Origin of the sequence: Phenylobacterium glaciei (assembly GCF_016772415.1) — a bacterium.
Taxonomy (GTDB): Bacteria; Pseudomonadota; Alphaproteobacteria; order Caulobacterales; family Caulobacteraceae; genus Phenylobacterium; species Phenylobacterium glaciei.
This window is the reverse complement of record NZ_JAGSGD010000001.1, coordinates 2,634,125-2,747,434: the sequence shown is the minus strand read 5'-3', so window position 1 is coordinate 2,747,434 and position 113,310 is coordinate 2,634,125. Positions and strand designations below refer to the sequence as shown.

Annotated in this window: 99 protein-coding genes and 4 pseudogenes (2 of these 103 only partly in view); 45 read left to right on the top strand and 58 right to left on the bottom strand. The window is 68.1% G+C overall.

The annotated features are described in order from the left end of the window. From JKL49_RS13460 to JKL49_RS13430, 7 genes are all read right to left on the bottom strand, one after another. A protein-coding gene (locus JKL49_RS13460) for a glycoside hydrolase family 31 protein (protein ID WP_215341135.1) crosses the window boundary here: on the bottom strand, positions 1–2,137 show its 5' portion. Its footprint begins 269 nt before the window's first position; 2,137 of the gene's 2,406 nt are visible here — the first part of the coding sequence; the start codon lies at positions 2,135–2,137; its stop codon lies off the left edge, out of view. 13 nt (positions 2,138–2,150) lie between these two features. Continuing rightward, the gene (gene manD / locus JKL49_RS13455) at positions 2,151–3,359 is read right to left on the bottom strand and encodes a D-mannonate dehydratase ManD (RefSeq protein ID WP_215341134.1); all 1,209 of its coding nucleotides are present in this window, start codon (positions 3,357–3,359) and stop codon (positions 2,151–2,153) included. 19 nt (positions 3,360–3,378) lie between these two features. Next, positions 3,379–4,128 (bottom strand): aminoacyl--tRNA ligase-related protein, encoded by a 750-nt coding sequence (locus JKL49_RS13450; RefSeq protein WP_215341133.1) that lies wholly within the window; start codon positions 4,126–4,128, stop codon positions 3,379–3,381. 237 nt (positions 4,129–4,365) lie between these two features. Further along, positions 4,366–5,577: an acyl-CoA dehydrogenase family protein gene (locus tag JKL49_RS13445; RefSeq protein ID WP_215341132.1), complete on the bottom strand. Its 1,212-nt coding sequence runs from the start codon at positions 5,575–5,577 to the stop codon at positions 4,366–4,368. Between the two features lie 95 nt (positions 5,578–5,672). Further along, on the bottom strand, positions 5,673–6,890 hold the full coding sequence (gene glcF / locus JKL49_RS13440; protein WP_215341131.1) for a glycolate oxidase subunit GlcF: 1,218 nt from the start codon (positions 6,888–6,890) through the stop codon (positions 5,673–5,675). Further along, a complete protein-coding gene (gene glcE / locus JKL49_RS13435) occupies positions 6,891–7,940 on the bottom strand; it encodes a glycolate oxidase subunit GlcE (RefSeq protein WP_215341130.1) in 1,050 nt (349 codons plus the stop codon). Further along, the gene (locus JKL49_RS13430; RefSeq protein WP_215341129.1) at positions 7,918–9,417 is read right to left on the bottom strand and encodes an FAD-linked oxidase C-terminal domain-containing protein; all 1,500 of its coding nucleotides are present in this window, start codon (positions 9,415–9,417) and stop codon (positions 7,918–7,920) included. The genes glcE and JKL49_RS13430 overlap by 23 nt, the downstream gene beginning before the upstream one ends. Positions 9,418–9,539: 122 nt before the next feature. Here JKL49_RS13430 and JKL49_RS13425 point away from each other — a divergent pair, with 122 nt between their 5' ends. After that, positions 9,540–10,310, top strand: coding sequence for an SDR family NAD(P)-dependent oxidoreductase (locus tag JKL49_RS13425; RefSeq protein ID WP_215341128.1), 771 nt, complete (start codon positions 9,540–9,542; stop codon positions 10,308–10,310). A 15-nt stretch (positions 10,311–10,325) separates the two neighbouring features. Then, positions 10,326–11,051: a dienelactone hydrolase family protein gene (locus JKL49_RS13420; protein ID WP_215341127.1), complete on the top strand. Its 726-nt coding sequence runs from the start codon at positions 10,326–10,328 to the stop codon at positions 11,049–11,051. A 67-nt stretch (positions 11,052–11,118) separates the two neighbouring features. Here JKL49_RS13420 and JKL49_RS13415 read toward each other — a convergent pair whose 3' ends face one another. The 4 genes from JKL49_RS13415 to JKL49_RS13400 all read right to left on the bottom strand — a co-directional run bounded on the left by JKL49_RS13415 (position 11,119) and on the right by JKL49_RS13400 (position 17,594). After that, positions 11,119–13,653 (bottom strand): TonB-dependent receptor, encoded by a 2,535-nt coding sequence (locus tag JKL49_RS13415; RefSeq protein ID WP_215341126.1) that lies wholly within the window; start codon positions 13,651–13,653, stop codon positions 11,119–11,121. 396 nt (positions 13,654–14,049) lie between these two features. After that, entirely contained in the window at positions 14,050–15,306 is a 1,257-nt protein-coding gene (locus JKL49_RS13410) for a cytochrome P450 (protein WP_215341125.1), read from the bottom strand. Positions 15,307–15,418: 112 nt separating this feature from the next. After that, positions 15,419–16,702: an MFS transporter gene (locus JKL49_RS13405; RefSeq protein ID WP_215341124.1), complete on the bottom strand. Its 1,284-nt coding sequence runs from the start codon at positions 16,700–16,702 to the stop codon at positions 15,419–15,421. Positions 16,703–16,784: 82 nt separating this feature from the next. Further along, positions 16,785–17,594 carry a 2-keto-4-pentenoate hydratase gene (locus JKL49_RS13400; protein WP_215341123.1) on the bottom strand — a complete coding sequence of 270 codons (810 nt, stop codon included), beginning with the start codon at positions 17,592–17,594 and terminating at the stop codon, positions 16,785–16,787. 141 nt (positions 17,595–17,735) lie between these two features. Between JKL49_RS13400 and JKL49_RS13395 the strand changes: the two genes are divergently transcribed. Beyond that, entirely contained in the window at positions 17,736–19,064 is a 1,329-nt protein-coding gene (locus tag JKL49_RS13395) for a pectate lyase family protein (RefSeq protein WP_215341122.1), read from the top strand. Positions 19,065–19,082: 18 nt separating this feature from the next. Here the strand turns inward: JKL49_RS13395 and JKL49_RS13390 are convergent, their stop codons facing one another. From JKL49_RS13390 to JKL49_RS21415, 3 genes and pseudogenes are all read right to left on the bottom strand, one after another. Then, the gene (locus JKL49_RS13390) at positions 19,083–20,378 is read right to left on the bottom strand and encodes a mannitol dehydrogenase family protein (RefSeq protein WP_347340384.1); all 1,296 of its coding nucleotides are present in this window, start codon (positions 20,376–20,378) and stop codon (positions 19,083–19,085) included. Positions 20,379–20,458: 80 nt separating this feature from the next. Then, positions 20,459–20,737 (bottom strand): annotated as a pseudogene (locus JKL49_RS21420) (altronate dehydratase); the annotation flags it as partial. Between the two features lie 99 nt (positions 20,738–20,836). After that, a pseudogene (locus JKL49_RS21415) lies at positions 20,837–21,064 on the bottom strand (UxaA family hydrolase); the annotation flags it as partial. A gap of 96 nt (positions 21,065–21,160) precedes the next feature. On the opposite strand from JKL49_RS21415, the gene JKL49_RS13380 reads away from it, so the two are divergent. Beyond that, positions 21,161–22,195, top strand: coding sequence for a LacI family DNA-binding transcriptional regulator (locus JKL49_RS13380; protein ID WP_347340383.1), 1,035 nt, complete (start codon positions 21,161–21,163; stop codon positions 22,193–22,195). A 378-nt stretch (positions 22,196–22,573) separates the two neighbouring features. Here the strand turns inward: JKL49_RS13380 and JKL49_RS13375 are convergent, their stop codons facing one another. The 5 genes from JKL49_RS13375 to JKL49_RS13355 form a co-directional block, all read right to left on the bottom strand. Continuing rightward, positions 22,574–22,951 carry a nucleotidyltransferase family protein gene (locus tag JKL49_RS13375; RefSeq protein WP_215341119.1) on the bottom strand — a complete coding sequence of 126 codons (378 nt, stop codon included), beginning with the start codon at positions 22,949–22,951 and terminating at the stop codon, positions 22,574–22,576. A gap of 513 nt (positions 22,952–23,464) precedes the next feature. Beyond that, a complete protein-coding gene (locus JKL49_RS13370; protein ID WP_215341118.1) occupies positions 23,465–24,208 on the bottom strand; it encodes a hypothetical protein in 744 nt (247 codons plus the stop codon). Then, positions 24,205–24,702: a hypothetical protein gene (locus JKL49_RS13365; RefSeq protein ID WP_215341117.1), complete on the bottom strand. Its 498-nt coding sequence runs from the start codon at positions 24,700–24,702 to the stop codon at positions 24,205–24,207. Before JKL49_RS13365 ends, JKL49_RS13370 begins: the two co-directional genes overlap by 4 nt. Then, positions 24,699–25,112, bottom strand: a complete 414-nt coding sequence (locus tag JKL49_RS13360) for a type IIL restriction-modification enzyme MmeI (protein WP_215341116.1) — start codon at positions 25,110–25,112, stop codon at positions 24,699–24,701. The genes JKL49_RS13365 and JKL49_RS13360 overlap by 4 nt, the downstream gene beginning before the upstream one ends. Positions 25,113–25,400: 288 nt before the next feature. Beyond that, positions 25,401–25,697, bottom strand: a complete 297-nt coding sequence (locus JKL49_RS13355; RefSeq protein ID WP_215341115.1) for a helix-turn-helix domain-containing protein — start codon at positions 25,695–25,697, stop codon at positions 25,401–25,403. Between JKL49_RS13355 and JKL49_RS13350 the strand changes: the two genes are divergently transcribed. After that, positions 25,696–27,297 carry a cytochrome P450 gene (locus JKL49_RS13350; RefSeq protein ID WP_215341114.1) on the top strand — a complete coding sequence of 534 codons (1,602 nt, stop codon included), beginning with the start codon at positions 25,696–25,698 and terminating at the stop codon, positions 27,295–27,297. The two genes, JKL49_RS13355 and JKL49_RS13350, sit on opposite strands and share 2 nt — an antisense overlap. Positions 27,298–27,369: 72 nt before the next feature. Here JKL49_RS13350 and JKL49_RS13345 read toward each other — a convergent pair whose 3' ends face one another. From JKL49_RS13345 to JKL49_RS13335, 3 genes are all read right to left on the bottom strand, one after another. Beyond that, positions 27,370–28,932: a long-chain-fatty-acid--CoA ligase gene (locus tag JKL49_RS13345; protein ID WP_215341113.1), complete on the bottom strand. Its 1,563-nt coding sequence runs from the start codon at positions 28,930–28,932 to the stop codon at positions 27,370–27,372. 197 nt (positions 28,933–29,129) lie between these two features. After that, positions 29,130–29,447 carry a helix-turn-helix domain-containing protein gene (locus tag JKL49_RS13340; protein ID WP_215341112.1) on the bottom strand — a complete coding sequence of 106 codons (318 nt, stop codon included), beginning with the start codon at positions 29,445–29,447 and terminating at the stop codon, positions 29,130–29,132. Beyond that, positions 29,444–29,773: a type II toxin-antitoxin system RelE/ParE family toxin gene (locus JKL49_RS13335; protein ID WP_215341111.1), complete on the bottom strand. Its 330-nt coding sequence runs from the start codon at positions 29,771–29,773 to the stop codon at positions 29,444–29,446. The genes JKL49_RS13340 and JKL49_RS13335 overlap by 4 nt, the downstream gene beginning before the upstream one ends. A 279-nt stretch (positions 29,774–30,052) precedes the next feature. Here JKL49_RS13335 and JKL49_RS13330 point away from each other — a divergent pair, with 279 nt between their 5' ends. The 4 genes from JKL49_RS13330 (at position 30,053) to JKL49_RS13315 (ending at position 34,821) form a co-directional block, all read left to right on the top strand. Further along, positions 30,053–31,153, top strand: coding sequence for a succinylglutamate desuccinylase/aspartoacylase family protein (locus tag JKL49_RS13330; protein ID WP_215341110.1), 1,101 nt, complete (start codon positions 30,053–30,055; stop codon positions 31,151–31,153). A 221-nt stretch (positions 31,154–31,374) separates the two neighbouring features. Continuing rightward, a complete protein-coding gene (locus tag JKL49_RS13325; RefSeq protein ID WP_215341109.1) occupies positions 31,375–32,913 on the top strand; it encodes a cryptochrome/photolyase family protein in 1,539 nt (512 codons plus the stop codon). After that, positions 32,910–33,053: a DUF2256 domain-containing protein gene (locus JKL49_RS13320; RefSeq protein WP_215341108.1), complete on the top strand. Its 144-nt coding sequence runs from the start codon at positions 32,910–32,912 to the stop codon at positions 33,051–33,053. Before JKL49_RS13325 ends, JKL49_RS13320 begins: the two co-directional genes overlap by 4 nt. A gap of 100 nt (positions 33,054–33,153) precedes the next feature. Next, positions 33,154–34,821, top strand: a complete 1,668-nt coding sequence (locus JKL49_RS13315) for a class I adenylate-forming enzyme family protein (RefSeq protein WP_215341107.1) — start codon at positions 33,154–33,156, stop codon at positions 34,819–34,821. Between the two features lie 69 nt (positions 34,822–34,890). Here JKL49_RS13315 and JKL49_RS13310 read toward each other — a convergent pair whose 3' ends face one another. Genes JKL49_RS13310 through JKL49_RS13300 form a run of 3 tightly spaced genes read right to left on the bottom strand, consistent with a single transcriptional unit; the run spans position 34,891 to position 37,550 of the window. Next, positions 34,891–36,141, bottom strand: coding sequence for an MFS transporter (locus tag JKL49_RS13310; RefSeq protein ID WP_215341106.1), 1,251 nt, complete (start codon positions 36,139–36,141; stop codon positions 34,891–34,893). Between the two features lie 33 nt (positions 36,142–36,174). Then, positions 36,175–36,717, bottom strand: a complete 543-nt coding sequence (locus tag JKL49_RS13305) for an arsenate reductase/protein-tyrosine-phosphatase family protein (protein WP_215341105.1) — start codon at positions 36,715–36,717, stop codon at positions 36,175–36,177. A gap of 32 nt (positions 36,718–36,749) precedes the next feature. Next, positions 36,750–37,550, bottom strand: a complete 801-nt coding sequence (locus tag JKL49_RS13300; protein ID WP_215341104.1) for a DUF2306 domain-containing protein — start codon at positions 37,548–37,550, stop codon at positions 36,750–36,752. Between the two features lie 85 nt (positions 37,551–37,635). Between JKL49_RS13300 and JKL49_RS13295 the strand changes: the two genes are divergently transcribed. Continuing rightward, complete coding sequence (locus JKL49_RS13295; RefSeq protein ID WP_347340382.1) at positions 37,636–38,661, top strand: AraC family transcriptional regulator; 1,026 nt, start codon at positions 37,636–37,638, stop codon at positions 38,659–38,661. 13 nt (positions 38,662–38,674) lie between these two features. Here the strand turns inward: JKL49_RS13295 and JKL49_RS13290 are convergent, their stop codons facing one another. Next, positions 38,675–39,097 (bottom strand): hypothetical protein, encoded by a 423-nt coding sequence (locus JKL49_RS13290; protein ID WP_215341102.1) that lies wholly within the window; start codon positions 39,095–39,097, stop codon positions 38,675–38,677. A 148-nt stretch (positions 39,098–39,245) separates the two neighbouring features. Between JKL49_RS13290 and JKL49_RS13285 the strand changes: the two genes are divergently transcribed. Continuing rightward, positions 39,246–40,190: a DUF808 domain-containing protein gene (locus tag JKL49_RS13285; protein WP_215341101.1), complete on the top strand. Its 945-nt coding sequence runs from the start codon at positions 39,246–39,248 to the stop codon at positions 40,188–40,190. A 2-nt stretch (positions 40,191–40,192) separates the two neighbouring features. Here JKL49_RS13285 and JKL49_RS13280 read toward each other — a convergent pair whose 3' ends face one another. From JKL49_RS13280 to JKL49_RS13260, 5 genes are all read right to left on the bottom strand, one after another. After that, entirely contained in the window at positions 40,193–41,596 is a 1,404-nt protein-coding gene (locus JKL49_RS13280; protein ID WP_249778083.1) for an NAD-dependent succinate-semialdehyde dehydrogenase, read from the bottom strand. A 216-nt stretch (positions 41,597–41,812) separates the two neighbouring features. Next, positions 41,813–44,332, bottom strand: a complete 2,520-nt coding sequence (locus JKL49_RS13275) for a TonB-dependent receptor (protein WP_215341099.1) — start codon at positions 44,330–44,332, stop codon at positions 41,813–41,815. A 311-nt stretch (positions 44,333–44,643) separates the two neighbouring features. Beyond that, on the bottom strand, positions 44,644–45,054 hold the full coding sequence (locus tag JKL49_RS13270; protein WP_215341098.1) for a VOC family protein: 411 nt from the start codon (positions 45,052–45,054) through the stop codon (positions 44,644–44,646). A 227-nt stretch (positions 45,055–45,281) separates the two neighbouring features. After that, the gene (locus tag JKL49_RS13265; RefSeq protein WP_215341097.1) at positions 45,282–46,538 is read right to left on the bottom strand and encodes an RNA polymerase sigma factor; all 1,257 of its coding nucleotides are present in this window, start codon (positions 46,536–46,538) and stop codon (positions 45,282–45,284) included. Beyond that, on the bottom strand, positions 46,535–46,906 hold the full coding sequence (locus JKL49_RS13260) for a YciI family protein (protein ID WP_215341096.1): 372 nt from the start codon (positions 46,904–46,906) through the stop codon (positions 46,535–46,537). The genes JKL49_RS13265 and JKL49_RS13260 overlap by 4 nt, the downstream gene beginning before the upstream one ends. Before the next feature lie 150 nt (positions 46,907–47,056). On the opposite strand from JKL49_RS13260, the gene JKL49_RS13255 reads away from it, so the two are divergent. Continuing rightward, a complete protein-coding gene (locus tag JKL49_RS13255) occupies positions 47,057–47,767 on the top strand; it encodes a DUF899 family protein (protein WP_215341095.1) in 711 nt (236 codons plus the stop codon). Here the strand turns inward: JKL49_RS13255 and JKL49_RS13250 are convergent. Next, complete coding sequence (locus JKL49_RS13250) at positions 47,761–48,345, bottom strand: TetR/AcrR family transcriptional regulator (RefSeq protein ID WP_215341094.1); 585 nt, start codon at positions 48,343–48,345, stop codon at positions 47,761–47,763. The two genes, JKL49_RS13255 and JKL49_RS13250, sit on opposite strands and share 7 nt — an antisense overlap. A 75-nt stretch (positions 48,346–48,420) precedes the next feature. Here JKL49_RS13250 and JKL49_RS13245 point away from each other — a divergent pair, with 75 nt between their 5' ends. Next, positions 48,421–49,614: a serine hydrolase domain-containing protein gene (locus JKL49_RS13245; RefSeq protein ID WP_215341093.1), complete on the top strand. Its 1,194-nt coding sequence runs from the start codon at positions 48,421–48,423 to the stop codon at positions 49,612–49,614. 21 nt (positions 49,615–49,635) lie between these two features. On the opposite strand, the gene JKL49_RS13240 is transcribed toward JKL49_RS13245, so the two are convergent. After that, positions 49,636–50,217 (bottom strand): hypothetical protein, encoded by a 582-nt coding sequence (locus JKL49_RS13240; RefSeq protein WP_215341092.1) that lies wholly within the window; start codon positions 50,215–50,217, stop codon positions 49,636–49,638. Between the two features lie 114 nt (positions 50,218–50,331). Beyond that, complete coding sequence (locus JKL49_RS13235; RefSeq protein WP_215341091.1) at positions 50,332–50,853, bottom strand: RDD family protein; 522 nt, start codon at positions 50,851–50,853, stop codon at positions 50,332–50,334. A 53-nt stretch (positions 50,854–50,906) separates the two neighbouring features. On the opposite strand from JKL49_RS13235, the gene JKL49_RS13230 reads away from it, so the two are divergent. Further along, positions 50,907–51,122: a hypothetical protein gene (locus JKL49_RS13230; protein ID WP_215341090.1), complete on the top strand. Its 216-nt coding sequence runs from the start codon at positions 50,907–50,909 to the stop codon at positions 51,120–51,122. A gap of 661 nt (positions 51,123–51,783) precedes the next feature. Here JKL49_RS13230 and JKL49_RS13225 read toward each other — a convergent pair. Next, a complete protein-coding gene (locus JKL49_RS13225) occupies positions 51,784–53,376 on the bottom strand; it encodes an isocitrate lyase (protein ID WP_215341089.1) in 1,593 nt (530 codons plus the stop codon). Positions 53,377–53,521: 145 nt separating this feature from the next. On the opposite strand from JKL49_RS13225, the gene JKL49_RS13220 reads away from it, so the two are divergent. Together JKL49_RS13220 and JKL49_RS13215 are read left to right on the top strand one after the other, a co-directional pair. Next, on the top strand, positions 53,522–54,931 hold the full coding sequence (locus tag JKL49_RS13220; RefSeq protein WP_215341088.1) for a helix-turn-helix domain-containing protein: 1,410 nt from the start codon (positions 53,522–53,524) through the stop codon (positions 54,929–54,931). 129 nt (positions 54,932–55,060) lie between these two features. Continuing rightward, the gene (locus tag JKL49_RS13215; protein ID WP_215341087.1) at positions 55,061–57,205 is read left to right on the top strand and encodes a malate synthase G; all 2,145 of its coding nucleotides are present in this window, start codon (positions 55,061–55,063) and stop codon (positions 57,203–57,205) included. Between the two features lie 157 nt (positions 57,206–57,362). Here the strand turns inward: JKL49_RS13215 and JKL49_RS13210 are convergent, their stop codons facing one another. Beyond that, complete coding sequence (locus tag JKL49_RS13210) at positions 57,363–58,253, bottom strand: aminoglycoside phosphotransferase family protein (RefSeq protein ID WP_215341086.1); 891 nt, start codon at positions 58,251–58,253, stop codon at positions 57,363–57,365. A gap of 110 nt (positions 58,254–58,363) precedes the next feature. Between JKL49_RS13210 and JKL49_RS13205 the strand changes: the two genes are divergently transcribed. The 3 genes from JKL49_RS13205 (at position 58,364) to JKL49_RS13195 (ending at position 61,839) form a co-directional block, all read left to right on the top strand. Then, positions 58,364–59,848 carry a flavin-containing monooxygenase gene (locus tag JKL49_RS13205; protein ID WP_215341085.1) on the top strand — a complete coding sequence of 495 codons (1,485 nt, stop codon included), beginning with the start codon at positions 58,364–58,366 and terminating at the stop codon, positions 59,846–59,848. Between the two features lie 87 nt (positions 59,849–59,935). Next, the gene (locus JKL49_RS13200) at positions 59,936–60,934 is read left to right on the top strand and encodes a hypothetical protein (protein ID WP_215341084.1); all 999 of its coding nucleotides are present in this window, start codon (positions 59,936–59,938) and stop codon (positions 60,932–60,934) included. A gap of 98 nt (positions 60,935–61,032) precedes the next feature. Continuing rightward, a complete protein-coding gene (locus tag JKL49_RS13195) occupies positions 61,033–61,839 on the top strand; it encodes an OmpA family protein (protein WP_215341083.1) in 807 nt (268 codons plus the stop codon). 24 nt (positions 61,840–61,863) lie between these two features. Here the strand turns inward: JKL49_RS13195 and JKL49_RS13190 are convergent, their stop codons facing one another. Next, complete coding sequence (locus JKL49_RS13190) at positions 61,864–62,181, bottom strand: MazG nucleotide pyrophosphohydrolase domain-containing protein (protein ID WP_215341082.1); 318 nt, start codon at positions 62,179–62,181, stop codon at positions 61,864–61,866. 133 nt (positions 62,182–62,314) lie between these two features. On the opposite strand from JKL49_RS13190, the gene uxaC reads away from it, so the two are divergent. From uxaC to JKL49_RS13170, 5 genes and pseudogenes are all read left to right on the top strand, one after another. Beyond that, on the top strand, positions 62,315–63,754 hold the full coding sequence (gene uxaC / locus JKL49_RS13185) for a glucuronate isomerase (protein WP_215341081.1): 1,440 nt from the start codon (positions 62,315–62,317) through the stop codon (positions 63,752–63,754). Positions 63,755–63,856: 102 nt separating this feature from the next. Continuing rightward, a pseudogene (locus JKL49_RS21030) lies at positions 63,857–63,957 on the top strand (hypothetical protein); the annotation flags it as partial. A 98-nt stretch (positions 63,958–64,055) separates the two neighbouring features. After that, entirely contained in the window at positions 64,056–64,901 is an 846-nt protein-coding gene (gene kduI / locus JKL49_RS13180) for a 5-dehydro-4-deoxy-D-glucuronate isomerase (RefSeq protein ID WP_215341078.1), read from the top strand. A 5-nt stretch (positions 64,902–64,906) separates the two neighbouring features. Continuing rightward, positions 64,907–65,665 carry a 2-dehydro-3-deoxy-D-gluconate 5-dehydrogenase KduD gene (gene kduD / locus JKL49_RS13175; RefSeq protein ID WP_215341076.1) on the top strand — a complete coding sequence of 253 codons (759 nt, stop codon included), beginning with the start codon at positions 64,907–64,909 and terminating at the stop codon, positions 65,663–65,665. A gap of 95 nt (positions 65,666–65,760) precedes the next feature. Next, positions 65,761–67,329: a L,D-transpeptidase family protein gene (locus JKL49_RS13170; protein WP_215341074.1), complete on the top strand. Its 1,569-nt coding sequence runs from the start codon at positions 65,761–65,763 to the stop codon at positions 67,327–67,329. Between the two features lie 18 nt (positions 67,330–67,347). On the opposite strand, the gene JKL49_RS13165 is transcribed toward JKL49_RS13170, so the two are convergent. Continuing rightward, complete coding sequence (locus tag JKL49_RS13165; protein ID WP_215341070.1) at positions 67,348–67,623, bottom strand: hypothetical protein; 276 nt, start codon at positions 67,621–67,623, stop codon at positions 67,348–67,350. Positions 67,624–67,814: 191 nt separating this feature from the next. Then, positions 67,815–69,662: a tetratricopeptide repeat protein gene (locus tag JKL49_RS13160; protein ID WP_215341068.1), complete on the bottom strand. Its 1,848-nt coding sequence runs from the start codon at positions 69,660–69,662 to the stop codon at positions 67,815–67,817. Between the two features lie 538 nt (positions 69,663–70,200). Between JKL49_RS13160 and JKL49_RS13155 the strand changes: the two genes are divergently transcribed. The 4 genes from JKL49_RS13155 (at position 70,201) to JKL49_RS13140 (ending at position 77,241) form a co-directional block, all read left to right on the top strand. After that, positions 70,201–73,020 (top strand): TonB-dependent receptor, encoded by a 2,820-nt coding sequence (locus JKL49_RS13155; protein ID WP_215341067.1) that lies wholly within the window; start codon positions 70,201–70,203, stop codon positions 73,018–73,020. Positions 73,021–73,123: 103 nt separating this feature from the next. After that, on the top strand, positions 73,124–74,146 hold the full coding sequence (locus JKL49_RS13150) for a sugar kinase (protein WP_215341065.1): 1,023 nt from the start codon (positions 73,124–73,126) through the stop codon (positions 74,144–74,146). Between the two features lie 164 nt (positions 74,147–74,310). Beyond that, positions 74,311–76,428 (top strand): M13 family metallopeptidase, encoded by a 2,118-nt coding sequence (locus JKL49_RS13145; protein WP_215341064.1) that lies wholly within the window; start codon positions 74,311–74,313, stop codon positions 76,426–76,428. A 6-nt stretch (positions 76,429–76,434) separates the two neighbouring features. Next, positions 76,435–77,241, top strand: a complete 807-nt coding sequence (locus JKL49_RS13140) for a TrmH family RNA methyltransferase (RefSeq protein WP_215341063.1) — start codon at positions 76,435–76,437, stop codon at positions 77,239–77,241. Here the strand turns inward: JKL49_RS13140 and JKL49_RS13135 are convergent. The 5 genes from JKL49_RS13135 to JKL49_RS13115 form a co-directional block, all read right to left on the bottom strand. Further along, complete coding sequence (locus tag JKL49_RS13135; protein WP_215341062.1) at positions 77,238–77,648, bottom strand: helix-turn-helix domain-containing protein; 411 nt, start codon at positions 77,646–77,648, stop codon at positions 77,238–77,240. The two genes, JKL49_RS13140 and JKL49_RS13135, sit on opposite strands and share 4 nt — an antisense overlap. A 242-nt stretch (positions 77,649–77,890) precedes the next feature. Further along, positions 77,891–78,142, bottom strand: coding sequence for a hypothetical protein (locus JKL49_RS13130; RefSeq protein ID WP_215341058.1), 252 nt, complete (start codon positions 78,140–78,142; stop codon positions 77,891–77,893). Next, a complete protein-coding gene (locus tag JKL49_RS13125) occupies positions 78,139–78,663 on the bottom strand; it encodes an isochorismatase family protein (RefSeq protein WP_215341057.1) in 525 nt (174 codons plus the stop codon). Before JKL49_RS13125 ends, JKL49_RS13130 begins: the two co-directional genes overlap by 4 nt. After that, a complete protein-coding gene (locus JKL49_RS13120; protein WP_215341056.1) occupies positions 78,660–79,292 on the bottom strand; it encodes a GNAT family N-acetyltransferase in 633 nt (210 codons plus the stop codon). The genes JKL49_RS13125 and JKL49_RS13120 overlap by 4 nt, the downstream gene beginning before the upstream one ends. Continuing rightward, positions 79,292–79,789 (bottom strand): hypothetical protein, encoded by a 498-nt coding sequence (locus JKL49_RS13115; RefSeq protein WP_215341050.1) that lies wholly within the window; start codon positions 79,787–79,789, stop codon positions 79,292–79,294. Before JKL49_RS13115 ends, JKL49_RS13120 begins: the two co-directional genes overlap by 1 nt. 167 nt (positions 79,790–79,956) lie before the next feature. Between JKL49_RS13115 and JKL49_RS13110 the strand changes: the two genes are divergently transcribed. Next, positions 79,957–80,934: a LysR family transcriptional regulator gene (locus tag JKL49_RS13110; protein WP_215341048.1), complete on the top strand. Its 978-nt coding sequence runs from the start codon at positions 79,957–79,959 to the stop codon at positions 80,932–80,934. Between the two features lie 124 nt (positions 80,935–81,058). Further along, a complete protein-coding gene (locus JKL49_RS13105) occupies positions 81,059–83,497 on the top strand; it encodes an ATP-binding protein (RefSeq protein ID WP_215341046.1) in 2,439 nt (812 codons plus the stop codon). Here the strand turns inward: JKL49_RS13105 and JKL49_RS13100 are convergent. Together JKL49_RS13100 and JKL49_RS13095 are read right to left on the bottom strand one after the other, a co-directional pair. Then, the gene (locus JKL49_RS13100; protein WP_215341043.1) at positions 83,494–84,957 is read right to left on the bottom strand and encodes a flavin-containing monooxygenase; all 1,464 of its coding nucleotides are present in this window, start codon (positions 84,955–84,957) and stop codon (positions 83,494–83,496) included. The genes JKL49_RS13105 and JKL49_RS13100 overlap by 4 nt on opposite strands. A 53-nt stretch (positions 84,958–85,010) precedes the next feature. Next, entirely contained in the window at positions 85,011–85,880 is an 870-nt protein-coding gene (locus JKL49_RS13095; RefSeq protein ID WP_215341042.1) for an enoyl-CoA hydratase, read from the bottom strand. A 69-nt stretch (positions 85,881–85,949) separates the two neighbouring features. On the opposite strand from JKL49_RS13095, the gene JKL49_RS13090 reads away from it, so the two are divergent. From JKL49_RS13090 to JKL49_RS21410, 7 genes and pseudogenes are all read left to right on the top strand, one after another. Beyond that, positions 85,950–86,546, top strand: a complete 597-nt coding sequence (locus JKL49_RS13090; RefSeq protein ID WP_215341040.1) for a TetR/AcrR family transcriptional regulator — start codon at positions 85,950–85,952, stop codon at positions 86,544–86,546. A 244-nt stretch (positions 86,547–86,790) separates the two neighbouring features. Continuing rightward, a complete protein-coding gene (locus JKL49_RS13085) occupies positions 86,791–87,768 on the top strand; it encodes an ABC transporter ATP-binding protein (protein WP_215341038.1) in 978 nt (325 codons plus the stop codon). Beyond that, the gene (locus JKL49_RS13080) at positions 87,758–88,555 is read left to right on the top strand and encodes an ABC-2 family transporter protein (protein WP_215341034.1); all 798 of its coding nucleotides are present in this window, start codon (positions 87,758–87,760) and stop codon (positions 88,553–88,555) included. Before JKL49_RS13085 ends, JKL49_RS13080 begins: the two co-directional genes overlap by 11 nt. Beyond that, entirely contained in the window at positions 88,552–89,331 is a 780-nt protein-coding gene (locus JKL49_RS13075) for an ABC-2 family transporter protein (RefSeq protein ID WP_215341033.1), read from the top strand. Before JKL49_RS13080 ends, JKL49_RS13075 begins: the two co-directional genes overlap by 4 nt. Positions 89,332–89,372: 41 nt before the next feature. Further along, on the top strand, positions 89,373–90,410 hold the full coding sequence (locus JKL49_RS13070; RefSeq protein ID WP_215341032.1) for an NAD(P)/FAD-dependent oxidoreductase: 1,038 nt from the start codon (positions 89,373–89,375) through the stop codon (positions 90,408–90,410). A gap of 65 nt (positions 90,411–90,475) precedes the next feature. Then, positions 90,476–91,645 (top strand): acyl-CoA dehydrogenase family protein, encoded by a 1,170-nt coding sequence (locus JKL49_RS13065; RefSeq protein ID WP_215341031.1) that lies wholly within the window; start codon positions 90,476–90,478, stop codon positions 91,643–91,645. Positions 91,646–91,653: 8 nt separating this feature from the next. Further along, positions 91,654–91,770 (top strand): annotated as a pseudogene (locus JKL49_RS21410) (hypothetical protein); the annotation flags it as partial. On the opposite strand, the gene JKL49_RS13060 reads toward JKL49_RS21410, so the two are convergent. Then, the gene (locus JKL49_RS13060) at positions 91,754–92,443 is read right to left on the bottom strand and encodes an energy transducer TonB (protein WP_215341030.1); all 690 of its coding nucleotides are present in this window, start codon (positions 92,441–92,443) and stop codon (positions 91,754–91,756) included. The pseudogene JKL49_RS21410 and the gene JKL49_RS13060 overlap by 17 nt on opposite strands. A 267-nt stretch (positions 92,444–92,710) precedes the next feature. On the opposite strand from JKL49_RS13060, the gene JKL49_RS13055 reads away from it, so the two are divergent. Together JKL49_RS13055 and JKL49_RS13050 are read left to right on the top strand one after the other, a co-directional pair. Next, entirely contained in the window at positions 92,711–94,477 is a 1,767-nt protein-coding gene (locus JKL49_RS13055) for an ATP-binding protein (protein ID WP_347340381.1), read from the top strand. Positions 94,478–94,540: 63 nt separating this feature from the next. Then, entirely contained in the window at positions 94,541–95,365 is an 825-nt protein-coding gene (locus tag JKL49_RS13050) for a transglycosylase SLT domain-containing protein (protein ID WP_215341028.1), read from the top strand. Between the two features lie 112 nt (positions 95,366–95,477). Here JKL49_RS13050 and JKL49_RS13045 read toward each other — a convergent pair whose 3' ends face one another. The 4 genes from JKL49_RS13045 to JKL49_RS13030 all read right to left on the bottom strand — a co-directional run bounded on the left by JKL49_RS13045 (position 95,478) and on the right by JKL49_RS13030 (position 100,459). Continuing rightward, positions 95,478–95,909: a hypothetical protein gene (locus JKL49_RS13045; protein ID WP_215341027.1), complete on the bottom strand. Its 432-nt coding sequence runs from the start codon at positions 95,907–95,909 to the stop codon at positions 95,478–95,480. A gap of 160 nt (positions 95,910–96,069) precedes the next feature. Continuing rightward, positions 96,070–97,026 (bottom strand): hypothetical protein, encoded by a 957-nt coding sequence (locus JKL49_RS13040; RefSeq protein ID WP_215341026.1) that lies wholly within the window; start codon positions 97,024–97,026, stop codon positions 96,070–96,072. 375 nt (positions 97,027–97,401) lie between these two features. Next, the gene (locus JKL49_RS13035; RefSeq protein ID WP_347340380.1) at positions 97,402–98,598 is read right to left on the bottom strand and encodes a CaiB/BaiF CoA transferase family protein; all 1,197 of its coding nucleotides are present in this window, start codon (positions 98,596–98,598) and stop codon (positions 97,402–97,404) included. A gap of 49 nt (positions 98,599–98,647) precedes the next feature. Next, a complete protein-coding gene (locus JKL49_RS13030; protein WP_215341025.1) occupies positions 98,648–100,459 on the bottom strand; it encodes a hybrid sensor histidine kinase/response regulator in 1,812 nt (603 codons plus the stop codon). 180 nt (positions 100,460–100,639) lie between these two features. Between JKL49_RS13030 and spbR the strand changes: the two genes are divergently transcribed. Next, entirely contained in the window at positions 100,640–101,788 is a 1,149-nt protein-coding gene (gene spbR / locus JKL49_RS13025; RefSeq protein WP_215341024.1) for a SpbR family protein, read from the top strand. Between the two features lie 43 nt (positions 101,789–101,831). After that, positions 101,832–102,617 (top strand): NUDIX hydrolase, encoded by a 786-nt coding sequence (locus JKL49_RS13020; RefSeq protein WP_215341023.1) that lies wholly within the window; start codon positions 101,832–101,834, stop codon positions 102,615–102,617. 128 nt (positions 102,618–102,745) lie between these two features. On the opposite strand, the gene JKL49_RS13015 is transcribed toward JKL49_RS13020, so the two are convergent. The 3 genes from JKL49_RS13015 to JKL49_RS13005 form a co-directional block, all read right to left on the bottom strand. After that, complete coding sequence (locus tag JKL49_RS13015; protein WP_215341022.1) at positions 102,746–103,228, bottom strand: Hpt domain-containing protein; 483 nt, start codon at positions 103,226–103,228, stop codon at positions 102,746–102,748. Positions 103,229–103,338: 110 nt separating this feature from the next. Then, the gene (locus JKL49_RS13010; RefSeq protein ID WP_215341021.1) at positions 103,339–104,124 is read right to left on the bottom strand and encodes an NAD kinase; all 786 of its coding nucleotides are present in this window, start codon (positions 104,122–104,124) and stop codon (positions 103,339–103,341) included. A gap of 31 nt (positions 104,125–104,155) precedes the next feature. Beyond that, complete coding sequence (locus tag JKL49_RS13005; RefSeq protein ID WP_249778082.1) at positions 104,156–105,283, bottom strand: DUF2336 domain-containing protein; 1,128 nt, start codon at positions 105,281–105,283, stop codon at positions 104,156–104,158. Between the two features lie 204 nt (positions 105,284–105,487). Between JKL49_RS13005 and glpK the strand changes: the two genes are divergently transcribed. Next, the gene (glpK, locus tag JKL49_RS13000; protein WP_215341020.1) at positions 105,488–106,987 is read left to right on the top strand and encodes a glycerol kinase GlpK; all 1,500 of its coding nucleotides are present in this window, start codon (positions 105,488–105,490) and stop codon (positions 106,985–106,987) included. 6 nt (positions 106,988–106,993) lie between these two features. Here the strand turns inward: glpK and JKL49_RS12995 are convergent, their stop codons facing one another. From JKL49_RS12995 to selD, 4 genes are all read right to left on the bottom strand, one after another. After that, positions 106,994–108,406, bottom strand: coding sequence for an alpha/beta hydrolase family protein (locus JKL49_RS12995; protein ID WP_215341019.1), 1,413 nt, complete (start codon positions 108,404–108,406; stop codon positions 106,994–106,996). A gap of 92 nt (positions 108,407–108,498) precedes the next feature. Then, entirely contained in the window at positions 108,499–108,624 is a 126-nt protein-coding gene (locus JKL49_RS21205; RefSeq protein ID WP_283816637.1) for a hypothetical protein, read from the bottom strand. Beyond that, positions 108,621–109,232, bottom strand: coding sequence for an HAD-IA family hydrolase (locus JKL49_RS21025; protein ID WP_215341018.1), 612 nt, complete (start codon positions 109,230–109,232; stop codon positions 108,621–108,623). Before JKL49_RS21025 ends, JKL49_RS21205 begins: the two co-directional genes overlap by 4 nt. Before the next feature lie 5 nt (positions 109,233–109,237). Then, complete coding sequence (gene selD / locus JKL49_RS12985; RefSeq protein WP_215341017.1) at positions 109,238–110,287, bottom strand: selenide, water dikinase SelD; 1,050 nt, start codon at positions 110,285–110,287, stop codon at positions 109,238–109,240. A 98-nt stretch (positions 110,288–110,385) separates the two neighbouring features. On the opposite strand from selD, the gene mnmH reads away from it, so the two are divergent. The 3 genes from mnmH to JKL49_RS12970 form a co-directional block, all read left to right on the top strand. Continuing rightward, complete coding sequence (gene mnmH / locus JKL49_RS12980) at positions 110,386–111,441, top strand: tRNA 2-selenouridine(34) synthase MnmH (protein WP_215341016.1); 1,056 nt, start codon at positions 110,386–110,388, stop codon at positions 111,439–111,441. A 78-nt stretch (positions 111,442–111,519) separates the two neighbouring features. After that, a complete protein-coding gene (locus JKL49_RS12975) occupies positions 111,520–112,290 on the top strand; it encodes a class II aldolase/adducin family protein (RefSeq protein WP_215341015.1) in 771 nt (256 codons plus the stop codon). 296 nt (positions 112,291–112,586) lie between these two features. After that, positions 112,587–113,310, top strand: partial view of an efflux RND transporter periplasmic adaptor subunit gene (locus JKL49_RS12970; protein WP_215341014.1) — the 5' portion only. 473 nt of this gene lie beyond the right edge of the window; 724 of the gene's 1,197 nt are visible here — the first part of the coding sequence; the start codon lies at positions 112,587–112,589; the stop codon falls past the right edge of the window.

Sequence of the window (113,310 nt, the reverse complement as noted above, 5' to 3'; positions counted from 1 at the left end):
CATAGGGAAAGACCCAGAAGGCGCGTTCGTCGGCGCGGTGGGCGAAGTGTTGCTGGGCGATGTTCAGCGGAATGGCGCTGCCTTCGCGCACCAGCAGGGGCGGGGTCTCCCAGGGGGCGGGGAGGGTGACGATGGTCCCACCCTCGAACCGGGTCCCGGTCCAGGCGTCGAACCAGTTGCAGCCGGCGGGCAGATAGACCGTTCGCTCGGTCTGGCCCGGCTCCACCACCAGGGGGACCAGCAGGGACGGCCCCAGCAGCATCTCGTCGTTTTCGGCCAGGCAGGCGGGATCGCTAGGGAAGTCGTGGAAGGTGGGCCGGGTGATGGGTGCGAAGTCGCGGTGGTGGCGCCAGACCAGGTCGTACAGGTAGGGCATCAGGCGATAGCGCAGGGCGATCAGGGCGCGGATCGCCGGGGTTGCTTCGGCATGCATCCAGGGCTCGTTGGCCGTGCCGTCGTCGTTCCACGAGTGGATGGAGAAGCGCGGCATGAAGACGCCCGCCGCCACCCAGCGCGCCAGCAGCTCGGCGTCCGGCGCGGGGCCTGCGAACCCACCGATGTCGTGGCCGGAATTGGAGACGCCCGACAGCGCCAGGCCCAGCCCCATCTTCAGATTGAACTTCAGCGTCTCAAAGCTGGTGGCGTTGTCCCCCGACCAGGTCTGGACGTAGCGCTGCATCCCCGCCGATCCGGCCCGCGAGACCAGGTAGGGCCGGGCCTCCGGCACATGGGCCCGCTGCGCCTCCGCCGAGGCCCGCATCATCATCAGGGTCTGTAGCGGCTTGGCCTCCTGGGCCGGGCGGGGATGACCGAACATCGCGGCCTGGGCGCGGGGCGAGGTGATCTCGAACTCGTTGTTGTCGTTCCAGGTGGCGGCCACGCCATAGTCCAGCAGGGCGGTGGTCACCTGGCCCTTCCACCAGTCGAGGGTTGCCGGATTGGTGAAGTCGAGATAGGCGCCGACCCCGTCCCAGAACTGCATCATGGCAGGGCGGCCAGAGGCGTCGCCGATCAACAGGCCGCGCGCCTGGGCCTCACCGAACAGCGGATGGTCGGCGAGCAGCACCGGCTTGATATTGGCCACCAGCCGCACGCCCGCCTCCCGGTAGCTGGCCACGAAGGCCGCGGGGTCGGGGAACTTCTCGCGGTTCCAGTGGAAGACGTAGCGGCGTGGCCCGATGGAGGTGTAGCCCGACGACAGGTGGAAGCTGTCGCAGAGGATGTCGTGGGCCTCGCAGGCCGCCAGGAACTCCGCCATCCGCGCCTGGGCGTCCGGGGCGTCGGTATAGCTCATGGTCGAGCCGGAATAGCCCAGGCCCCAGCGCGGCAGGAAGGCGGGCCGGCCGGTCAGCCAGGTGAAGCGCCGGGTCACCTCGGCCACGCTCGGCCCCGCGATCACGTAGTAGTCCAGGTCGCCGGCCTCGGCGACGAAGCTGCGGTAGCGGCCGTGATAGTTGCTGCGCTCCTGGCCGAAGTCGAAGCTGCAGTCGGCCAGCGTGTCGTAGAAGATCCCGAAGGCCGCCGCCGGCTGACCGGCCAGCGTGATGTAGAACGGGATGTGCTTGTACAGCGGGTCGCTGGTGGCGGCGCTATAGCCCATGGCGTCGACATTGGTCAGGCGGAAGCGGCGGCCCGCCCGGTCCATGGCGCCGGACCGTTCCCCCAGGCCATAGAACCGCTCGCTGGGCGCCAGGACCAGGTAGTGGTGGGTCTTCTCGTCCCACCAGCCGAGGTTATAGGCCTGGGTCGGCCGATCCTTGGCCACCTGCCGCCAGCTCCCGTCGGCCAGCTTCATGTCCCAGCGGCAGACGAAACCCGTCAGCCTGACGGTCAGGCGCAGGGCGGCGGTCTCGATCACCAGCCGGTCGTCGCTTTCCGTCAGCTCGAAGGCCGGCGCGGAGAAGCCCGCCATATCGAACCGGTCGCGGCCCTCCAGCGCGACGTCGGCCTGGCCCGGCGCGATGGCCCAGGTGCGCGACATGGTGAGCTCGCCGGTAGGCGCCAACAGCACCCGGATGATCTCCGGCTCCAGGACGAACAGGTGGACCGCCGCGCCATTCTCGGCGCGCAGCGTCAGGCGCGGACCTTCGCGCTCGGCGAGGTTGAAGCGGGGCGGGGCGTCGAGACTGACGGTCACCCCCTAGTCTCCTTCACCAGTTCCACATGGTTCCGTCTTCGAGACGGGCCACTGGCAGCTGCTTGGGGTCGTAGGGATATTTGGCGGCCAGGGCTTCATCGATATCCACCCCATGTCCGGGCGCCTCGCCGGGGAACAGCAGGCCCGCCTCGAAGCTGTAGGCGTGAGGGAACACCGCGTCGGTCTCAGGCGTGTGACGCATATATTCCTGGATGCCGAAATTGGGGACCCAGGTGTCGAAGTGCAGGGCCGCCCCCATGGTCACCGGCGACAGGTCGGTTGCCCCGTGGCAGCCGGTGCGCACCTGCCAGACTGCGGCGAAGTCGGCGATCCGCCGCAGATGGGTGACCCCACCCGCGCCGACGATGGTGGTGCGGATGTAGTCGATCAGCTGTTCCTGGATCAGGTCCTTGCAGTCCCAGAGGGTGTTGAAGATCTCCCCCACCGCCAGCGGTGTGGTGGTGTGCTGGCGGATCAGCCGGAAGCTCTCCTGGTTCTCGGCGGGGGTCAGGTCCTCCAGCCAGAACAGCCGGTAGGGCTCCAGCGACTTGCCCAGTTGCGCCGACTCCAGTGGCGTCAGCCGGTGGTGGGCGTCGTGCAACAGGTGGGGGTCGAAGCCGTGCTTGTCCCGCAGGGCCTCGAACAGCTTGGGGGTATGGGCGAGGTACTTCGACGTCGACCAGATGGTCTCGGTGGGCAGGGCGGCGTCGGCCGGCTCATAGAACATGTCGCCGCGTCCGACCCCGTAGGCCTTGTCGACGCCGGGAATGCCTGACTGGGCGCGGATGGCCTTGTAGCCCATCTCGATATAGCGCCCGACCTCGTCCACCGTATGGGCGATGTCGGTCCCGTTGGCGTGGCCATAGACCATCACTCCCTCGCGGCTCTTGCCCCCCAGCAGGTCGTAGAGCGGGCAGCCCAGGGCCTTGGCCTTGATGTCCCACAGGGCCACGTCCACGGCGGCGATGGCCCGCATGGTCACCGGCCCCCGCCGCCAGTAGGCGCCGCGATAGAGGTACTGCCAGATGTCCTCGATCCGCCGGGCGTCGCGGCCGATCAGGACGGGGATGACGTGCTCCTCCAGATAGGCGACCACCGCCTTCTCGCGCCCGTTCAGGGTGGCGTCGCCGATCCCATAGACGCCCTGGTCGGTCTCGATCTTCAGGGTGACGAAGTTGCGCCCCGGACAGGTGACGATCACGCGTGCGGAAGTGATGATCATGGCGGGGCGCTCCTTCAAGTCAGCGGGCGTCGGCAACACACCAGTTGTAGACGCATCGGTCGAGCCCGATGGCGATCTCCAGCACCAGGACCGCCACCTCGCGCACCTCGCCGCCCTTGGTGGGGAAGCGGGCGGCTTGCGGGAAATCGGTGCGCCGGGAGATGGAGCAGACCTCCATCCACTTGTCGCCGTTGTCGACCTCCACATCCATGGTCACCTGGGAATAGGCGGGCAGCCGGTCGGACGCCACGATGCGCGTGGGCAGGCGCACCATGGCCTCGATCATGCGGCGCACCGGCTCCAGGCTGGCGGCGTGGTAGTCGTTGGCGGTGTCGACCGTGTAGGCGCACTGGAATTCCATCTGCCAGAACTCCTTGAGCCGCATGTGCTTGCTGACCTGGTCCTGCTCGCGGCGGAACGACTTGCCGGACTGCCACACGCAGAGCGGCATGCGCACCTTGGCGTGGCTGTTCAGCAGGTGCTGCATATAGGCGTAGGTCGAGGGCGTGGTCTCCGGACGCAGGACCAGCTGGCCGTCGTGCTCGCCCAGCCGCTCGACGAAGAAGATGTCCTCGGGCCCATAGGCCGCCGACACCAGCTCGCGCGGCGTCAGCTGCGGCGCCTCCACCCGGCGGATGTCCCAGGCGGGGTTGGCTGTCGTCAGGAAGGCTGCGACCTCGGCGGCGAAGTGGGCCGCCATCATGTCGCGCAGACGGATCTCACGGTCGGTCCAGTGGACCAACCCATTGGATTGGTAGAGGGAAAGCACGGCGGCTCCTCCAGATAGATTTGGGAATGTCAGGCGGTTGTTTCACGTCCCCGGATCGCCCAGGAACGGCTGCGCCTGATCCCGCGGTCTATCCGAAGACGCGCAGACCTCGGCCGCCGCGGGCGTTCAGCACGCTCCGCAAGTCGGTCATTGCAACAGGGACGGTCGAGGTGGCCATGGCGGCGCTTTAGGCGTCGAGCGCGCGCGGGTCAACCGCACGCGCTCGCAGGCCGGGTCCTAGTAGGTGTGGATGTTGGTGTCGGGCAGACCCAGGATCCGCTTGGAGATGATGTTGTTCTGGATCTCGTAGGATCCGCCCGCGATGGTTCCTGACTTCACCCGCAGGAAGGCCCGTGCGGCCGCCAGCTCCTCGGCGCTGAACTCGTCGCCGGCCCAGGCCAGGCCGTTATAGCCCATGGCCTCCACCACCATCTCGGCGTGGTTCACATTGATGCTCGACGAGGCGTTCTTCATGATCGAGGTCGCTGCGGACGGCCCGTTCTGATTGCGCGCCTCCAAGGCGACCCGGGCATTGGTGAGCTGATAGGCCCGGGCGTTCATGTCCTGCTCGATCAGCCGGGTGCGGAAGTCGCGGTCGGCCAGCCGGCCGCTTTCGTCGACGCCGATGTACGTCTTGGCGATTTCCCGCAGCGCCGCCGGATTGCTTCGCGCCGGCGCGCCGCCGCCCCCCGACAGGCCGTTGCGCTCGTGCTGCAGCAGCCGTTTGCCCACCGTCCAGCCGCCGTTCAGTGGCCCCACCAGGTTCTCCTTGGGCACCTTCACATCGGTGAAGAAGGTCTCGCAGAACGGCGAGGACCCGGAGATCAGCAGGATCGGCCGCGGCTCGACTCCGGGCGTCTTCATGTCGATCAGCAGGAAGCTGATCCCCTCATGCTTCTTGCTGGGATCGGTCCGCGTCAGGCAAAAGCACCAGTCGGCGTACTGCGCGCCAGAAGTCCATATTTTTGAACCATTTACGAGGAAATGATCACCCTTATCGACAGCTTTCGTCTGCAGGCTCGCGAGGTCCGATCCAGAGCCCGGCTCGGAATAGCCCTGGCACCAGCGCAGCTCGCCGCGGACGATGGGCGGGATGTGACGCTGCTTCTGTTCCTCGGTGCCGTACTCCAGCAGGGTGGGGCCGAACATCATCACCCCCATGCCGCCGATGGGGTTCCAGGCGCCGACGGCGGCCATCTCCTCGCGCAGCACACGGGCCTCGGAACTGTTCAGGCCGCCGCCGCCGTATTCCGACGGCCAGGTGGGAACGCCCCAACCCTTGGCGCCCATGGCCTCCTTCCAGAGCTTATAGTCGCCCTCGACGGGGACCGGCGCCTCGGCGGCTGCGATGTCGCTGCGGTTCTTCAGGGACGGGGGGAAGTTCTCCGCCAGCCAGGTCTTGGCCTGGGCGCGGAAGGCGTCGAGATCGGCGCCGCCAAAATCAGCCATGGTCGTTTCCCTAAATGTCTTTGCGCCTGCGTGGTCGAGCCCGCCCGCTTATCGCGACATGAGACTGCCGTGGCGGCAGCCTGTCAACGGCGCGATCAGGGCCGCGTGACCTCGTCCACCGCCTCGATCCAGTGACGCACGGGGGCGGTGGAGTCCGGCGCCAGGTGCATCCAGCAGCCGATATTGGCGGTGTAAATGGCGGCCGGCTGACGGGCGTTGAGATTGGCCAGCTTGGCGGCCTTCAGCTTGCCCGACATCTCCGGCTGCAGCAGCGAATAGGCGCCGGCCGAGCCGCAGCAGATATGGCTGTCGGCCACCGGCTGGGGTTCGTAGCCGAGAGAGCGCAGCAGCGTCCCGATCCGCCCGGTCAGGCGCAGGCCGTGCTGCAGGGTGCAGGGCTCGTGGACGGCGATGCGGGGTTCGGTCGGCGCGCGGCGTGCCTCGAGGTCGGCTGTCGACAGCACCTGGATCGGATCGCGCACCAGGGACGCCACGACGCGGGCCTTCTCCGCATAGGCCGGGTCGTCGCGCAGGACGTCGGGATAGTCCCTGATGAAGGCCGCGCAGCCGCTGGAATTGACCACCAGGGCTTCCGCGCCCGCCTCGATGTCGGGCCACCAGGCGTCGATATTGGCCCGTGCGGCGTCGGCGCCCTCGTGCGGCGCGTCGAGGTGGAAGCTGACCGCGCCGCAGCAGCCGGCCTTCGGGGCTTCGATCAGGCTCACGCCAAGGCGGTCGAAGACACGGGCGGTGACGGCGTTGAAGTGCGGGGCCGCGGCGGCCTGGGCGCAACCGGTGAGCATCAGCATCCGGCGGACATGGCGCGGGCCCGGGCGGGGCCCGGCCTCGATGCGCGGCGTGACCTTGGCCTTCAGGGTCTTCGGCAATAGCGGGCGCACAAGGCGGCCCACGGTAAGCGCCGGGCCCAGCAGGGCGGCGGATCGGGTCACGCGGCGGATCACGGTCCGGACCAGCCGCTCGGTCCAGGGGCGGCCGACCTGCTCCACCACCGCCTCGCGGCCGATATCGTAGAGCCGGTGGTACTGGACGCCCGACGGGCAAGTGGTCTCGCAGGCCCGGCAGCTCAGGCAGCGGTCGAGGTGTTTGAGCGTCGTCTGGCTGACCGGCTGGCCTTCGAGCGCCTGCTTCAGCAGGTAGATGCGGCCGCGCGGCCCATCCAGCTCGTCGCCGGTGATCTGGTAGGTGGGGCAGGTGGCGTTGCACATGCCGCAATGGACGCAGGCGCGCAGGGCCTGGGCGGCGATGTCGCCGCCGCTGGTCCCGGCCAGAGGCCCCTGGATGACCGTCTTCATCTAGAGCCCCCCATACATGGCGCTGGGGTTGAATATCCCCGCCGGATCCAGCGCCGCCTTCACCCGCCGATGCAGGTTGAAGACACCGGGCGCAAGCGGCTGGAAAACCTCGCCGTTCGGCGCCTGGCCCCGGAACAGTGTGGCGTGGCCGCCGAGCTGCGCGGCCCGCTCCCAGACCCCCGGATCAACCGCGTCGGCGGTGAGCCAGCGCTGGCCGCCGGCCCAGTCCCAGGCAGTGGTCGCAAAGCCCTCCGCCGAGCCTGTCGGCGGCAGGGACACACGCCACAGCACCGGCGCCCCGAACACGGGATGGGTCATGTGCCGGATGGCGTCCCAGGTCTCCAGCGCTTCATCCTCGCCGCCGAGCTCGGCCTTGGTCGCCGCCACCCCGGCCTCGCCACCGGAGAGCCGCAGGTGTAGGCGGGCCCCGTCGTGGAAGGCGCCGGACAGGGGCAGGGGGCGGCCCATCAGGCCGGTGACCCAGGTCCGGGCCGCCTCGCCCACCATCTCGAAGACCAAGGCCCGTTCGACGCGTGGCCGGGGCGTCACGCGCAGGGACACTTCCAGGATCGGCCCGAAACAGCCCAGCGACCCGGCCATCAGCCGGAAGGCGTCGAAACCGGCGACGTTCTTGAACACCGTGCCGCCGAACCGCAGAACCTCGCCCTGCGGGTTCATCAGCCGGGCGCCCAGCACATAGTCCCGCAGAGGGCCAACGAAGGGCCTCCGGGGGCCGGACATGCCCGTGGCCACCGCGCCGCCCAAGGTGCCGGCTACCCCAAACACCGGGGGTTCGAAGGCCAGCATCTGGTTCTCGCCCGCCAGCAGGGCCTCGATCTCGGCGACCGGTGTCCCGCATCGCGCCGTGATCACCAGCTCGCTGGGGTCGTAGTCCACAACGCCCCGATGCCCGGCCAAGGAAAGCGCCTCGCCCTGGACCGGACGGCCATAGAAGGCCCGCGTCCCGCCGCCCTCCAGGCGAAGGGGGCCCCCGGCGCGCACGCGCTCGGCGATGGCTTCGGTAAGGTCAGAACCGGGGGAGGTGTGCAAACGGCAGTTCCCCATGGTGGATGTGCATGCCGCCGAACTCCGCGCAGCGGGCGAGCGTCGGGATCGCCTTGCCGGGATTGAGCAGGCCCTTGGGATCGAAGGCGGCCTTCAGGGCGTGGAAGGCGTCGATCTCGCTGCCGCTGAACTGCACGCACATCTGGTTGATCTTCTCGCGCCCCACCCCGTGCTCGCCGGTGATGGTGCCGCCCACCGAGACGCACAGCTCCAGGATCGCCCCGCCCAGGGCCTCGGCGGCGTCCTGGTCGCCCTCCTTGGCCGCGTCGTAGAGGATCAGCGGGTGCAGGTTGCCGTCCCCGGCGTGGAAGACATTGGCCACCGCCAGCCCATGGACCTCCGACAGCCGGGTGATCTCGGTGAGCACATTGGGCAGGGCACGCCTGGGGATCGTGCCGTCCATGCAGTAATAGTCCGGCGCGATCCGCCCCACGGCGGGAAAGGCGCCCTTGCGCCCGGCCCAGAACCGCTTGCGCTCGTCCTCGTCGCGGGCCAGCCGCACCTCGGTCGCGCCGCACGAAGACAGCAGGGCCGAAACCCGGGCGATCTCCTCGGCCACGTCGGGGGCGGCGCCGTCCAGTTCGCACAGCAGGATGGCCGCGGCGTTCTTGGGATAGCCTGCCAGGGCGAAGTCCTCGGCCGCGCGCAGGGCCGGGCCGTCCATCATCTCCAGTCCCGCAGGGATGACCCCCTCGGCGATGATCTCGGCCACCGCTTGCGCTGCGACCGCCACGTCGTCGAAGGCCGCCAGCAGCACCTGGGTGGTCTCGGGCAGGGGCGTCAGCTTGACGGTGATCTCGGTGACGATCCCCAGCAGGCCCTCGGACCCGGTCATCAGGGCCATGAGGTCGAAGCCCGGCGCGTCGTAGGCGTCCGAGCCCAGGTGCAGCACCTCACCCTCCAGGGTCACCATCTCCAGCTTCAGCAGGTTGTGCACCGTCAGGCCGTACTTCAGGCAGTGAACCCCTCCGGCGTTCTCCGCGACATTGCCGCCGATCGAGCAGGCGATCTGGGAAGAAGGGTCGGGGGCGTAGAAGAGGCCAAGGTGCGCCACGGCCTCGGAGATCGCCAGGTTACGCACGCCGGGCTGGACGCGCGCGGTCCGCGCCAGGGCGTCGATCTCCAGGATCGCGCTGAACTTGGCCAGGCTGAGCAGCACGCAGCCGGGATAGGGCAGGGCGCCGCCCGACAGTCCCGTGCCCGCGCCGCGCGCCACCACCGGCGCGCCCAATTCCCAACAGACCCGCAGGATCGCCTGCACCTGCTCCACCGTCTCGGGCAGGGCCACAACCGCGGGCAGGGAGCGGTAGGCGGCCAGGCCATCGGTCTCGTAGGGCCGCAGGGCCTCAGCTTGCGTCTTCAGGTTCTCGGGCGGCAACAGGGGCTTGAGCGCCGCGATCAGGCGCACGGGATCGACGGGCGGGAAATCGGCGTCGAGGCGGGCGTCGAACTGATCGAGCATCACCCTTCTTGGTCCGGGCGCCGCAGGGGCGTCAATCACTTGGAGCACCCGCGTCAGAAAGACCTCGCGGCTCGCGCCGCCCGCGCTAGAAAGGTCGCAACAAATCAAAACGGGAGACGGCGATGGATCTGCAACTCAAGGGCAAGACGGCGGTGGTCACCGGCGCGACGCGGGGCATCGGCCGGGCGATCGCCGACCTGTTCGCCGAGGAGGGCGCCAATGTCGCCATCTGCGCCCGCAACGCCGACCAGGTGGCCGAGACCGTCGCGGCCCTGAAGGCCAAGGGCGTCAACGCCTGGGGCGACGTGGTCGACATCGCCGACGGCCCGGCCCTGAAGGCCTTCGTCACCAAGGCTGGCGAGACCCTGGGTGGCATCGACATCCTGGTTTCCAACGCCAGCGCGCTGGTTCAGGGCGCCCGCGAGGCCGACTGGAAGGCGATGTTCGACATCGACCTGATGGGGGCGGTCAACGCCTTCGAGGCCGCCAAGCCGTTCCTGGAAATGGCCGCCGAGACCAGGGGCGACGCCTGCATGGTCATCACCTCGTCGGTGTCGGCCGCCGAGGCCACCAGCGCCTCGGCCTACGGCGCCATGAAGGCCGCCCAGATCCACTACGCCAAGGGCTTGGCCAAGGAAGGCGCCGCCAAGCACATCCGCTGCAACGTGGTCTCGCCGGGCACCGTGTTCTTCGAGGGCGGCGTCTGGGGCAACGTGAAGGCGGGCATGCCGGCCTTCTTCGACCAGATGATCAAGCGCAACCCGACCGGCCGCATGGCGACCCCGGAAGAAGTGGCCGCCGCCACCGTCTTCCTGGCCAGCCCGCGTTCGGCCTTCACCACCGGCATCAACATGCTCGTGGACGGCGCCATCAGCGCCCGCGTGAACTTCTAGGGAGCCCGGCGCGCCATGATCGAACAGACCCTCGAGATCGCCACCCCGGACGGGGCGACCACCACCTTCATCGTCCATCCCGAGCGGGACGGGCCGCACCCGGTGATCCTGTTCTACATGGACGCCCCGGCCATCCGCGAGGAGCTGCGCGACATGGCCCGGCGGCTGGCCAGCTCGGGCTACTATGTGGTGCTGCCCAATCTCTATTACCGGTCCGGTGTCCTGGAGCTGGCGGGCTTCGCCACCGAGGCGGAGCGCAAGCAGATGTTCGACCTGATGGCGTCCATCAACATCGCCCTGATCATGTCCGACACCGCCGCGCTTCTGGCCCACATCGACACCGATCCCGCCGCCAGCAAGGGGCCCATGGGCGCGGTGGGCTACTGCATGAGCGGCCAGTACGCCATCAACGCCGCGGCCTACCATCCGGATAAGGTGAAGGCGGCCGCCTCGATCTACGGCGTCTCCCTGGTCACCGACGCCCACGACAGCCCCCACCTGGCCGCCCAGAAGGTGCAGGGCGAGGTCTATTTCGCCTGCGCCGAGATCGACCCCTATGCGCCGCTGGAGATGGTCGAGGCGCTCAGCCAGTCGGTCACCGCCAACCAGGTCAAGGGCGAGGTGGAGATCTATCCCGGCGTCCACCACGGCTTCGCCTTCCCGCAGCGCGCCGCCTACGACAAGCCCGCCGCCGAACGCCACTGGGAACGTCTGCTGGCGCTCTTCAAGCGCAACCTCTAGCCACGAAAAAGGGCGGCGCCGAAATCGGCGCCGCCCCAGTCGTTTTCGCGGAAGGAGAAGCCGCGGTTTAGAAGCGGTATTGCAGCTCCACGCCGTAGGTGCGCGGGAAGTTCAGCTTCACCGTGCGGCGGTTGCCCACCTGCGGCGACGGGACCGTCGGGGTCGAGCTCTGATAGGCCACTTCGTCGGTCAGGTTCTTGACGTACCCGATGATGGTGAAGCGGTCTTGACCGTCCTTCCACAGCAGTCGCGCGTCGGCGATGTTGTTGGAGGGCGAGGTGTAGAGCGGCGAGGCGAAGATCGTCGTCTGCTGATCGTCGGTATAGGTGTAGCTGGCGCCGGCGGTGAGCGAGCCCGCGTCGAACTGCCAGGTGTAGTTGGCGTTCAGGTTGAACTTGTTCTCAGGCGCCAGGGGCATCTGATTGCCCACCAGGGTCTGGTTCTTCGTCGTCGAGCCGACCGCGACCGGAGCCACCGGGCGGGCGCCCGATTGCAGGGCCTTGGGGTCGGTGGTGTCGACGAAGCAGCAGCCCTTGGTGATCTCGGTGTGGAGATAGGCGTAGCTGGCCGACAGCACCAGGTTGTCGATCGGCGACCATTGGCCTTCGACTTCCAGACCATAGACCTCGGCGTCGAGGTTCAGGAACTGGGTGCCGGTGGAGCCCGTGGTCGGGTTCAGCACGACGCTGAGCGGGGTCTGGAAGCCCTGATAGTCGTTGTAGAACAGCGAGCTGTTCAGTTGCAGGCGGCCGCCCCAGGTCTTCTTGAGGCCGAGCTCGTAGCTATCGACATATTCCGGATCGGCATAGGGCTGCGGCGAGAGGCCGTTGGAGGCCACCCAACCACCCGACTTATAGCCGCGGCTGTAGCGCAGGTAGGCGTTGGTGTCGGAGTCAGGCTGCCACTGGATGCCCAGGGTGCCGCTGACCGCGTCCCATGACCCCGACAGATTGCGCTGCAGGCCGCCGGTGGGCAGCTGGGTCACGTTGGCGTAGAGCGGGTTGGACAGGCACGAGGCGATCGTGGCGCCGCCGCAGACCACGAAGGTGGTAAAGTCGACAGCCGCCTGACCGCCGATGGCGCCAGGAACGCCACCCAGAGCCAGCACGGTCGTGGTCGTGGGGGACCGCGAGACGTAGCGGGCGAAGTCGGTGCCGGTCTTTTCGTCCTTGGTGTAGCGGATGCCGCCGGTCAGCTTCCAGGTGTCGGCGAACTCCCAGTCGGCCTGGGCGAAGGCGGCGTAGGAGTCGACCTCCAGATGGCCGTCGACCTTCAGGTAGTTGCCCTCGGGGTTCGGCGCGGCCGGACCACCGGTGGCCAGGTTGATGGGGTTCTGCACCGACGGATCGCCGAGCACCCGCAGGCCCTGCGGCTGATCATAGGTCTGATGGTACTGATAGACGCCGCCGATCAATTGCAGCGGGCCGTCCCAGTTGGTGGAGACGTTGATCTCGTTGGAGAACCACTTCTGGCGCTCCTGATAGAAGAAGGCCTGGTCGGGGGAGACGTTGGCGGCGGTATAGGCGCCGAACGGGGTCGCGGCCGGAACGCTGAAGTTGCCGGTGCGCGCGGTGCCGTCCTGATCACCGCCCGTGTCGTAGGTGTAGGACTGGAACCCGCCCAGATACTTCACCGTCAGGTCGCCGAGATCCCAGGTCACATCGACTTGCAGGCGGTTATGGTCCGACAGCTTGCCGTAGTTCGTGCGGTTGGTGTTGATCGTGTAGGGGTCGGCGATCGCCGGGTTGGTCCCGGTGAAGCCCAGGGTGGCGTTGTAATACAGCGCCGGGTTGCCCAGACCCACCAGGGCGGTGGTGTCGTAGGGCGAGATGGTGCTCTCGAAGATGTTGCCGACGCCGTAGCTGTCGTCCCAGTCGAACTTCGTATAGCGGACGCGCGCCACGATGTTCTCGCCGAGATCGGCTTCGAGCTGGCCTTCCAGCATGTAGCGCTTGACCCCGCCGGTATCGCCGGCCGTGCCGTTGTTGTGGATGTAGCCTTCGTCACGGCGTTCCAGCGAACCGCCGAGCAGGAAGCGCAGGTGGTCGACGACGGAGCCGCGGACCAGGGCGTCGGTGCGCCAGGCGCCGTAGTTGCCCACGGTGGCGCGGACTTCGCCGTTGAAGTCCTCGGTCGGGCGCTTGCCGATGATGTTCAGCGCGCCGCCGATGGAGTTGCGGCCGTACAGCGTGCCCTGGGGCCCGCGCAGGATTTCCGTCCGCTCGATGAACAGCGACGGGGTCGAGGCGTCGGCCATGGAGTTGGAGAAGATGCCGTCCGAATACAGCGCCACCGACGGGTCGGTGCCGATGGAGTTGGTCAGACGACCAAAGCCGCGGATCGAGAGGCGGTCGTTGTTGGTGTAGCTGAGGCTGGGCGTCATCCGCGCCAGATCCTCGACGGTCGCGACGCCCAGCAGGTCGCGCTTTTCGCTCGTATAGGCCGTGATCGAAACCGGCACGTCCTGCAGGCTGGCTTCACGCTTTTCAGCGGTGACCACCAATTCCTCGATCTGGACCGGGGCGGCGCCGGCTTGCGCCATGGCCGAACTGGCGCAAGCCAGGGCGACGGCGGAGACGCCGGCGACCAGCGCGCTCCGCATAAGCAGAGAATTCCTCATCCTAGTACCTCCCAACGCACCCGGAGCTCTTGTACGGCTCTCGGCGGCAATAGTTCGAATTAGCAGACTCGAACGGTGTTCGGATAGAGGTCAGTTTGTGTTTAAAAACAACGATGCACTTGACCTTGGGTAATTGTCTTACCCGCTATGAGGTGAAAAACGCGCATATTATTGTGCATCTACGTCAATAAAACGACGTTACATCAAGTGCCACCTTGGTAAATCTTCAGGAGTGCGGAACGGTGTTATGTGAACAAGATTCCGAAAAGCACAGTCGGGGACGGGATTTGAACCGTTTAGAACATGACAGCGAAACGCCGCCCCCCATATCGGGGAGCGGCGCCTTTATTGTGCGATACTGTCAGAAGTTCGAGGTCTTCAGTAACGGGAAGGGATGACCACCTTCATGCTCTCGTAGCCCTTCACGAAGCTCGAATAGACCCGCTTCGGCTCGCCCACGACCTGGATGTCGGGGAAGCGCGCCAGGATCTCTTCCCAGATGATCTTGAGCTGGAGTTCGGCCAGGCGGTTGCCCACGCAGCGGTGGATGCCGAAGCCGAAGGAGATGTGCTGGCGGGGACGTTCGCGGTCGATGATGTAGGCGTTCGGGTTCTCGATCACCTCGTCGTCGCGGTTGCCCGAGACGTACCACATGACCACCTTTTCGCCGGCCTTGATGGTCTTGCCGCCGATCTCGAAGTCCCGCGTCGCGATGCGGCGCATGTGGGCCAGCGGGGTTTGCCAGCGGATGGTCTCCGACACCATCGACGGGATCAGGCCCGGGTTCTCGCGCAGCTTCTTGTACTGGTCGGGGTTCTGGTTCAGCGCCAGGACCGAGCCGGTGATGGTGTTGCGGGTGGTGTCGTTGCCGCCGACGGTCAGCAGCACGACATTGCCGAAGTACTCGCGCGGCTCCATGTGCCGGGTGGCCTCGCCGTGGGCCAGCATGGAGATCAGGTCGCCGGCCGGCGGGGCGTTGACCCGCTGGTTCCACAGGTTGGTGAAGTAGGCGTGGTATTCGACGAAGATTTGCATCTTCTGTTCGATGGTGTCGATCAGACCCTGGCCCGGCGCGGCGGTCACCACGTCTGACCAGTAGGTCAGCTTGCGGCGGTCTTCCTGCGGCATGTCGAACAGGGTCGCGAGCGTCATGGCGGTCAGTTCCATGGAGACCTTGTCGACCCAGTCGAACTCCTCGCCGATCGGCAGGTTGTCGAGGATCGCGGCGGCGCGTTCGCGGATCAGCGGCTCCAGGACCGCCAGGTTCATCGGCGACACCGCCGGGCTGACCGTCTTGCGCTGTACGTCGTGCTTGGGCGGGTCCATGGCGATGAACATCGGCAGGGGGCCTTCGCCGGCCGTCTGGTTGGCGATGGTGATGCCGCCTTCGGAGGAGAAGGCCTCGTGGTTGGTGTCCACGGTCATGATGTCGTTGTACTTGGTGATCGACCAGTACGGACCAAACTCGTGGTCGGCGGTGTAGTGGACGGGGTCTTCCTTGCGCAGGCGCTCAAACAGAGCCCAGTGCGCATCCTGGCGGAACAGTTCGGGCTGGGCCGGGTCCAGCAGCTCCAGGGGCGTCGCATAGACCTTGGCGCGCGCGTCGCTGTTCAGGTCGATCGATCCGTCGCTCATGTGCAGTCCTCCGGTTGCCTAGCCCATTGGCCGAAAATGACGCAGGCGTCAACTTGAGAAGACTCCGCGGCGTCACAAGATCTCGTGCGCGCTCGAACCGGGCCGCAATTACCTAGATCCTGGCCGGGGCGAGCCTTGGCGACAGTACGTGCACCGCCAGCAGGGCGGCGAAGTAGAGGCAACCGCAGACCGCGAAGATCGGGCCATAGCCGCCGGCGTGCTCCAGCACCTGGCCCACGGACTTGGCCATCACCATGCCGCCGATGCCGCCCAGCATCCCGCCGATGCCGATGACCGAGCCCACCGCACTGCGCGGGAAGACATCGCCCGGCAGGGTGTAGAGGTTGGCCGAGAAGGCCTGGTGCGCGGCGGCCACGAGCCCGACGACGGCGGTCGCGGTCCACAGGTCGTGAATCTGGTTGATGAAGAAGTAGGGCAGGGTGGCGAAGGCGCAGAGCAGCATGGTGATCTTGCGTGAGAAGTTCAGGCTGCGCCCGGCCTTCATCAACTGCGAGGACATCCAGCCGCCGCCGACGCTGCCGACATCGGAGATCAGGTAGACCGCCGCCAGCACCAGGCCGAAGGTGGTGACGTCCAGTTCGAAGGTCTTTTTGAAATAGTCCGGCAGCCAGAACAGCAGCATCCACCAGACCGGATCGATCAGGAACTTGCCCAGCGCGTAGGCCCAGGTCTCGCGCTTGCCCGCGACCTTCAGCCAGCTGACCTTCTGGTCGGAATCCTCGGGGTCCGAGCGGATGTGGGCGAGCTCGGCGGCGTTGACCTTCGCCTCCTTCTCCGGCGACCGGTACATGATCAGCCAGGCGATGATCCACAGCAGGCCGATGACCCCTGTGACGATGAAGGCCGCCCGCCAGCCGAAGGCCAGCATGATCATCGGCGCAAGCAAGGGGGTGATCACCGCTCCGATATTGGAGCCGGCGTTGAAGATTCCGGTGGCCAGGGCGCGCTCCTTCTTGGGGAACCACTCGGTGACCGCCTTCACCCCGCCCGGGAAGTTGCCGCCCTCGCCGACGCCCAGCGCCATGCGCACTAGGAAGAACTGGTTGAGGCTGGTGGCGCCGGCATGGGCGATGTGGGCCAGCTGCCAGATGATGAAGGCCGTGGCGTAGCCGATCTTGGCGCCCACCCGGTCCACGAAGGCCCCGAACAGCAGGTAGGAGGCCGCGTAGGCCGCCTGGAAATAGAAGACGATGTCGGCGTAGTCGGTCTCGCTCCAACCCATCTCCTTGGACATGAAGGGCTTGAGCACCCCCAGCATCTGCCGGTCGACATAGTTGATCACCACGGCGGTGAAGAGCAGGGCGCAGATCACCCAGCGGCGGCGCGTCATCTCGCCGCCCGCGACGGCGGGGCCGGTGTCGATGGAGGTGGTCATGGACAGAACGCCCTTTTGTTTCTTCGCCTTGGCGACATCTCTTGGACCCCCGTGCCGTCGCCAAGCGCGAGAGATTATCTCGTCAGGTGGCGGGCTTGGCCGGATAGGCCAGGCACGCGATCTCGCCATGGCCGTCAAAGCGCACGGCGCCGCTCTGCCCCGCCACGATGTCGTGGATGCCCGCCGCCGCGCCCGTGCAGATGTACATGCCGGCCTTCAGCGGACGGCCGCGCCGGGCGGTGTTCTCGGCCAGCAGACGAATGGATTCCACCGGGCCGCCCGGCAGGATGAAGGCGCCGCCCTGTCCCACCACCTGGCCCTCGATCACCGTCTCGCAGCGGAGGTCCTCGAGGCGCATGGCCTTCCAGCCGGCGATCTCCGCGCCCACCATCAGGCCGGCGTTGTTGCCGAAGTCGGAGACCACCACGGTGGGCCCCAGGATATTGATGCTGGCCAGGGGGCTGCCCGCCGGCTCCATGCCGATGTGCAGGGCGCCGATCAGCTCGGCGGCTTCCTTCGTCGTCCAGCTCAGCTTGTCGGCGGGCGCGTCGTGGGCGATGCGGGCCACATACTCGGCCTCCACCGCCGCGAACCCACCCACGAACACCGGGAACGGAGTCACGTCGCCGGGCTTCACATGCCACAGGGACTTGGCGAACACCGGGCCGAAGATGCGGTTGGCCTGCAGCCGTTCCTCATGCTCGAGGGGCACCCGTCCAACCTTCCAGCCAATGACCTCGTCAGGCCACAATTTCAGGGCCGCGTCCTGGATATGGTACCCGGTGGCAAGGTCGCTGGGCACGGGGCCGGGATAGTCGGGAAGGGCGGCGGCCGAACGCCGGGCGCGGACAAACCGCGCCGCCACGTCGTCCGTGGGAAAGCCATCGGCCATGCTTGCCGCCGGAACGCTCACGCGAAATCATCTCCCCACCCGCTCGCCCTCGAAAGGCGCTGTTGTCTCTAAAGGAAACCGGTGTCATTTTCAAATCAAGTCCCAAATGTGCAATTTTCGGGGACGTCAGGGAGAGCTTCCATGGGCATCCGCCTGGCCGCGGTCGCGGCGTTTTCGATCCTGTTGGCCGCCGGCTCTGCGCAGGCCGCCGAGCCGCTGGCCTTCCCCGGGGCGCAAGGGTGGGCGGCCGCGACCCCCGGCGGGCGCGGCGGGCGGATCATCAAGGTCACGACGCTGGCGTCCGAGGGCCCCGGCTCGTTCCGGGAGGCCCTGGAGGCCAAGGGGCCGCGCATCATCGTCTTCGAGGTGGGCGGGGTCATCGACCTGGACCGCAAGACCCTGAAGGTGGAGGAGCCCTTCGTCACCATCGCCGGACAGACCGCGCCGTCCCCGGGCATAACCCTGATCCGCGGCGGCATGGACGTCTCTGCCCATGACGTGGTGATGCAGCACATCCGCGTGCGCCCCGGCGAGGCCGGCCAGCCCAAGAAGAGCGGCTGGGAAGAGGACGCCTTCTCCACGGTCAGCGGGGCCTACAACGTCATCGTCGACCACTGCACCTTCACCTGGGCCACCGATGAGAACCTCTCGGTCTCGGGCCTCCGGTTCGTGGGCAAGACCCCCGACGACTGGCGGGCGGCCACCAGCCACCGCATCACCTATTCCAACAACATCATCGCCGAGAGCCTGGCCTATTCGACCCATGCCAAGATCGAGCATTCCAAGGGTAGCCTGATCCACGACAATGCGAGCGACCTGCTGATCGTCGGCAACCTCTACGCCCACAACTATGAGCGTAACGCCCTGTTCAAGGGCGGGGTGCGCGCGGTGATGGCCAACAACCTGATCTTCGATCCGGGCCAGCGGATCCTGCACTACAACCTGCAGGCCAATGAGTGGGGCGATCACCCCTACCAGACCGGCCAGATCGTGGCCGTCGGCAACGCCATGCGGGCCGGCATCTCCACCCCCGACCAGGTGGCGTTCTTCGAACTGGGCGGTGATGGGGACGTCGAGTACTTCGCCCGCGACAACATCGCCGTGGACCGCATCGGCCGGCCGTTGCCGATGCTGGGCCGCTACACCACCGGACCGGCCAGGATCATCGAGACCAAGACGCCGCCGACCTGGCCGCAAGGCTTCAAGCCGATCGCGGCGGTGGACGTGCAGAAGTCGGTCCTGATGAACGCCGGCGCGCGGCCCTGGGACCGGGACTATGACGATGTCCGGCTGCTGGCCGACGTGGCCGAAGGGCGTGGGACGATCATCGATTCCGAGCAGGCCCTGCACGGCTATCCGCATCCCAAGCCGACGGCTAAACCGTTCAACGAGGCCGACTGGAACCTCACCGACATGACCCCCAAGCGGTCCGATGTGCTGGACTCCAGCTCCAAGGCGAAAGGGACCTAGAGGCGTCCGGCGTCTCGGCTATAGGCTGGTGTAGGCAGCCTCGACGGCGTCGCGCCAGATTGCGTTTCGCACCAGCACTGGCGGGAAGATCGCCGGCAGGGCCAGGAAGGCCTCGACGCCCCTGCGGCCGGCGAACTGGGCGGCCAAAGGGTCAACGATCTCCTGGCCATCGCGGCTTTCGATGAACTTCATCCAGGCCGCCACCGGAACCGCCAGCCGCGCCACGGAGCGGCCTGCCGCCAGGGCGTCGGCGGTGGTTTCCAGGATGCGGACGGGCAGCTTCTGCGAGCCATCCCAAGCAATCTGCGACAGCTTGTGGACGATAGCCGGATTGCGGAAGCGCGCGAGGATGGCGTCGATATAGGCGGGCACGTCCAGGTCCGGCGTGGGCTTGAGGGTCGGGGCGATGTCCTCGACCATCATGGCCTCGACGAAGGCCGCCAGGTCCGGATCGGCCATGGCCTGGCTCACCGTCTCGTGACCCTTCAGCAGGCCCGCATAGGCCAGTGTCGAGTGGGCGCCATTCAGCAGCCGCAGCTTGGCGCGCTCGAAAGCCGCGACGTCGGCGGCAAGGGTCACCCCGGCGGCGGCGAAGGCGGGCGAGAGGTCGCCCAGCCGGTCCTCGACGACCCACTGGATGAAGCCCTCCCGCTGCACCGGCCAGGCGTCCGTCAGGCCCGTGGCGGCCTCGACCTCGGCGCGTAGCAGGTCGTCGGTGGCGGGCGTGATGGAGTCCACCATGCTGCTGGGGAACACCGCCTCCCCCTTGATCCAGTCGGCCAGGGCCTCGTCCCCCAGGGCCCGGGCGAAGGTCACCACAGCCCGCCCTAGCTTGCCGCCATTGTCCGAGAGGTTGTCGCAGGACAGGGTCACGAAGGGCGCGAGGCCAGCGACGCGGCGGCGCGACAGGCCCTCGGCCAGCCAGCCGATCAGGCTCACCGGGACCGCTGGCCGGGCCAGGTCGTGGATGATGTCGGGGTGGGCCAGGTCGAGGTCGCCGGAGGGCGCCAGGCAATAGCCCTTCTCGGTCACCGTCGCCGTCACCAGCCGGGCGGTCATCAGGTGGGCGAACACCGCTTCCGGCGTCTCCGAAGCAGTCAGTACGGCCTTAAGGGATCCGATCACCCGGTAGCTGGGCTGAGCCTCCCGGGTCGCCAGCACGTAGAGCCCGTCCTGAGGGGCGAGGGCTGCGCGCACCCCGCCGCTGCGTAGGGCGACCGGCGCCACGGCGAGGTCGTGGCCGGCGCCGAGCATCTCGTCGAAGTACCAGGCCTGGTGGGCGCGGTGGAAGGCCCCTGGGCCGAAATGGACCACGCAGATCTTAGCCTTGGCGCGGTCGTAACTCGGGACCGCAACGCCTTGCTTCACAAGGGAAAGTGTCGCGCCCGAGAGCCTCACAGCGTCACCCCGTGCTTCCACAGCGCGATCTCCCGCTCGCCGTTCTCCTCGGCCCGGGTCGCGCGGCCCGAGGCGGTGGCCAGGACCGTGGCCATCAGGGCGTCGGCGGCGGCAGCCATGTCCAGGCCGGTGGCGATCGGCCCGGCGTCGAAGTCGATCCAGCGCGGCTTGCGCTGGGCCAGGCTGGAATTGGTGGCGATCTTCAGGGTCGGCGCCGGTAAGCCCAGGGGCGTGCCGCGCCCGGTGGTGAACAGGATCCCCACCCGGCCGTCGGCCCGCCGGTAGCCGTCGAAGGTCAGGTCTTCGGCCAACATGTCGGCCGCCACGGAGGGAAGATAACGGTACTCCTCCAGCCCCGAGAGGTTCGTCGCCAGATTGTGGCTGTGCACGTGGTCGCCGGCCTCGATGTCCACCCGCGCATGGCCGATGGGCCAGCCGTACTTGCGCACCGGCGCCCCCGCCAACACCTTGCGCAGCGCGACTTTGTGGCCCGCGGGGATGTCGGCGTTCACCGGCCAACCGTCGACAACAAGTGGCCCTTGAAGTCCCACCAAGGCGGTGGCCACGTCGTCCCGCGGATCGATGCGCAACAGGCTGCTCATGGCCCCCATGATACCGGTGTCATCGCCGTCGCGATAGGTGGCGCGACCACGACGCGCAGGTTATGACATCGGGACAAGACAGAGGAAATCACCCCCGTGGCGACACGCGAGCCCGGCGCCGCCAAGCGCCACACCATCAACGACGTCGCCCGCCTGGCCGGGGTGTCGAAGAAGACCGTCAGCCGGGTCATCAACGAAAGCCCCTTCGTCAAGGAGGAGACCCGCAAGGCGGTCCTGGAGATCATGCGCGAGACGGGCTACGTCCCCGACCCGCAGGCCCGCGGCCTGGCCTTCCGCCGCTCCTTCCTGGTGGGGCTGATCTACGACAACCCCAACCCCCAGCACACCATCAGCCACCAGCAGGGCCTGCTGGACGCCATGGCCGGCTCCGGCTTCGAGCTGGTGGTCCGCCCGGTGGACCGCAATTCCCCGAAGCTGCTCGACGACATGCGCGACTTTGTGGAGCGCCAGAAACTGTTCGCCGTCGTCCTGCCCTCGCCGGTCTCCGAGGACGAGAAACTGGCCGCCCTGCTGCGCGAGCTGGACGTCCCCTATGTGCGCATCGGCTCCGTCGCCCTCGACGAGCCCGACCGCATGCTGGTCAGCCACGATGGCCGCGGCGCCGCCCAGGCCGCCCGCCACCTGGCCGACCTCGGCCACACCCGCATCGCCCTGATCTCCGGCCCCCCCACCTTCCGCAGCTCTATCGAGCGCCGGAAGGGCTTTGAGGAAGGCCTTGCCGAGGCCGGCCTGACGCTGGCCCCCGACCTCGCCAAGATCGGCGCCTATACCTATGAGAGCGGTGTGGCCGCCGCCCACGACCTCTTCGCCCTGGAGGCCCGCCCCACGGCGGTCTTCTGCCTCAACGACGAGATGGCCACCGGCGTCTACACCGCCGCCCGGGAAGCGGGCCTGCGCATCCCCGAGGACGTCTCCGTCGTCGGCTACGACGACGCCCCCATCGCCGTGCGCCTCTGGCCCCCCATGACCTCGGTGCGGCTGCCCCTGCGCGACATGGGCCGGATGGCCGGCGAAATGCTGGTGCCCAATGCCCTGCGCGAGAAGCGCGCCGACGCCCACGAGGTGCAGCCGCAGCTGGTGGTGCGGGGGTCGAGCGCCAAGGCGCCTTAGCATTTTGCAGTCAGGGGAGGTCCTAGTGGCGAGAGCCATGTTGATCGCGGGGGTTGTCGCCACGCTTCTCGTTCTCCTGGCCTTGCTCGCAGGCGCCGCCACCTTTGTTTACCTCGCGCCGAGGGATGACTTTCGCCGTCAGTTCCACGCCTGGAGAGCCAAGGACATTGTCACTAGCTGCCTGACCCGAACAGAGTGCGGGTTCCCTGAGGAGGGCGGCAACCTGGCGATGGGGCAGCCCCCTTTTCAGAGCTCCTCGCGCTGCGGTAGACACGAGAATGTCGAGATCTCGGACCTGTCCGTTAGCCAATCTGGGTTTGCGTCGGTGACCGCTGTGTGCCGGGGCGAGACGGGGGCGGCCGTGTTTATCTACCTAAGTCAGAGCGTGTGGGGCGGCGCCTCAGTCGTTTGGGCCAGGTGCAAGGACGCCTCCTGCCGGGAGGAATTGGACCGTTTGCCATAGACCGGCTGGGCCTCGGACAGGATGCGGCGGCGGCGGATAAAGTTGCGGCTGGCCTCCACGGCCTCGCGCTCCACCAGATCCACGGGCCGGCCGAGCAGGTCTTCCAGGTCGGCCTTCAGATCGCTGAACGCCGCCAGCTTGAAGCCGGGCGCGAAGGTCACCAGAAAATCGGCGTCGCTGCGGGCCGGATCGAAGTCGTCGCCCCGGGCCGCCGAGCCGAACACCTCCAGCCGCGCCACCCCGTGGCGTCGGCAGAGCGTCGCGAAATCCTGGCGGGCGATGTCGGCGTGCATGACGCGCCTCCGGGTGAGGTCGAGGCTGGAGTTTAGCACAGGTGGGCGGGTGCGTCTCAGAGGCCCGGGTGTTCGGGGAGCGGTTCGGTGTCCCGAGCTTCGACCGCTGCCGGGTGCGGGAGGGCCGCGAGACGCCGGACCAGCGCATCTATGGTCTCACGGACCTCCTTGGCGGAGCCGAGGTGTTTGGTCTCGGGAATGTCGTGCGGCGTCATGCCAGGTCCTCGTCGTCCTCAGCGCCGCTGATCCCCTAGCACGAATGCCGAACCCCGCCGAGAAGCAGAGCCCCGCCCCACGCCTCCCTCAAGGACGGCGCTGGCGCGCCGCCGCGGCGCGGCCGGCCGCAGGCCGGTCCTTGACCGAGCCGTGGGGCGGGGCTTTGGGCTTGGCATGGGATTTGGGAGGTGTGGAAGCGGCGACTGATTTCATACAATGTCACCGTAATTGCAACTATTCCCACGTCCGTCATCCTAGGCACAAGGCCTAGGATGACGGGGGCGGGAATATGAGGCGTCAGGCCGCGAGTTGGCGCAGATCGTTCCAGGGCGCTTTGAAGTCGCGCACGTGATCGGCGACCTGCTGCATGATGGCGAGGTCCTCGCTGGGCCATGCCGAGAGATCCTCAACGACCACCTCGCGGGGCCAGTCGGCGTGGGCTTGGCGCAGATCGTAGAGCTTGAGGTGCGCCGGGGCGATGGAGGCGGGTGACGGGGTCACCGTCTGGAAGACCGCGTAGCGGTCCCCCGGAAGGCTCATGACCAGGTCGAACCGGTGCGCCTTGGTGCTGGCGCCGAGAAGTTCGCGTTCGGCATCCACGGTCGCACTCGGAAGGAGTTCGTGTAGGCGGTCGATAGTCCGGCTGACGAGATCACGCTGGCTGCGCCGTGTTCGGGCTTCCAGGGCCTCGGCGACCAGGGTGCGCGTCGCATCGGCGACATAGGCGATCGCGGCGCCAATTTGATCGGGTCCGACACCCTGAAGCATGAACGTGTCCCGCTCGAACGACAGGCCGCGCGCCTGCGCTATCTCGCGCGCACGGCGAGCGTCGCCACGCGTGAAATCGGCCAACCCCAGGGACAGCATCGTCTCGCGCGCCGCGCCATCGTCGGACACCACGAAGCTGTCGCCAGCCGGGCGAACCGAGACGGTGGCGACCCCGCCGCCAGGCAGAAGCGTGGTGGTTTCCACGCGCGTGGAAACGTCAGGCTCGGCAGCCACGGCGTTCAGAACGTCTTTGAGATCGAAGATCAGGCTCACAGCAGTCTCGGCTCCCAGGGCGGAGGCGGGAGGACACACTCTATACCGCACAGGGCCAAAAAGATCGTTAGCCCCTCGGCGATTGATGCGACCTCGATCGACAAGGGTTCGGCGAAAGGAAGGTTGTCGCCGCCAACGCGCGGCCAAGCCCGGTTGTGCGTCCAGGCATGCAGCCGGCTCGCATCGGCGGGGAGGGTGAGACCACGAAGTTCCGCTGGGGCGGACGGCCTGAAGGGATTGTGATGCGCATGGTCGGGAAGGATGGAGAGCCGCTGGATGGGTTTGTCTTGGTAGATTAGCGCACAGCCGCCCCTCTGGGGCGTCGTCTGCAAGGTCGCGTGAGCGTGAAGGATCAGACCGCCCAAAACGCCAGCGGTCGACAAAGGCGCGACCAGTTTGACGACCGCCGATGTGTCGTCCCGCGCCCAGCGCGGCTCGCCGCCCAGGGTCTTTGGCGCGGCCAACAGCGCATCGATGTCGGCCGCAGTAGTCACGCCGCGCGCCGCGCCGCGTAGCCTTCGGCCTGCTTGCGCGCGTTCTGCATCATCACGTCCCAGCCCCGCACGGTGGTGCTGCGGGCGGGGGCCTCTTCGGCTTCCGCAAACAGGCTGGCCTGGCCGGCGATGGCGTTCTTCTTGCCGGGCAGGCGGGACTGCTTGGCCTCCAGGATGAAGGCGTTCTTCTTGTACAGGTCGATGCGCTTGGGGGCGGTGGAGGCCTCGCTGAGGCGCGGCTTCACAACGCGTTCGAAGACGTAGTCGTTGGCGGCTCGATCGCTGCCGGCCGGGTTGGGTTGGTCGACGCCCAGGACGGTGCACAGCTCGGTGAGGAACATGGCGTAGTTGGCGCGCTCCGCGCCGCCTTCGAGATTCGACCAGCGTCGAATGAACGCCTCGACTTCCAAGCTGATCTTCCCCCGCACGCTGAACTGGAGCGCGGTTCAACCTAGACGTTGTGGGCGGAGTGGCAAGCGGACGACCGTTTGGTCACCTTTCACCGCTGTTTGGGGCCTTCGGATCGGCGCCTTACTCTGGGTTACGGTGACACTGCATGAAATAGATTGATCCCATCGTGCGCGGAAATGCTCTCCGCTTCGGCCTCGTTGGGCCCGAAGGGCGTTGGGAACGATGCAATTCACACAGTGTCACCGTAACGCCACCGTAACGACCGGAGCGTGCGGGATCTGCTCAGTCTATGCGTCCGCCAGCGCCCGCATCACCGCGGCCGGCTCCCGCTCGATCACCCGCAGGAGCATCCGGGCGGCGGGGTCAGGCTTCCGACGCCTTTGCTCCCAGTCCTGCACGGCGCCCAGCGAAAATCCAAACATCATGGCGAACGCGCTCTGGGATAGACCCAGCGTCCCGCGGATGGCCTTCACGTCGACGTCCACCGGGACGAAGACCCGCGCCGGTGCGGTGCGACCGGCTTCGATGTCAGCCACTTCGGCCAGGCCGCTCAAGATGCGGTCGACGTTCTCGATGTCACTCATGTCCGTATCCGGCCGTGAAAGCGACGGTGTGGAGCGCCTTGTCCATATCTTCTATATACGGCAATGCCGCACTCAACGCAAGGGAATGGTGCGGCAATACCGTATCCTCATGAGGTCGCAGACGGCAGTTAAGGTGACGCTTCAGGAAATTCTCCTGAATTTCAGGGATCGCTTCGGCAACTCGCCTCAACCTTTCACGCCCGCCGGTATTCCGGTGACCGTGCATTTGCGCCAGCTCTCAGCTCCCGACGGCGTTAAGTGCGATGTCACCGTAATCCCTATTCGCGCGATCCCTGTCTCGGACGACACGCCGATGCGAGCCTTTCGTGTGGTACGGTTCGGCGAACATGTCAGACAATTGAGAGAGACGACCATGGCCGACACGCCGAGCCTGCTGCAGCTGACACCGCTTAACCCGGCCTTCCGTGACGATCCGCACGTGCTGCTGGACGCGCTGCGCACGCAGAGCCCTGTGCATCGCGACGACATGGCCGGCGCCTTCGTGGTCTCCCGCCACGCCGATGTCCGGGCGCTGGTGTCTGACCGCACGCTGTGGCGCGATCCGCTGCACGCCGAGGAAGCCTCCATGATGCAGAGGCGGTTGCTGGAGAATTACGATCCCGCCACGCCGCGCTCGCACTCCACCAGCATCCTGATGCTGGACGATCCCGACCACGCCCGCGTGCGCGGGCCGCTCACGCAGGCGCTCTACGCGCGCGTCGCCAAATTCCGGCCGGAGGTCGAGCGGATCGTGAAGGTCTCGCTCGACCGGCTGGAAGGCCGCGACAGCTTCGACCTGATGGACACGTTCTGCGTGCCGATCCCGATCGACGTGATCGCCGCCATCCTGGGTGTCGATCCTTCCCGCCTCGGTGAATTCCGCACCTGGTCCGAAGACGTGATCCAGTCGCTGAACCCGATGCGCACGCCGGAAGCCACGGTGCGGATGGAGAAGGCCAGCGCGGCGCTGAGCGACTATTTCACGGAGATGCTGGAGGCCCGCCGCAAGGCGCCGCAGGACGATCTGATCTCCGACATGGCGCGGCTGCAGGCGCAGGGCGCGAACCTTTCTGACGAGGAATTGCGCATCAACCTGACCGCGCTGCTGGTGGGCGGCAATCTCACCACCACCGATCTCATCGGCAACGGCGTGCGCCTGTTCCTGCTCAACCCCGGCGAGCTCGCCAAGCTGCGCGCCGATCCGAGCCTGATCAAAGCCGCCGTCGAGGAAGTTCTGCGCTACGAGCCACCGGTGGACATCACCGCCCGCATCGCGTCGCGCGACATGGCCGTGAGCGGGTGTCCCGTAAAGGCGCACCAATCGATGGTCGTGTCGCTGCGCGGCGCCAACCGCGATCCCGCCGCGTTCGACGATCCACACCGCTTCGATATCACCCGCAAGCACGTGCCGCATGTCGCGTTCGGCGGCGGTGCGCACATCTGCATCGGCGCGCCGCTGGCGCGGTTGGAGGCGCAGGTGGCGCTGCTGGCCCTGTTCGAACGCTTCCCGAACCTGCGTTTCGCCGAGCCGGACGCGAAGCCGGCATGGCGCTCGCTGCCCTTCTTCCGAGGCCTGGAAAAGCTTGAACTGCGCGGCTGACAACCCGGTCAATTTGGGGGCGTCAGGACCGGGTTGGCGGCCGCGCGCGCGATGTCTCGAGGGCGGCGCCGGTTAGTTCACGCCGCGTTCGCGCCCCGCCCAGAAGGGGGCGCGGAGGTCGCGCTTGAGCACCTTTCCGGCCCCGGAAAGCGGCAGGCTTTCGGCGCGGAAGGTGACGCTGCGGGGGCGCTTGTAGTTGGCCAGGAGGTCTTCGCAGTGGGCCAGGAGGGCGGGCTCGGCGACCTCCAGGCCTGGGCGCAGGACGACGATGGCGTGGACCTCCTCGCCCCATTGGTCGTTGGGGATGCCGATGACGGCGACCTCGGCGACGGCGGGGTGGGTGGAGAGCGCGCTCTCGACCTCGGCGGTGAAGACGTTCTCGCCGCCGGTGACGATCATGTCCTTCAGGCGGTCGACGATGAACAGGAAGCCGTCCGCGTCGAGATAGCCGCCGTCGCCGGTGTGGACCCAGCCGTGCTTGATGGTGGCGGCGGTCTGGTCGGGCTGGTTCCAGTAGCCGTGCATCATGCCGGGGCCCCGCGCGATGACCTCGCCCACCTGGCCGGTGGGGAGGTCGTGGCCCGCCTCGTCGACGATCCGCACCTCGCAGCCCGGCGCCACGCGGCCGGCGGCGGCGAGCTTGCCCGAGCGGGGGCCCTCCAGGGTGTGGTAGCTGGGATGGAGCGAGGTGAGCACCGGCGCCATCTCGGTCTGGCCATAGACCTGCACGAAGCGGACATGGGGCAGTTTGGTGAGCGCGTCGGCCAGGACGCCGCGGGCGATGGATGAGCCGCCGTAGCCGATCACCCGCAGGGAGGCGAGCCGCTCGGTGGCGAAGGCCGGGTGGTTCAGCAGCATGGCGATCATGGTGGGGACGATGACGGTGTGGGTGACCCCCTGCGCCTCGATGGCGGCCATCACCGCCTCCGGCTCGAACCGCGGCACATAGGTGTGGGCCGCGCCGACCAGGGAGGCCGCGCCGCCCAGGCAGCTGTCGGCCATGTGGAACATGGGCGCCGCATGCAGGACGACGTCGTCGGGCTCCATCTCCAGCACCTTGGCGCAGAGCATGTTGTTGTACCAGAGCGCCCGGTGGGGGATCACCACGCCCTTGGGGAAGCCCGTGGTGCCGCCGGTGTAGTAGAGGCCGGCCAGGTCCTCGCCGCCGGCCTGGGCGTCGGGGGACGGCGCGGCGGCGGCCAGCAGGTCCTCATAGGCCAGCATGTCGCCCGGCGCCGGGCCGTCCTCGCAGAGGACCAGGGTCGTAAGCTCAGGGCAGGCTTGCGTGAGGCCCGCCGCCATGCCGGCGAAGGTGGCGTCGACAAACAGCACGCGCGCCCCGCTGTCCTTGAGGGAATAGGCGTGCTCCGCGGCGGTCCAGCGGATGTTCATGGGCACCACGGCGGCGCCCAGCCACCAGACCGCCGACAGGAACTCGGTATAGCGGTCGCTGTTCAGCGCCAGGATCGCCACCCGGTCGCCGGGGGTGACGCCGAGAGACTTCAGCGCGCCGGCCAGGCGCGCCACGCGCTCTCGCGTCTCGCTCCAGGTGCGGGCGCGGCCGGAAAAGCGGGTGGAGGGTCCGCCCGGACGGCCGCGGGCGGCGCTGTTGAGCATTTCGGCCAGGCCGTACATGTCGTGGTCTCCCCCCAGGTTTGGCAGGACGGTAGGTGAGGGTGATCGGCAGTCAAGGTTGTCGTAAAATACGGGGACGGGAGCTTCATTTCCGCAATTGTGGCGGCGAGTTCGCCTTGCTCCGGGGCCCCGCCGGCTGCGCCCTCGAAACAGGGATTGCGGTGACGATTGCGGTGACAGTGCACGAAATTCTTGCGCTAAGCCCCAGCCGTCTCCCCCGCCAACGCCCGCTCCACCGCCTCCGGGTCGGCCGCGATCACCGTCAGCAGCACCCGGTCCGACGCCCCCAGCTTCCGCCCCTGTTCCCAGCCTTCGACGGTGCGGGCGGGGATGTGGAAGCGGCGTTCGAACTCCTTGGTGGTCTTGGCGACGGACTTGCGGATTTCCTTCACGCGGGCGGCGGGCATGACCTCGACGTGGCGGGACTCCAGGGCCAGGTCGCCGCGGCGGTGGGCGATGGCTTCGCGCAGGCCGGCCTCGATATCGAGGCCCAGTTCGGTGCGGTCCTTGGTCATCGGGTCAATTCCTCGATCAGGGTCTTGAACAGCTTGATCTCGTCTGGGGTGAGGTCGGACTTGTCTACCTTGGCGTAGGCGGTGATCAGGTAGACGACCTCGTCGTCGGTGATGGCGTAGTAGATCGTCCGGCCGCCGCCGCTCTTGCCCGATCCGCCGAAGCCGAACCGGATCTTGCGCATTCCGCCGGAGCCCCTGATGACCGCGCCCGCTTCAGGGCTGGCGGCGATCGCGTTCTCCATGGCGATGACGTCCGCCTCCGTGGCGCCGAGCTTGCCGAGGCGCTTGAGGTTGCGGGCATAGGTCGCCGTTCGGACGATCTCCATGGCGTGGAGACTACGCTATCTGCGTAGTTTGCGTCAAAGAAGAATACGCAGACCGCGTATCTCTGGCGACTCCGAATTGCGAATAGGGGGACAGGAGCTTCACTCCCTTGGCGAAACAGGGGACGCGCGCACGGTTCCCCGGTAGGTAGGTAAAATTACGGTGACGCGATATCCATTGCCTAAATGGGACTAGCATGGAGATGCTACCGAATTACCGGGGACCTTGCGTGAGTTTCCGGGGTCGGGGCAGATGGGGCTGGTGACCCATAGGAGAGTCTTATGATCTGTCGTGTGGCCCTTGTCCTGGCCCTGCTGCTGGCCGCGCCGGCACAGGCCGCGACGGTTCTGACCGGCGACCGGATCGATGGTGTGCCGGTGGTGGAGACCCTGGATGTGACCGACCTGCCGGCGGGGCAGGTGTCGCGGTTCTATTTCCGGGTGGTGGATCAGGCCGCGGGTCAGGGTTGGTATGTGCCGGTGCTGGTGGCCAAGGGGGCCCGGCCCGGCAAGCGGCTGTTGCTGACCGCCGCCATTCATGGGGATGAGCTGAACGGGGTGGGGATCATCCACCGGCTGTTTGCCGGCCTTGACGCCAAGACCATGGCAGGCGCGGTGGTGGCGATCCCGGGGGTGAACACGCCGGGCATTCTGGCCGGGACCCGGACCTACAATCCCAGCCTCAATGCCGGGGAGAGCAACCTCAACCGCCAGATGCCTGGGAAGCTTACGGGCGACGATGTCGGCGAGTATGTGGCCGCGCGGATCTGGAACCAGCTGATGATCGCCAATGCCGACCAGGCCATCGACCTGCACACCCAGTCCTGGGGCACGGTCTATCCGATGTTTGTCTTTGCCCAGACCGCCCAGGCCCGTCGCATGGCCGACCTGCTGGCCCCCGATGTGATCCGGATGGACGCCGGAGTCCGGGGCACGGTGGAGAACATGCTCAATGACGCCGGGATTCCGGCCGTGACCCTGGAACTTGGCGGACCCCAGCAGTTTGACCCGGTGATGATCGCAAGAGGTGTGGCCGGGGTGCGCAATGTGATGGCCGACATGGGCATCCTGTCCGGTCCGCCCACCCGCGCCGCCGCCGCACCGTTCGTGGGCAATCACAGCGTCGATGTGGCGGCGCCCCGGGGCGGCTATGCCCAGGTGCTGGTGAAGCTGGGGGACAAGGTGCTGGCCGGCCAGCCGGTGGCCCTGATCACCGACCCCTTCGGCGCCACGACCGCCACGGTCACCGCCCCCAATGCCGGCCAGGTGGTCTCGCTGGCTACGGCTCCGACGCGGGAGGTGGGGTCGCTGCTGGTGCGGATCCTGTCCTGGGACCCGGCGGAAGTCTGCAAGGCCGATGGGTGTGGGGTGGTGGTGCGGTAGCGGGCTATCCCTCGACCTTGGCGCCCGCGCTTCTGGCGCTGCTGCCGCCGCCGCGACCCTGGACCGCGAAAAGCGCTGTCGCGGCGCCCTCGAAACAGGGGACGGGCGCACGGTTCCCCGGTAGGCAGGGTTTCCCTTCCCCGCGAGGCGTGATGCACCCAGATTTCGCCCATCCGGCGCTGCCGCCGCGCGCCGCGACCAACCAGGCGAGGTAGCATCCCTTGACCACCCTGCGCGTCATCCTGGGCGACCAGCTCTCCACCCGCCTCGGCGTCGTCGCCGGCGCCGACAAGGCCCGCGACGTCTTCCTGATGGCCGAGGTCATGGCCGAGGCGAGCTACGTCAACCATCACGTCAAGAAGATCGCCTTCCTGTTTTCGGCCATGCGGCACTACGCGCAGGCGCTGCGGGCGGCGGGGTATCAGGTGCGCTATGTGGCGCTGGAGGATGAGGGCAACAGCCAGAGCCTGGACGGCGAGATCCTGCGGGCGGTGGAGGCGCTCGCGCCCGAGCGCGTGGTGATCACCGAGCCGGGCGAGTGGCGGCTGCGGGAGGGCTTCGAGGCGCTGCGGCTGGCGCTGCCGGTGGAGCTCGACATCCTGCCCGACACGCGGTTCCTGTGTTCGCATGCCGAGTTCAACGCCTGGGTCGGCGACCGGCGTGAGCTGCGGATGGAGCACTTCTATCGGGAGATGCGACGGCGGCACGACGTGCTGATGGAGGCCGACGGCAAGCCGGCCGGGGGGCGCTGGAACTTCGATGCCGACAACCGCAAGCCGCCCAAGGCGGGGCTGACCTCGCCGCCGCGCCTGAGCTTCAAGAAGGACGCCATCACCTTGGAGGTGCTGCACCTGGTGCGGCGGCGGTTCCCCGACGGCTATGGGCGGCTGGAGCCCTTCCATTTCGCGGTGACGCGGCGCCAGGCCTTGGCGGAGCTGGACCACTTCATCGCCCATATCCTGCCGGGGTTCGGCGACTATCAGGACGCCATGGTGGCAGGCGAGCCCTGGCTGCGCCACTCGCTGCTGGCGGCCTATATCAATGCGGGCCTGCTCTATCCGCTGGAGGTCTGCCGCAGGGCCGAGGCGGCCTGGCGCGACGGCGCCGCGCCGCTGAACGCCGCCGAGGGGTTCATCCGCCAGATCCTCGGCTGGCGGGAGTTCGTGCGCGGGGTCTACTGGCGCTTCATGCCGGGCTATCTGGAGCAGAACGCCCTGGAGGCCCACGAGCCTCTGCCCGGGTTCTACTGGAGCGGCGAGACGCAGATGGCCTGCGTGCGCGAAGCCCTGGCCCATACCTATGATCACGCCTATTCGCACCACATCCAGCGGCTGATGATCACCGGCAACTTCGCCCTGCTGGCGGGCCTTGCGCCCAAGGCGGTGCACGAGTGGTACCTGGCCGTCTATGCCGACGCCTATGAGTGGGTCGAGGCGCCCAATACCCTGGGTATGGCGCTGCACGCCGACGGCGGGGTGCTGGCCTCCAAGCCCTATGCGGCCAGCGGCGCCTATATCCGCAAGATGAGCAACTACTGCCAGGGCTGCGCCTATGATCCCACCGTGGCGGTGGGGGAGCGCGCGTGCCCGTTCAACGCGCTCTACTGGGACTTTATGGCCCGCCACCGCGACCGGTTCAGCCGCAACGCCCGCATGCCGTTTGTCTACGCGACGTGGGACCGGATGGGGGCAGAGCGGCAGGCGGGGTTGCGAGACCAGGCGCAGCAGCACCTGACCGCCATGCGCGAGGGACGGCTGTGAAGGGCGTGGCCAAGGCCGACCTGCCCACCAAGGTCTGCGCGGTCTGTGGGCGTCCGTTCGCCTGGCGCAAGAAGTGGGCGAAGGTCTGGGACGAGGTTCGGTACTGCTCGGAGGCGTGCCGCCGGCGGCGAGGTGACTGACAGCGGGCGGTCGCGCTGGACATCGCGGCCAAACTCTGGCGCCTAACGCACCGTCAGCCCGGCGCGAGTCCGGGCACGCAACCGTCGGGGATTGAGACACGTGAACAGGATTGAGGCGCTGGCGCAGTTGACCGGCGAGGGCTTGCCCTATGAGCTGACGGAGATCGAGGCCCTGGGGCGCCGCGTGCGGGCGTTCAAGAATGCGCCGGTCAACCTGCGGGCCCTGTTCGAGGCCGGGCGCAGCGAGCTGCCCTTCATCGTCTATGAGGATGAGCGGCTGACCTTTGAGGCGGCCTGGGTGGCGTCGCAGCGGTTGGCGGCGGCGATGGTGGCCGACTATGGGGTGGAGAAGGGCGACCGGGTCGCCATCTCCATGCGCAACTATCCGGAATGGATCCTGGGCTTCATGGCGGCGACCTCCATCGGGGCGATCGCGGTGGCGATGAATGCGCTCTGGCAGCCGCACGAGATGGAATACGGGCTGAAGGATTCGGGCGCCAAGCTGCTGCTGGCCGACCAGGAGCGGCTGGACCGCTTGGCCGCCTGCGAGGACGCGCCCGCCGGGCTGGCGGTGATCGCGGTGCGGGCCACCAAGGCGCTGGCGGCCGGCGTCCGCAGCTTCGACGAGGTGATGGCCGGCGCCGGCGACGCGCCGCCGCCGGAGCGCCAGGTCGGGCCCGACGACGACGCCATCATGCTCTATACCTCCGGCTCGACGGGGCATCCGAAGGGGGCGGTCTCGACGCACCGCAATATCCTCTCGGCCCTGCTGTCGTGGGAGCTGGACGCCCAGGCGGGCATGCTGGCGGGGTTCGCGCCCGTGGTGGGCGGACCGCAGCCAGCGGCGCTGCTGTCGATCCCGCTGTTCCACGTCTCGGGGCTGCACGTCAGCCTGCTGCAGAGCTTCCGGGCGCAACGGCGGCTGGTCTGCATGTACAAGTGGGACCCGGCCCAGGCCGTGGAGATCATCGAGCGCGAGAAGATCACCGGCTTCAACGGGCCGCCGGCGGTGACCGGCGACCTGGTTGAGATCGCCCGGCGTGAGGGCCGCGACCTGAGCTCGCTGATCGCCGTCGGCGGCGGCGGGGCGTCGCGCGCCCCGGAACAGGTGAGGGCCATCGACAAGGCCTTCCCCAATGCGGCGCCCAACACCGGCTGGGGCATGACCGAGACCAACGCCATCGGCACCTCCATCGCCGGCGCCGACTACCTGGCCCATCCGGCCAGCTCGGGGCGGGTGTCAGGCGTGCTGGACATCCGCATCGTTGATGAGGCCGGCGTGGCCCAGCCGGCGAATACGCGGGGCGAGCTGCAGATCCGCGGCGCCTCGATCATGCGCGGCTACTGGAACCGGCCCGACGCCAACGCCGACACCTTTGTGGACGGCTGGATGCGCACCGGGGACGTGGCCTATGTGGACGACGAGGGCTTTGTCTACATCGTCGACCGCATCAAGGACCTGGTGATCCGCGGCGGGGAGAACATCGGCTGCGGGTCGGTGGAGGCCGCGCTCCTGGAGCACCCGGAGGTGATCGAGGCGAGCGTCTACGGCGTGCCTGACGAGCGGCTGGGCGAGGAGGTGGGGGCGACGATCTATGCGCGGTCCGCCATCGACGAGGCCGAGCTGCGCGCCTTCCTGGCGCCGCGTTTGGCGAGGTTCGAAATCCCCCGCCATTTCCACTTCGCCAGCGAACCCTTGCCGCGCATCGCCTCGGGGAAGATTTTGAAGCGGCAACTCCGGGACGAGGCGGCCGTGCGCTGGGGATAGGTCTCGTCGCGGGAGGAGCCGCCGATGGACCCGCCCGGGCCGGACGACTGGCTCTAGGGCCGGCCGGGCCTAGGCCGTGTCCCCATGCCGCGCGTGGCGGAAGGGGCTGGCGGCGAGGAAGAGCATCACGGCCACAAAGCCCGCGATGGCGATCCAGAGGGTGGGGCGGTAGCCCAGGGTGTCGGCCAGCCAGCCCCCGGCCGGAGCGCCGACAACGATCATGCCGCGGTTGAGGGAGCGCATGGTGGTGTTCATCCGACCCTGCAAGGCATCGGGGGTGACGGCCTGGCGGTAGCCCATCTCGTTGGCGTTCGAGGCGCCCATGGCCAGGCCATAGAGGCCCTGACCGACGGCCAGCGCCACGAGAGTCCAGGGGCTGCCGGCGCCGGGGGCCAGGGCGATCACGGCCCAGGCCAGGGGCATCAGGGCGCGGCAGGCGATGACCGCGCCGCCGGCGCCCCAGGCCCGACCGATCCGGGCCGCGGCCAGGCTACCCAGCAGGCCGGCCCCACCGGCGGCGGCGAGCGCGATCCCGAGCTGGAAGGCGGTGAGCTCCAGCTCCAGCAGGACAAAGGGTGTGAAGACGGTCGTAAGCATGGAATTGAACAGGAACCAGCCGTGGGTGCCCCACGCGAAGGGCGCCAGCCTGGGGTGGCGATAGACGTAGGCCAAGCCCTCGCCGATCTCCCTGCGCAGGTTGAGGGGGACTGGGCTCTTGGCGCGGACCGGCTCCTCCACCGGAATGCGCCAAACCACCAGGGCCGAGATCAGGTAGGAGGCGGCGTCCACGAGGACGGCCAGCGGCGCGCCCAGTGCGGTGACCAGGGCGCCGGCCACCACCGGACCGGAGGTCTGGGCGGTCGCGGCCCCCTGATCCAGCCGCGCGTTGGCCGCCAGCAGGTCAGGGGCGGAGACCAGGCGCGGCACGAAGGACTGCGAGGCCGCGTCGTTCAGCAGGGTCAGCACTCCGAACAGGGCGACGAAGACCATCAGGATCGGAAGGCTGAGCCAGCCCAGCAGCCAGAGGCCGGGGATGACGCCCAGCAGCAGGGCGCGGCCGAGGTCGGTGGCCACCAGGATCGGCTTGCGCCGCCAGCGGTCCACGAGGGCGCCCAGGATCAGGCCAAGGACCAGATAGGGCAGCCATCTCGAGGCGTTCAGCAGGCCGACCTGTGTGGCGCTTCCGTGCAGGGTGAGCACCACCAGCACCTGGAGGGCCAGGGTGGTGACGTAGCTTCCGAATTCCGAGACGGTCTCGGCGGTCCAGAAGGCGAGGAAACCGGGGAGGCGGAAGACGTCGCGGGGCTTCGATCCGTTCATGTCGCCGCCGCTCCCCTAGACGCGCGGGTCAGCTTAGGGCGAGCGCGCGCGGCCCGCCACGGCCTTGGCGAGCGCGAGGGGCAGGTAGAGGTCGAGCTGCTCAAGCACGGCGCGGTAGGCGGCCATCGGCTTGCCCCAGGCGTCGGGGATCGGGGTGTCGGCGCCGGTGGCGTAGGCGGCCAGGGTGAAGGTCTTGGCCTTCGCGTCCGGGGCCAGGGCCACGACCTTTTCGGCGTGGGGGGCCGTCATGGTGAGGATCAGGTCGGCGTGGGCGATGTCGGCGGGCTGCAGGGCGCGGGCGCGGTGGGCTGAGACATCGAAGCCGCGGGCGGCCATCAGGGCCTGGGCGTTGGGCTCGGGCGTCTCGTCGAAGGGATCGACGTCGAGGCCTCGGGAGATCACGGCGATGGGCAGGACGCGGCGGGCCGCCAGCGCCCGGGCCAGGGTCTGCGCCATCAGGCTGCGGCCGGTGTTGCCGGTGTCGACAAAGGCGATCTTGACGGGCTCGGCGGCGTGGGCCCGACCCGCGAGCAGGCACAGCACCGGCAGGACGAAGAGGTGGCGGCGGTCTAGCATGTGGCGATCCCGGCGAAGGCGCCCAGCATGGACTAGAGACGCGGAAGCCACATCCCCATCACCACCAGAAGGACGCCTGCGGCGGTCGCAAGACTGAGAACGAGCAGAAGCGCGGCCATGGCGCCCTTGGCGCGCGCGCCGCCCTGCGCCCCGGCCGCCAGGTAGAGCTCCAGGATCGCCAGGGGCAGGAGCACGTGGGCGAAGGCCAGGAAGATGTCGAAGGGACCGTCGAAGGCGGCGGTGTGCCCCACCGGCCCCTGGTGGACCGCGAACCACAGCATCATGCCCAGGCGGTAGAACCAGACGGCGTTGATCACCACGAAGAGCCGCAGGGCCCAGCGGCGGTGACGGATGAAGGCGCGGGCCCGCGCCGTGCGCCAGGCCAGGGCGGCGAAGGTCAGGACCAGGGCGGCGTTCAGCGCATTTCCCAGGGTCATATAGATCCCCGCCACGGCGCCGCGGGTGAGGGCGATGAAGACGCCGCTCGCCGCCGCCACCACCGCGGCCACGACGAACAGGCGTCCATTCCACCGGTGCAGCCAAGGCGCGCGGGCGCGGATCTGGGGAACCAGTTGGAGCGCCCCGCCGAGGGTCACGATGAAGGCCAGGGTGAGGTGGGCGCCCAGCGCCAGGTTTCCCCGCAGGTCCCCGGCGACATAGCCGTGGCCCTCCGGCAGCACGCGGTTCCACCGGCTGAGGTCGCCCCCCAGCAGACCCACCCCATAGAGCGCGGCGATATAGAAGCCGAAGGCCCACAGACCGGCGACCGCGACCCCGTACCAGAGCACGGCCGAGGCCCGCAGCAGCCATTCGGGTTTCGGCGCGGTGGACATGGCTCTACTCTCCCGTTCGCGCCGAATTCCGTGGTGCAATTTAGGATGGCGCGCCGCAGCGTCGATGACCGCAGGATCCAGACTTGTGACCGCAGGGATCAACCGCTTCGACGGGCCGACTGTCTCGGCGGGCTACGCAAAGGCGCTGCTGGACTTCGCGGTGGCCCAGGGAGCCGGACGGTCGGTGCTGCTGGCGAGCTCAGGGATCGCGGCCGACGCGCTGAGCGACCGGGACAACCGCGTGCCATTCGCGAGTTACGTGGCGCTGATGCGGTCGGCCAAGGTGCTCTGTGACGCCCCCGACCTGGGCCTGCGGTTCGGCGCTGGCACGAACTTCGAGGAGGTGTCGCTGGTGGGGCTGATCTGCCGCGCCGCCGGCACCATGGGTGAGGCGCTGCAGCAGTTGAACCGCTACCGGGGGCTGATCGCCGAGGTGGACCTGGGGGGCGGGGAGAGGTTTGAACTGGTCTCGCGGGATGGAGGCCTGTGGCTGGAGGATCGGCGGCCCGACCCCAACGCCTTCCCCGAGCTCACCGAGGAGACCTTCGCCCGCTTCGTGTGCGAGGTGGCGCGCAGCTACGGCGATGTCCCCTTCGTGACCGCGGTGGAGGTCACCCACGCCAGGCCCGACCATGCCGCCGCCTACGAGGCGGTGCTCAAGGCGCCGGTGGTGTATGGCGCAGCGCGCAACGCCCTGCGGATCGAGCCCTCCTGGCTGTCGCTCCAGACCCGCGGCGCCAACAGCTATGTGTTTGGTATCTTCAACGACCGGGCCGACGCCCTGCTGGCGAGACTGGAGGCCGCGCGTACGGTGCGCGGCGAGGTGGAGCGCCTGCTGATGCCGCGCCTCCACCTGGGGGCCGCAGGCATGGCGGTCACGGCGGGGCTGATGAACCTCAGCCGTCCGACGCTTTATCGCCGGCTGAAAGCCGAGGGGGTGAGCTTTGACCAGGTGCTGGACGAACTGCGCCGGGAGCTGGCCAAGACCTACCTCGCGCGGTTGTCGGTGAACGAGACGGCCTACCTGCTGGGCTTCTCCGACCGCAGCGCCTTCTCACGGGCCTTCAAGCGGTGGACCGGCCAGGGGCCGCGCGGCTGGAAGGGCACCTAGAGCCGGTCACTGGCTAAGCCTTCCGAAGCACGCCGCTGGCCAGCAAGGGCAGCAGCAGGCCGGCCATCAGCAGGGTGTTGGAGACCGCGTTGAGGCCAAAGCCGGTGGCGATGGAGAGGCCTGAGTCGATCACGAACCAGGCCGCCATGCTGGCCAGCACGCCGCGCCAGGTCGGGCCGGCCTGCGCGCCCAGGCGGTGGGCGGCGTCGAAGGTCACCATCAGGGTGATCGCCCACCCCAGGGTGACCGCGCCCATCAGGGCCACGGCGAACCGCATCTGGGCGTTCAGGACCAGGTCTTCCGGACCGTTCACTAGGCCGAAGATCAGCCGCGTGGGGCCGTCGGTGGCCTCCAGGCCCGCGCCGGCCAGGACCAGGCCGAACACCGCCACCAGCCAGGCCCAGACCGTCAGCCAGTTGCGCCAAAACCTATTCATGGATCGTCCTCCCGTTTCCTCTGGGCAGACTAGGGGCGAGGCGGAAGCGGCGCCATGACCTGGCAGGTCATGGCGGCTCGCGCGTTTCCCCTTGGAGCGCCGCGCGTTTTCCCCGATGCAGGGCGATCAAACTTCGAGGGACTGACAGATGGCTTCCGGCCTGGCCGCACTGCTGGACGACGTGGCGGCGATCGCCAAGATCGCGGCGGCCTCGGTGGACGATGTGGCGGGCGCGGCGGGCAAGGCCGGGTCCAAGGCCGTGGGCGTGGTGGTGGACGACGCCGCGGTGACCCCGGGCTACGCCATGGGCTTCACCCCGGACCGGGAACTGCCCATCGTCTGGAAGATCGCGCTGGGCTCGCTGCGCAACAAGTTCGTCTTTCTGCTGCCCGGCGCCCTGGCGCTCAGCGCCTTCGCGCCCTGGCTGGTGACGCCGCTGCTGATGGTGGGGGGCTCCTACCTGACCTTCGAGGCCAGTGAGAAGATTCTGGAGGTCTTCCTGCCGCATGAGGCGGGGGACACCGACGACGCCCTGGCGCTGAGCTCCACGGAGCTAGAGGCGCAGAAGGTGGCCGGGGCGATCCGCACCGATCTGATCCTGTCGGCGGAGATCATGTTCATCGCCCTGGCCGACGTCGCCGCGCGTCCGCTGGCGATCCAGGCCGCCGCCCTGGCGGTGGTGGGGCTGGCGCTCACCATCGGGGTCTATGGGGTCGTGGGCCTGCTGGTGAAGATGGACGACATCGGCCTGCACATGGCGGGCGGGCGAACCCGCCTGGGCCGGCTGTTGGGGCGGGGGCTGGTGCGGGCCATGCCGGCGGCGCTGAGCGGGCTGGCCTCCATCGGCACGGCGGCCATGCTGTGGGTCGGGGGCGGCATCCTGGTCCACGGGCTGGAGCACTATGGACTGAGCCCGATCCCGTCCTGGGTCGACGGTCTGTCTCGCTGGGCGGGCCAGGTCCCCGGGGTCGGCGCCTTCACCGGCTGGCTAGCCTTCGCGGCTGGCTCAGCGGTGGTGGGCCTGGCGGTGGGCGCGGTGATCGTCGGCGGGCTGCACCTGGTCCAGAAGCTGCGGGGCGGCCAGGCCCACTGAGCCTATTGCGGTCCGCCCGCCGAAGTCGGGGCGGGGTGGACCAGCACGCTCTTGATATTGACGAACTCGCGGATGCCGAAGTCGGCGCATTCGCGGCCGAAGCCGGAGTGCTTGACGCCGCCGAACGGCAGGCGGCTGTCGGAGCGGACGTTCTGGTTCACGAAGCTCATGCCGGCCTCGAGCTCTTCGGTGGCGATCCGCTCGCCGCGCGCCAGGTCGCCGGTGAGGACGCCCGAGCCCAGGCCGAAGGGGGAGTCGTTGGCGATGCGGATGGCGTCGGCCTCGTCGCGGGCCTCGATCACCGCGGCGACCGGGCCGAACACCTCCTCGTCGTGGGCCGGCATGCCGGGGACGACCCCGGCAAGGACGGTGGCCGGATACCAGGCGCCCGGCCGGTCAGGGACCTGGCCGCCCAGCAGCAGGCGGGCGCCCCTGGCGATGCTTTCGGTGACCTGGCGGTGGATCTCGTCGCGGGCCTCGACGCTCTGCAACGGGCCGAGCTTGGTGTCCTGGTGGCGCGGGTCGCCCATCGCGAAGGCTGCCATGGCGTCCACCAGGGCCGCCTCGAAGGCCGCGCGGATCTCGGCGACCACGATGAACCGCTTGCCGGCGATGCAGCTCTGGCCGCCATTGACCATGCGGGCGGCCGCGGCGATCTGCGCCGCGCCGCGCACATCGACGTCCTCCAGCACCAGGTAGGCGTCGCTGCCCCCCAGTTCCAGGACGCTCTTCTTCAGGACCCCCGCGGCCTGGGAGGCCACCTGGCGGCCGGCCGGCACGCTGCCGGTGAGGCTGACGGCGGCGATGGCGGGGTCCTCGATGATCGCCTGCACGGACTTGCTGGGGATCAGCAGGGTGCGGAACGCGTCGGCGGGAAAGCCGGCCTCACGGAACACCGCCTCCAGCGCCAGGGCGCAGCCGGGCACGTTGCTGGCATGCTTGAGCACGGCGGTATTGCCCGCCATCAGGGTCGGGGCGGCGAAGCGGATCACCTGCCAGAACGGGAAGTTCCACGGCATGACCGCCAGGATGGTTCCCATGGGCCGGAAGGCGACCTTGGCCTTGGGGCCGCCCATGTCCACCGCCTGCTCGGCGAGGTAGGTCTCGGCATGTTCGGCGAAGTGGTCGCAGTGGGCGGCGCACTTCTCGATCTCGGCCAGGCCCTCAGTGAGGGTCTTGCCCATCTCGTCGGTCATCAGGGCGGCGAATTCCGAAGCGCGGCGGCGCAGGACCTGCGCGGCCCGGCGCATCGGCGCGGCGCGCTCGGGCAAGCTGGTGCGTTTCCAGGTTTCGAAACAGGTCCGCGCGGCCCGGGTGATGTCCAGGGCCTCCTGATCTGTGTGGCCGTCATAGACGGGGCCGGCCTGGCCGGTGGCGGGGTCGTGGGCCTGGAAGGTGGCGGCCATGGCTAGGCTCCTGCTGCGGTGGGTCCGGTGAGAACCAACGGCGCCGAGCAGGGTTGCCCGCCCGGCGCGATAAGGTCCCGACAAGTCCCCGCCCATGGCAAGCCCTAGGTGGCGGGAGCGTGGTCGGGCTGCAGGGCGCGGAGCTCGATGGGCAGGCCTTGGCGAAGCGCCTGGCCCAGGCCAGGGCGGCGACCTCGTCCGCCCTCGGTCCTCATCTTAGCGCCTCACGCGCAACGTCACGCCGACCAACCGAGGATCCCCTGTCTGACCCAGGATCAAACCGGAATTGCCCGTCTGGACCGTCAGCGCGGTCACGTAATTCTCGTCGAAAAGGTTGCGGACGAAGGCGTCAACTTCCCAGCTGGAATTGAAGCGGTAGCCCACGCTGGCGTTGACGACGCCATAGCCGCCGATCTGCGTGTACTGCGAATTGGTGGTGTCGGCGTTGTAACTTGACCGGTAGCTCCAATCGCCGTGCAGGAGGATGTCGCCCGTCCCCACTGGTGTGCTGACGTCGAAGCCAACGGTCGCCGCCCACTTGGACAGCCCCGCGAGCGGCAGCCCCGTGATCACATAGGCACCCGGGATCGTCGGATTGCCGCGGGGGTTGGACGTCTGATTGGCAAGACTGGCGGGCGGGTTCAGGGGCTGGCACCCTCCGGTGGCGTTGGGATTCTGCCACTCGAGCGGACAGGGTCCGGCGGGATAGTCCGTGTACGCCCCGTCGCTGTAGGCCGCCGACGCCCTGAGGGTGAAACCGGGGAACAGCCGGGCCGCGAGGTCGGCCTCCACGCCCTTGACCTGCACTTGGGGGATGTTGGCCGGAAAGGTCCGTAGGGGCGCGGAATTGTTGCCCGTGACGGGCGTGGCGATGTTCGCCTGGAAATCTTTGACGATGGTCTTGTAGGCGGCGAGGTTCAGCGTGGCGCGACCGCCGAACAGGGTGGACTTCAGGCCGACCTCGAACGTGCTGTTTTGCTCGTCTTCGATGACGGCGGTGTCGAGCGCCGGCTGGTTGGCTCCCGGTCCCGTGCCGCCGGTCAGCTGCAGGCCCGACATGTTGAGGCCGCCGCCCTTGTAGCCGCGGGCATACGAGACATAGGTCATCGCGTTGTCGGCGAACTGCCACGCCAGGTTACCGCGGCCCGACAGGCTGCCGCCGCTGTCCTGCACGGAATAGCATTGCGGTCGGAACAGGGAGAGCTTGGCGTTGTCCTTCCCGTTGAGCGTTGCGCCATTCAGTGCGGTGCAGGTCGCAGGGTCAGGCAGGGTTGAAAAGGGTACGCCGCCGCTGACGGTGGTCGCGTAGTCGCCCTTCTTGTCCTCATAGGTATAGCGCAGACCCAGCGTCGCGGTGAGCCGTGGTGCGATCTCGTCGTTGACCTCGCCGAACGCCGCGTAGCTGTCCATCTTGAAGTCGGAGTTTCCGTACTGACCGTAGCCATCGGTCAGGTTGTCCGGCCGGTCGGCGGCGGCGAAGATCGTGGTGCTGATGAGCCAGTAGGCTGACGCAGGCCCGTAGACGCTGGTGGGAGCCCCATTGATCGTCTGGCTGAAGACGTAGAGCCCGCCGACGTAGTTCAGCTTGCCGCCGCCGTTGGATGCGATGCGCAGCTCCTGGCTGAACTGATCCTGGCGCGACGGGATGCGCTGCACTAGCTGGATCGGCACGCCGATGTAGTCGCGGTCGTTGGCGACATCCCACTTCCAGTACCGCCACGCGCTGATCGAGGTCAGGGTCGCCGACCCAAGGTTCCAATCGGCGTTCAGGGAAATCCCACCGTCCTGCGTGTCGACGTGCAGCGGGGCGTCGATGTCGCTCAGGCGGTTGAAGACATTGGTGCTGGCCGGGACGTAGGCGGGGAGTCCGTGGGCCGGCAGGCCGGCAGACAGTCCCACGAATTGCCGGGCCGGGCTTCGCAGGCTGGTCCCGACGCGCAGATAGGTCTGGGTGCAGCAGTCCGCGTCGAAGTCGGAGACGTCGGCGATCAGACGGAACTGCAGGTCATCGTTGGGCTGGAACAGAAGCTGGGCGCGCAGCGCGATGTTGTTCTGGTCATTGAGCTTTTGTCCGGTGACCACATTGGTCACGAAGCCGTCGCGCTGCGTGATCTGGGCCGAGAGGCGACCCGCGACCTCATCCATGAGCGGGCCAGAGACGCTCGTCTTGGCCTGGATGAAATTGTCGTCGCCGTAGGAGACCTCGGCGCTGGCCTCTGGCTCGAACGTTGGCGCGCGGCTGATGATGTTGATGGCGCCGCCCGTCGTGTTCTTGCCGAACAGCGTCCCCTGCGGGCCACGCAGGACCTCGATGCGCGCGATGTCGGTGAAGTCGAAAGCGGCCGTGGCCGGGCGGCCGTGGTAGACGCCGTCAACGTAGAACCCCACACCGGCTTCGATGCCGTCGTTGGCGGCGCTGACGGAAAGCGTGTTCGAGCCCAGGCCTCGGATCGTGTAGGCGGTGTTTCGAGGGTTCGCAGAGTTATAGTAGAGGCTTGGCGCCAGCTGCGCGAGCGCCTGAGTGTTGACCGTGCCGGCGCGATCGAGCTCCACACCGGTGACCACTGAGACGGCGGCCGGGACCTTCTGCAACGGCTCAGCCCGCTGGCGGGCGGTGACGACCACCTCGCCTAGGGAAAGCGAGTCCGCCGGAGCCCCGGGCGCGACGGTCTGGGCGGAGGCGGCGCCGGCAATCAGCGCCAAGGCGGCCACTCCGGCCAACAAGTCGTATCGCATGAGACCCCCCCTTCAGACGCCGTCGTGACCCCGCGACATCCGCCATGGCGCGCGCTATATACACACGAATATGGCCCTAAAAGAGAAAGTTCGCCGAACCAGACATCGGCTTGATGATCGGTGATTGGGGCGCCGCCTTTGCCCGCGAACGGACTACGGCGACCGTGCACGTCATGCGGGCGGGACCACCAGATGGCATGTCAGTTAAGTGGACTGTCACCGTGTTTTTCTAGAACCCCCTCTCCCACAAGTGGGACAGGGGCGCTGACCTAGGATCCCCCAGAAGGGGAGCATCCTGTGCCGCAGCTCTTCTACGCCGGTTGTTCGGCGGGCTGGTTGAAGGCCCAGTGGACGCCGAAGGGGTCGACGAGGGCGCCGTAGTAGTCGCCCCAGAACATCAGCTGGGGTTCGGAGGTGGGCTTGCCGCCGGCGTCCACCGCGCGCTTCCACCAGACGTCGAGGTCGGGGACGACGAGCTGCATGGTGAAGCTGTGCGAGGGCTGGTGGGCGTAGCCGCTCTCGGGGAAGGCGTCGCTGAGCATCAGGGAGCCGCCGTTGATCTCCAGGTGGATGTGCATGAAGCGCTTGCCGTCCTCGGCCGGCATGACGCGAAGTTCCTTGGCCCCGAAGGCCTTCTGGTAGAATTCCGACGCGGCGCCGGCGCCTTGGACGCTGAGATAGGGGATGACGCCCTTGAACACGGGGTCGATGGCTTCACTCATATCGGCTCTCCAGGTTCGCGCCGGAGTGGCGCTCTGATCCGAGGACGAATGACGCGGGGTCGGGCCGACAGTGCGGAACGGTTTTTCCTGCCCGTTCGTCATCCTCGGGCTTGTCCCGCGGATCTCCGACCCTCGGGGTGAGAACGGCGCCGTCCGCGTCTTGCTGGCTGACACGGAGTCTATGGGTCCTCGGGACAAGCCCGAGGATGACCGTGGAGGGGTATGGGTCAGGCCTGCTTTGCGGCTTCACCCTGCAGGCGGTCGAGGTGCAGCCGGATGTGGGCCGCTTCGGCCGGGGTGTTGGCGAGGGCGATGGCCTGGTTGAAGCTCTCGCGGGCCTCGTCGGCGCGGCCGAGCTGGAGCAGCAGGGCGCCGCGCGCGCCGAAGAAGTAGAAGTAGCCGCCGAGCCGGTTGGCCAGGGGCTCGATCATGTCCAGGGCCGCCTGGGGCCCGCGCGCCTTCGAGACCGCCACGGCGCGGTTGAGGGTGATGACCGGGGAGGGGGTCATGATCTCGAGCGTCGCATAAAGGTGGTCGATCTGGGCCCAGTCGGTGTCCTCGAACCGGGCGGCGCGGGCATGCAGGGCGGCGATGGCGGCCTGGACCTGGTAGGGGCCGGGACGGCGGTGGCGCATGGCCTTGTCCATCAGGGCCAGGCCTTCGCCGATGTCGCGCGTGCTCCAGAGGGTGCGGTCCTGGTCCTCCAGGAGAATGACCTCGCCGGCCGTGTCGAACCGCGCGGCGGCGCGGGCGTGCTGCAGCAGGAGCAGGGCGGTGAGGCCCATGATCTCCGGCTCGGCCTGGAACAGGCGCAGCAGCAGGCGGGCCAGCCGGATGGCCTCCTCGCAGAGCGGGCTGCGGGCGGGGATCTCCGCGCCGCCGGCCGAGTAGCCCTCGTTGAACAGCAGGTAGACCATGGCCGCCACGGCGGCGACGCGCTGCGAGCGTTCCACCGGGCCCGGCGTCTCGAAGGGCACGTCGGCGCGGGCGATCTTCGCCTTGGCCCGCGTGATCCGCTGTTCCATGGCGCTCTCGCCCACCAGGAAGGCGCGGGCGATCTGCTTGACGCTGAGGCCCGAGACGATGCGCAACGCCACCGCGATCTGCTGGGTGGGCTGCAGGTCCGGGTGGCAGCAGATGAACAGCAGCCGCAGGATGTCGTCGCGGTAGTGGGCGCCGTCCAGCCGGTCGGCGAGCGGGGTCTCCACGTCGTCGAGGTCGGAGATCAGGTCCTCGGGCGGCAGGGCGGTCTGCTTGGCCTGGCGGCGGACCTGGTCGATGGCGGCGTTGCGGCCGACCATGATCAGCCAGGACGCCGCGTCGCGGGGCGGGCCCTTCTCAGGCCAGGACTTGAGCGCCCGCAGGCAGGCGTTCTGGAAGGCCTCCTCGGCGGTGTCGAGATCGCGGAAGTAGCGCAGCAGGGCGCCGACGGCCTGGGGGCGGGCGGCGGTGATCGCCTGCTCGATCCAGGCCAGGTCGCTCATGCCACGTCGCCGCCGGGCAGGAAGAGGCGGATCGGGCGAATCTCATAGCCGCCGCCCGAGGCGGGGTTGGCCTTGGTGAGGTCCTTGGCGGTGGCGATGGCCTCCTCGAGGTCCTTGCACTCCACGACGTAGAAGCCGAGCAGCTGCTCCTTGGTCTCCACGAAGGGGCCGTCGGTGATCAGGCCGCCGTCACGGTGCAGGCTGGTGGCCGCGGTGGTGGGCAGCAGGCGCAGCGACGGGCCGAGGCGGCCCTGGGACAGCAGCTTCTGGTGGACGACGTCGAGGTCGGCCATGACCTTGTCGTCCTCCTCCTGGCTCCAGGAATAGACGACCTCTTCGGAGTTGTAGCAGAGGATGGCGTAGAGCATTTCGGCGTCCCTGATCTGAGCTAGGACGAACGAGTATGCCCGGACCCGACAGGGGGCCGAAGAAAAAGAAAGCCTGTTGTCCAGCTTGTCAGCCGCCACCCCGCGCGCCCATCCTGAGGGCCGGGGAATGAGCCAAAGCGGAGACATCCGATGGACGCCAAGACCGAAACCCTGATCCCGGCCGCCAGGCTGGCCGCCGAAAATCCCGTCCGCTATCCGAACGAGAGCGCGCAGTACCGGGCCGCGCGGACCGCCCTGCTGGAACACGAGATCGACCTGCGCCGCCAGCTGGAGCGGGTGGCCGCCGAGCGCCGCGCCCTGCCGCCGGGCGGTCCGGTGACGGGCGACTACCGCTTCAGCGGCGAGGATGGGGCCGAGACCGACTTCGAAGGCCTGTTCAAGGACAAGGCGACGCTGGGCGTCTACAGCTACATGTTCGGGCCGCAGCGGGAGCAGCCGTGCCCGATGTGCACCAACCTGCTGGGCGCCTGGGAGGGCAACGCCGCCGACCTCGATCAGCGCATGTCGCTGGTGGTGGTGGCCCGCTCGCCGATCGAGAGGCTGAAGGCCTGGAAGGCGGAGCGCGGGTGGAAGAACCTGCGGCTCTATACCGACCTCAACGACGCCTATTCGAAGGATTATTTCGGCCTGCTGCCGGACGGGTCTGAGATCCCGGCCTTCAACGTCTTCACGCGCAAGGACGGCACGGTCCGGCACTTCTGGTCGGGCGAGATGAGTGGATCGACCGCCGATCCCGGCCAGGACCCGCGCGGCGCGCCGGACCTGGGGCCCATGTGGGGGGTGCTGGACACGACCCCGGAAGGTCGTGGCGGCGACTGGTATCCGAAGCTGGACTACTGAGGCGAGGCCAGGGCCGCGAAGGCTGCGTAGAACACCTCGTCGGGGACCAGGTCGGGGGTCATCAGCCGCTGAAAGACCAGGCCCTCGGTCAGGGCGTGGATCACCACCACCAGGATCTCAGGCGGCATGGGGCTGTCGCCGTCCTGCAGCACGCTGGCCAGCCAGGCCGCGCCGGCGGCGTAGCTCTGCGCGGTGATCTTAAGCACCTCGGCGCGGGACTCCGCGTGGTTGAGGCTATGGGCCATGCCGCTGAGGCGGGCCGGCGCGGCGAGGCGGCGGTCGGGCAGGGCGGCCAGGGTCGCCTGGGCGAAGGCGTGCATCTTCTGGGCGAAGGTCGAGCCCGGCGGGATTTCCGGCAGGATGGCCGGCCAGTCGGTCCGGGCGATGGCCATGAACAGGTCCTGGCGGTTCTTGAAGTTGCCGTAGATCGCCCCGCTGGTCATGCCGGCGCGCCGCGCCACCTCCTCCATCGTGACGGCGTCGAAGCCCTTCTCGCGGGCGAGTTCGCGGGCGGCCTGCATCAGGGCGGCGCGGGTGCGGGCGCGCTTGTCGCCCTTGCGGCGGATCTCCTCGGTCATGGCGGGGACTCTAGGGTGTTGCCAATTAATAGGAAGTCTATTTTATAGGATTCCTATTTTATGGAGTCGGGGCGTATGGACGCGATCGAGACGGCGCTGAAGGGCGTGGTGGACGCCGGCGAGCTGGCGGGCGTCGTGACCCTGGTCTGGCGGGGCGGGGAGGCGAGGGTCTGCGCCGTGGGCTGGCGGGATATCGAGGCCGGCCTGCCAATGCAGCGGGACTCCATCTTCCGCATCGCCTCGATGTCCAAGCCCATCGTCTCGGCCGCGGCCATGACCATGTTGCAGGAGGGGCGGTTCGCGCTTGAGGACCCGATCTCTCGCGTGGCGCCGGAGTTCCTGAGGATGCGGGTGCTGCGGGACCCCGACGGGGCGCTGGAGGACACCGTCCCCGCCGACCGGCAGATCACCTTCGATGATTTGCTGACCCAGAGGGCGGGGCTTACCCAGGCCGGCTTCTATTCCGGCCCCATCGATGCGGCGCACCGCGAGGCCCTGGGCCCTGACCTGGACAGTCCGCTGTCGCCGGACGCGTGGATCGCGGGCCTGGCCGGCCTGCCGCTGATCGGCCAGCCGGGGGCGGTCTTCACCTATGGCCGGGCCACCGACCTGCTGGGCCTGCTGCTGGCCCGGATGGAGGGCGCGCCCCTGGAGGAGGTGCTGCGCCACCGGGTGTTCGAGCCCCTGGGCATGACCGACACCGGCTTTTCCGTGCCGTCGGAGAAGCGCCATCGCCGGGCGGGGTTCTACGGTTTCGACATGACCGGACAGCTGAAGAAGCTGCCCACCGTGCCCGGCGGCGCGGCCCTGGCTGAGCGGCCCGACGACATGGAATTCGCCTCGGGTGGGGCCGGGCTGTGGTCCACCGTGGACGACTACCTGGCCTTCGCGCGGATGTTCGTGGACTCGTCCGTGAAACTGCTGTCGCCGGAGACCCTGGCCCTGATGACCACCAACCGGCTGACCGACCCCCAGCGGCTGGGGGCCAAGATGTTCGGCATGCCGACCTTCGGAACCGGCTCCGGCTTCGGCCTTGGGGTCGCCACGGCCCTCGATCCGGCCACCGCCTCGGTGATGCGCGGCAAGGGTGGCGTCGGCACGGTCGGCTGGCCCGGCGCCTATGGCGGCTGGTGGCAGGCCGATCCGACGAACGGCTCGGTGGCCATCCTGCTGATGCACAACATGCTGGAACTGGAACAACTCACCGCCGGCTACGGCCTGGGCGGCTACGGCGCGATCCTGGAATTCCACGCGCTGGCGACGGGGTAGCTCGCCTGCGAACCTCCGGCGTTACGGATTGTCGTCTGCGCCTTTACCTTCAGCAAAGGCGCAAGCCGCGCCGGGCAGTGCGTATATCTCGGGCTTGAAGGAGCCTTTCGGTCCGCCGCGTGGCACTTTGGAGCTTGACCTTCTGATGGTCGCGCCGAGCCGTTTCCACCATTTGTCCGTGGATGGCTCGACCACTTTCCCCAGTTTCGCGTATCGGTGGCCGATCCATTCGAAAGACGAGAGGCCTATGGTCTGCTCGTTTGCATGAGAGCGATTTTTCAGATTGAGCCAAAAGATGCCCGGATGGCCTGCTCCAAAGTAGGGCGTATTGGGATCAGCGCCCGCGCGCCTCTCGGCCCATCCCTGCCAAGGGTCTTCTACTTCGCTATCGGGACTGTCATGCGCAGCGGCAAGTAGCGGCAATGGACCGCTGGCCACATGCCAGAAGGCGTGACGCTCTCCAGACAGGGCCGATATCGTTTCGACCGCTTTCCACCGACCGACTCCGTCTGCAACGATAAAAGCCACCTCCGGGTCGTCATTCAGCATTTCCAGCAAGACATTGTGGTCGTCGCCGAAAAGATAGAGTGGCAACCACGGCATGCAGCGAGCTCCTGTTATCAGTGCCATCGAGGGATTGCGTGGGCGGAGAGATCAGTGGAGGCGGCTGCCGTCCGCGATGGTCGAACCGGCGTTGGCTTCCGCATCAAAGGCGCCCTAGTCGAAGACATCCATATTCCGTCGGGCGAGCCTGGCGCGCGCCTCGGCAAGGTCTTTCACCGGGACGACATAGGTGCCGGCCAGGAGGTCGCCGAGTCTCTGGCGCCGCTTGGTGAAGTTGGCGATCAGGCCTGCCGGTATCCCGCCCAGCAGGAATGGGTTGGCTTCGATCAAGCGGGTCAGGGTGCGAACGATCACCCGCCAGATCGCCGGCCGCTGGCCCTGCGCATCGACCACGATGGTCCCACTGGCCAGCTTGCCCAGGGAACGCCCCCACACGCCTTCGGTCACCGGGAAATAGGCGAGCACGGCCAGCCCTCCGGTGATGACAGCCGCCTCATCACCGAACCGCTCCGCCGGCACGGCTGTCGCGAAGAACAGGGCGCCCATGGTCAGGAAATCGATCCAGCAGCCGAACCAGCGCCGCAGCAGGATATTCTCTGCTCGGCTGGCGGCCGATGCTCCGGCGCCCAGTTTGGAATCCGCACGGAGGTGCGGGTCGGCAGCGAGGTCGATCATAGGGCGCTCCAGCCTAGGGTAGAGCTTATCGCGCCAACTCTCGTTTTGGAAGCATGCGCCAAGGTGACGGTCACGGTAATCCCAAGGGCCGCGCCAGCACGCTGGGCCGGCCCGGGGCTTATGGCGCCTGGTGGCAGGCCGACCCCACCAACGGCTCGGTGGCCATCCTGCTGATGCACAACATGCTGGAACTGGAACAACTCACCGCCGGCTACAGCCTGGGCGGCTACGGCGCGATCATGGCGTTCCATGCGCTGGCGACGGGGTAGAGGCCTGCTTCAAGTCGCCTCTTGGCTGCCCTTCTCCCCTTGCGGGAGAAGGTGGCCCTGCGGAGCAGGGTCGGATGAGGGGTCGCTGGGCCTTTCGGGTTAGGGCGTTTCAAGGACTGCGGAGAGGGGAGCGCGACCCCTCATCCGACCGGTCTCCGACCGGCCACCTTCTCCCGCAAGGGGAGAAGGACGAATTGCGGTGACGCGGTATGAAATAGATCGTCCCCGACGCCGCAGACCTATTTCATACAGTGTCACCGTAACCCCGTAATCCTTAGACGCCGCCGGTGTAGAAGAACATGAATGGCAGGAGAGCCGCTAGAGAAACGCCTGTGGACGCCAACAGGAGCCGCGGCCACCGGCGATTTCCGTTGCAGACCCATGCGCTCGTGGTCAGCGCCATGACTACCAGTGCGGGCCATAAGACGTAGAACTCGATCTGGTCGGCGTTCGGATAACCAAGCACCCCCCGAGCGATAACGCCCTTCGTTAGGTCCCAGCCCGCCAGAAATAGGCCGAACCAAATGAGGCCCGCGAGACCTGTCAGGATGTTCGCCAAACGCATCGACCCAAGTTAGCTTAGTCGCCCGGAAACCCCACAGCAAAACGGCCCGGAGCGTGAGCTCCGGGCCGTCCTGTTGTCTGCCGTAGATCAGATCGCTTAGGCGAACTGGCCCATGGTGTTGTGGACGCCGCCGGCCTTCAGGGCCGCTTCCCCGGCGAAGTATTCCTTGTGGTCGTCGCCGAGGTCGGAGCCCGACATGTTCTGGTGCTTCACGCAGGCGATCCCTTCGCGGATCTCCTTGCGCTGGACGTTCTTCACGTAGCCCAGCATGCCCTGCGAGCCGAAGTACTCCTTGGCCAGGTTGTCCGTGGACAGGGCCGCGGTGTGATAGGTCGGCAGGGTGATCAGGTGGTGGAAGATGCCCGCGCGCTTGGCGCCATCGGCCTGGAAGGTGCGGATGCGTTCGTCGGCTTCCACGGCCAGGTCGGAGGCGTCGTAGTCCACGCTCATCAGCTTGTCGCGGTCATAGGCCGAGACGTCCTTGCCGGCCGCCTTGTAGGCGTCATAGACCTGCTGGCGGAAGTTCAGGGTCCAGTTGAAGGACGGGCTGTTGTTGTAGACCAGCTTGGCGTTGGGGATCACCGCGCGGACGCGGTCCATCATGCCGGCGATCTGCTCGACGTGGGGCTTCTCGGTTTCGATCCACAGCAGGTCGGCGCCGTTCTGCAGCGAGGTGATCGAGTCGAGGACGCAGCGGTCTTCGCCGGTGCCTTCGCGGAACTGGAACAGGTTCGACGGCAGGCGCTTCGGGCGCAGCAGCTTGCCATCGCGGTTGAGGATGACGTCGCCGTTCTTCAGGTCGCCCTGGGCCACTTCTTCGCAGTCCAGGAAGCTGTTGTACTGGTCGCCCAGGTCGCCCGGGGTGGTGGAGACGGCGATCTGCTTGGTGAGGCCGGCGCCGAGCGAGTCGGTGCGGGTGACGATGACGCCGTCTTCAACGCCCAGCTCGAGAAAGGCGTAGCGGCATGCGCGGACCTTCTGCAGGAAGTCTTCGTGCGGCACGGTGACCTTGCCGTCCTGGTGACCGCACTGCTTTTCGTCGGAGACCTGGTTTTCGATCTGCAGGGCGCAGGCGCCGGCCTCGATCATCTTCTTGGCCAGCAGGTAGGTGGCTTCGGCGTTGCCGAACCCGGCGTCGATGTCGGCGATCACCGGGACCACGTGGGTCTGGTAGTTGTCGACCGCGTCGATGATGGCCTTTTCCTTGGCCTTGTCGCCGGCCGCGCGGGCGGCGTCGAGGTCGCGGAACATGCCGCCCAGCTCACGGGCGTCGGCCTGGCGCAGGAAGGTGTAGAGCTCTTCGATCAGGGCCGGCACCGAGGTCTTCTCGTGCATCGACTGGTCGGGCAGGGGGCCGAACTCCGAGCGCAGGGCGGCGACCATCCAGCCCGACAGATAGAGGTAGCGGCGGTCGGTGGTGCCGAAGTGCTTCTTGATGGAGATCAGCTTCTGCTGGCCGATGAAGCCGTGCCAGCAGCCCAGGGACTGGGTGTACTGCGAGCTATCGGCGTCATAGGCCGCCATGTCCTTGCGCATGATGCCGGCGGTGTAGCGGGCGATTTCCAGGCCGGTCTTGAAGCGGTTCTGGACGCGCATGCGGGCCACGGATTCGGCGTCGATCGCCTCCCAGGGACCCTTCTTGGAGGAGATGAGCTGGCCCATCTGGATGATATGATCTTGGTACGCCATGGTGGCCTCGATGCCAGGAGTGAAGTTGACCGGGCCGTAGCAGAGCCGAACGCGCCTTGTGGAGTCGGTTCGAGGTCTAGCTGTCAATCTTTACAGGCCAGTCTTGTCATGATGTAATGTTGTGACAACAGGACTTGTAATTAACATGGCCGCCGAACGCCGCCTCTATGTCGGCCCCAGCCTGCGCCGCCTGCGCCGGGACCTGGGGTTGACCCAGGCCGACATGGCCGGGGACCTGGAGGTCTCGGCATCTTACGTCGCCCTGCTGGAGCGCAATCACCGGCCGCTGTCGGCCGAGATGCTGCTGCGCCTGGCCCAGACCTACAAGCTGGACATGTCGACCCTGGCCGGGACCAGCGGGGCCGACGAGACGGCAAGGCTGCAGGCGGTGCTGAAGGACCCGATGTTCGCCGACATCGACCTGCCGGCCCTGGAGACGTCGGATCTCACCGGCAATTTCCCGGGCATCACCGAGGCGCTGCTGCGGCTCTACACCACCTATCGCGAGGAGCAGCTGGCCCTGGCCGACCGGGGCGCCGAGACCCACGAGACCGGCGGGGAGGGCAGCGACGCCACCGATCCGGTCGCTGAGTCTCGCCGCTTCCTGGCCGCGCGGCGCAACAGTTTCCCGACCCTGGACGACGCCGCCGAGCGCATCGCCCAGGGCGTGGCGGGGCACGACAACCTGGTGGGCTACCTGAAGGCGCGGCACGGGCTGAAGGTGCGCCGGCTGCCGTCGGCGGTCATGGTCGGCTCGATCCGGCGGCTGGACTGGCACCGCAGGGAGATCCTGCTGGACGACGGTTTGGATACGGCCAGCCAGATGTTCCAGCTGGCCCTGCAACTGGCCTATCTGGAGATGCGCGAGGAGGTGGACGCGGTCCTGGCCGAAGGGACCTTCATCACCGACAGCGGCGAGCGGCTGACGCGCCGCGCCCTGGCCAGCTATGCGGCCGCAGCGGTGATCATGCCCTATTCGGCCTTCGCCCGGGCGGTGGAGGCGCGGCGCTACGACGTCGAGGCCCTGGCAAGGCAGTTCGGGGCCAGCTTCGAGCAGACGGCCCACCGGCTGACCACCCTGCAGAAGCCGGGGCAGGAGCGGGTTCCGTTCTTCTTCATCCGGGTCGATCCGGCCGGCAACGTCTCCAAGCGCCTGGACGGGGCGGGGTTCCCCTTCGCCCGGCACGGCGGCGGCTGTCCGCTGTGGTCGGTGCACCAGGTGTTCAAGACGCCGCGCGAGATCGTCACCCAGTGGCTGGAACTGCCCGACGGCCAGCGGTTCTTCTCCATTGCGCGGACCGTGACGGCTGGCGGCGGCTCCTTCGGCAGTCCGCGGGTGGAGCGGGCCATCGCGTTGGGCTGCGCCGCCGAGCACGCGGGCAAGCTGGTCTATACCCAGGACCAGCCGGCGGAGGCCGCGACCCCCATCGGGGTGACCTGCCGGCTGTGTCACCGCACCGAATGCACGGCCCGTTCGGCGCCCCCCATCGGGCGCCAGATCCTGCCCGACGACATCCGCCGCACCAGCCTGCCGTTCGGCTTCTCAGACAGCTGAAACTTCGGCCTTCCCTAAAATTGGGGGCTTCAAAGCCGCGCGCTTCCGTGCAGTAAAGCGCCCGACAGACGGGGCGCGTCGCCGGTGCGGCGAGCCCTTGGACGCCCAATTCGAGAGCCCGGTACGCACATGGACATCAGCCCCGCCCTGACCGTCGACGACATCCTGCACGCCTTCGTGGAGCAGGAACTGCTCACCGGAACCGGGGTAGACGCCGCGAAATTCTGGGCGGCGTTGGAGAGCATCCTGGCCGACTTCACGCCGCGCAACGCGCAGCTGCTGGCCCGCCGCGACGCCTTGCAGGACCAGATCGACGCCTGGTGGAAGGCGCGCAAGGGCAAGGATTTCAGCGTCGCCGAGGAGATCGCCTTCCTGCGCGAGATCGGCTACCTGCTGCCCGAGCCGGCGCCCTTCGAAATCTCGACCGTCAATGTCGACCCGGAGATCGCCAAGGTGGCGGGGCCGCAGCTCGTCGTGCCGGTTTCGAACGGGCGGTTTGCTCTGAACGCCGCCAACGCCCGCTGGGGCAGCCTCTATGACGCTCTCTACGGCACCGACGCCCTGGAGCCGCCGACCGGGACCAAGGGCTATGACCCGGTGCGCGGCGGCAAGGTCGTGGCCTTCGCGCGCGGCCTGCTGGACCGTGTCGCGCCGCTCGCCAAGGGGTCGCACAGCGACGCCACCAGCTATGTCGTGACAGACAAGGCCCTGGTGGTCAGCCTGGAGGACGGCTCCACCACCGGTCTGAAGGACGCCGGCCAGTTCGTCGGCTGGCGCGGGTCCGCCGAGGCGCCTGACGGCGTGCTGCTGGCCCACAACAGCCTGCACCTGGAGATCCAGATCGACCGGGCCCACAACATCGGCAAGGACGACGCGGCCGGCGTCTCCGACGTGCTGGTGGAGGCGGCGCTCACCGCCATCCAGGACTGCGAGGACTCCGTCGCCGCCGTGGACGCCGAGGACAAGGCGGGCGTCTACCGCAACTGGCTGGGCCTGATGCGCGGCGACCTGTCGGCCAGCTTCCAGAAGGGCGGCCAGACCGAGACCCGGCGCCTCGACGCCGACCGCACCTATGCTTCGCCCGCGGGCGGCGAGCTGACCCTGCGCGGCCGCAGCCTGATGCTGGTGCGCAATGTCGGCCATCACATGCTGCTGGACGCCGTGCGCTTCAACGGTGAGCCGGTGTTCGAGACCGTGGTGGACGCCCTGGTCACCGTCACCGCGGCGATGCACGACCTCAAGGGCAAGCGCCTCAACAGCCCGGCGGGCTCGGTCTATGTCGTGAAGCCCAAGATGCACGGCCCCGACGAGGTGGCCCTGGCCGTTCGCCTGTTCGACCTGGTGGAGGACGCGCTTGGCCTCGAACGCAACACCGTGAAGTTGGGCATCATGGACGAGGAGCGTCGCACCAGCGCCAACCTGGCGGCCTGCATCTACGCCGCCCGCGAGCGGATCGTGTTCATCAACACCGGCTTCCTCGACCGCACCGGCGACGAGATCCACACCGCCATGGAAGCCGGCCCGGTAGTGCGCAAGGACGCCATCAAGGCCGAGCCCTGGCTGCCGGCCTATGAGAAGCGCAACGTCGAGATCGGCCTGGCCACCGGCTTCCCCGGCAAGGCGCAGATCGGCAAAGGCATGTGGGCCGCGCCTGATCTCATGCAAGGCATGCTGGCGACCAAGGTCGGCCATCCGAAGGCCGGCGCCAATACCGCCTGGGTGCCGTCGCCGACGGCGGCCGTGCTGCACGCCCTGCACTATCACGAGGTGGACGTGCCCGGCCTGCAGGCCACCATGGCGGCGGCCAAGTCGGTCACCGGCCTGGACGACCTGCTGACCCCGCCGCTGGCGCGCTCCAACTGGAACGCCGAGGACATCACCCAGGAGCTGGACAACAACGCCCAGGGCATCCTCGGCTACGTGGTCCGCTGGATCGACCAGGGGGTGGGCTGCTCCAAGGTGCCCGACATCCACGACGTGGGCCTGATGGAGGACCGCGCCACCCTGCGGATCTCCAGCCAGCACATCGCCAACTGGCTGCACCACGGGGTCTGCACGCAAGCCCAGGTGCGCGAGACCTTCGCCCGCATGGCCAAGGTGGTGGACGGCCAGAACGCCGGCGACGCGCTCTATCAGCCGATGGCGGAAAACCCCGACAGCGTGGCCTACCAGGCGGCGCTGGAACTGGTGTTCGAGGGACGGTCGCAGCCCAACGGCTATACCGAGCACATCCTGTCGCGGCGTCGGCGGGAGCGTAAGGCGCAGTTGGCCTAGGACACCCCAACCCATTGACCGTCATCCTCGGGCTTGTCCCGAGGATCCATAGACACCGTGCTGCGGTTGGCCCGTGGCGGTGACGCCGCAACCTCTGCCGACAGGCGGAGATCATGGATCCTCGGGACAAGCCCGAGGATGACGGTGGTTGGGGGCGTTACCGGTGCTCCCCCACCAGATCCGCGATGATCGCGCGGCTTTTGGTGCGCTCCTCATCGTCCGACCCCGACAGTCCCGCCGCCACGATCAGCGCCTTCCAGATCGTCCAGCCCCGGCCGCGCGCCCAGGTTCCTTCGTCCAACGGCAGCGCCTCGCGGAACGCGGCGCGGGCCGGACCGTGCAGCAGGGTCCAGGCGATGGCGAGGTCGCAGGCGGGGTCGCCGACGCCGAGGATGCCGAAGTCGATGACGGCGCTGAGCCGTCCGTCCTTCACCAGCAGGTTGCCCGCCGCCACATCGCCGTGCAGCCAGACAGGCGGGTTGGAGCACTCGGCCGCCAGGGCCTGCTCCCAGATCGAGAGCGCCGTGGCGCCGTCGATGGTCTCCCCAAGGTCGATGATCGCCTGCCGCGTCTGGGCGTCATAGGTCGAGAGCGCGCCGCCGCGGAAGAAGTTGTGCTGGCCGGCCACCGGGCCGTCGGTCACGTCGATGGCCTGCAGCGCCGTCAGGAACGCCGCCAGGTCGCGGGCGAACTGGGACAGGTCGGCGATGCGCTCCAGGGCGGCGGTCTCGCCCTCGATCCAGCGGTAGACCGACCAGGGCCAGGGATAGCCCTCGCCAGGCGCGCCCAGGCCGACGGGCTCGGGGATCGGCAGGGGCAGTTGCGGCGCCAACCGTGGGAGCCAAGCCTGCTCCTTCTCCACCTGGGCCACATAGTGCCGCGCGCTGGGCAGCCGCACGCTCATCTCGTCGCCGAGATGGAAGGTGGTGTTGTTCTTGCCGCCAAAGACCACGGGGCGGACCGGCAGGTGGGCCCACTGCGGGAACTGGGTGGCCACCAGTCGGCGGGCGAGGTCGGCGTCGAAGGCGATACGCTTGGTCTCGGTCATCGCCCGAGGGTTCCACCTCCCGCCAAGCTTGGCGAGTGCGGCGGCATATCCGCTTCCTTTCCGCGCGCGGCATGTGTCTATGCTGCCACGCAGCGATTTGAGGGGCGGGTATGGCGAACGAACATTTTGACGTGGTGATCGTGGGCGCGGGCCTGTCGGGTATCGGCGCGGGCTATCACCTGCAGACCAACTGCCCCGACCGCTCCTACGTGATCCTGGAGGGCCGCGAGGCCATCGGCGGCACCTGGGACCTGTTCCGCTATCCGGGCATCCGGTCCGACAGCGACATGTTCACCCTGGGCTACGCCTTCAAGCCGTGGACCCAGGCCAAGGCCATCGCCGATGGGCCCTCGATCCTCAACTATGTCCGCGAGACCGCCCGCGAGCATGGGATCGACCAGCACATCCGCTTCAACACCCAGGTGAAGGGCGCAGCCTGGTCGACGGTGGACGCGGCCTGGACGGTGGAGGTGGAGAACGACGGCAAGCGGAACACCGTCACCGCCAACTTCCTCTTCCTGTGCGGCGGCTATTACAGCTACGCGGGCGGCTACACCCCGGAGTTCCCGGGGATCGAGCGGTTCAAGGGCCAGCTGGTCCACCCCCAGAAGTGGACGCCGGAGATCGACCACGCCGGCAAGAAGGTGGTGGTGATCGGCTCGGGCGCCACGGCCGTCACCCTGGTGCCGGAAATGGCCAAGACAGCGGCCCACGTCACCATGCTGCAGCGCTCGCCCACCTATGTCGTGGCCGCGCCGGCCGAGGATAAACAGGCCAACTGGCTGCGCACCAAGCTGCCGGCCAAGCTCGCCTACGCCGTCACTCGCTGGCGCAAGGTGCTGTTCGGCATGGTCTTCTACAACTACGCCCGCAAGCAGCCGGCCAAGGTGAAGGCCGGGATCATCGACATGGTCCGCCAGCAGATGGGGCCCGACTACGACGTCGCGACCCACTTCACGCCCAGCTACAATCCCTGGGACCAGCGCATCTGCCTGGTGCCGGACGCCGACCTGTTCACCGCGCTCAAGAGCGGCAAGGCCGAGGTGGTGACCGACCACATCGAGACCTTCACCGAGACCGGCATCCAGCTGAAGTCCGGCAAGGTGCTGGAGGCCGACATCGTGGTCTCGGCCACCGGCCTTGTTTTGCAGGCGATGAACGGCCTGAAGCTGCGCGTCGACGGGCGGGCCATCGATCCCGGCAAGACGCTCTCCTACAAGGGCATGATGTATTCCGACGTGCCGAACCTGGCCTCGGCCTTCGGCTATACGAACGCCTCCTGGACGCTGAAGTGCGACCTGACCTGCGAGTATGTCTGCCGCCTGCTGAACCACATGAAGAAGACCGGCAACCGCCAGGTCACGCCGCGCAACAATGATCCGAATATCGGTGAGGTCCCGTGGCTCGACTTCTCGTCGGGCTACGTCCAGCGCGCCATGGCCAGCTTCCCCAAGCAGGGAACCAAGGCGCCCTGGAAGCTGCACCAGAACTATGCCCTGGACCTGATGAACCTGCGTTTCACGAAGATCGAGGATGGGGTGCTGGAGTTCTCCAACAAGGCGGGCGCCAAGACGCGGCGGCTGGAGGCGGCTTAGGCCCGGCCCCCGGCTTCCTGCGACCCGTCCGGGGGGTTCGGCCGCGCCACACTCTCAGGCCGTTTTCGAGCCCTTGACATTCGACGGTTGAATCTCTCGATTAACTATCAGGGGGACATCATCATGCGTGGAAGCATTCAACTCATCCTTGCGGTCGGTTTACTGGCGCTAGGGGCCGCCAGCGGCGCGGCGGCGAAATGTCCGAAGCCGCGATACGCCAGCGAATTGGCCCAGGCCTCGGCCAGCGCCGAAGTTCAGGCCAAGGCGCTGCAAAATCTCTCTGATCAGGCCAAAAAGCTGCTTGGAGACAAGCCGACGCTGAACGCCAGGCTGGGGGGGCAGTACGCCGTAGCCGCCACCGGCGATCTGGCCCAGACCGCCTATACCAGCACCGTCAGCGAGATGTTCTGCTACCTGAGGGAGGCCAATGCGGGCGATCAGGCGAAGCTGTCGATGCTGGAGGATGAAGAGTACGCGCTGAACGACGAGATCAGCAGCTATTTTGATCCCGATCTCTGGCAGGTCGGCGGGATGGACGCGCGCAAGAAGCTCCGTGACAGCTTAAGGACCATGAAAGCGCGCGCACCGGTGATGAGTGACGCCGCCGTGGCCGCCGCCATTCCGGAGTTGAATTTCGACCGGGTCACAAAGCTGGACGCCCAGCTCAGCGTGAAGGTCTCCGAGAACCTCCAGGCCGGCGTCTGCGCTACCGCGGTAAAGGCGTCGATCCGACAGGTGAACCCCACGATCTTGTCGGGCCTGCAGCAGGTGCGCGGTGTGGTCATCGAATGGCTGGGGCGCAGCGATGTGCGGGCCCGGCGCACCGCCTGGGACTTCGCCAGCGCCCAAATGGGTACGGCAATTATCAGCTCCCAGGCGCCCACGGCCGTCATGCCCCTGACGCCCGCCGTCGTGAGCTGTCTCGAAAAGGCGGCGGCTACAGCTAAGGAGGAGGCACCCGCCAAGCCGAAGGCCGCTGACAAACCCGTCGCTTCTGTCGCGGATGCGCCGAAACCTGATGCGCCGAAGGTCGACACGCCCGCCGCAGACGCCGAAGCTCCGGCCAAGCCGCCGGGGGCGGCGTGAGGCTCGTCCTTCCGGCGGTGATCGCAGCCTGCCTCCTGCAAGCCTGCGCCACGCCCATCGCCTCCACTGTTCCGCGAGACCTGAAGCCCGAGGCCCGGGTGCGCCAGGCGCGCTGCGACGAGATCGCCCGCTCCTTCGAGCCCTCCATCGCGGTGGGTGGAAACTACATGGTCGCGGGTTTCAATTTCTCGCGGCAAAACCCCAACGGTGCGCGGGACCAGTACCTCGTGGCGCTGAACAGCTTCGTCCTTTCCTGCCGCCGCTGGGCCGCCTTCGAGATCGATGAGGACGGCTTCGGCGATGCTGAGCTCCGGTTTTCCAAGGTCTATTCCGCCAAGCTCGACGCCGAGGAAGTGGACGCCAAAATCACCGCCTTCGCCACCACGATGCAAAGCGCCGAAGACAACCGCCGCGCCGATGCCGAGGCGATCCAGCAGCGGGTCGCCGAATTGAAGGCTCTGGACCGCAAGCATGAGAGCGAGCGGGCCGACGATATCAGCGACATCATGGATCGGCTGACCAAGCTCGAGATCCTGATCACTGAGCGCCTCAACCCACCGCCCGGTCCGCCGGGCGAGCAGCCGGCTATCCCGGAATGGATCGTGCATTTCAGGCTGGCCGGCCAGCGCCCGGACCCCGACGAACTGCGGCGGCTGGTGACTGAGGCACCGGCGGCCCGCGACAAGCACCCCGGCTGGCGTTTCGAGGTGGCCGGCTATGCTGATGTCAGCGGTCAGCGGGGCGCGAACTACCGGTTGGGCCAGGCTAGGGCCTATGCGGTTCAGGTGGCGTTGGCCGAGGCTGGGGTGCGGGCCTGGGATGTTTCCTCTCGGGGGGCCACAGACCAGTTTGGCCCCACGGGTGTCGAAAACCGGCTGGTCCGGGTCAGGCTTCTGCCGCGCTGATCCGAACGTCTGGAGTAACGCCCATCACGACTTCAACCGCGCCTCCAACTCCTGCATCGTGCTTAGGAAGCTGGCCTCCAGGTCGACCTCGTAAAGCCGCGCCAGGGTCATGACGCTCCACAGGCAGTCGGCCAGTTCGTGGGCAAGCTTTGCTTTCGCATCCGGGATGGCGCGGACGCCCTCGGCGGCCTGGACCAGCTTGGCGAGGTCGCCGACGTCGCCCATGAAGCCCAGGACCACCTCCTCAGCTGTCCAGGGGCGACCGTAGCGGTCGGTCTCCAGCTGCGCGTAGAGCCGCCGGATCTCCCAGGCGCGGTCGTCGAGGTCCTTGAAGTCGGCCATCTCTCTCCCCGTTGTTGCGCACAGCCTATCGCGGATGACGCGATTGCGAACCTTGCCCCGCACAATGACACCGGTTACCTTGGCGAATAGACGGGTGCTCGGCCCGCGCTCCGGAAACGCCTAGACTGCCCCCATGTCCCAGTCCCTGATCCTGAATGACGACCGGCTGTTCCCCGCCGAGGCCGGGGTGCGCGCCATCGCGCGCCGGCTGTACGGGGAGGTGAAGACCCTCCCGATCATCTCGCCGCACGGGCATACCGATCCGGAATGGTTCGCCACCAACGACCCGTTCCCGAACGCCACCGAGCTGCTGCTGGCGCCCGACCACTACCTCTACCGGATGCTCTATTCTCAAGGGATTCCGCTGGAGAAGCTGGGCATCGCCTCCAAGGCCGGGCCGTCCGAGGCTGATCCGCGCGAGGCCTGGCGGCTGTTCGCCGGCGCGCAAAGCCTGTTCCGCGGCACGCCGTCCGCCATGTGGTTGAACCACGTCTTCGCGCAGGTGTTCGGCTTCACCGAGCGACTGAACGCGGAGACCGCCGACAGCTATTTCGACGTCATCAATGAGAAGCTGGCCACTGACGCCTTCCGGCCGCGGGCCCTGTTCGATCGCTTCAATATCGAGGCCCTGGCCACCACCGAGAGCCCGTCCGACAGCCTGCGGCATCACCGGGCGATCGCCGAGAGCGGCTGGGGCGGGCAGGTGATCACCGCCTATCGGCCCGATCCGGTGATCGACGCCGAGCACGAGGATTTCCAGGCCGCCCTGGAGCGGTTCGCCAATCTCTCGGGGCAGGACGTCATGTCGTGGCAGGGGTATCTGCAGGCCCACCGAATTCGCCGCGCGGCCTTCGCCGAGGCCGGCGCCACCTCTACCGACCACGGCCACCCGACGGCGGCCACCGCCGATCTCTCGCCCGGCCACGCCGAGGCTCTGTTCCGCACCATCGTGGCGGGCAAGGCCAGCCCTGCCGAGGCCGAGCTGTTCCGCGCCCAGATGCTGACCGAGATGGCGGCCATGAGCCTGGAGGACGGGCTGGTGATGCAGATCCATCCCGGCTCCTTCCGCAATCACAACCGGCAGATCTTCGAGCGCTACGGCCGCGACAAGGGCGCCGACATCCCGACCCAGACCGACTATGTGCGGGCGTTGAAGCCCCTGCTGGACCGGTTCGGCAATGAGGCGGATCTGTCGGTGATCGTCTTCACCCTGGACGAGACCAGCTATGCCCGCGAACTCGCGCCCCTGGCCGGCCACTATCCGATCCTGAAGCTGGGCCCCGCCTGGTGGTTCCACGACAGCCCCGAGGGGATGCGCCGGTTCCGCGAGCAGACCACGGAGACAGCGGGCTTCTACAACACCGTCGGCTTCAACGATGACACCCGCGCCTTCCTGTCGATTCCGGCCCGCCACGATGTCGCCCGCCGGGTGGACTGTTCGTTCCTGGCCAGGCTGGTCGCCGAGCACCGCATGGACGAGGACGAGGCGGCCGCGCTGGCCGTGGACCTCGCCTACAATCTCCCGAAACGCGCCTACAAGCTGGACCGGCCGCGTCGGAAGCTCGCGGCGTGATGGGGCCAGTCGCAGTTTCCTTCTCCCCCTGCGGGAGAAGGTGGCCGGTCGGAGACCGGTCGGATGAGGGGGCGGCATCCCCCACAAGCAAATCCACTTCGTCATCCCGGCCGCAGCGCAGCGGAGAGCCGGGACCCAGGAGCTGCATCCCGTCGCCTGGGTCCCGGATCAGCCTGACGGCTGTCCGGGATGACGTTGTCTATTCTGTGAGGGCGGCGCGACCCCTCATCCGACCCCGCTCCGCAGGGCCACCTTCTCCCCCAGGGGGAGAAGGGCGCTATTGTTCCTCAAGGACCTGATCATGTTCAAGAAAACCTATCACGCCACCCATCCGGACATGATGAAGGGCGCCGGCAATGACGACCTGCGCGACCGCTATCTGGTGCAAGACCTGTTCACTGCCGACACGGTCAGCCTGAACTACAGCCACAACGAACGTTTCGTGATCGGCGGGGCGGCCCCGGTGTCGAAGGCGGTCAAGCTGCCGGTCCAGAGCGAGCCCGCCTCGGCCGCCGGCCATCCGTTCCTGGAGCGGCGTGAACTGGGGGTGGTCAATGTCGGCGGGGCCGGCAAGATCACCGTCGACGGCCAGGCCTTCGACATGGCGCCGCGCGACGGGCTCTACATCCCGATGGGCGTGGTGGACGTGACCTTCGAGAGCAGCGACGCGGCCAACCCGGCCAAGTTCTACCTGGCCTCAACGCCGGCTCACAAGGTTTGCAAGCTGCAGCACATCGCCATCAGCCAGGCCAACCCCCTGGAGCGCGGCGAGGCGGCGACGTCGAACGAGCGGACCATCTACCAGTACATTATCCCCGGCGTCTGCGAGTCGGCCCAGCTGCTGCTGGGGGTGACCTTCCTGAAGCCCGGCAGCGTGTGGAACACCATGCCGCCGCACCTGCACGACCGCCGCTCGGAGATCTATTTCTACTTCGACCTGGCAGGGGACAATAAGGTCTTCCACTTCATGGGCGAGCCTGACGCCATGCGCCACATCGTGGTCAGCGCCGACGAGGCGGTGATCAGCCCGCCCTGGTCGATCCACATGGGGGCCGGGACCTCGAACTACGGGTTCATCTGGGCCATGGGCGGGGAGAACCTCGACTACACCGACATGAACGTCCTCGACATCTGCCAGCTGAAGTAGGGCCGATGTCTTCCCCCTTTGATCTGACCGGCAAGACGGCCATCGTCACCGGCGCCAACACCGGCCTGGGGCAGGCCATCGCCGAGGCCCTGGCCACGGCGGGCGCCGACATCGTGGCGGTGGGCCGCACGCCGCCGGTGGACACCCGCTTCGCCGTCGAGGCCCTGGGCCGCCGCTTCCACGATGTCTCGGCCGACCTCTCCACCCTGGAGCCGATCGGCCGGATCGTGGCCGAGACCGTCGAGCACTTCGGCGCGGTCGACATCCTGGTGAACAACGCCGGCATTATCCGCCGCAACGACGCCGCCCTTTTCACCGAGGACGACTGGGACGCGGTGATGGACGTCAACCTGAAGACCACCTTCTTCCTCACCCAGGCGGTGGGGCGGCGGATGATGGAGCAGGGGCGCGGCGGCAAGATCATCAACATCGCCTCGATGCTGTCCTATCAGGGCGGCATCCGGGTGCCGTCCTATGCGGCCTCCAAGAGCGGGCTGGCGGGGATCACCAAGGCCCTGGCCAACGAGTGGGCGGGCAAGGGGATCAACGTCAACGCCATCGCGCCGGGCTACTTCTCCACCAACAACACGACGGCGCTGCGGGCCGACGAGGACCGCTCGCGCGACATCCTGGCGCGAATTCCGGCCGGTCGGTGGGGGACGCCGGCCGACATCGGCGGGGCGGCGGTGTTCCTGTCGTCCTCGGCGGCCGACTACGTGCATGGCACGCTGCTGGCCGTGGATGGCGGCTGGTTAGGCCGTTAAGTCGGATAACGCGCATATATCCTGGAACGCGAGCCACCTAGTCGAGCTTCGCGCGTTGCCCCATAGCTGACGGGTACAGGTGCGGACCAGTTTTGATGATTTTCGGGGGTAGCGACGCCTTTGGGCGTCCGGGGGATGAGGCCGACAAGGCGCGGGCGACGCGCCGGCAGCTTGGCGCGTGGGTCCTGGGCATGGGCCTGGCGATCCCGGCGATCGCCAGCGCGCAGCTTGTCCAGAGCCCCACGATCGATCCCCGTGTCCTGCAGTCGGTGGCCACCGATCCGCGCCTGAAGCGCTTCTACGCCTTGCGCGGCTGGACGCCCGCCTGGACCGACGACCAGGCCAAGCAGTTCTCCCAGGCCCTCGACGGCGCCATTCGCCACGGCCTGGACGGTGGCGCCTTCCGCCCGCCCGCCGCCCGCGACGCCGTCAGCCGTGAGGCGGGCCTGACGCTGGCCGCGCTGACCTATGCCGACGCCCTGGCGCGCGGCCTGGTGGATCCCACCAAGCTTTTCAAGCTGTTCACCCTGGAGCGCCAGTTCACGGACGTGGCCCCAGGCCTGTCCCAGGCGCTGGACCGCCGCGAGCTGGGCACCTGGCTGGACAGCCTCGCGCCCAAGGATGCCGAGTACAAGGCGCTGTCGGCCGCGTATGTGGCGCTGAGGGCCCAGATCGGCCGGGCAGGGGTCTCGTCCATTCCGGAGGGCGGGGCGATCCAGCCCGGTGGCGTGGACTTCCGCGTGCCGCTGATCGCCCAGCGCCTCTATGACCTGGGCTACCTGACGGGACCGCCCATGGCGTCCCAGACCATGTCGGCGCCGATCTCCGAGGCGCTGAAGCGCATCCAGGCTGAGAACGGCATGCAGCCCACTGGCCGGGTGGGCAACACCACCATCGCCGTGCTGAACGCCGGCCCGACCGACCACGCCCGCCAACTGGTGCTGAACCTGGAGCGCCGTCGCTGGCTGCGGCGCGAGGCTCCGGCCACCCGGATCGACGTCAATACGGCCGCGGCCTTCCTCACCTACTACAAGGACGGCGCTCTCGACTGGTCGGCGCGGACGGTGGTGGGCAGCGCCAATCGCGAGACGCCCAGCCTGCAATCGGCCTTCAGCCAGCTGGTGGTCAATCCGCCCTGGAACGTGCCGGCCAAGATCGCCCGGGCCGAGATCCTACCGCGCGGCGCGGCCTATCTGCGCCGCCAGAACATGTACATCACGGGCGGCCGGGTGGTGCAGCGGGCGGGGCCGACCTCGGCGCTCGGCCTGGTGAAGTTCGACATGCAGAACCCCTACGCCATCTACCTGCACGACACCCCGTCCAAGGCCCTGTTCGCCCGCGCCGCCCGCCACCGCAGCCACGGCTGCGTGCGGGTGGAGAACGCCATCGACTTCGCCCGGCACCTGGCCGAGGAATACGGCGCGTCCGAGCGGTTCGAGGCGGTGCTGGCCTCGGGCGACACCGGGGTCGTGCCGCTGGGGACCTCGATCCCAGTGCGGCTGCTCTATCACACCGCCTTCGTCGACGATCAGGGCAAGGTGACCTACCGCTCCGACCCCTATGGCTGGGACATCACCCTGGCCACAGCGCTGGGCCTCGACCGCCCGCGCTCGACCCTGGACCCGGAAGAAGCCGCGCCGGACCCGGACACCGCGCCGCTGTAACACCCGCGCCTTGGCTGGTCAGGCCACCGGCTCCAGGTCCTTGGGCGCCGTGACGCGGCGCGTCCTGGTCTGGGCCTTGGGCTTGGGCAGCAGTCGGAACCGCGTCTGGCACCACGCGAAGTCGATGCCGATATCCAGCAGGGCGTCGGCGCGTCCGCAGGGGCAGGCGAATTCCAGGACGCCTAAGACCCGATAGGTCTCCCCGGCGACCAGGGGCACAGGCCGTCCAGAGCCGTGGTTCGGGGCGACGTTGACGCATATGACCAGATCGCCGGGGCCGACCGCGTCGCTCATGGCTTCCATCCTCCGTGCTGGGGGGAGATTAGGTGTTGATCCCAGGCTGGCAAGGGGCCCCAGCCTCGCGCAGGGGCTGGCGACGCAAGCCGGCGCTACGACTGCGCCCATTGTATTCCCTCGTCCCGGGCTGGGAAAAGGACCTTCGCGGCCCTAGCTGCCTAGGACGGCTTTCGACCCGTAGCGGAAGTCTATTGCGCCCGCTTTTGGGTCACAGCTTGTAGCTCGGCCCGTTCCGCCGACGTGAGGTCGAGGGCGGCTGCCTGGGAGAACTGCGCCTTGGCTTCGGCGGCCTTCCCCAGCTTGGCCAGCGCCTCGCCCCACTTCAGGTGCAGCCGACCCCATCGCGGAGCGAGGGGCTCGGCTTTGCGAAAGGCCTGCTCGGCGGTTTTGTCGTCGCCCAGGGCCAGCAGCGCCTCACCCGACCAGACCGCCGGGTCGGCGAAACGCGGCGCGAGCTTCTCCGCGCGACGGAATATCTGAAGCGCACCCTGGGCGTCGCCTCGCCGCAGCCGCTCGCGGCCCCAGTACAGCAGGGTGGTGATCTGCCCCGGATAGAGCCGGTCCGCCGCGCGGAACGCCTGCTCAGCTCCGGCGGTATCTCCCTGGCGTGACAAGATCATCGCCCGGGTCACAGCGCAGAAGAAGCAGTCCACAGGCGTCGTCGCGATCACCTCGCGCGCGGCCTCCGGCTGGCCCAGTTGAACAAGCGAGAACGCTTCCAGCGCCAGTATCCGCGGACCTGCATCGCCTTGCGCGCGCGCTGCGCGTGCGATGGCGAGGGTCACCGGCCAGTTTTCCGAACTCAGCTCGGTCAGCGGATACGGCGTCGCGGTAAGTCGCCGCGCGGCCGTGGTCTCGTGCAGGGCGGCCAGATAGTACGAATAGGTGTTACGATAAGTGCCGTTCGAACCGGCGTTGGCGCGCCCCACGTGGGGCCGCAGCAGCCGCGCGGCCGTGTGATAATCGAATTCTAATGCGGCCAGCCTGGCGCGAAAGCCCGCCCGGTACCAGTCCGCGACCGCCCCGGGCTCGCGGCCAAGCCGCTTGAGCCCCTGCCGAGTGAGGACGATGCTCTCTCGGTTATGCCCCAGCGCGTCTGCAACGCCTGCCGCGTTCTGCAGGGCGAGCGACCCTAGCAACCGGTTCGGACCCTCGGCCGCCCGGCGGAACCACTCGATGCCCTCAGCGTATCGGAACTCGGAGTAAGCGGTGATCAGGCCCAGGGCATTAGCGGCCGCCGCCCGTGTCAGCGGATCATCACTGGTCTGCAGCACCTGGGCCAGCAGCGGCTTGGCCTCCGTCCAGCGACCTTCTCGAACGAGGAATTCCGCATATTGGACCGGCCGTGCCTGACGGAACAACGCCTCGCCCGTCTGCCTGGCGAGCTCCGGCAGTTGCTCGGCTGAGCCTTCCGCCGTCACCGTACGGCCCACGCCGGTCCGCGCCGTGATGCGAACCCCTGTAGCCGTCTGCACCACCTCACCGGTCAGGTAGGTCTCGTGGCCCAGCCAGCGCCGTAGCAGGCGCTGCACGTCGTCCAGCGAGACGCCGGTCTGGGCCACCTCAATCTTGGTGTCCTGGGTCCAGGCGTCGGCAATGCGCACCGATTGCAGCGAGTTGGCCGCCCGGTCCAGCTCGCCCAGCCGGTCCAGTACGCCGCGCGCCACCACCTCGCCAGTCGCGCCGCGCGAGACCAGCGCCGGGGGTGCGGAGAAGGCCTCCACGACGAGCCCATCCGACCGGCTAGCCTGCCAGGCCATGGCCGCCAGTGCGCCCGCCACCGCCACTCCAGCGACGCCGGTCAGCACCTTCAGCGCAAACCCCGCCCGCTCCGAGGCGATCTGCCAGACGCGGTGCGTCAGGTCGGCCTGGACGAGGCGGTTCTGGTTAGCGAGCAGTTCGTGCGCGATTCCTCGCGGTGCGACCCCGGCGGCTTCCGCCTCCATTGCGATCTCGATAGGATCGGGCGTGGTGGGCGCAGGCTCGGCTTTCACCCGCCGTCGTCGAGGCGCGCCGTCGCCCGTCACGCCTGACATGTTAACGTCCCCGCCCATGTCCACAGTGGGGGACCATCGACGGCAGGTCAAATCACCGGTCGGACTTGACTAGGCGTTGGGTCCGCAAACCACCCATGGGAGGCGTTCAGAGCGTCCGCTTGCCGGTTAACACTTGCTGGCACACAACCCGCCCAGGTGGCGAAGGAATGGGCACGTCGCCATCCAGATCACCCAAGCCACATTGCGCCGCCTTCGCCTCAGGGGTCGCGGGGAGCTGGGACAAGCCCGGCGCCAAGGCGAGCGCGCCTCTCCCCAACGCCCACAGGCCTTTCCGACACACCTGCCCAGCTTTCGCGCAAGGGGCGCTCGCGTTTGGAGCGACCGGTCTTGCGAATAAGACAGAACCATGGCTATCTCATTGCCACCGGTGTCAGGGGCTCCTAGTGGCAAATGATACCGGTGTCATAATGGGGAAACGCGAGGCGCGCCGGTTCGGCGCCCTCCGCCTGACGGCCTCACGTCGCAGGCGGCCTCGCACAGGGAGGGACAGATGGTCCGCACTGGGTCTTGGACGAAAATGCGCGCGCTGTTCGGCGGCGCGTCGCTGGCGGCGCTGAGCATGGCTGTCGCCGCACCGGCCTTCGCGCAGAACGAAGTCCAGGAGGTGGTGGTCACGGGCTTCCGGGGCAGCCTGCAGCAGGCTCTTGAACTGAAGCGCGACAGCGCCACGGCGAGCGACACCATCCTGGCCGAGGACATCGGAAAGTTCCCCGATCTGAACCTTTCGGAATCCATTCAGCGCATTTCCGGCGTGTCCATCACCCGGGACGGCGGCGAGGGCCGCCAGATCACGGTGCGGGGCCTGGGTCCCCAGTTCACCCGCGTGCGCATCAACGGCATGGAGGCGCTCTCCACCGCTGGCGGCACCGACGCCTCGGGCGGCACCAACCGCGCCCGCAACTTCGACTTCAATATCTTCGCCTCGGACCTGTTCAACTCGATCACCGTCCAGAAGACCGCCTCGGCCGAGACCGAGGAAGGCTCGCTGGGGGCGACGGTCGACCTGCGCACCGGCCGGCCGCTGGACTATAACGGCTTCAAGTTCGTCGCCTCGGCCCAGGCCAGCTACAACTCGCTGTCAGAGGACGCCTCGCCGCGCGCCGCGGCCATGATCTCCAACACCTGGGGCGACGGGACCTTCGGGGCCCTGGCCAGCATCGCCTACACCAAGCGCTCGCTGCTGGACGTCGGCACGTCGACCGTCCGCTGGGCGCCGGGCGCCAGCTTCGCGCCAGGCTTCGACGCCCTGCCGAACGGCGCGGGCCTGCCCACCACGGTCAATCCGGCGGCGGCGGCCAACAACGCCGCCTTCCACCCCCGCTTCCCGCGCTATGACCGCTACGACCAGGAACAGGAGCGCCTGGGCGCCACCCTGTCCCTGCAGTGGGCGCCCACCGACGCGACCCTGCTGACCTTCGACGCCCTCTACGCCAAGCTCGACGGCAATCGTGAGGAGCAGTTCCTGGAGGCCCCGTCCTTCAGCGTCGGCGGCGCCTGCACCGCAGCCAACGTCAACACCTCCTGCGGGATCGCCGACACCAATGTGATCTCCTCGACGATCACCAACGGCATCATGACGGCCGGCACGTTCGACGACGTCGATCTGCGGGTCGAGGATCGCTACGACGAACTGTCGACGACCTTCACCCAGTACTCCCTGGACTTCACCCACGCGTTCTCCGAAAGCCTGAAGATCCATGCCGTCGCCGGGCATTCGAAGTCCGACCACGACAACCCGACCCAGACCACGATCATCTGGGATCAGTTCAATGTGGACGGCTACAAGTTCGACTATGGCCAGGGCCGCGCGCCGCTGCTGAGCTATGGCGCCGCCAACCTGACCAATCCCAGCGCCTGGACCCTGGTCCAGGTCCGCATGCGGCCCCAGACGGCGGTCAACACCTATGACAACGTCGTCTTCGATGGCCAGTGGGACGCCAACGAGATCCTGACCTTCAAGGCGGGCCTCGCCTGGAAGAAGTACGAGTTCGTGTCCACCGAGATGCGTCGCACCAACGGCACCTCGGCCAACCAGGAAACCACCATCCCGGCCGGCGCCGCGGCGATCCCGACCAGCAGCTATTCGAAGACGGTGGACCTGCCGACCGAAGGCCTCGGCGTTCCGGCCGGCACGCCGACCGCCTGGATCTCGCCCAGCTACGCCACGGCGTCTTCGCTGTTCATGCTCAACGACCCCACCGCCTTCGGCGGGGCCTGGCGCCTGGGCAAGGAGCCGTCGCTCTCCAACAACAACTCGGTGGGCGAGAAGGACAAGGGCGGCTTCATCCAGGCCGAGTGGAACACCGAGCTGGCCGGCCTGCCGTTCCGCGGCAATCTGGGCGTCCGCTATGTGAAGACCCAGCAGACAGCCTCGGGCTACACCTTCGTGGCCGGCGCTGCTGTGCCGATCACCGTCGATCGCGAATATGACGACACCCTGCCGTCGATCAACGCGGTGATCGAGCCCTTCGACAACTTCCTGATCCGTGTCGGCGCGGCCCAGACCATGTCGCGTCCGAACCTGGGCAGCCTGACGCCGGGCGCCAGCGTCAGTGTCTCGGGCTCCAGCCGCACGGTGACGGCCGGCAACCCCGCCCTCGACCCGTTCCGGGCCAAGGCCTACGACCTGTCCTTCGAGTGGTACTATCAGCCGGAAGCCCTGATCAGCGTCGCCTTCTTCAAGAAGAAGATCGACACCTTCGTTCAGACGCTTTCGAGCCAGCAGGTGTTCAGCGGCAACAGCTTCGGCATCCCCGACAGCGTCGCCACCGCCGCCTGCGGCGCGACCGTCGGCTGCAGCCCCTCGGCGACCTGGAACTTCACCACCCCGATCAACACCCCCGGCGGCGATGTGACGGGCTACGAAATCAGCTTCCAGCAGCCCTTCAGCTTCCTGCCCGGCCTGCTGAGCCACACCGGCGTGCTGGCCAACTACACGAGCGTCAAGTCGTCGATCAACTACCTGAACGCCGCCGGCGTCACGGTGGCCACGACCGACCTGACGGGTCTGTCGCGCAAGGCCTACAACGTCACGTTCTACTATGAAGACGACAAGTTCAGCGCCCGGGTCTCGGCCAGCCACCGCGACAAGTACCTGACCCGCGTCCTGGGCCAGGAAAACACCGCCGCCCTGCCGGTGCCGTATGACGGCACCAACGAGACCTTCAACGTCGACGCCTCGTTCACCTACACCCTGAACGACAACCTGAAATTCACCCTGGAAGGGGTGAACCTGACCGACGAGTGCCAGGACCAGTTCAACGGCGAGAACAACCTGGTGAACTTCTACCACCACACCGGCCGCGAGTATCTGGCCGGCGTCCGGTACACCTTCTAGGCGTTCCTGGATCCCCCGAGGAGAGACTTGCGGCGCGCCGGTTCCCCGGCGCGCCGCTTTGTTTAGGGTAGGGTGGGGCGTTCGGTTCGCCGCCAGTTCGGAGATGTCAGTGGCCGGTCCTGTGGTGTGTTTCGGCGAGGTCCTGGTCCGCCTGGCCGCGCCCGACAACGAACTGCTGCTGCAGTCGCCGACCCTGAAGGTCAGCTTCGGCGGGGCGGAGGCCAATGTGGGTGTGTCGCTGGCCCGCTTCGGCCATGCCGCCCGCATGCTCAGCGTGCTGCCCGACAACGGCCTGGGCCACGCCGCCGTTGACGAGCTGCGGCGCTATGGCGTCGACACCTCCGGCATCGCGTTCACGCCGGGGCGGATGGGGCTCTATTTCCTGACGCCGGGGGCGGCGCAGCGGTCGTCGCAGGTGCTGTACGACCGCGCCGACTCAGCCTTCAGCCGCGGGGCCTGCGCCATCGACTGGGACGCGGGGCTGGCGGGGGCAGGTTGGCTGCACGTCTCCGGCGTCACCGCCGCCATCGGACCCGAGACCGCCAAGGCCGCCGTCGAGGCGGTGAAGGCGGCGCGGCGTCTGGGCCTGACGGTCTCCATGGACTGCAATTACCGCGCGACCCTGTGGCAGGCCTGGGGCGGGGACGCCCCGGCCATCCTGGGCGAGATGCTCTCCCAGGCCGACCTGGTGTTCGGGGATCATCGCGACATCGCTCTCGTGCTCGGCGCCTCTTTCGAGAGCGGCCAGGGCGCCGACGGCCTGCGCCGCTGGGCCGCCGACATGGCCTTCAAGGCCTGGCCGAACCTGGCGCGCCTGGCCTGCACCGACCGGGTGCAGCACACGGTCAACCATCACGAGCTGGCGGGCTTCCTGTTCTCCCGCGACGGCGCCTGGCGCACCGGCAGCCGGACGATGGACCCCATCATCGACCGCATCGGCGGCGGCGACGCCTTCGCCGCAGGCGTGATCCACGGCCTGCTGACCGGGATGGCGGAGGCTGACCTGCTGGAGTTCGCGGTGGCCGCCGCGGTGCTGAAGCACGCCACGCCGGGCGACTTGAACCTGGCCACCGTGGCCGATGTCGAGGCCGTGCGGTCCAGCCACAGCCTGGATGTCCGGAGGTAGGGCGCACCTTCATCCGCTCATCCCGGCCTTCGCCGGGATGAGCGGTGATCGGGACATGACGGAAGTTTAATCCGCCAGCGGGCCCCAAATCGCTCCGCCGGTGTATGAAGGCTCAAACGCTGAGAGCGCGCCGTGACGCGCCCTGTCCCTTGGGAGCCTCGTCAATGACCAACCTTAAAACCCTGCTGCTGGCCGCCTGCGCGCCGGTGATCCTGTCGGCCTGCGCCAGCCTGGGCGCCGCCCCGCCCGCGCCGGTTCCCGCGCCCGCGCCCATCGCGCAGGCGCCCAAGCTCAAGCCCGTCTATGGGACCTTCGGCTTCGACACCGCCGGCATGGACACCTCGGTGAAGCCCGGCGACGACTTCTTCAACTACGCCAACGGGACCTGGGTGAAGACCACCGAGATCCCCGCCGACCGCTCCAGCTACAACACCTTCGCCGTCCTGCGGGAGGCCGCCTCCAAGCGCACCGTCGACCTGATCGAGACCGCCGCCAAGACCCAGGGGCCTGCCGGGTCCGAGGCCCGCATGATCGGCGACTACTATGCCAGCTTCATGGATGAGGCGGCCATCGAGGCGAAGGGCGCGACCCCGCTCGCCCCGGAGCTGGCGCAGATCGCGGCGATCAAGACCCGTACGGCGCTTTCGAGCCAACTCGGGGGCTCGATCCGCGCCGACGTCGACATCATGAACGCCACCAGCCCCAAGACCGACCGGATCTTCGGCCTATGGGTGGTGGAAAACCTCAACGATACAAAGCGCTATCTGCCCTACATCATCCAGGGCGGGCTGGGCATGCCTGACCGCACCTACTATCTGGACGCTGGCGCGAAGTACGTGGACCTGCGGGCCAAGTACAAGGCCCATGTCGCCAATCAGCTGCGGCTGGCCGGCTTCAGCGACGTGGACGCCCGCGCGGCGAGGGTCCTGGCCCTGGAGACCAAGATCGCGGCCACGCACTGGACGGCGGCCGACACCTTCGACATCCCCAAGACCAACGTCCAATGGTCCCGCGCCGAGCTGGCCAAGAAGGCGCCGGGCATGGATTGGGACGCCTTCCTGACCGCGGCAGGCCTCGCCGACCAGCCGATGTTCGGCGCCTGGCAGTCCACCGCCATCACCGGCGAGGCCAGGCTGGTGGCGTCCGAGCCCCTGGCGGCCTGGAAGGACTACCTGGCCTTCCACACGGTGGAGCGGGGATCGCCCTACCTCTCCAAGGCCTTCGTGGACGAGAGCTTCGCCTTCAACGCGACCGCGCTATCGGGCACGCCGCAGCAGCAGGAGCGCTGGAAGCGCGGCGTGGACCGTACCGGCGACGCCCTGGGTGAGGCGATCGGAAAACTCTATGTCGCCAAGTACTTCCCGCCAGAATCGAAGGCGGAAGTTGAAGGCATGGTGAAGAACATCCTGGCCGCCTTCGGCCACCGCATCGACCGCCTGGACTGGATGGACCCGGTCACCAAGGCCAAGGCCCACGAGAAGCTGGCCAACTTCCAGATCGGCGTCGGCTATCCCGACAAGTGGCGCGACTATTCCGGTCTGAGCATCGTGGCCGGCGACGCCTACGGCAACTGGCAGCGGGGCGAGCTCTTCGAGTACCGCCGCAACGTCGCCAAGCTGGGACAGCCGGTGGATCGCGGCGAGTGGTACATGACGCCTCAGACGGTCAATGCGCTGAACGCGCCGATGCAGAACTCCATCAGCTTCCCGGCCGCCATCCTGGAGCCGCCGTTCTTCGATCCCAAGGCCGATCCGGCGGTGAACTACGGCGCTATCGGCGGGGTGATCGGCCACGAGATCAGCCACGGCTTCGACGACGCCGGCGCCCTGTTCGACGCGCATGGCAACGTCAAGAACTGGTGGACCGACGCCGACATGGCCCACTTCAAGGCCTCGGCCAAGCAGCTCTCGGCCCAGTACGACGGCTACAAGCCGCTGCCCGACCTGGCGGTGAACGGCGACCTGACGTTGGGCGAGAACATCGCCGACCTGGCGGGCCTGGCCACCTCCTATGACGCCTACCACCTGTCGCTGAACGGGGCGCCCGCGCCGGTGATCGATGGGATCACCGCCGACCAGCGGTTCTTCTTCGGCTGGGCGCAGAACTATCGGGGCAAGTACCGGGAAGCCGCCCTGCGCCGCGCCCTGCTGACCGACGGGCACTCGCCGGCCGAATACCGCGCCGACACGGTGCGCAACCTCGACGCCTGGTACGGGGCCTTCGGCGCCAAGCCGGGGGAGAAGCTCTATCTGGCGCCCGCCGACCGGGTGAAGATCTGGTAGCTCGGCTTGCCTGAGATCATCCTGATCGACGACCCCGCGGACCCCAGGGTCGCGGCCTATCGTGACGTGCGGGAGCGCGACCTGGTGGGCCGCGAGGGCCTGTTCGTGGCCGAGGGCGAGGTGGTGCTCAACGTGCTGGCCCGCTCGACCCTGTGCGAGCCGGCCTCGCTGATGATCGCCCGCAAGCGGGTGGCGGGGTTGGCCGACCTGATCGCCAGGCTGCCGGAGGACGTGCCGGTCTATTCGGCCAGCCAGGAGGCCATGGACGCGGTGGTGGGGTTCCACATCCATCGCGGCATCCTGGCCCTTGGCCGCCGCCGCGCGCCGGCGAGCGCCGCGGACATGCTGGCGGGGCTGGGGGAGGGGGCGCTGGTCCTGGCGCTGTCGGGCATCGCCAACCACGACAATATGGGCGGCCTGTTCCGCAACGCCGCGGCCTTCGGCGTGGACGCCGTGCTCTTGGACACCGATTGCTGCGACCCGCTCTACCGCAAGGCCATCCGGGTGTCGGTGGGCGCCGTGCTGGTGACGCCCTTCGCGACGGCGCAGGGCGACCTGCTGGAGGTGCTGACGGCGGCAGGGTTCGAGACTGTGGCCTTGAGCCCCGGCGGCGCCACACGGCTCGTGGACCTCAAGCGGCCGTCAAAGGCCGCCGTGCTGCTGGGGGCCGAGGGGCCCGGACTGGCGGCCTCGGTGCTGGCGCGGGCCACGACGGTGGCCATTCCCATGGCCACCGGCTTCGACTCCCTGAACGTGGCGACGACGGGGGGGATCGTCCTGCACCACCTGGCGTTCGCGGCCCTCAGGGATTAGCGCGCGCGCTTGGGCGCGGGCTCCTCCGTCTCTTCGATCAGCGACCGTGTCAGGTTGAGGATCGCTGTGCGCAGTTGGGGTTGCTGCACGCTGGCGAAGGCCTCCAGGAGTTGGACAGCGCCCGGCACGGCCAGTTTCTCGAACAGGCTCTCGTCGCCGGTGGGGCGGTCGTTCTCGCCCACCAGTTCGCCGACCGTGGTTTCCAGCTTCTCGGCGATGCGCACCAGCATGGAGGCCGAGGTGCGGTTGGCGCCGCGCTCGTACTTCTGGACCTGCTGGAAACTGACGCCGAGGTGGTCGGCCAGGTTCGACTGGGAGATGCCAAGCCATTTGCGGCGCACGCGGATGCGGTGGCCGACAGCGACGTCGATGGGGTCGGGGCCCGCGTCGTCAAGATTCTCGCTCACGGATATGTCCTTCTGGCGCGCACGCTCCAGTACGCAGCGTCTTTCTGCACGCGTAAAAGCCGTATCGCCACCAATTTGTCCCCACTAAGACATAGGGTCGCACTGTAGCGTTAAATATCGCGCCTTAGGGGTTTTTGATCCCCATTTCCCGGCTTCTGGACGTCACGGCACACGAATTATCCCCATTTTGGGTTTTCGAAGCACAAACGATCTATGACGTTAGCACAACTTTAGATTGTAAATCAGGCGTCGGAGACCCGCCCGTCGAGGATGCTATGGATCTGATCCAGGACCGCGATGGCGACATCCTCTCCCTCGGACTCCGAGATTTCAGCGGCGCGTCGGACGATCACCGACAGGGTGGCCATGTCCCTAGGACTGAGCAGGCTGGCCATTTCCATCAGTTCCGCAGTCTGGTCCTCCAGGTCCATGTCGGAGGGGTGGCGCGCCGGGCCGACGGACCGGAAGCTTTGCGAGATCTTGAAATCGGTCATGGCATGTTCGCCGCGGCGAACCGCGTGGCGTCCTCAAGGAAGAGCTCATGCAAGGTGGTCACCCGCGCGCGTGGCGCGAGGGCGGCCAGGGGCTTGAGCAGGATCTTGCGATTGGCGGGGTCGCCGCCGACGGCGTCGTCGATCACCTCGACGGCCAGGTCGCGGTCAGCGGCGGCGAAAGCCGTGGCCAGCACGGTGTCGGCCATGGAAAAGCCGATCAGCACCAGCGGTCCGCCGAGACTCTGGGCCGTTTGGCTGAAGCTGGCGTTGGTGAAGGCTGAGGGACCGGTGCGCAGGAACACCGCCTCGCTGGGCAGGGGCTCCAGACCCGGGATGGGCCGGTCGGGCGGCATGGCGCCTTGCCGAGCGTAAACGTGCAGCACCGGCCAGCGGCGGCGGCGCGCCTGGGCCAGGGCCTTCCGGCAGACGGCCGCGGTGGCCGCCGCGCCCTCGGTGGACAGGCGTCCGCGCTGCAAATCCAGGCAGACCAGGGCCGCGGCGTTTGGGGCGTAGCCGCTCACCGCGACAGCCCTCCAGGATTGCTGGCGGTTCGTCCGGCAGACCTGTCCAGCACGCCGGGCTCGTTCCAGGCGCCCTCGGGCCGCAGCAACTCGTAGGGATCGGAGTCGAGGGTCAGGGCGTCGTGCGGCGGCACGCCCTCCACCACCATCTCCACATAGTCGTGGTCCGACACCACGAAGCCATCGCGCCGGGGGCGGACATAGGCGTTGAAATACTGCTCCCAGAAGGGGATCAGCCGCACCTGGCCGTAGCCGAGGATCTTCCGGTAGTTCTTCTTCTCGGCCAACTTCTTGGCGGCCAGGATCAGCATCAGGGTGGCGCGGCCACGGCGGAATTCCTTGCGCACCGCCACCCGCTCCACCTTGGCGAAATCGGCGAACCAGCGGATGCGCAGAGTACCGATGGGCTCTCCGTCGCGGCGCAGGATCAGGTGGGTGGCGCCGGCGAAGTCGTTGCCGTCGAACTCCTCGTCATAGGGGCAGGCTTGTTCGCCCATATAGACCAGGGTGCGGACCGCCATGGCCTGCATCAGGTCGGGCAGGGTTCGGCAGACGGCCACCTCAAGCTGGCCCTCGTCGACCTTGGCCGGGGCTCTGGCCTCCAGCGGCATGCGGACATTGGCGTTCATCAGGCGGCCTTCCGTCGGGGGGTCCATGGAGGGCAGACCACAAGGCCGCCCGGGCCGGGAACCGCCTGGGCGCCCAGGCGGCCCAGCAGGGTCCGCTGACCGCCGGGCGTCGCGGCGCGGCCATACAGAGGGACGAGGTCGTAGATCTCGCGGTGGATCGCCAAGGCGGCCTTCATCACCATCGCGCGGCCCCGCCAGGTGACGCCCGCCATGCCCCAGCCATAGACGGCGATGACCGGGTCGCCCGGCTGCGCGGCCATCGACAAGGGCGGTCTGATCCCGTCAAACATTCCCGCCGCCAGGGCCGGGGCGGCGGCTGGCGTGAGGGGGATGACGCAGAGCACCGCCGCCAGCCCGCCGTCGTCGTCGCGATAGACGAAGGCCGATCGGCCGGTGCGGTTCTGGACCGCCTGCAGGGTCGCCACGGTGGCGATATCAGGCCCTACGGTGCGCGCCGCGATGTCACGGCCGGCCGCGATTTCATCGGGTGTCGCCAACGTGAAACCCAGTCCCGCAAGGTGTTCAACGGCGGGTCGCGTGTCATCGGCGGTTGCGGCCATCGTTCTCACCCGACTTGTGCGAAGTCCCCTTTTGGTAGAGCCTCAATTCATCTGCGTGCAGCCGCCAAGTTCGTATGGGGGCGCCACGGTTCTGGTTGGGTGGGATGGACAATCACGACGGCGGGCGCGCCGACTGGGACGACATCAAGACCTTTGTGGCGGCGGCCCAGGCTGGCAGCTTCGGCGCGGCCGCGCGCCGACTGCGTACCAGCCAGCCCACCATCACCCGCCGCATCGACGACCTGGAGACCCGCCTGGGGGTGCGGCTGTTCGATCGCGGCCTGCGCGGGGTCAGCCTTACCCGGGCTGGCGAGCGGATCTATGACCGGGCGCTTTCCATGCACCGGGCCTCGGTGGACATCGAACGCCTGGCCCTGGAGGCCGACCGCCACGACACCGGCGAGGTGACCATCAGCGCGCCCGAGGGCATCGGCGGCTTCCTGGTGGGGGTGAAACTCGCGGACTTCATGAAGGAAAACCCCGGTATCCGGCTGGCCCTGGACTGCGGCTTCTATCCTGAGAACCCGGTGGACGCTCACATCGACCTGTCGATCCAGCTCACTCAGCCCGGCGATCAGCCGGATGTGGCGGCTAGCGAGCTGGCGACCCTGCATTACGCGCTGTTCGCCTCGCAGGACTACATCGACACGTATGGGGCCCCCACGCGCCTGGAGGCCGCGGTGGGCCACCGCTTCATCGCCCACTCGGCCCAGGTCAGCGAAAAGGGCCAGTGGCAAGCCAAGACCGGCGCCTTCATGGAGCTGACGGCTCCGGCCCTGGTGGTGAACTCCTCCACCGCCATGTTGTTCGCCATCGAGCGCGGCGCAGGCATCGGCGCGATTCCGACCGCCATCCTGCGCACGACCTCCAACCTGGTGATGCTGGACATTCCCCCGCTGGCGACCGGCACCCTGTGGCTGTGCCATCACCGCGACGCCCTGAAATCGCCCCGCGTGGCCCGCGTGGCCGAATGGCTGGTCTCGATCTTCGACGCCCGCGAGCGGCCCTGGTATCGCAAGGAATACATCCATCCCTCGGAGTTCGAGGGCTGGTCCTGGCCGGCCGCCACGGCGCGCGCCTAAGTCACCCGGTGCACACGGGAAATCGCGCCAAAGCGGAGGTTTCTGACGGCTGCGTCTAAAGCCGCTCTTAACCCAAGTCCCGTACCATTTTTCTAACGATCGGCAAAGATCGGGGGATCGGCGCATGTCAGATATCAGTACGCCGGCGTCCCCGGCCGCGCCGGGCCGCCCCTTCGAGCTCGACCTCAGCCAGGAGGTCTGTGACCGCGCCACACGCCTGGCCAAGACCCTGTTCGGTCGCGTCGACGCCCAGATCGTCCTCACCCAGGATGGCCGCGCCTGGCGCAGCCGCGATCCCAAGGGCGAACACCCCATCGATCCAGGCGCGCAGATCGTGCTGGAGACTGGCAAGCCGCTCTGGGTGGCGGACGGCCGCGACGACCCACGCCTGGCGGATACGGAGTGGGTCGCAGGTCCCCTGAACCTGCGCTTCTACGCCGCGGCCCCCATCTACCTGGACGATGGCAGGACCCCCGGGGTCCTGGCGGTCGCCGGCGCGGAGGTCCGCGCCTACGATCCCGACATGGCGGGACGGCTTGCCGATCTGGCGGCCTTCGTGGCCCACGACTGGGCGCGCGCTCGAGCGACCCGCGGCCGTGAGGAGAGCCTGCGCGAACGCGACGCGGTCTCCGCCACGCTTTCGGCGGTGATCGCGGCCCTCCCGGGGACGGTGGTGCTGACCGATCGCGATCACCGGATTCTGGTCTGCAGCCCTCGGTGGGCGGCGCGCGTGAACAAGACGCCGGAGGAGGTCGTCGGCCTGACTCTATTCGAGGTCACGCCTTGGGCGGAGAAATGGCGGTTCGCCTACGATAGCTGCCTGGACGGGGAGACGATCCGCAAGGAACGCCTGGCGAGCCAGGACGCGGAAGGTCGCCCGGTGTGGACAAACATCGAGCTGGCGCCCTGGCGGAACGCCCGTGGAGAGGTGGGCGGAATGGTGGCCGCCAGCCACGACATCACCAGCATGGTTGACGCGCTGGAGCGCACGGAGCGCTCCGAGCAGCGCCTCACCCTGGCCATGGAGATCGCCGACATCCATGTCTGGGAGATGGACTACCAGCGGCGCGAACTGATCAAGGCCGGCGCCGAGGACACCTTCTTCACCGAGCCAAAGACTTACGAGGAACTGTTCAGGGACATCTACTCCACCATAGATCTGCGCGACCGCCCCAATGTCGAGGCGGCCTGGAAGCTGCACGCCGAGGAAGGTGCGCCGTACCGCCCCGAATACCGGATCATCCGCGCCGACGACCGGGAAGTCTGGACCTCGGCCGCCTGCCGCCTGGTCCTCGACAGCGAGGGCCGGCCCGCGCGCCTGATCGGCGCCATGCAGGACATCACAAAACGTAAGGAAGCCGAGCGCGCCTTGCTGCAGGCCAAGGAGGACGCCGAGACGGCCAACCGGGCCAAATCCGCGTTCCTGGCGACGATGAGCCACGAAATCCGCACGCCGCTGAACGGGGTGCTGGGCATGGCGCAGGCCATGGCCGCTGACGAACTGAGCACGGTGCAGCGCGACCGCCTGGACGTGGTGCGCCAGTCGGGGGAGACCCTGCTGCACATCCTCAACGACGTGCTGGACCTCTCGAAGATCGAGGCCGGAAAGTTGGAGCTGGAGGAGACCGAGTTCGACATCAGCGACCTGGCCCGAGGCGCGCACGCGGCCTTCACCGCCATCGCCAACAAGAAGGGCCTGTCCTTCGATCTCGCCGTCGAGTCCGAGGCGCGCGGCGTCTATGTGGGCGACTCCACCCGGGTGCGGCAGATCCTCTACAATCTGGTCTCCAACGCGCTGAAGTTCACCGAGCAGGGTGAGGTCCGGGTCTGTGTGGCGCGCACCGACGACGGTCTGCGCCTGAGCGTGGCCGACACCGGGATCGGCATCCCTCCAGAGCGGCTGGCCAGCCTGTTCCAGAAATTCGAGCAGGCCGACGCCTCGACCACACGGCGCTATGGCGGCACAGGGCTGGGCTTGGCCATCTGCCGGGAGCTCGCCCAGCTGATGGGAGGCGCGATCCGGGCCGAGAGCGCGCCCGGCGGGGGAACCACCTTCACCGTCACCCTGCCGCTGACCAAGAGTGCGGCGCAGCATGTCCTCCCGGCGCCCGATCCCGGCGTGGTCGAGGCTATGGAGATGGAGGTCGGCGCCCTGCGGGTGCTGGCCGCCGAGGACAACAAGGTCAACCAGCTGGTCCTCAAGACGCTGCTGCACCAGATCGGCGTCGATCCGGTGATCGTCGAGAACGGAAAGCTGGCGGTGGAGGCCTGGGCCCGCGAGGCGTGGGACGTCATCCTGATGGACGTCCAGATGCCCGAGATGGACGGCCCGACGGCGGCGGCGATCATCCGTACCCGCGAGGCCGCCGAGGGCCGGGCGCGCACCCCGATCATCGCCCTGACCGCCAACGCCATGGCCCACCAGGTAGCCGAATACGCCGAGGCCGGCATGGATGGCTTCGTGGCCAAGCCCATCGAGGTGGGCCGGCTGTTCGCCGCGCTGCAGGCGGTGCTGGAGGTCGAGGCGGAAGATGAGGACGGTGACGCCTCGGTAACGGCCTAGGCGAGCTCCACCGCCCGCATCACCTCATAGGTCTCCAGGTCAAACCGCTCGACGGCTCGGGCATAGGCGCGCGCGGTGTGGGGCCAGTTGTTGAGGATGCGGCCGTCGGCGGTCTTGTACCAGCTGGTGCAGGTTCCGGCCCACGGCGTGACGGCCAGCGCCTTCTGCAGGTCGGCGTTGAAGGCGTCGGAGACCTCCTGCCTCACCGACAGCGGGCCGTGAGCGGCGATGGCGTCTAGCGCCTGCAGCACATAGTCGGCCTGGACCTCGATCATGTAGATGATGGAGTTGTGCCCCAGGTTCGTGTTCGGCCCGTACAGCATGAAAAGATTGGGGAAACCGGTGACGGAGAGGCCCAGATAGGCCTCCGGGCCATCGATCCAGACGTCGCTCAGCCGTAGGCCGTTCACGCCGGTGACGCCGGTGTCGCCGACGAAGGAGCGGGTCTCGAAGCCGGTGGCGTAGATCACCACGTCGACCTCATGCTCGCGGCCTTCGCTGTCGACCACGCCGCGCGGGGTCATGCGGGCGATGGCCTCGGTGACCAGGGTCACATTGGGCTGGGTGAGGGCGGGATAGAAGTCGTTGGAGATCAGCACGCGCTTGCAGCCGATCTCGTAGTCGGGAGTCAGCTTGGCGCGCAGGTCGGGGTCGGTCACTTGGGCGTGCAGGTGGGCGAGCGGGATGGGGACCTCCTCCACGGGCAGGGTCCCGGCGCGCTTGGCCTCCAGCCTGGCCTCGGCCATCTCGAAGATATCGCCGCGCACCTTGGCCATGAAGCCGGGCTCGGCGCGGAAACGGGCCTTCTCGGCGTCGGTATAGGGCCGGTTCATGCGCGGCACGATCCAGTTGGGCGACCGCTGGAAGAGCGTCAGTTGGCTGGCGAGCTTGGCCACCTCCGGCACGAACTGCACGGCGCTGGCGCCGTTGCCGATCACCGCCACCCGCTTGCCGGTCAGATCGACGGAGGCGTCCCACTGGGCGGAGTGGAAGGCGACGCCGGCGAAGTCGTCGCGGCCCGGGATGGGTGGAACCTTTGGCCGGTTAAGCTGGCCCCAGGCGGTGACAAAGGTTTCGGCGGTGACGGTGGAGCCGTCGCCGAGTCCGATGCGCCACAGCGCCGCGCCGTCGTCCCAGGCCGCCGACGTCACCTCAGAATTGAACTTCAGGTGTTTGGAAAGCTGATGCTTTTCCACGACGCCTTCGATGTAGCCAAGGATGTCAGGCTGGGCCGAGAAGACTTCCGGCCAGTCGGGATTGGGTTCGAAGGAGTAGGAATAGAGGTGGCTGGGGATGTCGCAGCCGCTGCCGGGATAGATGTTCTCCCGCCAGGTGCCGCCGACCCGGTCGGCCTTCTCCAGGATCACGAAGGACGCCTCGCCCTTGGCCTGCAGCTTCAGCCCCATGCAGAGGCCTGCGAAGCCCGCGCCCAATATGGCGACCTTGAAGTCCGCGCCCATGTGTTCCGTTCCCGACTGTCGTCGCGGAAGGCTACCGGGGGCTCCTTAGGTGATCAACGGTTCGTTCGTCGCGCCGCCCGGCCGGCCTGGAACTCGGTCATCGCCTTGGACGGCGCGTCGGTGCTCCAGGCGGCCTCGAAGGCGTCAATGCCGGCGGCGATGGCGTCCTTCATGGGCAGGTCCTCCCAGCGGCGGATCAGGGCTTTCTGCAGCCGTACGGCGGCGGGCTCGGCGGCCAGCAGGCTTTCGATCCAGGTCTCCACCTGGGCGTCCAGGTCGCCCGCGGGGACCACCGCCTCCACCAGACCCCAGCCTTCCGCCTCGGCGGCGCTGAAGGTCTCGCCCAACAGCAGCATCTGGCGGGTGCGACCCCATCCCACCAGGGACGGGAGGAGGGCGGCCTCCACCACCGACGGGATGCCCAGCTTGACCTCCGGCATGCCGAACACCGCGCTGTCGGCGGCCACCCGCAGGTCGCAGGCCGCGGCCACCTCCATCCCGGCGCCCAGGGCATAGCCGTTGATCCGCCCGATCACCGGGACCGGCAAGTCGCGCAAGGTCTCGCAGCAGCGGTGGACGCGGGTGATGAAGGCGCGCGCCGTGGTGGCGTCCAGGCCCGCCATCTCGTCGATGTCGGCGCCGCCGATGAAGGCGCGGTCGCCGGCCCCGGTCAGCACAACGGCGCGGAGATGCTCATCCTTGGCGAGCGCCCCGATCCGCGCGGCGAACGCCTTCATCAGGGCGCTGTTCAGGGTGTTGAGCTTGGCTGCGTTGTCCAGGGTGACATGGGCCACGCAGGCGCCGCCGGCCCGCGCCTCGATCTCGATCCGCACCTCGCCCGACATGGTTGTGTCCTCCCAGGTCACCGCGCCAATCTGCGACGCGCATCGCGCCTCGACAACCGTGGCAAAGGCGGTGAACATTGATCACTTAGCTTCGGGAGTCTGCATGCGCCGCCGTTTTGCCGACCTGCGCGACGGGAAGGGCTGCTGATGCCCTGGCCGTCCGTGGGCGCGAGCAGGCGTCGGGGCTATCACGTGGGCAATCTGCGCGCCCAGCTGATGGACGAGGCCCGCGCCCTGCTGGAGAGCGGCGGGATCGGCAAGCTGAACCTGCGCGCCCTGGCGGCCCGGACCGGGATCGCGCCGGGCTCGGTCTATCACCACTACACTTCCAAACAGGCCCTGCTCGCGGGGCTGGCCGCCGAGGGGTTCGGCGAGTTCGAGGCCGCCCTGCGCGCCGCCGCCTCGGCGTCGCCCGACGCTCCGATCCGGGTGACGGCCCTGGCCTATTTCGGCTTCGCCCGGGCCCAGCCGGCGCTCTACGCCCTGATGTTCGATCCCACGGTGCTGGGCGATCCGGAGGTGGGCGCGGCGCGCGACCGGGCCTTCGCCGTCATCGAGACCGCCATCGCCCAATCGCCGGCCCAGCAGGACCGCGACGCCGACCTGATCCACAAGGTGGCCCTGGCCGTCTGGGCCTGCGGCCACGGCGCGGCCTCCATGATGCTGGCCGATCCCACCGACACCGAGGGCGGCTTGATGGAGGACGTGATCCAGGGGCTGGAGGCGCTGTTCCGCCGGCGCTGAGGGCTAAGGCATGAGCGTGCGCCAAAGCCACACCCAGCGCAGCTTCGTTGCGCCCCGGTTGTGAATTCCAGAATCGCCGTCTAAGCATGACGCCGTTCCGCGAACCTGTTCGCGGGTTTTCGACCTGAGACGATGACCAATCTGTTTGGCCAGATGCCGTGCGGCAATGAGCTCTACCGGGCTCCGACGCCGCATGCACCCAACCCGCCAGACCCATCGACCCTTTCAGAAATCGAAGCCCGCCATGTCCGCCGTCATCACCGTCAAGTCGCTCTCCAAGGCCTACCGCTACGCTAAGCGGCGCGGCGGCTTCTTCGAGGCCTTCTCCCCCGAACATGTGACGGTCGAGGCCGTCGGCGGCGTCGATTTCGAGATCGGGGTGGGCGAGCGCGTCGCCATCATCGGCCCCATCGGTGCGGGCAAGTCCACGACGCTGAAGATGCTGTCGGGCATCCTGGAGCCGTCCTCCGGCGAGGCCAGCGTGCTGGGCCTGACGCCCTGGAAGCAGCGCAAGGCGCTGGCCTACAAGATCGGCGTGGTGTTCGGCCAACGCTCCCAGCTGTGGGGCGAACTGCCGGCCCGCGAGAGCTTCGCCCTGCTGCGCCACATCTACGACCAGGAGGCGGCCCCCTTCGCCAAACGGCTGGGGGAGCTGACCGAGCGGTTCGCGCTGGCCGACCTGCTGGACCAGCCCGTGCACCGCATGTCGCTCGGCCAACGGATGAGGTGCGAGATCACCGCCAGCCTGCTGCACGGCCCCAACCTGCTGTTCCTCGACGAGCCCACCATCGGCCTGGACGTGACCGCCAAGGCCGCGATCCGCGACTTCATCCGCGAGCACGCCCGCGACCACGGCCAGACCGTGCTGCTCACCAGCCATGACACACGGGATATCGAGCTGGTCTGCGACCGGGTCATCGTCGTCAACCAGGGCCGCATCGTGGTGGACCAGCCCACCGACCAGCTGCGCCGCCGGTTCCTGGGGCGCAAGATCATCACCTTCCAGTCTGCGGGGCAGGCGGTGTCCCTGAACCTCCCCGGCGTGACGCGGCGCGCCTCGGAGGCCCACGCCACCATCCTGGAGGTGGACACAAAGCTCACCCGCGTGGAGCAGGTTATCGCCGCGGCGATGGCCGACGGCGGCATCGAGGACGTCACCATCGAGGATCCCCCCATGGAGGAGGTGATCGCCGAGATCTACGCCTCGACCCATGCGGCGTGACCTGATCGCGGCGGCCGTCGCCCTGCGGATCGGGGCGGGCCAGGCGATGGCCGGCTGGACCGTGCTGGCTGGGCGCTGCCTGTTCTACGTCCTGATCATGACCGTGCTCTCGGCCCTGTGGGACAAGGTGGCGGCCGAGCCTGTGCAGGGCGCCATCCGCCTGCCGGCTGGCGGCCTGGTGCTCTACGTGCTGGCGACGGAGTGGATCACGCTGTCGCTGCCTTCGGTACACCTGCGGTTCGAGGACGACATCCGCTCCGGCGGGCTGGAGCCGCACCTGCTGCGGCCCAAGTTCTATCTGCTGCAGAGCCTGGCCCAGAACCTGGGCGGGACCCTGGTGCGGCTGGCCGCGCTCGGAGTGACGGCGGTGGTCTGGCTGGCGGCGACGGGGCGCGAGGGGCCGCCCGCCGCCACCTATCCCTATCTGTTTGTCCTGGGCGTGCTGGCGGTGACCGTGGGCATGCTGCTCTACGCGTTGGCCGGGCTGTGCGCCTTCTGGACCCGCCGCATCCTGCCGGTGATGCTGGTGATCCAGAAGCTGATGTTCCTGCTGGGCGGACTCTTCGCCCCCATCACCCTCTATCCCGACTGGCTGCGGAAGATCGCCGAGGCGACCCCCTTCGCCGCGCACCTCTATTGGGCCGGGGTGCAGGCGCTCCACCCCTCGGGCGCCATGTTCCTGACGGCGGTGGCCTGGCAGGTGCTGTGGATCGTCCTGCTCAGCCTGCTGTGCGTGGCGCTCTGGCGCGCGGGGCTGGCCAAGCTATTGCGGGAGGGCGGGGTATGACCAGCCTCGTGCGCCTCTATGCCGCCCAGTCGGCCGCGGCGATCCGCACCTCCTTCTCCGACCGCGGCAACTTCGCGATCCAGGTGGGCGGGATGATCGTCAACGACGTGTTTTTCCTGACCCTGTGGGTGCTGTTCTTCGCGGGCTTCCGTTCGATCGGTGGCTGGCAGCTGAAGGACATGGCGCTGCTGTTTGGCCTGACCATGTCGGTGGTGGGGATCTCCGGCGTCTTCTTCGGCGGCTATCGCGACATGGCCGCCACCCTGCTGCGCGGTGAGCTGGACGCCCTGCTGACCCAGCCCAAGGGGTTGATCCCCCGCCTGCTGGCGCGCGAGAGCATCGCCACGGCCTGGGGCGACCTGGCCGGCGCGATCTTCGTGCTGGCAGTCTTCGCCAAGCTGGAATGGACCGACCTGCCCGCCGTGCTGTTGGCCATCGCGGCGGGGGGCACGGTCTACGTCAGCGCCAGCATCAGCTTCGCCTGCCTGGCCTTCTGGGCGGTGGGCGCGCGCAGCTTCGCCCGCGAGTTGACCGACTTCATGCTGCTGTTCTCCAGCTATCCGGGGTCGATCTACCAGGGCGCGGTGAAGACCATCGCCTTCACCATCTTGCCGGCGGGCTTCGTGGTGCTGGCGCCCATGGGCATGGTGCGTCATCCGGGCGTGCAGACCCTGGCGGTGGTGGTGTTCGGCGCGGTGCTCTACGCCGCCATCGCGGTCGGCCTCTTCCACCTGGGCGTGGCCCGCTACCGGCGCGGCGCCTCGCCTTCACTGTGAGAATGACTTGATTTCGAGGCCGAAGCCCGTTGGTTAGGGCCATGAGCCGCAAGCCGAGGATCACGGTGGCGGGCGCAGGCGCGCTCGGTCTGACGACGGCGCTCGCCCTGGCTGACGCCGGCGCCGAGGTGGCGGTCTATGATCCGTCGCCGGACGGCGGAAACGCCTCGAGGGTCGCGGCCGGCATGCTGGCGCCGGTGTTCGAGGCGGTGCTGGATGTTGAGACCCGGGCCCACTTCGACCTGATGCTGGCGGCCCGTGATCTCTGGCCGGCGCTGGAGACGCGGATCGGGATCACCGTGGATCGTGCCGGCGCCATGGCCGTCGGCGATGCGGCCTTCCTGCAGGCGACCGACGCTGGCATCCGCAAGCTGGGCCTGCATCCCACCGATCTGTCGCGCAACGCCATGATCGGCCTGGCGCCTGGTCTGGCGCCCGGCTGGGGACACGCGCTGCTGACCCGCGAGGACTGGCGCATCGACGCCGCCGCCGCCCTGGCGGCGCTGCGCCGCGCCGCGCAGGCCGCCGGGGTCACCGTCCACGCCCGAGCCGCCGACGGTTTCGAAGGCGCTGAGCGGTTGGTGATCGCCACGGGGATGGGCAAGGGTCTCGCGGTCATGGCGCCGCTGCTGGGCCGCCTGACCCCCATCAAGGGCCACATCCTGCGCACCGATGGCCCGGCCTATGAGGGCGTCGTGGTGCGGGGCGAGGGGGCCTATGTCACCGGCGCGCCTGGCGGCCTGACCCTGGGCGCCACCATGCAGGCCGGGGCCGATGACCTGGCCGTCGAACCCGATCAGGTCGCGGGCCTGCTGGAGGCGGGTGGGCGGCTATTCCCGGCTGTGACGGCCGCGAAGGTCACAGCCCAGACCGGGGTCCGCGCCGCCACCCCAGACGGCCTGCCCATGGTCGGGCGAGGCCGTCACCATGGGGTGCTGCTGGCCGTCGGCGCGCGGCGCAACGGCTGGCTGCTGGCGCCCCTGGTGGCCAAGATCATCACCGCTTGCGTGACGGAAGGGGACCTGGGTCCCTATGCCGCCCGGCTCGATCCGGGGCGGTTCGAGAAAACCGGAGCGTGACAGCCAAAAATTGACACCTGTTTGGCGCCCGTCACGCGAAAAAATGAAAGACTAGGGAAGAGAGCATGAGCGCCTTCTGGCTGAGCGACGAACAGCAGGCGATCCGCGACAGCGTCGCCCGGGTCTGCGCCGACTTCGACGCCGAGTACTGGCGGCGCACCGACGACACCGGCGAGTTCCCCGAGGCCTTCGTCGCCGCCATGGCCGCGGGCGGCTGGCTGGGAACGGCCATGCCCACAGAGCTCGGCGGGTCGGGCCTTGGCCTGACGGAAGCCGCCATCATGATGCAGGCGGTGGCGGAGTCCGGGGCGGGCTTCTCCGGCGCCAGCGCCATGCACCTGAACATCTTCGGCCCCATGCCTATCGCCAAGTTCGGGTCCGAAGCGCTGAAGGCCAGCGCCATCCCCCGGTTGATCTCCGGCGAGGACAAGATCTGCATCGGCATCACCGAGCCGGACTCCGGTCTCGACACCACCAGCCTGACCACCCGGGCGGTGCGGACCGACCACGGCTATGTGATCTCGGGCCGCAAGGTGTGGACGACCATGGCCCAGCGGGCCAACAAGATGCTGATCATCGCCCGCACCACGCCCAAGGATCAGGTGCGCAAGGCCACCGAGGGCCTCAGCCTGTTCTACACCGACTTCGATCGGTCGAAGATCTCGGCCACGGTGATCCCGAAGATGGGCCGCAAGGCGGTGGAGTCCAACAGCGTCTTCATCGACGGCCTGGAGGTCCCCGAGGGGGATCTGATCGGCGAGGAGGGGCGGGGCTTCTACTATCTGCTGGAGGGGCTCAACCCCGAGCGGGTGCTGTTCGGCGCCGAAGCCGTGGGGCTGGGCCGCGCGGCGCTCGCCAAGGCCACGACCTACGCCAAGGAGCGGATCGTGTTCGGCCGTCCCATCGGCCAGAACCAGGGCGTGGCCCATCCCCTGGCGCGCTCCTGGGCCGAGCTGGAGGCCGCCAATCTGATGGCGTTCAAGGCCGCGGCCCTCTACGACGCCGGCCGCGACTGTGGGGCCGAGGCCAACGCCGCCAAGTATCTGGGCGGCGAGGCGGGCTTCAACGCCTGCGAGGCCGCCGTCCTGGCCCACGGCGGCATGGGCTACGCCAAGGAATACGACGTGGAGCGCTATTTCCGCGAAGTGATGATCGCCCGCATCGCGCCGATCAGCCGCGAGATGGTGCTGAACTACATCGCCGAGCGCGTGCTGGGCCTGCCCAAGAGCTACTAGCCCACCGTCATCCCGGCCGCAGCGCAGCGGAGAGCCGGGACCCAGGAGCCAAGCGCGCGGCCCCTGGGTCCCGGATCGGCCTTGCGGCCGTCCGGGATGACGGTGAGTTTAATTCCCCAGGCTGAACCGGATGGGGATGCGCACGATGGCCCCGTCGACCGCTTGGCCGTCCCGGGTCTGGGGGCTCATCTTGAAGTAGGCCGCGAGCTTGAGGGCGGCCGGGCCGAAGCCGGCGTTGTCGGGGCTCTCGGCCACCACCTGGCAGGCGCTGACCGAACCGTCGCCGCCCACCAGGCAGGCCAGGGTCGCGCCGCCCTCGATGTTCCGGCGCATGGCGCTGTCGGGATAGAAGCGCGCGAACTCCTTGGCGCCGGGCTTGCGCAGCCAGGTGGGCGACGTGATCACCGGCGGCGCCTTGGGCACCTCGATCACCTGGGGCGGCGGATCGGCCTTGGCGATGGTGGTGGGGGGCGGACCCATGGTGGGGTTGGCCGGCGGATCGGTGGGCGGCGCCTGGATCGTATTGCTCGGCGGCGTCTCAGGGATCGGCGTGTCGTGCAGATGCACCTCAGGCTTGGTCCGCGGCTCAACCTTCTTTTCGGGCGTGTAGAGCTCCACCTTGAAGCCCGGGTCTTCGACGGCCGGGCGATCCTCCGGCGGCGCCCGGAACCGCTGGACGGCGAGATAGGCCACCAGGCCCAGGTGGGCCGCGATGGACACCCCGATCGCCGCGGTCATGGCGCGGCGGGTTTTCGGATTGACCGCGTGTCCGGCGGGGAACGGTTGTTGGACGACCATTGGCGACCTCCCTTTTGTTATCGTCACCGACAACAGGGTCGCGCGCCGATCGTGGCGGAGGCTTGACCTTGGGGAAGCTAAACCATGTCCCCGGGATGGTCAGGTTGTGTCTCTACAACCAAGAAACTGCGACGCTTCGTCGCAAGTATTCGCTGGTATACGCGCTGAGGGGCCATAAACCATTAATGACGGCGCAACCCCTTTCCTCCTAAGGTTTTGTGAGATCTGGGGCGCGAATCAGAAATGTTCTCAAGAGCTGTCGAGCCTGTGCCGTCAAAGGAGCTGGCGGCTGTCTATCGGCCGGTAGTGCGCGGATACCTGATCGCGGCGGGGATCTACTATCTCATTATCACCGCCAGCCATCCGTTCTACGAGAGGGGGGCGGCGCTGGCTGTCCTGATGGGCCTGTCGGCTGTCGCGGCGGTGGTCTGCCTCGGCTTCCATCGCCTGCTGCGCAATCCCGCCTCCGCCCAGCTGACCCTTGAGATGGCGGCGCTCGCGACCAATGCGCTGATCCTGGCCAATGTCGTGGCCTATCTGTCGATTCATTACGAAGCGCCGAAGCTGGTCTATTTCGTGATCATGGCCCTGGGCTTCGCAACGGTAGGGCCAAGTGTCCGCATCCTGGCGCCCTCCGTCATCCTGGCCCTGGCCGCCCTGGTGTTCTTCGCCGGACAGGCCGGGCCCGGCGCAGCGGGGCAGTATGCCTTCGTCGGGCTGGCGGGCGCCTTCGGGGCTATCGGGCTTTCGAACATGACCCGCGGCGTGGTGATGCGCGAACTGCGCGCCCGCCTGGCCGCCGAGGCCCTGAACCGCCAGATCGAGCGTGAACTGGCCACCAATCAGACCCTGCGTATCCAGGCCCAGGACCTGGCCCGGATCGCCGACTCCGCCAACCGCAGCAAGACCGAGTTCCTGGCCACCATCAGCCACGAGCTGCGCACCCCGCTGAACGGCGTGCTGGGCATGGCCCAGGCCATGAGCGCCGATCCGCTGTCCAAGCCGCAGCGCTCGCGGCTGGGGACCATCCAGGAGTCCGGCCGCGCCCTGCTGAGCATCATCAACGACGTTCTCGACATTTCGAAGATCGAGGCCGGCCGTCTGGAGCTCTCACCGTCGGTGTTCAACATGGCGGGCTTCGCCCAGGACCTCGCCGCCCTCTATGGCGGGCTGGCCCAGGAGCGCGGTCTCGACTTCAGCCTTGAGATCACCCCGGATGCCAAGGGCTGGCGGCGGGGCGACGAGGTGCGGCTGCGGCAGGTGATCTCCAACCTGCTGTCCAATGCACTCAAGTTCACCGAGGTGGGTTCGGTCACCGCGCGCATCGACGCCGACGGCGACCTGCTGAAGGTCCTCGTCACCGACACCGGCCTGGGGATCGCCGCGGAACGCGCCCCGCAGCTGTTCGAGAAATTCGTCCAGGCCGACGCCTCGACCACCCGCCGATTCGGCGGCACGGGGCTGGGGCTTTCCATCTGCCGCGAGATCCTCGGCCTGATGGGCGGGGAGATCGATTTCACCAGTACGGCCGGGGAGGGCTCCTGCTTCAGCTTTACCACGCCCCTGGCCCGCGCCGAGACCCCGACGGCGCTCGCCCAGCCCGCCGCCGAGCCCAGTTTTGACGACGACCTGCGGGTTCTGGTGGCCGACGACAACCCCACAAACCGGCTGGTGATCCGCACCCTGTTGGAGCAGTTCGGCATCGAGACCATCACCGTCGACAGCGGGACCGCGGCCATCGAAGCCTGGGAAGGCGGGACCTGGTCGGCCATCCTGATGGACATCCACATGCCCGGCATGGATGGCCTGGACGCCACCCGGGAAATCCGCGCCCGCGAACAGGCCGGCGGCCGGGCCCACATCCCGATCATCGCTGTCACCGCCAGCGTCCTAAGCCACGAGACCGACGCCTACTTCGCCGCCGGCATGGACGACTTCATCGCCAAGCCCATCGAGCTTGCGCGCCTGCTGTCCATCCTCGAGGCCTGCCTGAACCGCGCCGATGAGGGCGCCGCGCGGGTCGCCGCCGCCTGAGTGCGCGCGTCAGCCGCAGTATGGTTAGCGCGGCGTTAACCATACCGGTTCAAACCAGGGACCATGGCGATCCAGGGTCTGAGGGGCGCGGTCGAAGCCGCTATCCAACGTGCGTCCACCGCGACGGGCGTCGACTTCTCATTCCTCATGAAGACCGCCAATCGCGAGAGCGGCTATAATCCCCGCGCCAAGGCCTCGTCTTCGTCGGCGGCCGGCCTCTTCCAGTTCGTCGAGCAGACCTGGCTGTCCACGCTCAAGCAGCACGGCTCCAAATACGGCTATGCCCGCTACGCCGACCTGATCACCAAGGGCGCCGACGGGCGCTACGGCGTCAACGGCGCCGAGGCGCGCAAGGCGGTGATGGACCTGCGGCTCGATCCGCACGCGGCCTCCCTGATGGCCGGCGAGCTGGCGTCGGACCATGCCTCCTATCTGAAGGGCCGCACCGGCCGTACGCCGACGGCGGGCGAGCTCTATGCCGCCCACTTCCTGGGTCCCCAGGGCTCGGCCCGACTGATCGAGGCGGCCAACACCCGCCCCGGCGCGGCGGCCGCCAGCCTGTTTCCCGACGCCGCCCAAGCCAACCGTTCCATCTTCTATCGCGACGGCCGCCCGGCCACGGTGGCCGAGGTCTACGCCAACCTGACCCGCACCGGCGGGGTCGGCCCGGGGGCCTCCGCGCCCGCCGCGCCCGCCGATGACGGTTTCATCCAATATGCCTCGGCCCGCCGCACCGAACGGCTGAAGGAGCAGGACGCCCTGGTTGACCTGATCCTGCGCGGCAGCCAAAGCACCGACCGCGACGGCTCCAGCTCGCGCCTCACCGGCTCGATCTTCTCCAGCGAGATGCTGCGGGTGCTGTCGGACGCCCGCGACGGCAAGAGCTAGGGAACGCGCCGCCTTGCGCCCCGCTGGAGTTCATCTTCGGGATCCTGGACGCTTCGCGGGCCTTGCCGGGAAGCCGACGTTCGGAAGGTCTCAGATGGGTGGTGAGCGGACGCTAAGCATCGCCGCGTTCGGCCGCGCCGAGGGCCAGTTGAAGGTCCACGCTGAAGGAAGTCCAATCGAACCCCCTGGCGAGTCTGAAGGGGCGTTCATTCAAACGGTGTGCAAGTTCCTGGGCGAAAAGCCTGCGTAACTCACCCGCCGTCTGACCTGCCAGAAGATCGGGTGAAAGCTCAACGGCCATACTGAGCTGCTTGAACCGACGCCCCTTCGCGTCTGTAACGGTCCCCAGCCGATTGTGTGGCTTCGCGAACCGAGAATTGTCCTCGTCATCGACCGAGACCAGGACACCTAGAAAGGCATCGACACCGGCTCCATAGTTTCTCTTCTCAATCAGCGGCGCCACCTGATCTCCGATGGCGGTCAGGGCGACCAGGACAACATCGGCAACGTCCTCCCACACCACGCTAGTGAAGCGAACAAGCATCAACGCTCGTTCTGGCGAGCATTACTCCCGTCCCCAGAGTGCCGGATAACGGACCCTGTCGACGTCAGCCAAGGGTGGGCAGCTGCCGTTCACTGCGCACTCAAGGTGAGTCGCCGTCTGACGCCACCCCCACCCTCCACGATCCGCTAAGCTGGCCTGCTCAACGTCGCTGGACTACTGTCGCAGAGCTTCTCGCCGGATGCTGGAGGAACCCCTTTCCAAACTCATAGCCTGTCGCAAGTCCACCCGATCCGTCCGGCTTCATGGCCCTCACGAGGATTGATGCAAAGCTGTCGGCGAGCGCGGGATGGTCTTTCAAGATAGTGGTGACAAACGAGCGGTTGTCGGCATCGACGGTCCTGTCATCGGTCCACCGATCAGTACGGCGCACGATCACCAAGTTCAGATCGCCGCCAACGCCAAGCACGCCAACGTCGCTCGCGCTGAATGTCTGATTTGCGAAGCGCCAAGTCCCCTCAAGGCCGCCGCTAAGTTCCGGGGGCATCTGTAGGCCACGGACCTCCTTGTCGAGGTCTTGCTTCCATACAGGAATCGCATTCGGTCCCCGACCGGCTATGCTCTCCGCTGCGCGATAGAGCAGCACCGCATTCACGTGATGGCCGCGAGCTGCCTGCTCAATCGCCAGCGCGCGGAGTGCTGCTGATGTCCTACCCGAGATGGCTGTCGCATCGAACTGCACCGACAGCGCTTTTAGAACTCCGTCCTCGGGAATCAGCCAGATGAATATTGACCAGTCGTTGTTGATGGTGTGGGCCGTAACCTCGACGTGGAACTGGCGAGGGTTTGCTAGCATCGACAGCGCCACAGCATCTGGGTCCGCGAGCGAGCGCCCACAGGTCATCTTGGGCAGTGGGTTCCGCCCGCCAGTTACGTCAATCTGATAGGTGTGGGCGACGTGCACGTTCTGATAGGGAGCTAACGGCACAACAGCCAACCGCAGATACTCCGCGAGGGCGGATGGCGCGGCCGCAGATCGCGCAGCTGCCGACATCTGCTCCCGCAGTGCATCACCATTCCCGCTAAGCATGTTCCGGGCGATGGCGAGTGCGAGAGTATCGACCGAGGATCGATCCGGTGCGGCGATTTCTTCATCCACCCTACACCTTGCGGCGTAGGCGGACACACCTTGCGCCCAACCCCAGGACGGTGCGCACACGAAGAGGATGCTCGCTGCAATGGCGGCGAAAGAATCTCTTCTCAATATCATCGCCAAACCTGCCCCTTTGTCGTTGATTAAGTGTGGCCATGACGCATGGGGTATTACAACTACAGCGACCCTTGATACGCGAATAACGGGCAAGTGCTTCATTCAAGGTCTAACGCTCGACAGCGGACGTTCCAAATTGCGCCTCAGGGTCGAATCGCGATGTTGGCCGCCTTGCCGAAACCCGCCCTTTGCCCGGGCAGCCCGGCAGGGGCTGGGCCTTCAGACCTTGCCGCGTCCGTCGCCCGGATCGCCACAGGGGTGGGCCTATCCCGCAGCCCCGCTCGCCATCATCGCGTCGATCTCGGCCTCGGAGTAGCCGATCTCGCCTAGCACCACGCGGGTATGTTCTCCCAGGCCGGGCGCGGCCGGGCGCTGGGTCGTGACCACACCTGGGAACTGGGCCGGAGAGTTGGGGGAGCGGTAGGTTCCGCCGTGGCCGTCCTCCACGGCGATCAGGGCGCCGGCGGCCTCGACCTGCGGGTCGGCGGCGACCTCGGCGGGGGTCTGGACGGGGGCCCAGACCAGGTCGGCCCCGTCCAGCCGGCGGGCGATCTCGTCGAAGTCGAGTGCTCCGAAGGCGGCCTCGAACTCGGCCACCAGGTCGCGGTTGTTGGCCTTGCGCGCCTTGCCGCCCTTGAAGCGCTCGTCCTCCAGCCAGTCAGGTCGTCCGCAGACGCCCGCCAGGACCGGCCAGTCGGCGGCCCCGCCACGGGGGTTGAGCACGAACCAGCGCTCGTCGCGGCTCTTGTAGAAGTTGGCCAGGGGATCGAAGGGATCGGTGCGCGGGCGGTTCGACGCCAGCTTGCCGAAGACGAGCTGCACCGCCAGGTCCGAGCCCACCACATAGGTGCCGGTCGCCAGCAGCGAAGTGGCCACCAGCCGGCCCTCGCCGGTCTTCTCGCGTTCGTAGAGCGCCGCCAGGATCGCCGAGGTGGTGGCCAGCGAGGTGGTGTGATCGCCCACACCCGTGCGCAGGATGAAGGGGTCGGAGCCTTTCGGCGCGTGCATCCGCGCCACGCCGGCCCGCGACCAGAAGGCGGTGACGTCGAAGCCGGGCAGGTGGGCGTCGGGGCCCTCCAGGCCATAGCCGGTGACCACGGCGTAGATCAGCCGAGGATTGGCGGCCCGCAGGGTCTTCTCGTCGAGCCTGTACTTCCGCAGCGAGGCCGGCCGGACATTGGTCAGGAAAACATCGGCCTCGGCAGCCAGACGGGCCAGGGCGTCGCGGCCCTCAGGCTTGGCGATGTCCAGGACGACGGCGCGCTTGCCGCGATTGTCCATGCCGAAGGTGGGGTTGCCGGTGAGCTCGCTCTTGGCGTCGGCGAAGACGTGGCGCATCGGGTCGCCCTGTGGCCGCTCCACCTTGATCACCTCCGCGCCCCAGTCGGCGAGGATGCCCGCCGCACCGGGCGCGGCGATATAGGAGGCGAATTCGACGACCTTCAGACCCTTGAGCAGCACGCGTCTTCCCCACCTGTTTCCAGGATCATGGGCGTTACCGGCTCAGGCCTCAAGCGGTGAGGCGCGCCAGGGCGTCCTTGCGGGTGACGGCGACGGCGTCGGCGACGGCGCGGGCCACGGCGGCCACGCTGACCGGCTTGCGCAGCACTGCGTCGGCGCCGGCGTCGGTGCATTCGCGGGCTTCCTCAGCGTCACCGCCGATCACCGCGACGATCGGCACGTCGGCCGCCGCCCCGTCCAGCCCGCGGAGGGCTGCGATGGTCTCCGGGCCGTCCATGTTGGGCATGCGGCCGTCGATCATCACCAGGTCGAACTCGCAGATCTTGGCCAGTTCGAAGGCGCGGCGGCCGTCGACAGCGTGGACCACCTGGTGACCCAGCTGCTCGATCACCGCGCGCAGCATGGCGGCGTTCAGCGCGTCGTCCTCGGCGATCAGCACCTTCAGGGTTCGGCGCTCGGCCGGGTCGGGGGCGGCGACCTCCACGGCCTCCACCACGCGCTCGGCCACGGCGTGGGCGTCATAGGGCAGTTCCAGGCGGAAACAGGAGCCGACGCCCACAGCGCTGTGGGCGGTCAGGTCGCCGCCCATCAGGCGGGCCAGCTGACGGGCCAGGGACAGGCCCAGGCCCGCGCCCGACGTGCCAGCGCTGGTGCGCTCCACCCGGGCGAACGGTTCGAAGGCGCGTTCCAGTTCGTCGGCGGCCAGGCCGGGGCCCGTGTCGGCGATTTCGATGGCCAGGCGGCCGGCGGCGGTGATCTCCAGGCGAGCCTCGACGCGGCCACGGACGGAGAACTTCACGGCGTTGCCGATCAGGTTGGCGATGATCTGTCGGGCCCGGTGGGCGTCGGCCAGGGCCGCGCCGGCATGGCCGCTCTCCAGCTCCGGCGGCACATGCAGGGTCAGCTCCAACCCCTTCATCGAGGCGTTGGGACGGTTCAGCAGCACCAGGTCGCGCAGCAGGGCCACAGGGTCGAAGGGGCGGGTGTCCACCGACAGGCGGCCGGCCTCGGCGGTCTCGGAATCGAGCGTGGTGTTGAGCACCGCGATCAGGTCGTTGGCGGCGTCGAGGGCCGCGGTGAGCTGCTCGCGGGACGGCGCGCCACGGCCGTTGCGGCCCGCGGCGGCGGCCAGGACGTGGGCCACGCCGGTCAGGCCGTTGCGGATCTCGTGGCTCAGGGTGGCCACCAGGTCGGACTTGGACTGGGCCAGGCGCCGCGCCTCCTCGACCTTGCCCGCCCGCTCGGCGATCAGGATCTCGCGCTCGGCGGCCATGGAGAACTGGCGGCGCAGGATGCGGTTGAGGATCAGGGCCAGCGCCATGGCGAGCGCGATGGCGCCCCAGGCGTTGCTGGCCAGGTCATTGTCCTGCGGCCGCGAGAACAGGGCGATCAGCGGACCGGCGGCGGCGGCGGGTCCGACGATCAGTAGGCTGGGCAGCCAGGGGGAGGCGAAGAAGATGATCACCACCGCGGCGGCCAGCGCGGTCATCAGCAGCGGCTCGCGGGCGGGACCCGCGCCATCGGAGAAGGCGGCGATCTGCGCCACGGCCAATGCCCAGATCAGGGCCGACAGAATCTGCACCCGGCCACGCTTTACCGTGTTGTTGGCGGCCTCGGGGTCCTTCAGCCAGTTCACCACGCCGTAAAAGGCGCCCCAGGCGGCGGCGAAGATCGCGAAGGTCCCGGTCATCCAGACCGCGTTCACCGCATGGCTGCCGGCCCAGACATAGGCCGGAAGGCTGACGGCGAAGACCGCGAGCGCGTAGGGCAGGAGGGCCGTCTGGGCCTCCAAGGCCTGCTGTGTCGCCGATTGGCCGCCCCGCTGGGGTTCGGCCGTCCGATCATCTGGGGTCGTGGCCATGGGGCGCCTCGGGGGAGATATCGCCACGCAAGGTAGTGGATCAGGGTTGGCGCGAAGTTACCGGCCAGGGTTAATCCACAGCTTCAGCGGATCGCGCTCAGGCAACCGATCATTAAGCCTAACCAGTCATTATAACCGTGACGGACTCCGGTGATTCCGGGGCGGGGATCGGGTGCAAGAATGGCGACCACGCGGGCGGCGCTGACGGACGAAGATATTCGCACCCTGGTGAAGGGCGCGACGCCGGACGAGCGGGCCGTGGCGGCTCACAAGCTTTGCCGGAACATCGACCGCTACGAGCTTACGGACGAGGAACGGGTCCAGGCCCAGGAAATCCTGCGGGTCATGGCCGCCGACGCCGGCGAGCTGGTCCGCCGGGCCCTGGCCGTCACTCTGAAGAACTCCACCATCGTCCCGCGCGACGTCGCCCTGCGCCTGGCCAAGGACGTCGAGAGCATCGCCCTGCCGATGTTGTCGTCGTCGCCGGTGTTCACCGATGAGGACCTGGCCGAGATCGTCCGCCTGGGCGGTCCCGTCCGCCAGGTCGTTATCGCCAAACGCCCGCGCGTCTCCCAGACCGTCACCAACGCCATCGTCGAATATGGCGTCGAGCGGGCGGTGGAAGCCGCCTGCGCCAACGACAACGCCGATTTCGCCGACCGGGCGCTGGCCAAGGTCATCGAACGCTTCGAGAAGTCCGAGCGGGTCCTGGCCGCCGTGGCCTATCGCGCCGCCCTGCCGATGGCGGTGACCGAGAAGCTGATCGACCTGGTGAGCGAGGAGGTCCGCGACCACCTGTTGAACCACCACGCGCTGTCGCCCGAACTCGCCCTTGAGATCGCCATGGGCGCCAAGGAGCGGGCCACCATCGACCTGGTGGACCAGGCCGGCCGCGCACCCGACGTGAAGAGCTTCGTCAGCCACCTGCGCAAGCATGAGCGCCTGAGCGCCTCGCTGCTGCTGCGGTCGCTCGCCCACGGGCACATGACCTTCTTCGAGTGGAGCCTGGCTGAGCTCGCCAGCGTGCCCCACCACCGCACCTGGCTGATGATCCATGACGCGGGGCCGCTGGGCCTGCGCGCCATCTATGAGCGGGCCGGCTTGCCCGCCCGCCTGTTCCCGGCCTTCCGCGCCGGGGTGGACACCTTCCACTCCATGGAGTTCGACGGCGGCGCCAAGGACCGCGAGCGGTTCCAGGAGCGCATGCTGCAACGCTTCCTCACCCAGCCGGCCAACGCCGCCCGCGAGGACGTCGAATACCTGCTGGAAAAGATGGACCGCATCTCCCACGAGGCCCGCAAGAGCGTGCGGCTGGCCGAAAGCGCCTAACAGCGGGCTTGTTCGCGGCGACTGTGGCGCTCAAGCTGCCGGCATGACTGAGATCGCCCCCGACGCGGACATCAAGCCCGCCGCCACCATCCTGCTGCTGCGCGACGACCCCGCCTTCGAGGTGTTGATGGTCAAGCGCCACCACCAGATCGATTTCGCCTCAGGCGCCCTGGTGTTTCCGGGCGGCAAGTCCCACGCCGGCGATCATGATCCGGCCTGGGCCGATCACACCCTCGGCTTCTCCGACTTCGACGCCGAGCAACGGGGTCTGCGGATCGCGGCGATCCGCGAGGTGTTCGAGGAGGCGGGTATCCTGCTGGCCGCCCATACCGACGGCTCACCGATGGGCGACCAGATCGCGCCGCTGGACGTGCGCCAGGCGGTGGATCGCGGGGAGACCGCCTTCCTGGATGTGGTGAAGGAGCTGGACGCCAAGCTGGACCTGCACGCGCTCACCATCTTCGCCCGCTGGATCACCCCGCCCCTGACGCCGAAGCGGTTCGACACCTGGTTCTATACGGCGCTCGCGCCCGCCGACCAGCTCGCCGCCTGCGACGGGCGCGAGACGGTGGACGCCGAATGGATCGAGCCCGCCGAGGTGCTGCGGTTGGCCGAAGCCGGCGAGCGCAAGGTGATCTTTCCGACGCGGATGAATGTACAGCTGCTGGCTGAGGCGACCAGCGCCGCCGACTGCGTGGCCCGCGCGCAAGCCCGCACCCTGGTCACCGTCCTGCCGAAGATCGAGGACCGCCCGGAAGGCCGTGTGCTAACGCTGCCTGTGGATGCGGGCTACGGCGTTGTCGCTGAGCCGCTGGCCAATGTGATGTGAGCTAATTCCTCCCCCACCGGGGGAGGGGGACCGCCGCAGGCGGTGGAGGGGGTTACGGCTGCGCCGCCCAAACCCCCTCAGTCAGCCCGTCGGGCTGACAGCTCCCCCGCAGGGGGAGCAATTGGATGCTAAAGTCCGGTCTCGCGGACCTTGGCTTCCAGGGCTTCGATCAGAATCTTACCCACAGGATGTTCATCGGTCTTGATGTCGTCGCGGACGGCGGCCTTGATGGCGTCGATGTGCGCGTCGATCAGGGCTATGGGCGCCTGCATGCGCTTGTCCTTGTCGTCGATCAGCTTGCACAGAGAGGCGCCGATGCGGGTGATCAGCGGGAATTCGTAGGTGGTGCCCAGACCCTTCAGGTCATGGGCGCGCAAGTAGAGGAATTCCATGGTCTCGGGGCTCATGCCCTCGGTCTTCACGCGCTGGCGGGCGCCCTCGAGCTTGGTGACCTCGTCATTGAGCCACTGCGCGAAGTTGCCAGACAGGCTCTTCAGCGCGGCTTCGGCCTTGGCGATGGCGCCCGGATCGATGGCGCCAAAACGTCCGCCGACCTTCAGGCGAAGGGTGTTGGGGACCTGGATCACCTGACCGGAATTCTCTTGGCTCACGACTCGGCTCCTGCACTTTCGTCCACAGAAACCTAGATCGTAGGCGTTAACAACGCATGAGGTGGGGGTGCGACGAGATGGATGGTTCCGCGCCCGCGGCGGACCAAAACCTAAACCGAGAATTGCTCGGCCAGCATGCGTTCCTCGAGGCTGCGCCCGGCGTCGAACAGCATGTACATGCTGATCTCGCGGTCCTCGGCGATATGGACCTCAAGGACGTCGCGGACCTCCAGGTTGTCGGCCACGGCGCTGACCGGCCGCTTGTCGGCTTCCAGGATATCGAAGCTGACCTTGGCGGTGTGGGCCAGCAGGGCGCCGCGCCAGCGCCGGGGCCGGAACGCGCTGATGGGGGTCAGCGCCAGGACCTTGGCGTCCAGCGGGATGATCGGCCCGTGGGCCGAGAGGTTGTAGGCCGTCGACCCCGCCGGGGTCGCCACCATGGCGCCGTCGCAGGATAGCTCGTTCAGGCGCACCTTGCCGTCGATGGAGATGCGCAGCTTGGCGGTCTGCCGCGTCTGGCGCAGCAGGGAAACCTCGTTGATCGCCAAGGCCTTATGCGGCTTTCCATAGGTGTCGACGGCGGTCATGGTCAGGGGGTGGATCACCGCTTTCTCGGCGACGCTGATCCGCTCCAGCAAGCCGTCCTCGCTGTACTCGTTCATCAGGAAGCCGACCGAGCCACGGTTCATGCCGTAGATCGGCTTGTGGCCGCCGCCCATCTGGTCGTGCAGGGTTTCCAGCATGAAGCCGTCGCCGCCCAGCGCCACCACCACCTGGGCCTCGTTCGGCGGGACCTCGCCATAGCGGGCGATCAGGGCGATGCGGGCCTCCTGGGCCTCGGGGCGGTCGCTGGCCAGGAAGGCGAGGCGGGTCACGAAGGGCTCAGCCTTGAACATGGGGCGAGGTGCGCGAGAAACGCGGGTCTTGTCAAACCCTGCCGGCCGCCTGGCGGAAGGCGGCGTTGGCGATGTCCGGCGCGAAGGGGCCAAAGGCGCCCACGGCGCGGCGTTCGCCCTCCTGGCCGCCGCCGGGCTTGCCGCCGTTCAGCTCGCGGACCAGGGCCAGGATGGTGGGGAAGACGCTGCGGTCGATGCCGACGGCGGCGCAGGCCAGGGCCAGGAGCTCGGGTCGGTCCGAATCGACGGAGCGGCGCACGTGTTCGGGATCGAAGCGGCCCAGGGTCGCCAGGCCGCCGATGAATAGCGACAGCTTGCTCTCGCGCAGGGCGCGCAGCAGGTATCCGGGGCGGAGCTGGCCGGCGATGTCGAGTTTGGCCAGCAGCCGGCGCTCCATCTCTTCCTTCTCGCCCTCGCGCTGCCAGACCTCCTGCTGTTCCGGATGCTCGGAGACGATCCCGCCATGGGCCTCGCGCACCGATTCGGCGATGGCGGCGTCCATGGCCTCCGGATCGAGGCGGAAGCGGGCGGTGAGCGCCTGGCGCAGGGCCTGGCCGACCCAGACATAGAGTTCGCGCGCCAGATCGTCGGTCAGGCCCGGATGGCGGGCGCAGGGCGAACGCAGGGACACGATCCTCCGCGAGGCCTGAACCAGGGCGGTGAGTTCGGGCTTGCCGATCTGGGCGGCGAGGTTGCCCGCCAGCGCCGTCAGCACCGCTGGTTCGTTCTGCTGCAGAATGGCGGCGACCACCGGCGGTCCGAGATTGGGACGGCGCGCCACCTCGATCTGGTGCTCGATGGTGGCCTCGGTGAGCAGGCGCACCAGGTCCGGGTCCTGGAGCACCGGGCTGGATGAGATGATCGGCCGGGCGATCTCAATGTCGTCAAGGGCCAGCACATTGATCAGGGCGGCGGGCGCCCAGGCGGCGGTGGCCAGTTTCTCGGCCAGCCGTTTGCGGATGTCGCGTTCGGCCTCCACCACCAGGCTCATGAAGATGGAAGAGAGCAGGGCCTGGACAGGGGCGGAACTCATCACCGCCTCGGCGCCCTCGCCGGCGTCGCACAGGTCGACAATGGCCAACAGCAGGCGCTCGCGGTCATGGACCGCGCGGCTCCGGGCCAGACCCAGTATCTCTTCCGTCTTGGCGGCGACGCTCAAACCCGTTTCCTTAGCTCGGAATCGTTCAGGCTGATTCTGCTCAGGACGGTATGAAAACATGGTTACAAAAGCCTGGCAGCCAAAAGTGGAAGCCGGTTTTGGCGTCCGCCAGGCTTTCATTTTAGGGAACTGAGCCCCAAAGGGGCTCGGGCCACTGACCACGAATGTGGCGACGTGGCGCAGCTTGTTTGTACGGGGGGTGTGATGGCCGAACCTTTGATCCTGGCCTTGGACCAGGGGACCACCTCCACCCGGGCCATCCTCTTTGACGCTCAGGGCCACGCGCTCGCCGAGGCCGGGCGGCCGCTGGAGCAGTTCTATCCGGCCGACGGCTGGGTGGAGCATGACGCCAACGAGATCTTCGCCACCAGCGTGGCGGTGATGAAGGAGGCCATCGAGACGTCGGGCCGGCCCATCGAGGACGTCACCGCCATCGGCATCACCAACCAGCGCGAGACGGTGGTGATCTGGGACAAGGCCACCGGCGAACCGATCCACCGGGCCATCGTCTGGCAGGACCGCCGTACGGCCTCCACCTGCGAGCAACTGCGCCGCGCCGGCCACGAGGCCCGGGTCACCGAGATCACCGGCCTGCTGCTGGACCCCTATTTCTCCGGCACCAAGATCGCCTGGCTGCTGGGGGATGTTCCCGGCGCGCGGGCCAGGGCCCAGGCCGGCGAGCTGCTGGTGGGCACCATGGACACTTGGGTGATCTGGAAGCTGACCGGGGGCAAGGTGCACGCCACCGACGCGACAAATGCGTCGCGCACCCTGTTGTTCGACATCAGGAAACAGCGCTGGTCGCAGGAACTGCTCCAACTGCTCGACGTGCCCGCCTCGCTGCTGCCCGACGTGCGTGACTGCGCCGCCGACTATGGGCAGACCGACGCCGCCCTGCTGGGCCGCGCCATTCCGATCCGTGGCGTGGCGGGCGACCAGCAGGCCGCCCTGATGGGGCAGGGCTGCATCCGGCCCGGCGAGATGAAGGCCACCTATGGCACCGGGTGTTTCATGCTGATCAACACCGGTGAGGCCGCGCCCCTGTCGCGGGCCAAGCTGCTGACCACGGTGGCCGCCCGTCTGAACGGCAAGACGACCTATGCCCTGGAGGGCTCGATCTTCATCGCCGGCGCCGCCCTGCAATGGATCAATGAAGGCCTGAACGTCCCCGGGGGCGGCTCGGCCATCGAGGCCTTGGCCCAGAGCGCCAAGGAAGACCACGGCGTGGTCATGGTACCGGCCTTCACCGGCCTGGGCGCGCCCTGGTGGGACGCCGAGGCGCGGGGCGCCCTGTTCGGCCTGACCCGCGACACCACGCTGGCGGAAATCTCCCAGGCCGCCTTCGACGCCTGCGCCCTGCAGACCCGGGACCTGGTGGAGGCCATGCGCGCCGACGCGCCGAACGCTTTCGGCGAGGCGGTGGAGATACGCATCGATGGCGGCATGTCGCGCTCCTCCTGGTTCAGCCAGCGCCTGGCCGACCTCACCGGCGTGCCGGTGGGCCGCGCGACCTACCAGGAGACCACGGCGCTCGGCGCAGCCCTGTTCGCGGGGCTGGGGGTCGGTGTCTACGCCACGGTGGAGGCCGCCGCCGCCGCCCGTCCGGCCACCGAACGCCACGACCCCAAACTGGATGGCCACGGCCGGGAGGCCGCCTATGCCCGCTGGCTGGATGCGGTGGCCCGCGTGCGGACCGAGGGCTAGGACGCCTCAGCGAGGGGCGAAGATCACTTCGGGATAGCCGGCCGACGGCCCGTCCAGCAGGGGCGCCGGTTCGCCCTTCAGGTGGCGGTCGAAGAAGGCCAGGGAATAGGCCTTGATGACGGCGTGGGAGCGTGCGCCGTCCAGGGAGCCGTACAGTCCCAGCCTGCGGCCGAGCGGCGGCCAGATCAGGGCCGTGAAGTCCGACAGATCCTGGTGGTACATGCCCGGCGCCAGCACCAGATAGCCCGGCGCCCGAAGGCTGGCGAACACCGAACGCATGGTGGTCTGGGTCTCTATCACATCGGCCTCCGCCCAGCCTTCCCGGCGCATGGTGGCGGCGTCGCGGCTGATCCACATCGTCGGCTGCGCCAGGCCGGCTGCAACCACGTCGGCGGGCATGTGGACGTCCATGGGCAGGCAGGCCTTGAAGCGTGCGTCCCGCAGGCAGGTCTCGGCGGTGATCACCCCGCCCATGGACAGGCCGAACATGCCGGCGCGCGCCAGGTCCAGTCGGCCGGTGAGCAGGCCTTTGGGGTCCTCGCGATTCACCTCGGTGAGCTGGTCGAGGCTGAAGCTGGCGTCCTCGGCCAGATAGGGCATGACCCGGTCGAAGAAGCGCCGGTCCTGCAATCGCAAGTCGAAGCTCGCCGTGCGGCCATCGGGAAAGCGCACGCCGCTGGCCGCGTAGGGGTGGTCGATGGTGGCGACCACATAGCCGTGGGAGACCAGGTGCTCGACCTGGAAGGTGTTGTGCTGCCGGAACCCGGCGCGGCCGTGGGAGAACAGCAGGACCGGAAAGGGGCGTCCCGCCGCCGCCGGGGCGTCCACCACGGCGCTGGTGCGGATCAGCGGTAGGTGGGAGAGAACGAAGCCCGGCAGGCGCAGCAGGCGGGCCAGCGGCGCCAGGGCCGCGCCGTCCTCGACATAGGGCGCGCGCCGCCCTGTATGGCCCGGCCGCGTCGGATACCAGACCTGGACCATCAGCTCGCGCCGATCGTCCGGGGCGGCGGTGAAGATCTCCGGCCGCGCCGTATCGATCCAGTGATAGGTCGCGGTCCCCACGCCATAGGGACCGTCCGGCGCAGGCAGGCGGGGAACGGGAATAGCGAAGGGCAGGGCGGCGGCCAGCGCCAGGACCAGGGCGGCCGGCCCGGTCACGGCGGCCTCGCCGAGGACCCGCCGCCAGCCGGCAGCCCCCTCCGGCGAACCTCGGCGCGAGACCAGGACCATGGCCAGGGCTAGGGCGTAGGCTGGCGCCATCTGCCAGCGCGCGCCCTCCACCAGCACCTGAGCGGAGGCGGCCAGGGCCACCGCCAGCGGAACCCGCCGCGCGAGCCAGGTGGTCCGGATCGCGGGGACGGCGCCTGCCAGGAAACCGGCCAGCAGGACCAGCAATAGAACAGCCTCAAGCGGCCTCATGCCCCGTCTCCCCGTCGTCAGGTCCAAAGCTCACGCCTGTTCAGGTGTGATGCCGTCGAGGTCGATGCGCAAGGCGCATGCCCCGGGTCCCCTCAGGTCTGGAAATACTCTCGAGCCCAGTCGATCTCGTAGTGGTCCCGCAACTCAGGCCGCTCTCTGAAGGTCGGATTGAGCTTGCGGAAGGTGCCGTTCAGGGTCCGGTCGTCGCGCTGACTCACGACTCCAGGCCGTACAGCTCCTCCAAATCCTGCAGGTATCGCGCCCGGCTGGTGAACAGCCGGGCTTCCAGGCCGCAGGCCAGCGCCGCCTCCACGTTGGCGGCCTTGTCGTCGAAGAAGATCAGGTCCTCGCGCGGGAAGGGGATCTGGGCCAGGATCGCCTCGAAGAAGGCCGCCTGCGGCTTGGCGACGCCCAGGCGGCAGGAGATGAACAGGCCGTCCAGCAACGCGCCGTAGCCCAGGGTGGTCTCGACGTGAGCCGCCCAGAAGGCGTCCTGGTTGGAGCCGAGATAGCAGGCGATCCCGGCCGCCCGCAGCCGCCGCACATCCTCCAGCATGGCCGGGTCGGGAATGACGTTCTCCTGCGCCCAGCGCTCCAGATAGGTCGCCGCGTCGTGCGGCCAGCCGGCCTGCGCCAAGGCGCGCTCGCAGGCGGTTGTGAAGGCGCCGACATCGGCCAGGGCCTCCGGCGCGGCGGCGCGATAGAAGCCGCTGACGAAGTCCCGGTGCTGCTGGGCGCTCCACACCCAATCCACTGTCGCGAACGGCCCGGCATGCTGCAGCACCCCGTCGGCGTCGAAGATCACACCTCTCAGCTTCTTCGCCACGGCGCCTAGATACCCAGGATCAGCGGCTGGCCGTTGCGCGCGCCCAGCCGTCCCACCACGGTGGCGAGGCCAAAGCCCGCGCCCTTCACCAGCGCCATAACGCGCTCGACCGCGGCGGGATCGACGGCGATCAGCAGGCCGCCGCTGGTTTGCGGGTCGCACAGCAGGTCGCGCTTCCAGTCCGCCAGGTCGCCGGGCGCCTCGACCGACGCGCCGTAGCTCGCCCAGTTGCGCACCGAGGCGCCGGTACGGACCCCGGCGCGGGCCAGGGCCTCGACGCCGGGCAGGATCGCGGCGCCGTCGGGATCGACATGGGCGGTCAGCCCCGCGCCGCGCGCCATCTCCAGGGCGTGGCCCAGCAGGCCAAACCCGGTGACGTCGGTCATGGCGTGGACGCCGTCCTGCGCCGCAAGGACCTCGCCCACCGCGTTGAGTTGGGTGGTGGAAGCGATCAGGGCTTCGTAACCTGCGTCGTCCAGCTTTTCCTGCTTGAAGGCCGCGCTCAGCACGCCGACTCCCAGGGCCTTGGTGAGGATCAGGACGTCGCCGGGTTTGGCGGCGCTGTTCTTCAGCACCCGGTCGGGATGAACGAGCCCCAGAGCGACCAGGCCATAGATCGGTTCGACGCTGTCAATGGAGTGGCCGCCGGCCACCGGAATGCCGGCCGCCGCACAGACCGACGCCCCGCCGGCCAGGATCTGGCCGATGGTCTCGGGCGCCAGCTTGTCGATGGGCATGCCGACGATGGCCAGGGCCAGGATCGGCTTGCCGCCCATGGCGTAGATATCCGACAGCGCGTTGGTGGCGGCGATCCGGCCGAAGTCGAAGGGGTCGTCCACCACCGGCATGAAGAAGTCGGTGGTGGCCACCAGGGCCTGGGTGTCGTTCAACCGCCAGACCGCCGCGTCGTCTGAGGTCTCGGTCCCCACCAGCAGGTTAGGGAAGGCGGCCGCCGCCGGCATCCGCGCCAGGATGTCCTGCAGTACGGCCGGGGCGATCTTGCAGCCGCAGCCGCCGCCGTGGGCCAGGGAGGTCAGGCGGACGGCGTCGGGCATGGGGAATCTCACGGAGATGAAGCTGCTTCCGTCTTAGTCCGCGTCCAGGCGGCGGGCCAGCCTCGCCACCGCCGCGAGCGCGGTGCTAACAGTGGGTCATGGGAATCCAGCTCACCGAGGCGGTCGACGCCGCATCGCTCGCCCGCTTCGACGCGGTCATCGACGTTCGCAGCCCCGGGGAATTCGCCGAGGACCACATGCCCGGCGCCGAGAACCTGCCGGTCCTGGACAATGCCGAACGGGCGGAGGTGGGGACCATCTATGTCCAGGAGTCCCGGTTCCTGGCCCGCCGCATCGGCGCGGCCCAAGTGGCGCGCAATATCGCCCGTCATCTGGAGGAGGCGCTCTCCGATCGTCCTGCCAGCTTCCAGCCGCTGATCTATTGCTGGCGCGGTGGCCAGAGATCCAACGCCATGGCCACCATCCTCTCCCAGGTGGGTTGGCCGGTCTGGCTGCTGACCGGAGGCTACAAGACCTATCGCAGGTCCGTGACCGCGCGGCTCTATGACGAGGCGCCGCCCTTGAATCTGATCCTGCTGGATGGCCATACGGGGTCGGCGAAGACCGAGATCCTGGCGCGCCTGATGGAGCAGGGCGTGCAGACCCTGGACCTGGAAGGCTTGGCTTCCCATCGCGGTTCCCTGTTCGGCGCCGTGGCCGGGCGGCCCCAGCCGAGCCAGAAGCTGTTCGAGAGCCGTCTGCTGGCGGAGCTCGACAAGCTCGACACCTCTCGGCCCATCGTGGTGGAGGCTGAGTCCAGCAAGATCGGCGACCGCATGACGCCGCCCGCGGTGTGGAAGGCCATGCAGACCGCGCCCCGTATCGAGATTCAGGCCCCACGCGAGGCGCGAGCCCGTTATCTCGTGGAGGCCTACCGCGATGTGATCGATGACCGGGCGGAGCTCGAGGCGGCCTTTTCGCGCCTGCCGGCCTATCCGGGCCAGAAGCGGCTCGAGAACTGGCGGAGCCTTGCGGACGCGGGGGAATTCGAGGAACTGGCCGCAGCGCTCATGGAGCATCACTACGACCCTGCCTACGACCGCTCCGCCCGCAAGGATGAGCGGCCTCGCCTGGGTGTCATCGAACTGCCCAGCCTCGACGCCGCCGGGCAGGACGCCGCCGTCACGGAGATCCGTCGGCTGGCGTCGATCTGAGCCCGGCCTTGACGCTAGAGCGCTGCGGCGCGACCCTGTGACCAACGATCACTTAACGATCAGACGAGGGAGGCCGCCATGGCCGATGGTTCGCTTGCAGGCGTGAATTCTCTGAAGGGCAAGGTCAGCGCCGAGGAGTGGGAGGCCCGTGTGGACCTCGCCGCCCTCTACCGGCTGGTGGCGCTCTACGGGTGGGACGACATGATCTACACCCACATCTCGGCCCGGATTCCGGGGCCGGAGCACCAGTTCCTGATCAACCCCTACGGCATGTACTTCGGGGAGATGACCGCCTCGTCCCTGGTCAAGATCGACCTGGACGGCAAGATCCTCCAGGACACGCCCTACTTCATCAATCCGGCGGGTTTCACCATCCACTCGGCGATCCACGCCGCGCGCGAAGACGCAAAGTTCGTGATGCACCTGCACTCCGACCAGGGTGTCGCCGTCGCCGCCCAGAAGGAGGGCCTGCTGCCCCTGTCGCAGCATGCCTGCATCGTCCTGCCCAGGCTCGCCTATCACGACTATGAGGGGATCGCCCTGAACCTCGACGAGCGCGAGCGCCTGGTGGCCGATATCGGCGACAAGACCCTGATGTTGCTGCGCAATCACGGCACGCTCTCGGTGGGCGAAAGCGCCGCCGACTGCTGGACCGGCATGTATTACCTGGAACGCGCCTGCCAGATGCAGGTCATGGCCCTGTCGGCCGGACGCGAGAATGTGCTGTTCGCGCCCGAGGCCGCCCAAACCGAGGTCAAGGGCCAGGTCATGCGCGGCATCGGCGGCAAGCTGGCGTGGCCGGGCGCGCTTCGCCGCCTGGATCGCGAGCTGCCGGGCTACGACGCCTGATTCTTCCCGAGCGGAAACGGCCCCGGTCCGGACGGTCCGGGTCGGGACGGTTTTCGCAGAACAACAGTCTTTGGGCGTCGGGAAACCGGCGCCCTTTTTCTTGGCGCTAAGCGGTTGATTCAAAGGCTGTGGTCGCTCAAATGCGGCCATTGCACGGTGTAACCGCGGTCTATTTCCGGCCAGACATGTACAGCCATCGTTCTGTCACTGGACGAGCGTCAGTTTGAGGCCATAAGACCGCTCGACTTAAGATCCCACTGGCCGCCCGCATTTTCGAGGCGACGGAGTCCCCCCGCTTGTTACGACGCCATTTCTTCCTCGCCGGCGCCATCCTTGTGCTGATCCTCATGTTGGTCGCAGGGGCGTACAAGCTGACCCTTGGCAAGAAGCAGGGACCCGGCGGCCCGCCCGGCGCGGCCATGGCGCAAGGCGGTGGTGGCCGTCCGGGTGGCGGCGGACCAGGCGGCGGCCGAGGGGGCATGGGCGGCCCGACCGACGTTGCGGTGGTGGTCGTTCAGCCGAGGCTCTTCACCGACACCATCGACGTCATCGGCGTGGCCAAGGGCCGCCAGTCGGTGACCCTGACCGCGGCCGCAACCCAGCTCGTCCAGCGCGTGCGCTTCTCGCCCGGCCAGTCGGTCGGCAAGGGGGCGGTGCTGGTGGAGCTGAAGGCCACCGAGCAGGACGCGGGCCTCGCGCAGGCCCAGGCTAGCCTGGTGCAGGCGCAGCGCGCCTATGACCGCTACAAGACGCTGGGCCAGCAGGGCTTCGCCTCCCAGGCCATGATCGACCAGTACGAAGCTGGCTATCTCTCGGCCAAGGCCAACGTGGCCGCCGCTCAGGCCCGCCAGGGCGACCGGTTGATCCGCGCCCCCTTCGCCGGGATCGTGGGCCTCACCGACATCACGCCCGGCGCCCTGATCAATCCGGGCTCGCCCATCGTCACCCTCGACGACACCAGCGCCATCCGCGTCGATTTCCAGGTCCCCGACCGCTACATCGCCGCCATCCGGCAGGGCC

What these genes read in the sequence shown, in the direction of transcription:
- manD (WP_215341134.1), bottom strand. Translation starts at nt 3,359, where the DNA reads ATGATCATCACTTCCGCACGCGTGATCGTCACCTGTCCGGGGCGCAAC.
- JKL49_RS13445 (WP_215341132.1), bottom strand. Translation starts at nt 5,577, where the DNA reads ATGGCTGATTTTGGCGGCGCCGATCTCGACGCCTTCCGCGCCCAGGCC.
- glcF (WP_215341131.1), bottom strand. Translation starts at nt 6,890, where the DNA reads ATGAAGACGGTCATCCAGGGGCCTCTGGCCGGGACCAGCGGCGGCGAC.
- JKL49_RS13430 (WP_215341129.1), bottom strand. Translation starts at nt 9,417, where the DNA reads ATGCTCGATCAGTTCGACGCCCGCCTCGACGCCGATTTCCCGCCCGTC.
- JKL49_RS13425 (WP_215341128.1), top strand. Translation starts at nt 9,540, where the DNA reads ATGGATCTGCAACTCAAGGGCAAGACGGCGGTGGTCACCGGCGCGACG.
- JKL49_RS13420 (WP_215341127.1), top strand. Translation starts at nt 10,326, where the DNA reads ATGATCGAACAGACCCTCGAGATCGCCACCCCGGACGGGGCGACCACC.
- JKL49_RS13415 (WP_215341126.1), bottom strand. Translation starts at nt 13,653, where the DNA reads ATGCGGAGCGCGCTGGTCGCCGGCGTCTCCGCCGTCGCCCTGGCTTGC.
- JKL49_RS13410 (WP_215341125.1), bottom strand. Translation starts at nt 15,306, where the DNA reads ATGAGCGACGGATCGATCGACCTGAACAGCGACGCGCGCGCCAAGGTC.
- JKL49_RS13405 (WP_215341124.1), bottom strand. Translation starts at nt 16,702, where the DNA reads ATGACCACCTCCATCGACACCGGCCCCGCCGTCGCGGGCGGCGAGATG.
- JKL49_RS13400 (WP_215341123.1), bottom strand. Translation starts at nt 17,594, where the DNA reads ATGGCCGATGGCTTTCCCACGGACGACGTGGCGGCGCGGTTTGTCCGC.
- JKL49_RS13395 (WP_215341122.1), top strand. Translation starts at nt 17,736, where the DNA reads ATGGGCATCCGCCTGGCCGCGGTCGCGGCGTTTTCGATCCTGTTGGCC.
- JKL49_RS13375 (WP_215341119.1), bottom strand. Translation starts at nt 22,951, where the DNA reads ATGCACGCCGACATCGCCCGCCAGGATTTCGCGACGCTCTGCCGACGC.
- JKL49_RS13350 (WP_215341114.1), top strand. Translation starts at nt 25,696, where the DNA reads ATGTCCGTATCCGGCCGTGAAAGCGACGGTGTGGAGCGCCTTGTCCAT.
- JKL49_RS13355 (WP_215341115.1), bottom strand. Translation starts at nt 25,697, where the DNA reads ATGAGTGACATCGAGAACGTCGACCGCATCTTGAGCGGCCTGGCCGAA.
- JKL49_RS13345 (WP_215341113.1), bottom strand. Translation starts at nt 28,932, where the DNA reads ATGTACGGCCTGGCCGAAATGCTCAACAGCGCCGCCCGCGGCCGTCCG.
- JKL49_RS13340 (WP_215341112.1), bottom strand. Translation starts at nt 29,447, where the DNA reads ATGACCAAGGACCGCACCGAACTGGGCCTCGATATCGAGGCCGGCCTG.
- JKL49_RS13335 (WP_215341111.1), bottom strand. Translation starts at nt 29,773, where the DNA reads ATGGAGATCGTCCGAACGGCGACCTATGCCCGCAACCTCAAGCGCCTC.
- JKL49_RS13330 (WP_215341110.1), top strand. Translation starts at nt 30,053, where the DNA reads ATGATCTGTCGTGTGGCCCTTGTCCTGGCCCTGCTGCTGGCCGCGCCG.
- JKL49_RS13310 (WP_215341106.1), bottom strand. Translation starts at nt 36,141, where the DNA reads ATGAACGGATCGAAGCCCCGCGACGTCTTCCGCCTCCCCGGTTTCCTC.
- JKL49_RS13305 (WP_215341105.1), bottom strand. Translation starts at nt 36,717, where the DNA reads ATGCTAGACCGCCGCCACCTCTTCGTCCTGCCGGTGCTGTGCCTGCTC.
- JKL49_RS13300 (WP_215341104.1), bottom strand. Translation starts at nt 37,550, where the DNA reads ATGTCCACCGCGCCGAAACCCGAATGGCTGCTGCGGGCCTCGGCCGTG.
- JKL49_RS13290 (WP_215341102.1), bottom strand. Translation starts at nt 39,097, where the DNA reads ATGAATAGGTTTTGGCGCAACTGGCTGACGGTCTGGGCCTGGCTGGTG.
- JKL49_RS13285 (WP_215341101.1), top strand. Translation starts at nt 39,246, where the DNA reads ATGGCTTCCGGCCTGGCCGCACTGCTGGACGACGTGGCGGCGATCGCC.
- JKL49_RS13280 (WP_249778083.1), bottom strand. Translation starts at nt 41,596, where the DNA reads ATGGCCGCCACCTTCCAGGCCCACGACCCCGCCACCGGCCAGGCCGGC.
- JKL49_RS13275 (WP_215341099.1), bottom strand. Translation starts at nt 44,332, where the DNA reads ATGCGATACGACTTGTTGGCCGGAGTGGCCGCCTTGGCGCTGATTGCC.
- JKL49_RS13270 (WP_215341098.1), bottom strand. Translation starts at nt 45,054, where the DNA reads ATGAGTGAAGCCATCGACCCCGTGTTCAAGGGCGTCATCCCCTATCTC.
- JKL49_RS13265 (WP_215341097.1), bottom strand. Translation starts at nt 46,538, where the DNA reads ATGAGCGACCTGGCCTGGATCGAGCAGGCGATCACCGCCGCCCGCCCC.
- JKL49_RS13260 (WP_215341096.1), bottom strand. Translation starts at nt 46,906, where the DNA reads ATGCTCTACGCCATCCTCTGCTACAACTCCGAAGAGGTCGTCTATTCC.
- JKL49_RS13255 (WP_215341095.1), top strand. Translation starts at nt 47,057, where the DNA reads ATGGACGCCAAGACCGAAACCCTGATCCCGGCCGCCAGGCTGGCCGCC.
- JKL49_RS13250 (WP_215341094.1), bottom strand. Translation starts at nt 48,345, where the DNA reads ATGACCGAGGAGATCCGCCGCAAGGGCGACAAGCGCGCCCGCACCCGC.
- JKL49_RS13245 (WP_215341093.1), top strand. Translation starts at nt 48,421, where the DNA reads ATGGACGCGATCGAGACGGCGCTGAAGGGCGTGGTGGACGCCGGCGAG.
- JKL49_RS13240 (WP_215341092.1), bottom strand. Translation starts at nt 50,217, where the DNA reads ATGCCGTGGTTGCCACTCTATCTTTTCGGCGACGACCACAATGTCTTG.
- JKL49_RS13235 (WP_215341091.1), bottom strand. Translation starts at nt 50,853, where the DNA reads ATGATCGACCTCGCTGCCGACCCGCACCTCCGTGCGGATTCCAAACTG.
- JKL49_RS13230 (WP_215341090.1), top strand. Translation starts at nt 50,907, where the DNA reads ATGCGCCAAGGTGACGGTCACGGTAATCCCAAGGGCCGCGCCAGCACG.
- JKL49_RS13225 (WP_215341089.1), bottom strand. Translation starts at nt 53,376, where the DNA reads ATGGCGTACCAAGATCATATCATCCAGATGGGCCAGCTCATCTCCTCC.
- JKL49_RS13220 (WP_215341088.1), top strand. Translation starts at nt 53,522, where the DNA reads ATGGCCGCCGAACGCCGCCTCTATGTCGGCCCCAGCCTGCGCCGCCTG.
- JKL49_RS13215 (WP_215341087.1), top strand. Translation starts at nt 55,061, where the DNA reads ATGGACATCAGCCCCGCCCTGACCGTCGACGACATCCTGCACGCCTTC.
- JKL49_RS13210 (WP_215341086.1), bottom strand. Translation starts at nt 58,253, where the DNA reads ATGACCGAGACCAAGCGTATCGCCTTCGACGCCGACCTCGCCCGCCGA.
- JKL49_RS13205 (WP_215341085.1), top strand. Translation starts at nt 58,364, where the DNA reads ATGGCGAACGAACATTTTGACGTGGTGATCGTGGGCGCGGGCCTGTCG.
- JKL49_RS13190 (WP_215341082.1), bottom strand. Translation starts at nt 62,181, where the DNA reads ATGGCCGACTTCAAGGACCTCGACGACCGCGCCTGGGAGATCCGGCGG.
- uxaC (WP_215341081.1), top strand. Translation starts at nt 62,315, where the DNA reads ATGTCCCAGTCCCTGATCCTGAATGACGACCGGCTGTTCCCCGCCGAG.
- kduI (WP_215341078.1), top strand. Translation starts at nt 64,056, where the DNA reads ATGTTCAAGAAAACCTATCACGCCACCCATCCGGACATGATGAAGGGC.
- kduD (WP_215341076.1), top strand. Translation starts at nt 64,907, where the DNA reads ATGTCTTCCCCCTTTGATCTGACCGGCAAGACGGCCATCGTCACCGGC.
- JKL49_RS13170 (WP_215341074.1), top strand. Translation starts at nt 65,761, where the DNA reads ATGATTTTCGGGGGTAGCGACGCCTTTGGGCGTCCGGGGGATGAGGCC.
- JKL49_RS13165 (WP_215341070.1), bottom strand. Translation starts at nt 67,623, where the DNA reads ATGAGCGACGCGGTCGGCCCCGGCGATCTGGTCATATGCGTCAACGTC.
- JKL49_RS13160 (WP_215341068.1), bottom strand. Translation starts at nt 69,662, where the DNA reads ATGTCAGGCGTGACGGGCGACGGCGCGCCTCGACGACGGCGGGTGAAA.
- JKL49_RS13155 (WP_215341067.1), top strand. Translation starts at nt 70,201, where the DNA reads ATGCGCGCGCTGTTCGGCGGCGCGTCGCTGGCGGCGCTGAGCATGGCT.
- JKL49_RS13150 (WP_215341065.1), top strand. Translation starts at nt 73,124, where the DNA reads ATGTCAGTGGCCGGTCCTGTGGTGTGTTTCGGCGAGGTCCTGGTCCGC.
- JKL49_RS13145 (WP_215341064.1), top strand. Translation starts at nt 74,311, where the DNA reads ATGACCAACCTTAAAACCCTGCTGCTGGCCGCCTGCGCGCCGGTGATC.
- JKL49_RS13130 (WP_215341058.1), bottom strand. Translation starts at nt 78,142, where the DNA reads ATGACCGATTTCAAGATCTCGCAAAGCTTCCGGTCCGTCGGCCCGGCG.
- JKL49_RS13120 (WP_215341056.1), bottom strand. Translation starts at nt 79,292, where the DNA reads ATGAACGCCAATGTCCGCATGCCGCTGGAGGCCAGAGCCCCGGCCAAG.
- JKL49_RS13110 (WP_215341048.1), top strand. Translation starts at nt 79,957, where the DNA reads ATGGACAATCACGACGGCGGGCGCGCCGACTGGGACGACATCAAGACC.
- JKL49_RS13105 (WP_215341046.1), top strand. Translation starts at nt 81,059, where the DNA reads ATGTCAGATATCAGTACGCCGGCGTCCCCGGCCGCGCCGGGCCGCCCC.
- JKL49_RS13100 (WP_215341043.1), bottom strand. Translation starts at nt 84,957, where the DNA reads ATGGGCGCGGACTTCAAGGTCGCCATATTGGGCGCGGGCTTCGCAGGC.
- JKL49_RS13095 (WP_215341042.1), bottom strand. Translation starts at nt 85,880, where the DNA reads ATGTTCACCGCCTTTGCCACGGTTGTCGAGGCGCGATGCGCGTCGCAG.
- JKL49_RS13090 (WP_215341040.1), top strand. Translation starts at nt 85,950, where the DNA reads ATGCCCTGGCCGTCCGTGGGCGCGAGCAGGCGTCGGGGCTATCACGTG.
- JKL49_RS13085 (WP_215341038.1), top strand. Translation starts at nt 86,791, where the DNA reads ATGTCCGCCGTCATCACCGTCAAGTCGCTCTCCAAGGCCTACCGCTAC.
- JKL49_RS13080 (WP_215341034.1), top strand. Translation starts at nt 87,758, where the DNA reads ATGCGGCGTGACCTGATCGCGGCGGCCGTCGCCCTGCGGATCGGGGCG.
- JKL49_RS13075 (WP_215341033.1), top strand. Translation starts at nt 88,552, where the DNA reads ATGACCAGCCTCGTGCGCCTCTATGCCGCCCAGTCGGCCGCGGCGATC.
- JKL49_RS13070 (WP_215341032.1), top strand. Translation starts at nt 89,373, where the DNA reads ATGAGCCGCAAGCCGAGGATCACGGTGGCGGGCGCAGGCGCGCTCGGT.
- JKL49_RS13065 (WP_215341031.1), top strand. Translation starts at nt 90,476, where the DNA reads ATGAGCGCCTTCTGGCTGAGCGACGAACAGCAGGCGATCCGCGACAGC.
- JKL49_RS13060 (WP_215341030.1), bottom strand. Translation starts at nt 92,443, where the DNA reads ATGGTCGTCCAACAACCGTTCCCCGCCGGACACGCGGTCAATCCGAAA.
- JKL49_RS13050 (WP_215341028.1), top strand. Translation starts at nt 94,541, where the DNA reads ATGGCGATCCAGGGTCTGAGGGGCGCGGTCGAAGCCGCTATCCAACGT.
- JKL49_RS13045 (WP_215341027.1), bottom strand. Translation starts at nt 95,909, where the DNA reads ATGCTTGTTCGCTTCACTAGCGTGGTGTGGGAGGACGTTGCCGATGTT.
- JKL49_RS13030 (WP_215341025.1), bottom strand. Translation starts at nt 100,459, where the DNA reads ATGGCCACGACCCCAGATGATCGGACGGCCGAACCCCAGCGGGGCGGC.
- spbR (WP_215341024.1), top strand. Translation starts at nt 100,640, where the DNA reads ATGGCGACCACGCGGGCGGCGCTGACGGACGAAGATATTCGCACCCTG.
- JKL49_RS13020 (WP_215341023.1), top strand. Translation starts at nt 101,832, where the DNA reads ATGACTGAGATCGCCCCCGACGCGGACATCAAGCCCGCCGCCACCATC.
- JKL49_RS13010 (WP_215341021.1), bottom strand. Translation starts at nt 104,124, where the DNA reads ATGTTCAAGGCTGAGCCCTTCGTGACCCGCCTCGCCTTCCTGGCCAGC.
- glpK (WP_215341020.1), top strand. Translation starts at nt 105,488, where the DNA reads ATGGCCGAACCTTTGATCCTGGCCTTGGACCAGGGGACCACCTCCACC.
- JKL49_RS12995 (WP_215341019.1), bottom strand. Translation starts at nt 108,406, where the DNA reads ATGAGGCCGCTTGAGGCTGTTCTATTGCTGGTCCTGCTGGCCGGTTTC.
- selD (WP_215341017.1), bottom strand. Translation starts at nt 110,287, where the DNA reads ATGCCCGACGCCGTCCGCCTGACCTCCCTGGCCCACGGCGGCGGCTGC.
- mnmH (WP_215341016.1), top strand. Translation starts at nt 110,386, where the DNA reads ATGGGAATCCAGCTCACCGAGGCGGTCGACGCCGCATCGCTCGCCCGC.
- JKL49_RS12975 (WP_215341015.1), top strand. Translation starts at nt 111,520, where the DNA reads ATGGCCGATGGTTCGCTTGCAGGCGTGAATTCTCTGAAGGGCAAGGTC.